Source organism: Kribbella sp. NPDC026596 (assembly GCF_040638415.1).
Lineage (GTDB): Bacteria > Actinomycetota > Actinomycetes > Propionibacteriales > Kribbellaceae > Kribbella.
In genome coordinates this window covers 1-110,943 of record NZ_JBEZYF010000012.1, presented here as the reverse complement: position 1 = coordinate 110,943, position 110,943 = coordinate 1, and the positions used below count along the sequence as shown (strand labels likewise).

The following is a 110,943-nucleotide window of genomic DNA, read 5'->3' as shown; positions in this document are numbered from 1 at the left end:
CCGGCTGGAAGGCCCTCCGCTGGGGCCTGATCGCGGCCACCGTCGGCCCGTTCTTCCTTGCCCTCGGCATCTTCGCCTGGGACGAGAACGCGACCGCGTTCTTCGGACTGCTCGGGATCGCGGTGCTGTTCGTCGCGGCGTACCTCGGCGTACGAGCGTTGCGCGGCCACGACCCGCGGATCGTCCTGGACACCCCGCGCGGCGCCCAAGGCGCGGCCGCCATCCGTGGCTGGGTCGACCAGATCCCGCCGCACGTCCGCGGCGAGCTGGTCAGCATCGGTCAGCCGGTCTGGTGGGTCGCGCGCGGCGTGATCGGCGCCGGTGGGTTCTTCGCGCTGTTCGGCGCCGCCTCGGTCACCGTGGTCGGCTCGGTCGCCGGTGCGGCGGTCTCGATCTGGATCGGCCGCAAGACCCAGAAGGACCGCCGCTGGCTCTGGTACGTCGTACCGCTCAACGTCGTCGCGGCCATCGCGGTCCCGGCTTTCCTCGCGGCGGCGTACGTCGGGACGTCGTTCAACGTGTTCGGCCACTACAACGACTACCGCGGCGGCAACTCGTCGTACAACCCGCCGTCGAACGGGCTGACGCTGAACGGCAACCAGGTCACGAACATCTACCCGTTCGATGCCCAGGGCAAGCAGGTTGACGTCCGCCTGTACGACCAGGATGGCAACCCGATCGGCCTGGAGCTCCAGGACTGCGCGGCGAACTACGGGACCACCACCCGCGACACGACCAGCAACCTGTTCCCGCAGGCCGTGGTCAGCCCGGACGAGAACGGTTACGCGGACCAGGAGAACTGCAAAGACAGCACGAAGGCCCCGTTCGTCCCGCCGCCGGCGCCGGCCACTCGGACGACCCCGACCCCGACACCGACCCCGAGCCAAGGCCCGACCGACAAGCCAACGGCCCCGACCGCGAAGCCGACCCCCGCCGCACCCACGGCACAGCCGTCGACCCCGCGCGCCGGCGTGACCCTCACGGTCGCGCCCACGCGGTAACCGCGGTCTAGTTGGAAGTAAGAGATGGGCCGCGGCGACGACCGCAACCCACGCGGTGAGCGCGGGTCAGAGGTGGGCCGCGGCGACCGCCCGATAGGTGTAGCCGAGGTTCCGGTAGACCGCCATGGCAGCGGGATTGTCTGCGTCAACCATCAGCGCAGCGCTGCCGTGCCGCGAGATCAGCTCGGCCGTGACGAAACCGCAGACCTGCCGGGACAGTCCCTTGCCCCGCGCAACGGGATGAGTGGCAACGCCGGCCAGAAACCCCACCTCCGGCGCACTCCACGCATCCGCCGCGACGCTCAGCAGTTCCCCGCCGTCGCCGGTCACCGCAGCCCACCGTCGTACGCCGCTCCGCCCGGGCCACGCGTACGACGCAGGCGATGCCTCGGTCAAGAGATCCACCACCCCGGCATCGCCCTCAAGCCAGACCGGACCTCCCGCACTCACCAAGTCACCGCCGGAGGCGATCCGAGCAGGCGGCTGAGCCTGCGCCGGCGGTGCCGACCGAGGTTGGTGAGCGGGGGACGTCCGCGTCTCCATCCAGCCGAATGCGGCCGAGAACTCCATCCCCGGCACCCGATCGGCGAGCTCACGCACCAGCTGCTCGTCACCGAACGGACGGAAGCTCGGCCCCACCTCGGCGAACACGCCGATGGCGAGGCGAGCAACGGATTCCGCCGGCCCGGCGACCGCGAGCCGGTCGCGCTTCGAGAGATCCGGTGACGCGACGACCACCGCGTCCCCGTCGTACCAAGCCCGAACGCCTCGGCCGAACCCTTGCCCGGCCCAGACGATCAGCGGGTCGCCTCCACTGGCTCGGTTCAGGTCAGCAATGGTCAGGATCTCGCGCACCCGGCCAGCGTATGTCGCCCACTTCCTGCCGAGGCAGGTAGGTGTGCCCGCCGGTCGACTACACCTCAGACCGTTGGAGGGAGTACGGGACGAGGTGGTGGTAGCCGCGGACCGAGACGCGGCGGAGGCGGCGGAGGCGGTAGTCGGAGTGGCCGTCGAGGGCGGCGGCTAGTTCGCGGTCGACGAGTACGCGGCCGGGTTTGCATTCCGAGGTGAGACGGGCGGCTAGGTTGACGACTTCGCCGTACACGTCGCCGAGCCGGATCAGGATGGTGCCGTAGGAAAGACCGATCCGCAGGTCGGGCAGGTCCTCGGCCGCGGTGACCGCGTCCTGCAGCGCCAGTGCGACCGCGGCGCCCTGGGCCGCGGTGTCGGTGACGAACAGCACCTCGTCGCCGATCGACTTGATCACCCGGCCGCCGTTCAACGCAACGACGTCCGCGGCCATCCCCTCGAACCGCTCGATCAGCTGGCCGAGTTCAGCCTCCGTCAGCCGTCGGGTCAGCCGGGTGAAACTGACGATGTCGGCGAACCCAACCGCCCGTACGCCGCGTGCCAGCTCGTCGGATCCGGCCACCGCCCGCCCGGCGGCCGCGGCCAGGTGCCGCCGCCAGACGTAGGTCTGCAACCGCTCCATCGCCGGCAACAGCTGGCCCGCAACCTCGATCGCCTCGTCCGCCGACAGCTTCGAGCTCGCCAGGAACTCCAGGAACATCGACGACTGCCAGGACGCCAACCGGGATTGGGTCTGCCCGAGCTTACGCGCCAGCGAGGACTCCATCTCCGGATCGATGAAGTCGTCGTCCTCCAGCGCCGCCACCAACCGCAGCGCCTCGACGTCGTCGTCGGTGAACGCAACCTCGTCATCCGGCACCGTCGCGAACCCGAGCGCATGCCACATCCGCTCGGCCCGCGCGATCGAGATCCCCGCCCGCTCCGACACCTGGATCCGGGTGAACTTCCGCTCGCCACCGAGCAACGCGCGCTCGAACTCCCGCTGCAGCGACCCCAGATCCACCTGCCCACCTTCCCGTACGCCGGTCCCGGCAAGAGACTCGAGCGGTGCTCCAGGCGGGTCGTCCTCGCCGTCCGCCGTCTCGCGGGCAGGTGACTGGTGGGTGTGGGGTTCGGGGGGCGCCGGGACCGGGGCGGGTGAGCGTGGGGAGGGCTCGGTCGGGCCGGGCGGCGTGGGGTCAGGAACCACCGCGGCGCTCGGCGATGGTGGCGTCGATGACGTCGCGGAAGGCCGGCAGGCGGCGGGTCAGGTCGTCGAACTTCTCCCGGGTGAAGTGCAGCAACTGCAGCCGGGACTTGGCCGTGACGGTTGCCGTCCGCAACTGGTTCCGGCGGACCCCGACCTCGCCGGCGATGTCACCCGGGCCGAGCTCGGCGATCTCCGTGCCCTTCACCCGGACCGCCGCCGTACCACTGAGGATCAGGTACGCCGCGTCCGGTGCGGTCTGCTCCAGGATCAGCGACCAGCCGGCCGGCACGGAGACCTCCTCGCCGGCCTTGAAGATGTCCCGGATGTCGCGTCCGGACAGATCCGCGAACAGCGGCAGGTCCCGCGGGGATGTCCTACCCAGTGCCACGTCGATCCTCCGAGCCCGCCGGGCCACCCCGGCGATCAGCCGATGTTTCCAGTCAGTAACTCTAACGGCTCGCCGCCGCCAAGGTCACCCGGACCCACGAAACCACCCGCCGCGCAGTCGGGGTGGGCCAAGCTGTTGACCGCGTCACCCTCGGCGGTTAGGGTGCACGGAAATCGATTTCTCGCAGCACCAGCAGCACGAACCACATGATCGGTACGCCGAAAGGACGGTTCGGCAACACCTATGTCGCCGGGGTCCCGGAGCAGCAGGTGCTGCAGAAGAAGGCCTGGCGGTACTGGGACGGCCGGACCTGGTCGCCGCAGGAGTCGGCCGCCGTACCGATCGCGGTCGGCCCGATCAGTGAGGTCTCGGTCCAGTGGAACGCGTACCTGGGCAAGTGGCTGATGATGTACCTCGACGAGCAACGCGCCTCCGTCGTCCTGCGCTCGGCGACGTCGATCACCGGGGGCCGTGGAGCGGCGAACAGGTGGTTGTCCGAGGCACCGACTACCCCGGCCTGTACGGCACCTTCATGCATCCGTGGCCGTCAGCACCCTGGCAACTGAGCGGACGCGGCGGCATCGACCGTACGAACCTCGGTCACTCCGGAGCCAACAACGCGTACGTCCGTGACTCCATCGGCACGCACCAGCTCCAGCAGAACGTTGCCGTGCGCCCCAATCACCGCTACCGCCTGACCGCCTGGATGTTGTACGGCGGCTTCTTCGGCCACGGCCAGGATGTCTGGCTCCTGTTGGATGACATCGCCCTCGAAGAGATCTAGACCTCCGCCGACCGACGCCTGCGGGTACGACGTGGCCCGGTACGAAGTGGCCCGGTGCGGCGGCGTACCGGGCGGCGTGGGCCGACGAGGCGAGGACCGGCGAGGCGGTCTTCGAGGCGGCGGGCCTCGCGGCGGATGGGCTGGGCGACGTACTCGCCGAGGATGATGCCCGAGGCGAGGGCGACGCCGATGGCGACCGCGGTCGTCAGGCTGACGATGCCGACCAGGTTGCCGAGTCCCATCAGCTCGTACAAGCCCTTGTAGATGGTCAGTCCCGGCAGCAGCGGGATCGTCCCCGCCACGACCACCACCAGCGGCGGCACCCCGGACCGCCGGCCCAGCGAGTAGCCGCCGAGACCGACGACGAAGGCCGCCGCCGCGGTCGACCAGGACGGACCGAACGATGCCCGCGTCATCAGCGTGAACACCAGCGAGCCCAGAGCACCCATCACGGCGATCGGCAGCAACGCCCGCAGCGGCGCGTACGACGCGTAGGCGAACGCGACTGCCATCAGCGCACCGGAGCCGACCATGATCGGCAGGTTGGCCAGCTGGATCGTCTGTGCCTCGATCCCGAGGTTGAATCCGAGCTTGAGCCCGATCGCGAGACCGAGGGACACCCCGGCGATGATCCCGCCGGTCAGCAGCATCGCCTCGAGACTGCGGGCCGCCGCGGTCACGTAGTACCCGGTGATCGCGTCCTGGACCGCGCCGGTCAGAGCGATCCCGGCGAGCAGCATGATGATGCCTGCGGCAACGACCAACGACGGTTTCACCGGCGCATGTACGGCGTACAGGACGACAGCAACCGCGGTGGCGACGAACGCGCCGGCCACCTGCTGGTAGAACGTGGGCAGCCGTTGCCGGCTGAACCACCGGCTGTTCAGATCGATCACGATCGCGGTGACGACCGCGACCAACGTGATCAGCCAGCCACCACCGAGCAGCAGCGTGGCGCCACCGGCCATCACACCCCACGCCAGTACGGCGCTCCAGCGCGGGTACGGCGGACCCGCGGAGGTCAGCCGGGCCAGCTCACGGCTCGCCTCGTCCCGGGTCACGTCACCTCGGGCGAACCGCTGTACCAGCTGATCCACGTCGGTCAGCCGGGAGAAGTCCTGCGACCGGTACCGGACCAGGCGGATGTGCGTCTCGGGCGCGACGTCCGGCGCGGCCTGGTACGAGATCGCCATCGAGGTGAAGGTGATGTCGACCTCGCACCCGCGCAACCCACCGGCCGCGGTGACACCGAGGATGGTCGCGGTCGCGTCGGCCGTACCGGCGCCGCTGGACAGCAGCACCTCCCCGACCCGCAGGGCCAGGTCGATGGTCCGGTAGACCTCCCGCTGCTCGTCGGGCTCCATCTACTCGCCGAGTGGTGTCTGATGGTGCCACGCCGTAGCGAGCAGGTGCCGAGTGCCGCGCAGTAGGCGGGGCACCATCAGACATCACCGAGAAGCTTGTTGGCCATGGCGAGGTCGGTGATCAGGATGTTGACCCAGTCGCCGAGCAGCGCGGCCCGGATCGCGGAGAACTTCCGCTCACCGCCCGCCACGCCGATCCGGCGGGGCACCGCCAGCAGCTCCTTCGCGGTCACGCCGATGACTCGCTGGTCGAACGTCGAGCGCACGTGCTTTCCCTCTTCGTCGAAGAACCGGAAACAGACATCCCCGACCGCGCCGAGCCGGCGGAGCTCGTCCTGGTCGGCCTCGGCGACCGCGTTCCCACTGCGCTGCAGCAGCGGAGAGGGCTCGAGGCTACCGATTCCGACCAGTGCGTCGGTGAGCTGTCCCCACGTGCCCAGAACGTCTCGAACGGACACGTCGTTCATCATCGCGCGCCGTACTGCGGGCGTCCCGACCAGCCCCGGCGCGGGCAGGTAGACCGGCATCGCACCGGTCAGCTCGGCGAACCGCGCGGTCAGGCGGGTGGCCTGCATCTGCACCGCCGCGTCCCCCAGCCCGCCGACGATCTGGACCACCTTGTCCACCACCGGCACGCTCTTGCGCGGCATCCGGTCCACCGCGCTGATCAGCGTCTCGCTCCAGGACGAGATCCCGATCACGTGCCCGCCGGTCAGCGTCATGTCGATGTACGCCGCCGCGCCCGAGCCCAGCGCGGGCAGCACCTCGTCGCCGACCCCGAGCGTGTCGACCACGACCGCGTCCCGGAGCCCGTAGCGGCCCTGCAGTTCGTCCTCGAGGTCGCTGTGCACGCCGCTCGGCATGGTCACCACGGTGTGCACGATGCCGACCTCGACCGCCTGCTTGAGCATCCGGGACACGCGCGCCTGGGAGAGGTTCAGCTCGGTCGCGATCCGCGGTTGCCGGATGCCCTTCTCGTGGTACATCCGGGCGACCTTCGCCAGCAGCCGCAGCTCGTCCAGCCCCGGCTGACGCACCGAGCGGTTGCCGTTCGCCACGAGAACCCCCTTCGACAGAACCAAACTGGACTATAGGTCAGGCAAACACAGGTAGACCCGCGGAGCCCCGCCCGGATCGGGGATCACCGCCGACGGCGAGTCGCGCTCGCCGGCGGCGACTACGGAGCCGTCCCGTGGGTCGATGATCGTGTAGTTCAGCGGCACCGTGTCGTCGAAGATCGGCACCACGCCGCCGTGCTCGCGGTAGATGATCAGCAGGCCGTCGGCCCCGGTGAGCGCCCGTCCCGAGATCACCCTGGTCCAGTCCGGTCGCATGTCCGTCGTCGGCAGCCCGGCCAGGATCTTCCCGAGCAGACCGACGTACGTCGAACCCTCGAAGCCGACCGCCTCACGCCAGCCCGCGCCCGGGGCGAGGAAGTAGTCCGAGTGACCGGGCTCGTCGGGATGCAGCCGCCACTGCCACAGGCTGCCGGCACCGTAGACGACGCCCATCGTCCCGCCCGCGCACAGGTTGCTCCACGCCTCGTGCCCCTGCCACCAACCGGCTCCCACGCCGGTCCGGCCGGTGTTCTCGTACGTCGGTTCGCCGTTCGCGATCGCCTTGACCGGCGAGTTCCGCCACATGTCCGCCACTCGCTCCGGCACGTGTTCACCGGAGTGACCGGTCTGGCACCACTGGAAGTCCAGCCAGTCGGCGTCCTGGTGAGCCTGGGCGTGGATGTGTGGCCGGTAGTGGATGCCGGTCGGCTGGCCGTAGCAGTCCACCGCGTGCACCTCGGCGCCACCGGCGGCAACCTGCGGCTCGAGACCCGTCCCGTCCCCGCCGACCAGGTAGATCGCGGGCTGAGCGCCGTACCGGGCGACGAGGTAGCGGCAGTACGCCGCGTACTCCGCAGGCGGTACGACGGTGCCGGCGACGTCGAGGCCCTTCCACCCGAAGCCCTGGAACACGGGCTGGAGGACCGGGACCAGCCCATGCTCGACCAGGATCGCCAGCAGCTCGTCGAGGTACTGGAAGTACTCGACGTTCAGCTCTCGAAGGTGTCCGTCGGCGAGATCCTCGAAGGCCACGTCGAAGCCCTCGTCCTGGGTACGATCGCGCGGACCGACCGCCCGCATATCCGGCTGGACCGTCATCAGCAGGACCGCGTTGAACCCCTTGGCCTGCCGATCGGCGGCGTACTCGCGGACTTGGTCAGGGGTCGCCCGCCAGGGCAGGGCCCACGCGGTGTCGGCGACCAGGATCGCCGGCGTGCCGTCGGCGTGCACCAAGCTGCGGCCGCCGGGCGACATCCGCCAGAAGCCGTGCCGGTAGAACGGGTTGGGTTCGTCCTCAGCGGCCTCGACCCGGAACTCACCACCTGACCACTTCCAGAGACCAGGTTCGGGCGCGGCGAAGCGGACTTTCCAGGTCTCGCCGCCATCGGTGAACGTGGGCCGCCGGAGCCGGAGGCCGCTCTCGTGCTCGAACTCCACCCACTCCTCGGCGGAGGTCAGCGAGAGTTCGATCGGACGCCAGACGACTGAGATGGACATGACACTCCCGGGGGGGGTTCGGACCGATAAACTGACCGCTGAATCTGCAAGACCACACGTGCTCTGGGGTCGGTGAAATTCCGAGCCGGCGGTGACAGTCCGCGACCCGTGCACCCGCGAGGGTGTCCGGTTGACCTGGTGGAACTCCGGGACCGACGGTGAAAGTCCGGATGGGAAGCGCACGTGGCAGTCTTCGCGGTGCCCGAGCGACGCCTGCCGTCGTACGGTCTCGTGGAGCTTGTCGTTGCCCCCGGAGTGCCATTCCATGTCACGCCGAGAGGACAACGACAGTGAGCACCGCGACCACATTGGACACCATCGAGCGTGCTGTCGCCGAGATCGGGCGCGGGCGACCCGTCGTGGTCGTCGACGACGAGGACCGCGAGAACGAGGGCGACCTGACCTTCGCCGCGAGCCTGGCCACCCCCGAACTGATGGCGCTCCTGGTCCGCTACACCAGCGGCTACGTCTGCGCGCCGGCCGCGGCCGACGTCCTCGACCGGCTCGAGCTCCCACTGATGGTCCCGCACAACCAGGACAGCCTGCGGACGGCGTACACCGTCTCGATCGACGCGAGCACCGGTGTCGGCACCGGCATCTCGGCCGCCGACCGGGCCCGGACCGTCCGCGTGCTGGCCGACCCGGCGGCTCAGCCCGCGGACCTGATCCGGCCCGGCCACATCCTCCCGCTGCGCGCGGTCGACGGCGGCGTCCGGCAGCGGCCCGGTCACACCGAGGCCACCGTCGAGCTCGTCCGGCTGGCCGGACTGCCGCCGGTCGGCGTGATCGGCGAGCTGATGAACGACGACGGCACGCTGATGACCGGCTCCGACCTGCGCGTGTTCGCCGATACCCATGACTTCGCGATGGTCTCGATCGCCGACCTGGTCACGTACCTGTCGTGACCAGTCGCCGGGCGGCGTCCGCGATGCCCTCGGGGGAGAGTCCGTACCGGTCCAGCAGGTAGCCGGCCGACCCCGTGGGGGCGAACTCGGGGAACCCGAGGATCGACACCCGGGCCGGATGATGCTGTACGACGGTCTCCGCGACGGCACCGCCGAGCCCGCCACCGGACACCGCCTCCTCGGCGGTCACGATTCCGGCCGTCTCCCGCGCGGCCGCGACCACGGCGTCGGTGTCCAGCGGCTTGACCGTCGGCATCGACAGCACCCGGGCCGAGATCCCCTCGGTGGCGAGCTGCTCGGCCGCGGCGATCGCCCGCCACAGCACGGTCCCGTTGCTGATCAGCGTCACGTCGTCGCCCGCCCGGACCGTGATCGCCTTACCCAGCTGGAACTCGTAGTCGTCGGCGTACACCTTCGGCACGCTCATCCGGCTGACCCGGATGAACACCGGTCCGTCCGAGGCGGCCGCCCACCGCAACGCCGCCGCGGTCTCGATCGGGTCGGCCGGCACGATCACGGTCAGGTTGGCGATGGCGCGGAGCCAGGCGATGTCCTCGACCGAGTGGTGCGTGGGGCCGAGTTCGCCGTACGCGACGCCCGGACTCATGCCGCACAGCTTCACGTTGGTGTTCGAGTAGGCGACATCGGCCTTGATCTGCTCCAGCGCGCGGCCGGTCAGAAAGCAGGACGCGGCCGAGACGAACGGGATCCGGCCGCCGTTGGCCAGCCCGGAGGCGACCCCGACCATGTCCTGCTCGGCGATGCCGACGTTGATCAGCCGGTCCGGGAACGCCTTGCGGAAGCTGTTCAGCTTGCTCGAGCCGACGGAGTCGTTCACGACGCCGACGATCCGGTGGTCCGCGTGCGCGAGCTCGGCCAGGGTCTCGACGTACGCGTCGCGGCAGTCGTACCGCGGCTGGTCGGCGATCGAGGTGTGGACGACGGTCATACCGGTTCCCTCTCATAGCGTGGGCGTCCCCCGGTCTCGAGTTCGGTGAGCGCCTGCTGGAACTCGGCCGCGTCGGGCACCCGGTGGTGCCAGGCGACGTTGTTGCTCATGTACGAGATCGGGTGGCCCTTGTGCGTGTGGGCGATCACGAACGTCGGCTTGCCCGGCCGGAACGGTACGGCGGACAGCACGTCGAGCAGCTCACCGTGGTCGTGTCCGTTCACCTCGACCACCGCGAACCCGAAGGCAGTCGCCTTCTCCGGCAGCGGATCGAGATCGTTGGTCTCCTTGGTGGTCGCGCCCTGCTGCAGCCGGTTCCGATCGACGATCACGGTCAGCCGGTCCAGCTGGTACTGCGAGGCCGCCATCATCGCCTCCCAGTTGCTGCCCTCCTGCAACTCGCCGTCGCCGACCAGTACGTACGTACGGCGCAACGACACGTCGAGCTTGGCCGACAAGGCATGCCCGACCGCGACCGGCAGGCCGTGACCGAGCGGACCCGTGTTGGCCTCGACGCCGGCCACCTTGGTCCGGTTCGGATGCCCGTTCAGCGCGGACAGCGGCTTGAGGAAGGTGGCGAGCTCCTCGACCGGGAGGAAACCGAACGCGGCCAGCGTGGTATAGAGCGCTCCGGCGACATGCCCCTTGCTCAGGATGAACCGATCCCGCTCGGGGTCGTTGACCGTCCCGGGCGAGATGTCGAGCACCGCGCCGTACAAGGTCGCCAGGATGTCGATCGAGGAGAAGTCGCCGCCGATGTGGCCGGCACCGGCGTGGTGGACCAGCTTGAGGTCCTGGATCCGGATCTGCTTGGCCGCCTCGGCGATGTGCGCGACCTGCTCGGAGCGGCCGCTGTGGACCGGCAGCCGCCCGAGCACGGGCATTGTCGTGTGTTCGACGGTCAGACTCATGCCAGCTCCGCCATCGAACTCAGCAGCACCTTCTGTACCAGCCTTTGCGCCGCGAGTGCGTCGTGCGAAGCCTGCGCCGCGGCGAGCGCCTCGTCATCCAGTACGTCGAGCGCGTGGTGGATCGCCTTGAGGAAGCGGATCGCCTGCTTCGCGGCCTCGACACTGTCCTCGCGGAACGGGAACTGGTCCAGCTGCCAGACACCTTCCCAGTTGTTCTTGCGCAGAGTGTGGAAGAACTCGAAGGTCTCGACCAGGTGCACCGAGCCGACGACCATGTCGTCGTCCCAGCCGCGCAGGTTGTCATTCACGTCGATCGCGAACAGCCGGCCGTAGTCGATCGCGAGCTGGGCCGCGTCGGCGGGCGTCTCCTGGCCGTAGAGCGAGTGGCCGAAATCGAGCAGGATGCCCAGGTTGGGCAGGCCGATCTTCTCGATCCCGAGCAGCGTCCGGGCGACGTTCGGGAAGATGATCTTCACCCTCGGCTCGCGCGGCTTGTACTCGATCACGAAGTTGATGTCGGGGTGCGCCGAGACGAGCTCCTTCAGGCCGTCCAGGGCGAGGTTCCAGATGTCGTGGTAGTTCACCTGGAACGGGTAGTCCCAGCCGTCCTGGCCAGGCCACAGCTTCACGTACGAGCAACCCAGGTCCTTTGCCAGTTCGGTTGCCTGGTGCAACAACTCCAGCGCCTGCTTGCGGACGCCCGGATCCGGGTTCGTGAGCGAGCCCTTGACGAAGTCGCGGGTGTAGATCTCCGGGGTGATCGCGATCGCCTTGAGGTTGTTGCGTTTCAGCGCATCCTTGACCTCGTCCAGCGTTCCGTCGTATCCGGCGAACGGCCAGTTCAGGTCGACCACGGAGAGGTCGCCGACGGCACCCGCCCGGTCGATCTGCTCGAGCAACCCGACCGGCGGCCCGTAGCCGTCGGTGGCATAGCGGTCCTTGTAGGTCGCGAAGTGCCAGATACCCGCGCCGAAGACCGGCATGTCAGTCATCGTCATCTCCTTCATATGTGGGTCAGCCCTTGGTGGCGCCGGCGGTGAGTCCGCCGACGATCCAGCGCTGGAGCAAGGTGTACGCGATCAGGATCGGCACCACGGCGATCAGGATGCCCGCCGCGAGACCGGTGTTGTTGTTGGCGAACTGGCCCTGGAAGTTGAGCAGCCCGACCGGGATCGTCTTGTGCGCGTCGGAGTTCAGCAGGATCAGCGCGAACAGGAACTCGTTCCAGGTCGCGACCGCGTCCAGGATCGCCACCGTCACCAGGGCCGGCGTGGACAACGGCAGCACGATGGTGAAGAAGATCCGCCAGTCGCCGGCGCCGTCGACCCGGGCCGCCTCGAAGATCTCGTCCGGGATCTGCCGGAAGAACGACTGCAGCACCAGCACCTCGAACGGGATGCCGAAGGCCAGGTACGGCCCGAGCAGCCCGAACAGGCTGTCGGTCGCGCCGGCCGAGCGCATCATGATGAAGACCGGCACGATCGTGATGTAGATCGGGATGGTCAGCCCGAGGAACACCGAGAACATCACCGTCCGGCGGAACTTCATCCGCAGCTTGGCCAGCGCGAACCCGAGCATCGCCGCGAGCAGTACCCCGAGCGGCACCTTCATCACCGCGAGCAACAGGCTGTTGCGGTACGTCGTCGCGAAGTTCCCGATGTCCCAGGCGTCACTGAAGTTCGACCAGGTGAAGGCGTCCGGCCAGGACAGCGGCCCATTGCTGATGAAGTCGGACAGCGGCCGGACCGCGGTGATCACCAGCAACGCCAGCGGCGAGACCCAGAAGATCGCCACCGCCGCCAGCACGAGCGTCATCACCAGCCCACGCCGCCCCTTGGGCTTCCCTCCGGCGGGGTGCGCTTCAACCGTGTCGACCGGGACTTCCACGCGAGCAGGAGCTATCGAGGTCATGGGGCCTCCCGGCCTGGACTGAGGAGCGGAGGGAGCGAAGCGACTGGAGCGACGAGGGAAGGCCGGGAGACCAAGCCCCATGACCACGCCGGCGCCGAAGGCCCGGCCAAAAGCACAGTCATGAGGCCTCCCTCGTCTGCGAGCGTACGTACGGGATGCCGACGGCGACCGCGACCAGCGTGATCACGACCGCGATCGCGGTTCCGTAGCCGGCTTGGTAGTACTGGAAGACGTTGAAGTACATCCACGTCCCCATCACCTGCGTCGACGTGCCGGGTCCGCCGTACGTCATCGCGTAGATCATGTCGAAGACCTTGAACGAGTCGATCAGCGACAGCGCCAGCACGATGTAGTGCGCGGGCCGCAGGCTCGGCATCGTGACGTGCCAGAACTGCTGCCACTTGGTCGTGCCATCGACGGTCGCGGCCTCATACAGCTCCTGCGGGATGCCTTGCAGTGCGGCCAGGTAAAGCAGCATCGGGAAACCGGTCCGCAACCAGATGGCCGGCACCATGACCGCCCACAACGCGGTCGAGTCCTGCCCGAGCCACGGCTGCGCCAGTCCGTCGAGGCCGATCAGGCGCAGGAACGAGTTGATCGCGCCGTACTGCGGGTTGTAGAGCCAGCCCCAGATCGAGGCGATCGACACCAACGGCAGCACCGCCGGGGTGTAGAACACCAGCCGCAGGATCGGCTTGCCGTGCACCTTGCCGTTCAGTGCGATCGCGAGCGCCAGGCCGATGATGGTCGGCACCGCGATCGTCACCACGGTCCAGATCAGGTTGTTCCGGACCGCGGTGACGACGACCGGGTCACTCGGCATCTTGAAGTAGTTCTCCAGCCCGACGAACTTGTACGTCGCGCTCAGGCCGTCCCAGTTGGTCAGACTGAACCACAGTGATGACAACGCCGGGTACACCAGGAACGCGACGTACACCACCAGGGCGGGCAGTGCGAACAACCACGGCGACCATCTGCCACCACGTTTGCCCTTGGTTACTTGGGGTTTGGAGAGCGCGACGGTCGCCATGAGTCAGCTCTTCGCCCAGGCGGAGACGATCTCCTGCATCTTCTTCGCCGCGGCCTCCGGCGTCACCGAGCCCTGCAGCAGGTCGCTCTGCACGCTGAAGTACTGGTCGGCCTGCTTCTTCGGGAACGCCTGGTCCTGGATCGTGTAGAACGGGTTGCCGCCGTACTTCTGCGACCACTCCGCCGACAGCGGCAGTGCCTTCGGGTCCGGCTCGGCGCCCTTGACCGTCGACGCGCTGACCTGCAACGCCTTCTGTGTCGCGGGCTGCACGATGAAGTCGATCAGCGCCGCGGACTTGTCGGGGTTCCCGCTCTTGGCATTGATCATGTAGCCCTCGACGAATCCCGAGTGGCGTGCCGGGCTCTGGTCGGTCGGCAGCTCGAAGTTGCCGAACGCGGCCGGGCTCTTCTTCGCCGACAGGATCGCGGCCGCCTCGGTCCACGGTCCGGTGATCGTGTACGCCGTCTTGCCCTGGACGTAGGCGGGTTCGATGTCGGCCGGGTCGAGGCCCAGCGCGCCCTGCGGCAGCCACTTCTTGTCCTGCCACTTCTTGAACAGCGCGAACGCCTCGACCACCTCGGGCCGGTCCCAGCTCTCGGCGCCGGTCAGCAGCTTGTCGTGCAGGTCCGGTCCCGCGGTGTGCTCGAGCAGGTACTCGAACAGCCGCATGATGTCCCAGCCGTACTTCCCACCGAGACCGGCCGGTGTCACACCGACCGCGACGAGCTTGTCGTTGATCGCCTCCAGCTCGGCGTACGTCGTGGGCGGACCGCTCACGCCGGCCTTGGCGAACAGGGACTTGTTGTACCAGGCACCGATCCCGAGGGAGACGAACGGCACCCCGGACTTCACGCCGTCGAACGTCATCCCGGAGATCGCCGCGGTGTTGATCTTCGAGTCCCAGCCGTACTTGGAGTAGTACGGCGACAGGTCGAGCGACTGCTTGGCCTTCGCGAACGGGCTGCCGATCTGACCACCCCAGATCCGCCAGACGTCGGGGCCCTTGCCGCCGAGCAGTTCCGTGCGCAGCTTGTCCGGGTACACAGCCGCACCCGAACCGGGCAGGCTGTCGACGGTGGTCGTCGTACCGTTCTGCTCGTCGAACTTCTTGATCTGGGCCTTCAGCAACCCGATGGTCTCGTCACCCTCGTAGGTGAACAGGCGCAGGTTGTTCGAGGCCGCGGCGGTGTCGCCACCGCTGGTGGACGCACCCCCACCGGTGCACGCGGACAGACCGACGCCGACCGCGGCGGCGGACGTGAGACCGAGGAAGCCTCGACGGGTGAAGGTGTTCATCACTGACTCCTTTGACGGGCAAAGCGGCGGATCTTGGCGAACATGTCCTCGAGCAGGAACCGGACGTCGACCTGCTCGACCACACTGATGGGGTTGTTGGTGCCGGGCAGGTACCAGCCGTCGACGCCGAAGCGCGGGGCCGGACGGACGCGCAGGTTCCCGCTGTTCGGGTAGAGCATCAGCGCGATCGCCGGCGAATCGCCGAGGGACCGGGACTCGATCGGCTCCCCGTGCCAGGTCGCGTTCCACTCGTGCAGCTGCTCGATCAGGTACTTGCCGAGGGGACCGGCGTCGCCGATCTTCTCGTCCAGCTCGGCGTAGGAGACCGACACCTTCGTGTAGACGTCGCTCGGCACCTGCCAGACGGTGATTCCGGAGCCGAACACCACGTTCGCGGCGTGGATGTCGTTCGACAGGTTGAACTCGATCCCCGGGTACGACGTGTGCCCGTAGTACCGGCGGCCGCCGATCCAGATCACGATCACGTCCCGGTGCACGATCTCCGGGTCGAGCAGGATCGCACTCGCCATGTCGGTCAAGGGCCCGAGGAACGACACGAACAGCGGGTCGTCCTTCGAGGCCAGCTTGGACTCCTCGATGATCAGCTGCGCACCGGGCGAGTCGAGCGGGGTCTGCTCGTCCGCGATACCGGTCGGCGCGCCGTTCGCGACCGGGACCTGGCCGGTCAGGTCCATCAGGTCCAGCAGCAGGTCGATCTCCTCGCGGGACTCCGCCATGCTCCGGTCCGACCGGCGGGTGCCGAAGTGCGCCGCGATCAGGCCGCGGATGTCGAAGGTGGGCGACAACAGCCCGTGCACGATCGCGAACTGATCGTCCGCCTCGTTCTTGGCATCGGTGTTGATGATGACCCGCCGTCTACTCGGCTTCACCCTGACGACCTCCTTGATCTCCTCCCCACTCCGCCGCCGAAGGCGGGTAGGGTCTGGTCTGGTTTGCTTCGTTGAATAGATATTCGCTAGTGCATAACCTGTCGCCATGAGTGTCACCACGACGCTAGAGTCCCGTCAAGAGCTCGGTTGAAAGTTCATCGGGAAGGGGACGGCGATGGCCGGAGCCGCTGTGCTGGCGATCGACCAGGGCACGACCAACTCGAAGGCCGTCCTGGTCGCGTCCGATGGCAGCGTTCTGGCCACGGGTTCGGCACCGGTCGGACTGTCCACACCGCAGCCAGGCTGGGTCGAGCAGGATGCCGAGGATCTGTGGCAGAGCGTGCTGCAGGCGATCTCGTCCTGCCTCGCCTCCGCGGAACCCGTCGAGCTCGTGGGGATCGGATTGTCGACCCAGCGCGAGTCTGTCGTGGGGTGGAGCCGCCGGGGCGAGGCCGTCGGTCCGGTGATCGGCTGGCAGGACGCGCGTACGACGTCATGGTGTTCGGACCTGCCTCCCGAGGTGGACTCCCTGGTCCGGTCCCGCACCGGCCTGCGCGTGGACGCGATGTTCTCGGCGCCCAAGTTGCATTGGCTCCTCGAGCACGCGAAACCCGACCACGTAGGTACCGTCGACTCCTGGCTGATCCATCGACTGACTGGTTGCCAAGAGCATCTAACTGATGCGGGGAACGCGTCACGCACCTTGCTGTACGACGTTGTCGACCTCGACTGGTCCACCTCGTTGCTGGCGGCATTCGACGTACCGCGATCGGTTCTGCCGGAGGTGCGACCGTCGAACGGTGGGTTCGGGGTGACGTCCGGAGTGCCCGGGCTGGCCGACGGGATCCCGATTGTCGCCGTACTCGCGGATTCGCATGCGGCGATGTACGGGCAGGGGTGCACGCAGGCCGGGATGGTCAAGGCGACGTACGGGACCGGGTCGTCGGTGATGACGCCCGTCGACGAGTTCGTGGCGGACGGATGCACGCTGGCGTGGCTGACGGACAAGCCGCTCTACGCACTCGAAGGAAACATCGTGTCGTCGGGTGCCGCGCTGGCATGGACAGCCGGGATGCTCGGTCTACCGGACGTCGGCGCGCTGATGGAGCTGGCGGCGAGCGTGCCGTCTGCGGAGGGCGTCGTACTCGTGCCGGCGTTCGCGGGTCTCGGAGCACCGCACTGGGACCGCAATGCCCGGGCCGCACTGACCGGGATGAACAGCTCCACCACCCGCGCCCACCTCGCCCGCGCCACCGTCGACGCCGTCGCCCACCAGATCTGCGACATCACCGACACCATCCCCGGCGGCCTGACCAGCCTCCGCGCCGACGGCGGCGCAACCGTCGCCGACCTCCTCATGCAAACCCAGGCCGACCTCCTCGGCCACCCCGTCGAGGCCGCCAACATCCCCGAAATCTCCGCCCTGGGCACCGCCGAACTCACCTGGACCACCCTCGGCCACCCCACCGCCTGGTCAACCACCCGCACCTACCGCACCTTCACCCCCACCCCCGCCCCCGACGCCCGCGCCCACCGCCGAGCCGAGTGGGCCACCGCAGTCAACTCAGTCCGCTCTCACTGATCCCCGGACCACCCCACCCCACCGCACCCCCGCCCCAACCCGGCCGCCCCCGCCCGGCCCACTCCACCCCGCCCGGCCCACTCCACCCCCGCCCGGCCCACTCCACCCCGCCCGGCCCACTCCACCCCCACCCGGCGCACTCCACCCCGCCCGGCCCACTCCACCCCCACCCGGCCCACTCCACCCCGCCGGCCCACTCCCCCACTGCGTCCCTCGGAGGCGCAAACCCTCCAGCTGAAGGGGCAGCCCCTGAGTTGGAGGGTTGCCCACTCAGAATCTCAGGGGGCAACCCTGCAGGTGAGGGGGCAAGCCCTCGGACATCGGTCGTCGCCTGCGGGGCGGGTGGGGTCTGCTTCGATGTAACTCGCTGGAGTTGACCGGTTGTGGTCGGAGATCGCTTTCCGTTACAGGTTGACTCGTCGTTTCGGCCCACCTAAGGTTGCGATCACAGGCTGCGGAAAGCCCTTTCCAAGGCTGAGGACCAGGGAGGCCGCGATGTGCGAGTACGAGCCGGGTGCCGCCGCGGCGCTTCCCGGCGGGATCGGCGTCTCGTTGCTGACGGTGTACGACACCGAAGCCCCAAACGGCCTGGTCGGCGGCACGCCCCACGTGCACCTCGCCTGCTCCGAGGGGTACTACGTGATCGCCGGCTCCGGCGCGGTCCAGGCCCTCACCCCGAAGGGCTTCACCGAGACCCCGCTGCAGCCCGGCACCGTGGTCTGGTTCGACCCCGGCACGATCCACCGGCTGATCAACAGCGGCGGCCTGAAGATCCTCACCCTCATGTCGAACTCCGGCCTCCCGGAGGCGGGCGACGCCGTACTGACGCTGCCGCCCGAGCATCTCATCGACCGCGAGACCTACCTCGAGGCGACCACGCTCACCGGCGAGGTTGAGGCCCGGACCCAGTCCGCGATAGCCCGCCGCGACCTCGCGCTCGAGGGATTCGCCGTACTGCGGAACTCCCTCGAAGCCCACGGCCCGTCCGCGCTGGACGACTTCTACGCGGCCGCGGTCCAGATCGTCCAGCCGCAGCTCGCCAACTGGCGGAAGCGCTGGGAGCAGGGCGCACGCCGCCTGGCCGACGAGACCGGCGCCGCGCTGGACGCCCTCGACGCCGGTACGGCGCCGCACCTGCAGACCGCCGAACTTCATCAACTCCCCGCCCCCACCGAGCTCGGCCGGCACGGCATGTGCGGTCGCCTCGACGTCTACGACATCACTTCGTGAGAGGCAGAACTGTGAACGAGCGACGCATCGGCATCGTGATGAACGGTGTCACCGGCCGGATGGGCCTGCGCCAGCACCTCGAGCGGTCCATCGTGGCGATCCGCGCGCAGGGGGGCCTGCCCGCCGCCGACGGGACGATGATCATCCCCGAGCCCATCCTGGTCGGCCGCAACGAAATGAAACTGCGCCGGATCGCGGAGCAGTACGACCTGACCCGGTGGACCACCGACCTGTCCGAGGCGCTGGCCGAGCCGGACGTCGAGATCTACTTCGACTCCCAGCTGACTCAGCTGCGCGAGAAGGGTGTGCGCGCCGCGGTCGAAGCGGGCAAGGCGATCTACTGCGAGAAGCCGATCGCGGAGAGCCTGGAGGCCGCGGTCGACCTGGCCCGGCTGGTCCGGGACGCCGGACTGAAGAACGGCGTGGTCCAGGACAAGCTGTCGCTGCCCGGTCTGCGGAAGCTGAAGCGGCTTGTCGACGGCGGATTCTTCGGCAAGATCCTCTCGGTCCGCGGCGAGTTCGGCTACTGGGTGTTCGAGGGCGACTGGCAGGAAGCGCAACGGCCGTCCTGGAACTACAAGTCCGAAGAGGGCGGCGGCATCATCGTCGACATGTTCTGTCACTGGCGGTACGTGCTCGACCAGATCTTCGGCCAGGTCAAGACGGTCTACTGCCAGGGCGCGACCCACATCCCGACCCGGGTCGACGAACAGGGCCAGGAGTACGTCGCCACCGCGGACGACGCGGCGTACGGCGTGTTCGAGCTGGAGGGCGGGATCATCGCGCAGCTGAACTCGTCCTGGGCGACTCGGGTGTTCCGCGACGAGCTGGTCGAGTTCCAGGTCGACGGGACCGAGGGCTCCGCGGTCGCCGGACTGCGGAACTGCCGGGCACAGCACCGGTCCGCGACGCCGAAGCCGGTCTGGAACCCGGACCTGCCGGCCACCGAGAAGTTCCGCGACCAGTGGGCGACGGTGCCGGACAACGAGGTGTTCGACAACGGGTTCAAGGTGCAGTGGGAGATGTTCCTGCGGCACGTGGTCGACGATGCGCCGTTCACCTGGGACTTCCTCGAGGCCGCCAAGGGCGTGCAGCTCGCGGAGCTCGGACTGCAGTCGTGGCGCGAGGGCCGCAAGCTCGAGGTCCCGCCACTCGACCTCGAGGCCCGGCTGTGAGTCTCGAACTGAAGCTGCCGGTCGGCGGGGTCGGCGGGGTCGGCGGGTCTCGGGTCGCTGGGAGCCTGGCGACGTACCGGCTGGTGGGCGAACCGGTTGCCCAGGGCCCCTATGCGCCCGCGTCGAGCAGGCTCGCGTTCGCGGCCGCGCATGTTGTCGCCGACCCCTTGGGCGACAACTCGCCGGGGGCGCCCGCGGTGATCGACTGGGAGCACACGCTGGAGTTCCGGCGCCACTTGTGGTCGCTCGGGTTGTCTGTCGCCGAGGCTATGGACACAGCACAGCGCGGCATGGGCCTGGACTGGGCAGCCACGCAGGAGCTGATCCGGCGGTCCGCCGACGAAGCGCCTGACGGACGGATCGCCGTGGGGGTTGGCACAGACCAGCTCACCACCGCAGGCCGACCCGCCGACGGCAACTACGAACTGGACGCGGTGATCGGCGCCTACGAGGAGCAGCTCGCACTGGCCGAGGACGTGGGTGCGCAGCCGATTCTGATGGCGAGTCGGGCGTTGTGTGCGGCGGCTGGATCGCCGGACGACTACCGGAAGGTGTACGACCACCTGCTCGGGCAGTCGTCGCGGCCGGTGATCCTGCACTGGCTCGGCTCGATGTTCGACCCCGCGCTCGACGGTTACTGGGGCAGCGACTCACTCGACACCGCCGCCGACGTTGTCGTCGATCTGATTGTCGACAATGCGACGAAGGTGGACGGGATCAAGGTCTCGCTGCTCGACGACGCCCGAGAGGTCGCCCTGCGCAACCGTCTGCCGGAGGGTGTGCGGCTCTACACCGGCGATGACTTCAACTATCCCGCGCTGATCAAGGGCGACGCCGATCGCTACAGCGACGCGCTGCTCGGGATCTTCGCCGCCATCGCCCCGGCGGCCGCGGCCGCGTTGAAGGCGCTGGACGACGGCGACCTCGACACCTACGACCGGGTGTTCGCGCCAACGGTCCCGCTGGCCCGGCAGATCTTCTCGGCGCCGACGTACTACTACAAGACCGGAATCGCCTTCCTGGCCTGGCTGAACGGGCACCAGCCAGGTTTCACGATGGTCGGTGGTCTGCAGACCGGCCGGTCGCTGCCTCACCTCGCCGACACGTTCCGCCTGGCGGATCAGGCCGGCGTACTCACGAATCCTGAGCTGGCCGTCGAGCGATTCCGGCAACTGCTGCGCGTGGGTGGAGTCGACGCGTGAACCGCTACAGCCTGAACCAGGCGACGACGAAGTACTGGCCGCTGACGGACGTCGTCGCGGCGAGCGCCAAGGCCGACCTGGAATGGATCGGCCTGTGGCGCGAACCGATCCAGGAGTACGGCGTCGACGAGGCAGCGCGACTCGTCTCCGATGCCGGCCTCAAGGTTTCGTCGCTGTGTCGCAGTGGCTTCTTCACCTCGACCGACCCGGCCGAGCGGAAAGCGAAGATCGAGGACAACCGGCGCGCGATCGACGAGGCCGCGACAGTGGGTACGTCGGTACTCGTGCTCGTCAGCGGTGGACTCCCGCCCGGTTCGCGCGATCTCGACGGTGCCCGTTCGATGGTCCGCGACGGGCTGGCCGAACTTGCGCCGTACGCGGAAGAGCGTGGCGTGAAGCTCGCGGTCGAGGCGTTGCATCCGATGTTCTGCTCGGACCGCTGTGTGGTGTCGTCATTGGGCGGCGCGCTCGACCTCGCCGAGCAGTTCCCGGCGTCACAGGTGGGCGTGATCGTCGATGCCTATCACCTGTGGTGGGACGCGGACCTGTACCGGCAGATCGAGCGGGCGGGTGAGCGGATCCTGTCCTACCAGGTGAGCGACTGGGTGGTTCCGCTGCCGGAGGACACGCTGCTCGGGCGCGGCATGATGGGCGACGGTTCGATCGAGCTGCGCCGGCTGCGCGAGGCTTGCGACGCGGCCGGGTACGACGGGCCGATCGAGGTCGAGATCTTCAACCAGAAGCTGTGGGACGCGCCAGGGCAGGAGGTCTTCGACCTCGCGCTGGCGCGATATCAGGAACACGTCATCTAGTAACTGAGGAGCTGTCTGTATGACTATCCCCGCCGGCGGTATCGGGATGCACCTCTACACGATGCGGGACGTCCTGGGCGACGACTACCCGGGGACGTTGAAGCGCCTCGCCGGGATCGGTTACCAGACCGTGGGGGTGAGCGGGCGGTTCGACCACAGTGCCGAGGAGATCCGCTCGTTCGCGGACGACGCCGGACTGTCGATCGTGCTCGAGCACGTCGGCTACAGCCGGCTCACGGACAACTGGGCCGGCGCGCTGGCCGACGTACAGACGCTCGGCGGCCAGTGGGTCGTCGTACCGTCGATTCCGTCCGAGCTGCACTCCGTCGAAGGATTCCGTACGGCGGCGGCGGCGTTCACCGAGGCGGGTAAGGCCGCCCGTGATGCCGGGCTGAAGCTGCTGTTCCACAACCACGGACGCGACTTCGCCGAGGTGGACGGGCAGATCCTCTTCGATCTCCTGCTGGAGGTGGATCCGGAGCTGCTCGGCTTCGAGTTCGACCTCTACTGGGCTGTCGAGGGCGGCCAGGACCCGGCGAAGTACTTCCGTGAGCACCCCGGTCGGTTCCCGGCGCTGCACGTGAAGGACATGGCCGAGGACGGGTCGTGGGAGGACGTCGGCGCCGGCAAGCTCGACTTCGCCGCGATGTTCGCGCACGCCTCGGAGGGCGGTGTCGAGCAGTGGCTGGTCGAGCACGACAAGCCGGTCGACGCGTGGGCCTCGGCCGAGCGAAGCTACCGCGGGCTGACCGAACTGCGGTTCTGACTCAAGCCTTGACCAGGGCTTGACTCGCCGGGGTGTGACGCCTGTGACAAACGATTAACCGCGTCAGATCTGATGACAGGTGCTCACCCCCGGTGAGATCGGCATATTCTCGACGCGTGCCCAACGAGCCAACGGTCCGGCTGACGGCCGTCCGCCGCCTCTACGAGGTGAGCGCGCGGATGGGTGCGGGGCGCAGCCTGGCCGAGACGCTGCAGGCCGTCGTGGACGGCGTCGTCGACGGTCTCGGCTTCGGTATCGCCCTGCTCAACCTGCGGCACGCGGACGGGAAGTTCGAGGTGATCGCGGTCGCTGGATCCCCGGAGGCACGCGAGGCGCTGATCGGAACGGTCAGCGCCGCGGACATCTTCGACGCCGAGTTCGCCATCGCGGACAAGTGGGGGAAGTTGCGCTTCGTACCGCACGAGCGACTCCCGGAGGGCGAGGTCATCGGCTGGGTGCCCGACGTACCGGTGTCTGACGATCCGGACGCCTGGCATCCGCTGGACGCGCTGTTCGCGCCCCTGTACTCACCCGACGGTGAGCTGGTCGGCATGCTCGCGGTCGACCTGCCTGAGGACCAGCGCCGGCCAGGCCCGATCCACCGGGAGCTGCTGGAGATCTTCGCCACCCAGGCCGGGCTGGCGATCGACAAGGCCCGGCTGACCGATCAACTACGGGCCGAGAAGGCGCGGCTGGAGGTCAGCGAGACCACGTTCCGGAAGGTCTTCGAGGGCGCCGGCAACGGGATGGCGACGATCGCGTTCGACGGGCCGGACCTGGGCCGGATCCTGCGCGTCAACGACGCGTTCTGCCGGATCACCGGGTACGCCGCGGACCAACTGGTCGGCACGCGGATGGTGGACTTCCTCCGCGACGAGGAGCCCGACCAGACCCGCCACGAGCTCGAACAGGTTGCCGAAGGCAACGGGACGTACCGGTTCGAGCGGATCTTCTCGCAGCCCAGCGGGAACGAGATCTGGCTCGGTGGTACGGCGGCGATCGTCGGGCAGGGCGCCGGCCAGCCGCGGATCCTGCTGATCCAGATCGACGACGTGACCGCGCGCAAGGTCGCCGAACGCGAACTCCGCCACCACGCGGCCCACGACCCGCTCACCGGTCTGCCGAACCGCCGGCTGCTCCAGCACCGCTTCGCTTCCGTTCTGGAACGGACCCGCGCTTCCGGCCGGCCAGGCGCCTTGCTGTTCTGCGACCTGAACCACTTCAAGCTCGTCAACGACGGGTACGGCCACGAGGCCGGCGACCGTGCTCTCCGTGAGATCGCCGGCCGGCTGACCGCCGGGGTCCGCCACGGCGACACCGTGGCCCGGCTCGGCGGCGACGAGTTCGCCGTACTCGCCGAGGACATCGCCGGGGACGACCTGGACGCCCTGATCGCACGGGTCGAGGCCGCGGTCAGCCGCCCGCTGCCGAACATCGACGTCCAGGTCACCACGAGCATCGGCACCGTCCCGATCACGCCGGCCGCAACCGACCTCGACGCCCTCCTCCACGCGGCCGACCAGGCCATGTACGCCGTCAAACACCGCCGCTCGTAGACTTCCCGCGGTGGACGATCAGGAGTTGCGCGGCGGGTTCGTGAACGTGGTGGTCCGCCGAGGGGACGCCGTACTGCGGAAGCCCGGTGAGCGGGCGGAATTCGTGCACGCACTGCTGAGGCTGCTGGATGCGTGGAGTGGGGCGCCGCGGTTTCTCGGCGTGGACGAGGACGGGCGTGAGCGGCTGAGTTTCGTCGACGGCTATGTCGCGTGGGAACGTCCGTGGCAAGACGCGGTGACGTCGGTCGAGACGCTCGAGTCAGTGGGGGCGTTGGTTCGTGAGTTCCACGACCTCACCGCTGGTACGGCGCTCGCCGGTGATCAGGAGGTGGTTTGCCATAACGACCTGTCGCCGAAGAACACCGTCTACACCTCTGACGGCACACGCGCCATCACCTTCATCGACTGGGACATAGCCGCTCCCGGTCCGCGTATCCACGACATCGCCTTCATTTGCTGGCAATACGCCGACCTCGGCGACGTTGCGCGCGTCGTACCCCAATGGAAGGCGCTGTTGAGCGGTTACGGCTCGACCGATCTCACCGACCTCGTCGCCACTATCCTCTGGTGGCAGTCGCGGGCCGCGGACGGCATCGACGCCGCGGCCGCCGCCGGTGACTCCGCAATGCAGCACCTCGTGAACCTCGGCGTACCGGCAGATATCCGCAGGCAACGCGACTGGGTCCAGGCCAACGCAGCCGAATTGCAGGAAGCTGCTGCCCAGGGCTTATGAGCCCAGTTGGGCGAGGGCGTCGTCTGTCAGGCGGTAGACGGTCCATTCGTCTTGGGGGCCGGCGCCCAGGGACTTGTAGAAGTCGATGGCGGGGGTGTTCCAGTTGAGGACGGACCACTCGAGGCGTTCGTAGTTGTTGCGGACGCATTCTTGGGCCAGTGCGGTGAGGAGGGCTTTGCCGAGGCCGGTGCCGCGGGTTTCGGGGCGGACGAAGAGGTCTTCCAGGTAAATGCCGTGGACGCCGCGCCAGGTGGAGAAGCTGAGGAACCAGAGTGCGCAGCCGGCCACCTCGCCCTCGTGTTCGGCGACATGGCAGAAGACCGCGGGCGTCGGTCCGAACAGGGCGGTCTGCAGTTGCTCCGCGGTGAGGCGGCACTCCTGGGGCGCGCGCTCGTACTCGGCCAGGCCGTACACCAGGTCCACGATCGCGGGGATGTCTTCGGGACGCGCACGTCGTACTCGGTCGTCGATTTGCATGCCCCTATCGTGCCGGTTGCTCGATCTACCGAGCATTCCCGTTAGCTTACCGACCAACTGTGAGCCACCCGCGGGCGGAAGGCTGACCGCAATCCCGCCGCCCACCAGGAGGAACTCTCACATGTCCGTTTCACGTCGCCGCCTTCTCGGCCTGGGCGGTGCGGGCACCGCCGCCGTGCTGCTCGGCACCGGGGCCCGGGACGCCTCGACCACGTACGCCGCTCCGTCCGCCACAGGCAATCCGTTTACGCAACGAGGTCGCCCGGGACGAGCACTTCCGCCACGTCGTACGGCGGTCCAGCGTCGTCGCGACCCCTGAGCTCGGCCACTCGGTCCACACCGAGACCTTCGACCTGGCCCGGTACCGGCTGCAGCACGCGCTCTACAAGACCGAGGCGCCGCTGCAGGCCGCGCACGCGGCGCATCCGTGGATCCACACGTTCGACGACCATGAGGTGGAGAACAACTGGGCCGGCGACCTCTCCCAGGCCGACACCGAGCCGGACCAGGACCCGGCCGTGTTCCGGGCTCGCCGGGCGCAGGCCTTCCAGGCGCTCTACGAGCACATGCCGCTGCGGCACGCGCAGATGCCGGCCGGCCCGGACATCCGCTACCACCGCCGGCTCCCGTACGGCCGGCTCGCGGACTTCACCCTCCTGGACACCCGCCAGTACCGCACCGACCAGCCCTGCGGCGACGGCGACTCGTCCACCTGTGACGACCGGTTCAACCCGGACAACACCATGGTCGGCGGCAAGCAGCGCGCATGGCTGCTGGACGGCTTCCGCCAGTCACACGCCCGCTGGCAGGTGATCGGCAACCAGACCCCGATGGGCCAGACGGACTGGACTCCCGGTCCGGAGACGCACGTCTGGCTGGACCCGTGGGACGGTTACGTTGCCGAGCGCAACAAGGTACTCGCGGCCGCCCAGGACAGCGGCGTCCGCACCCTGGTCGTGATCACCGGCGACCGGCACCAGAACCACGCCCTCGAGCTCAAGCGCGACTTCGCCGACCCGGACTCGGCCACGGTGGGCACCGAGTTCGTCGGTACGTCGATCACCAGCGGCGGCGACGGTTCCGACACGACCGACCAGGGTCAGCAGTTCCTGGCCGCCAGCCCGTACCTGAAGTTCTTCAACTCCCAGCGCGGCTATGTCCGCGTCACCGTGGACCGGAAGCAGTGGCGCTCCGACTTCCGCGTCGTCCCCTTCGTCCAGACCCAGGGCGCTCCGATCAGCACGCGCGCGACGTACGTCGTGGAGGACCGCAACCCGCACGTGCACGCATCCTGATCACTTCCGGGAGAAGATGCCGAGGGCGTCGTACGCGATCCAGGAGCCTTGGTCCTTGAAGAGTTCGAGGACGTTCGCTCCGGCGCGGAACAGCGCCCTCGGCAGCGGTCGTTCGAGGTACGACGGTCTCAGCGGCGAACCGGGATAGGTGCTGTCGGCAATCGTCGATCCCTTGGTCGCCCCGTTGGCGAAGGTGAGGCGGTCGACCTCGGTGCCGTTGACGGTGAGCACCGCGGAGGCGGCCAGGCTGGCGTGGCTGTCGATCAACCACAGGGCCAGATCGAGATCCTGCTCCGGTACGGCGGTCAGCTCGAAGCGGAACGTGGCCCGGTGGTTCTTGGAGCCGGCCCACTTGTCGGCCGGGCCGGGTAGCAGGTACGACCAGTCCGCCGACGGGGTCGACGTACCAAAGGTGTAGTCGACGTCCGACGGGAAGCGGGCCGGATAGCCGGCGTACCCCTTCGGCGACAGCGCGAGCTCGGAGCCCTTGCCGTCGAAGGTCCCGACCGTCGCGACCGGTACGCCGGACACCGTGACCGAGGTCAGGTTGGCGACGGCTGCGGCCCCGGACGACCGCGATCTGTTGCCAGCGGCATCGACCGTGACCACGTGGTAGGACCTGGTGACGCCGGTGAAGCCGAGGCCGCGGTGGACGAAGTGTGGGTAGACCGTCTTGCCGACCAAGGTGTCGTCGACGTACACGGCGTAGTGGTCGACAACGGTTATCCACGAGACCGGCTTCCAGTCGAGCGTGACGGTGCCGATCGCGCCGGCGCCGTGCAGGCCGGTGATGGCGGGTGGGCGGTTCGTCACAATGCCTCCAGGCGGGGAGCGTCGACGGGGGTGCGGAAGGCGGCGACCACGTGCGGCTCGGCGTTCGCGTCCGCCTGGATATAGGGGAAGTTGACGAACTCGGTGGTCAGCTCAGAGCGGGTGAGGGTCGTGTATACGTATCCGCGGCGGGCGTTGTAGAGCTTGACGTACGGGTGCTGCAGCCAGTCCTTCGCATACGTGTCGGTGTCGGTTCCGTCGCCGTTGGATCCGATCGACGAACAGACCAGTTCGACGCCGACTGTCCGCGAGTCCGGATTCGCGAAGTCCAGCTTGAGCTCGGATGCCACGTGGCGGTGGATGTCACCGGTGAGCATGACCGCGGTCCCGGCCTGGCTCATCGCCTCGATCACGCGCCGCCGGTTCGCGGGATAGCCGTCCCACTGCTCGGTCCGGTCGTCGGTGATCGCGGTGAGGACGACGCCGCCCGCGAGGATGTTCCAGGTCGCGGGCGAGTGCTGGAGGCCGTCGTACAGCCAGGCCTCTTGCTCGGCGCCCATGATGGTGCGCTGCTCGGACACTCGATCGGCCTCGCTGACCGGCAATGGGTCGCGGTACTGGCGGGTGTCGAGCAGGTGGACCCGGGCCAGCGAGCCGACGTCGTACCGCCGGTAGAGCTGGCCGTCCGGACCGTGCGGGAGGCTGTTCAGAGCGACCGGCAGGTTCTCGTAGAACGCGCGGTAGGCCACGGCCCGGCGATGCACGAAGAGCTCCGGCGGGATCCCGTACAGCGAGTTGTCGGCGCCGTAGTTGTTCTGCACCTCATGGTCGTCCCAGACCACGAACCAGGGCGCGGCCGCGTGCGCGGCCTGCAGGTCCGGGTCGGTCTTGAACAGGCTGTACCGCAGCCGGTACTGCTCGAGGGTCTCGATCTCGACGCCGTGTTCGGGACCGACCGTGACACCCTCGCGCCAGAGGTTGTCTCCGGCAACGATTCCGTACTCGTAGATGTAGTCGCCGAGGAAGAACACCGCGTCCGGCGAGCGGCGGGCGATGTCCTTGTACGCGGGGAAGTAGCCGTGGTACCAGGCCTGGCAGGACGCGGTGGCGAAGGTGAACTGGTCGCCGCTCACCGGCAACGTCTTCGCCCGGCCGACCGGACTGACCTCGGTGCCGGCCCGGAAACGGTAGAAGTACTCGCGACCCGGCCGGAGCCCGCGCACCTCGGGATGTACGGCGTGCGCCAGCTCAGGCGTGGCGATCGCGAGCCCTCGCCGTACGACGTGCTTGAACAGGCTGTCCTCGGCCACTTCGTACTGCACGGGTACGCGGTCGGCGCGCATCCCGCCGTGGCCGTCGGTGGCCAACGGGGTCGGGGCCAGCCGGGTCCACAGCACGAAGCCGTCCGGCCGGGGATCGCCGGACGCGACACCGAGCGCGAACGCACCGGACGGGATCGGACGACCGGGCGTGGCGTCGGCACTGGCCGGCGCGGCGACACCGATCGCGACCGACGCGGCACCGAGTCCGGTCAGTTGGAGGAAGGTACGTCGGGAGGGAGGAGGCACGGGCGGGCTCCGTTCCAAAGAGGGTGTCACATTCTTACGTAAGCAGCGTTCGAAAGGTAACCCCTTGACAATGCATTCAGCACTGACGGTGCTGAGTCTGTGCGGATATTCCTGTTGGAATCCGCGGTCCGGGCGAGCGAGGTTGGATGCATGGCAGCTGACACGAACAAGACCCGCCGGATCGGTGACGTCGAGGTGTCCGCGATCGGGCTCGGCGGGATGCCGATGTCGATCGAGGGCCGGCCCGACGAAGCCCGGTCGATCGCGACCATCCACGCCGCCCTCGACGCGGGGATCACGCTGATCGACACCGCCGACGCGTACCACCTGACCGCGACCGATGTCGGTCACAACGAGAGCCTGATCGCCAAGGCACTGGCGTCGTACGGCGGTGACACGTCGAACGTGCTCGTCGCCACCAAGGGCGGCCACGAGCGTCCGGGCGACGGTCGCTGGACCGTGGACGGCTCACCGAAGCACCTGTTCGAGGCGGCCGACGCGTCGCTGAAGCGGCTCGGTGTGGAGGCGATCGGGCTGTACCAGTTCCACCGGCCCGACCCGAAGACGCCGTACGAGGACTCGATCGGTGCGATCCGGGACCTGCTCGACGCGGGCAAGATCCGGCTGGCCGGCATCTCGAACGCGAACCCGGACCAGATCAAGCAGGCCAACGAGATCCTCGGCGGCCGCCTGGTCTCGGTGCAGAACCAGTTCTCCCCCGCCTTCCGCTCCAGCGAGCCGGAGCTCGAGCTGTGCGACGAGCTCGGCATCGCGTTCCTGCCCTGGTCCCCGCTCGGCGGCATCTCCAACGCCGGCGATCTCGGCTCCAAGCACCCCGCCTTCCACCAACTCGCCGCCGACCTGGGCGTAAGCCCCCAGCGCCTGACTCTCGCGTGGATGCTGGCGAAGTCGCCGTACGTCATCCCCATCCCCGGCTCCAGCCGCCCCGAGACCATCCGCGACTCCTACTCCGCCACCGACCTGACCCTCACCCCAGACCAGGTAGCCGCGCTCGACGCAGCCTGATTCTGCTGGCCTCCCCAGGGCTCGATTGCAACAAGTGGCAGTTGTCCACAGATCGTCCGAGCCCGCCCTACGTCGACCGCTCGGACCGCTAGAGTCGAGTTTCGGTGCCACTCCGTGATCACGGAGTGGCACTGAGCACGTATGAGGCAGCCGACTCTGGGGAGGCATACGTGGGCATCTGCGTCCGCTGCGGGAATCAGCGAGATCCGGTCGGACAGAGTTGCCCGCACTGCGGTGCGACCGGTGCTCGACCGGTCGACCCGACCGTGGCGTCGTTCCAGGAGCAGCCCGGCCCGCCGACCGCTCCTCAGAGTTCCTGGCAACCGACTTCCTCACCGGTCGCCCTCCCGGCGCCGCGGGTCTCGATCGGAACGAAGCTGCGCCGGGTGTTCAGCCGGCCGCCGGGCTACCAGAACACTTTCGTCTGGTTGATCACCGGCATGCTGCGCAATCCGCGCGGTCTGATCGGCGCGCTCATCGCCAGCTGGTTCAACCTGCCGGTGGCCATCCTGCTCGGCGGGGTCGGCATGATCGCCGGCGGCGCCCTCGGGTACTTCGGTGGCGCGTTCGGCGGCAACAACGCCGCGATCCTTTGCGACCGGCCTGGCCGCCGAAGTCGAGCAGGGCGGTCGCTGGGTCTGGCAGAGCCGGCCCGCGGCCATCACACTGGCAGTCTGCGCCGTCCTCGTCGGGCTCGGGCTCGTCGTGACCGGCGGCCTCACCGGCGACGTCACGCTGATCGTCGGCGCCGCGCTGGTCAGCAGCGCAGCACTCGCCTGCATCGTGCTGGCCTTCCGGCGGCAGAGCTGGCAACTCGCCGCCCGGTCGGCCGAGACCGTGATCGAGTATCCCGGACTCTGACCGCCGTACACGTCGGCCACGCGGGGCGGTGCGGGGAATGACTCGCCAGGGAGTGGCGTTCTGGTAGTTTAATAGTGAACTACCTGGTGGCAGGTGCGAGCGAGGAGGACAGATGCAGTTCGGTGTGTTCAGCGTCGGGGATGTGACCGAGGACCCGACGACCGGGACGACCGTGAGCGAGGGCGAGCGGATCAAGGCGATGGTGGCCATCGCGTTGAAGGCCGAAGAGGTCGGGCTGGACGTGTTCGCGCAGGGTGAGCACCACAACCCGCCGTTCGTGCCGTCGTCGCCGACCACGCAGCTCGGGTTCATCGCCGCGAAGACGTCGAAGATCATCCTCTCCACCTCGACGACCCTGATCACCACCAACGACCCGGTGAAGATCGCCGAGGACTACGCGATGCTGCAGCACCTGGCCGAGGGCCGGGTCGACCTGATGATGGGGCGCGGCAACACCGGTCCGGTGTACCCGTGGTTCGGTCAGGACATCCGCAACGGCATCGCGCTCGCGGTCGAGAACTACGCCCTGCTGCGCCGGCTCTGGCGCGAGGAGGTCGTCGACTGGGAAGGCAAGTTCCGTACGCCGCTGCAGGGGTTCACGTCGACCCCGCGGCCGCTCGACGGCGTACCGCCGTTCGTCTGGCACGGCTCGATCCGGTCACCCGAGATCGCCGAGCAGGCGGCGTACTACGGTGACGGGTTCTTCCACAACAACATCTTCTGGCCGATCACCCACACCGCGCGGATGATCGAGCTCTACCGCAGCCGCTTCGAGCACTACGGGCACGGCGCCGCGGACCAGGCGATCGTCGGTCTCGGTGGTCAGGTGTTCATGCGCAAGAACTCGCAGGACGCCGTCCGGGAGTTCCGGCCGTACTTCGACAACGCGCCGGTGTACGGACACGGCCCGTCGCTGGAGGACTTCACCCGGGAGACCCCGCTGACGGTCGGCAGCCCGCAGGAAGTGATCGAGCGGACGCTGTCGTTCCGGGAGGCCTTCGGTGACTACCAGCGGCAGCTGTTCCTGATGGACCACGCCGGGTTGCCGTTGAAGACCGTGCTGGAGCAGCTGGACATCCTCGGCGAAGAGGTGGTTCCGGTGCTGCGCAAGGAGTTCGCGGCGAAGAAGCCGGCACATGTGCCGGACGCGCCGACGCATGCTTCACTGAAGGCCGCCGCCGAGCGGGCGCGCGACCTGGAGACGATCGAGGAGCCGACGGTATGACCGAGCGAGTGATCGCTGTGGTGACGGCCGGGCTGACGACGCCGTCGTCGTCCCGGCTGCTCGCCGACCAGCTTGCGGCCGCGATCCAGGACGAGCTGTCCGGCCGCGGGATCGAGTCTCGGATCGAGCTGATCGAGGTGCGCGACCACGCGCACGACCTGACCAACAACCTGCTCACCGGCTTCCCGACGGCATCCTTGCGGACTGTCCTGGACACGGTGACCGCGGCCGACGCGCTGATCGTGGTCAGCCCGACCTTCAGCGCGTCGTACTCCGGGCTCTTCAAGATATTCTTCGACGTACTGGACGACCAGGCCCTGGCCGGCAAGCCCGTCCTGCTCGCCGCAACCGGCGGCACCGAGCGGCACTCCCTGGTCCTCGAGTTCGCCCTGCGCCCGTTGTTCGCCTACCTGAAGGCAGCCCCGGTTTCCACCGCCGTGTACGCCGCCTCGACCGACTGGGGCCCGAACGCGGCGAAGCTCCGCACCCGCATCGCGCAGGCAGCCACCGACCTGGTCGCGGCCCTTCACCATGAGAAGCCGATCCCGACTGACCCGTACGACAACCCCACCCCGTTCGAGGACCTGCTCAACAGCTAGGCGGACCGCTCCTCGATCAGCAGACCGATCCCGTCGAGGATCCTGGTCAGGCCGAACGCCAGAGCGTGGGCTGGGTCGAGGACGGATTGGAAGTGTTCGCCGACCGCGGTGCCGACGCGGCCGGCGACGGGGAAGTGCTGAGCCGTCCCGGACATCACGTGCGTGAGGGTCGGCGAGATCTGACGCCACCACTCCTCGTCGGTGAGGCCGGAGTCGCGTTGGGTGCGGAGTTGTTCGGCGCCGGCGCGGGCGGTGCCCTGGACGTGGGTGAGGACCAGGGTGAGGGCGGAGTCCATCTCGACATCCGTGAGGCCGAGGCCGTCCAGGGGACGTAGCTCGGCCTCGTACTTCTTGGTGATGTTCGGGCCCAGCGCCGTACGCATCGTCGGGACCTCGTGGATCCACGGGTGCTCGGTCAGGACGTCCCAGTTGCGGTGGGCGATGAACTCCAGAGCTCCCCGCCATCCCCCGGGCTGACCGGCCGGCTCGTCGACGTCGGCGTACAGGTCGCCGTACACGCGGTCGAACATCAGGTCGGTCAGCTCACCCTTGCCGGGCACGTGGGTGTAGAGCGACATCGTGCCGGCCTTCAGCCGCTCGGCGACCATCCGCATCGAGACCGCCTCGAGCCCCTGCGCGTCGGCCAGCTCGATCGCGGCGTCCACGATCGCGCGGACGGTCAGGCCGGAGCGGCCGGCCTTCGTATGACTGCCCCAGAGCAGCGCCAGGCTGCGCGCCGGATCGGGCGCGGCCACCTTCTTTCCAGTCAACGGGAACATTCTCCAGCCGGTCGTCGTTGTCCCGATCGTACCTGAGTCGTACAGTGTACGGTACAGTCTACGACTCAACCGGGCGAGAGGTGGGAAGTGACTACGGAACGTGTGATCGAGGCCGTCGGCGTACGGAAGCACTACAAAGGCGGCACCGAGGGGGCTGGTCTGAACGGATTCGACCTGGAGGTCATGGCCGGCACGGTGACGGGGCTGCTCGGCCCCAACGGCGCCGGCAAGACGACAGCGGTGCGGATCCTCTCCACGCTGCTGGAACTGGACTCCGGTACGGCGACCATCGCGGGGTACGACGTCTGCCGGCAAGGCGCCGAGGTCCGGCGCCGGATCGGGCTGGTCGGGCAGTACGCCGCGATCGACGAAGTCCTGACCGGGCGGCAGAACCTGGTCATGTTCGGCCGGCTGAACCACCTGGCGCACGCCGTCGCCGTACGCCGGGCGGACGAACTGCTCGAGCGGTTCAGCCTGACGGACGCGGCCGGCCAGGCGGTCAGCAAGTACTCCGGCGGTATGCGGCGGCGGCTCGACCTCGCTGCGAGTCTGATCGTGGCCCCACGAGTTCTTTTTGTGGACGAGCCGACGACCGGCCTGGACCCGGCCGGGCGGCTCGAGGTGTGGTCCGCGGTACGGCAACTGGTCGACGGCGGGACGACGGTGCTCCTGACCACGCAGTACCTGGAGGAGGCGGATCAGCTGGCGAACCGGATCTCGATGCTCAAGGAGGGCAAGGTCGTTGCCGAGGGCACCCCGGACGAGCTGAAGACCCGACTCGGGTCGGACTGGCTGGATCTCGTACTCACGGATCCCTTGGACGTCAGCACAGTGGTCGAGTTGGCGAAACCTCTGGCGGACGGGGAGATCCGGGTGAGCGACGTACGGATCAGCGTGCCGGTCAAGGACCGCACCAAAGCCCTGGTGGTGATCGCCAACTCGTTGCATGAGGCAAAGATCGAACCGGAGGACATCACCTTGCGCAGACCGACCCTGGACGAGGTCTTCCTACACCTGACCGGACCGGAGGTAGCCGCATGACGGCGTTTGGCTGGGCACTGGCGGACAGTTGGACGATCGCGCGGCGGACGCTGGTGCACTGGCGGATGCAGCCGGGGATCGTGATCTTCAACTGGTTCTTCCCGGTGCTGATGTTGCTGATGTTCGGCGCGTTGCTGGGCGGCGCGATGGACTTCCCCGACGGTGAGTCGTACTACGAGCTCCTCGTGCCGGGGATCTTCGCGCTGTCGATGCTCTTCGGGCTGGAGGGCACGATGACCGCGGTCACTCAGGACAAGGACAAGGGAGTGACGGACCGCTTCCGGTCGCTGCCAATGAGCTCGGCGGCGGTCGTCCTCGGGCGGTGCATCGCGGACATGCTCGACTCGGCGGTGACGCTGCTCGTGCTGGTCGCGACCGGGCTCGCGCTCGGCTGGCGGTGGCACGAGGGGCTTCTGTCTGCGCTGGGCGCGTTCGGGTTGCTCCTGCTGCTGCGGTTCGCGTTGCTGTGGATGGGGATTTTCATTGGACTGACGGTGAAGAACGCGCAGAGCGTGACGATGGTCCAGGTCTTGGTCTGGCCTATCGGCTTCCTGTCCAGCGCCTTCGTCGCCACCTCGACGATGCCGTCCTGGCTCGGCACCATCGCGCAGTGGAACCCGCTGTCCGCGACGGCCACCGCCTCCCGTGCCCTCTTCGGCAACCCCGACCCGTCGGCCACCGCGACCTGGATCGGCACCCACGCCGAACTGGCCGCCCTCATCGCGCCTGCCCTACTGATCGCAGTCTTCCTCCCCCTCTCCGCCCACCGCTTCCGCACCTTGTCCCGCTGAGCCGGACCTCCGCCACTCACCAAACCCCGATCCAAGCTCGGCTGCACCAACCGGTGAGCGTGCAGCGGGGCGACGGATCGAGGTTGGTGAGTGGCGGGAGTCCGCCTACGGCATCAGTTGGCCGCCGTTGACCTCGATGATCTGGCCGGTGACGTAGGAGGCCATCCGGTCGGAGGCGAGGAAGAGGATGGTGCCGACGCACTCGTGCGGGGTGCCGGTGCGGCCCATCGGGATGGTGCCGACCAGCGCGGTCAGCTGCTCGTCGCCGGTGTGCCGGTCGTGGAACGGGGTCTTGATGACACCGGGCGCGATCGCGTTGACCCGGATGCCCTCGGGCGCGAGCTCCTTGGCCAGGCCGCGGGTGAAGGTGCTGACCGCGCCCTTGCTGGTCGCGTAGACGACCGACCCGCCGCCACCGCCGTTGCGGCCGGCGATCGAGGTCACGTTGACGATCGCGCCACCGCCCTGGGCGCGGAACACCGGCACGATCCGGCGGCTGAGCGCGAACACCGACGTCAGGTTCACGTCCAGGATCCGGTGGAACTCCTCGTCCGGTACGTCGGCCACCGCGGTCCGCTTGACCAGGTCACCGGCGTTGTTCACCAGTACGTCGATCCGGCCGTGCTCCGCGAGTACGTCGTCGATGAACGCGTCGGCCGACTTCGGGTCGGCCAGGTCCGCCTGGTGCAGGGACGCCGTACCGCCGGCCGTCTGCACCGCACCCACCGTGTGCTTCGCGCCGTCGGAGTTGCGGTGGTAGTGCAGGGCGAGCGTCGCCCCGGTCTCCGCGAACCCGGCCGCCGCCGCGGCCCCGATCCCGCTGCTGGCGCCGGTCACCACGACAACCTGATCCCTGAAATCCAGATATCCCATGCGCCCTATCCTCTCCTGCCCGCGCCGGACATAACGCGCCGTACGCGGGTCCGTAGGACGGAACCGAGCGGTAGATTCGACGAATGGGATACGCGCTCGGGCAGCTGGGGCTGCGACGGTGGCGGACGGCGGATGCGTTGCGGCTGGCGGCGGCGCACCGGGATCCCGAGATGCGGACGCAGGGCGGGATCGTGGACCGGGCCTCGGCGGTGGACTGGATCGGGCGGGTCGCCGACCTGGACAACGGGCATGTTTACGCCGTCGCGGACGCCGACGACCACCCGATCGGGTGCGTGGCGGTGACGAACATCGACCGGCACCAGGTGGGCTGGACGTGGTACTGGACCCTCGCCGACGTCCGCGGGCAAGGCGTCGCCCGGGACGCGCTCCGCGCCCTCGCCGGCTGGGCCCACCACGACGCCGGCCTCTACCGGCTCGAGCTCGGGCATCGCCTCAACAACCCCGCGTCCTGCGCGGTCGCCGCCGGCGCGGGCTTCCTCTCCGAGGGCCTCGAACGCCAGCGCCTCGCGTACGACGGCGCCCGCTACGACGTCGAGCGCCACGCCCGCCTGATCACGGACCCCCTGATCGCACCCGAACGCCCGGTGACGATCTCCAGCTGAGTCAGATCGTCAGCTTCGGGTGGCGGTTGACGTCCTTGTACAAGAGGTAGCGGAAACGGCCCGGGCCGCCGGCGTAGCAGGCTTGCGGGCAGAAGGCCCGGAGCCACATGAAGTCGCCCGCCTGGACCTCGACCCAGTCCTTGTTGAGGAGGTAGACGGCCTTGCCCTCGAGGACGTAGAGGCCGTGCTCCATCACGTGGGTCTCGGGGAACGGGATCACGCCGCCGGGCTCGAAGCTGACGATGTTGACGTGCATGTCGTGCCGTACGTCGTCCGGATCGGCGAACCGCTGGGTCTTCCAGCGGCCCTCGGTGCCCGGCATCGCGATGCCCTCGACGTCGGCCTCGTTGGTGACGAAGGCCGGCGGTACGTCGATGCCCTCGATCCGCTCGTACGCCTTGCGGACGAGGTGGAAGGTGGCGACCGCGTCACTCGTGTTCCGCAGGGTCCAGTCGCCGCCCGGTGGCAGGAACGCGTACCCGCCCGGCGCGAGTGCGTGCTTCTCGCCGGCGACCGTGAGTACCAAGTTGCCTTGGACAACGAACAGGACGGCCTCGGCGGCCGGGTCGGTCTCCGGCTTGTCGCTGCCGCCGCCCGGCGCGACCTCGACGATGTACTGCGAGAACGTCTCGGCGAACCCGGACAGCGGCCGGGCGATCACCCACAGCCGGGTGTCCTCCCAGAACGGGAGCCGGCTGGTGACGATGTCGCGCATCGTGCCGCGCGGGAGGACGGCGTACGCCTCGGTGAAGACCGCGCGGTCGGTGGTGAGGTCGGTCTGCGCGGGCAGTCCACCCTTCGGGGCGTAGTAGCTCATCCTTGTCCTCCTCGGGTCAGCAGGCGGCCACGGGGGCCGGCTTCACTGTCGACGGGTTGGCCCCTTAGCCAGGTGCTGCGAACGACGCTGTCGAGCGTGCGTCCGTCGTACGGCGTGATGGCGTTCTTGTGGCGCAGGGTCTTCGCGTCCACGACGAAGGACTCGTCGGGGGCGAGGACGCAGAAGTCGGCGTCGTAGCCGACCTCGAGCCGGCCCTTGGTGCGCAATCCGGTCTGCGCGGCCGGGGCGGCGGACATCCAGCGGGCGACGTCGGTCAGTGTGAAGCCGCGGCGGCGGGCCTCGGTCCAGACCGCCGGCAGGCCGAGCTGCAGCGAGGCGATGCCACCCCAGGCGGTGCCGAAGTCGCCGGTGTCCAGGTTCTTGAGGTCGATCGTCGACGGCGAATGGTCGGAGACAACCAGGTCGATCGTGCCGTCTCTGAGCCCGTCCCAGAGGAGGTCGCGGTTGGCGGCCTCGCGGATCGGCGGGCAGCACTTGTACTGCGTCGCGCCGTCGGGGATCTCCTCCGCGGTGAAGGTCAGGTAGTGCGGGCAGGTCTCGGCGGTGATCCGGACGCCGTTGTCGCGCGCCTTGGCGATGATCGGCAGGACCTCGGCGCTGGAGACGTGCAGGATGTGCACGCGACAGCCGGTCGCGCGGGCCAGCTCGATGACGTGCGCGACGGCCTCGTTCTCCGCTTCGCGTGGGCGGGAGTGCAGGAAGTCGAGGTAGCTTCTGCCGTTCGCCGGCGGCGCGTCGTCGATCCGGTGGGCGTCCTCGGCGTGCACGATCAGCAAGCCGTCGAACGCGCTGATCTCGCGCATCGCAGCCTCGACCTGCGCGGGGTCCAGCGGCGGGAACTCCTCGACGCCCGAGTGCAGCAGGAAGCACTTGAAGCCGAAGACGCCGGCCTCGTGGAGTGGGCGGAGCTCGGGGACGTTCCCCGGGATCGCGCCGCCCCAGAAGCCGACGTCGACGTACGCCTGGGTCTGGGCTGTCTTGCGTTTGAGGTCGAGCGCCGGCGGGTCGCAGGTCGGCGGGATGCTGTTGAGCGGCATGTCGATGATCGTGGTGACACCACCGGCCGCGGCGGCGCGCGTTGCGGAGGTGAAGCCTTCCCACTCGGTACGGCCGGGGTCGTTGACGTGCACGTGGGAGTCGATCAGACCCGGGAGCAGTACTTCGTCCTCGGCCAGCCGCACGTCCGTGGCGGCGTCGAGATCGGCGTCGTACGGCGCGATCGCGACGATCCGCCCGTCCCGGACCCCGACGGCACAGGCCGTCTCGCCCGCCGTACGCACCGCCCGGCGAGCCCGGATCACGAGGTCCAGCAAGCTCATCCACGTCCTCGCTTCGCTCCGGGCGCGGATGAGCGACGAGGCGCACTGTGCTTGACGATGAACTCGCTTCGCTCGTTCATGCGATGCCCCTCTCGGTTGCTGTCATCGTAAGGTGCTCCACCGCGATCCGTTCCCCGATCCGCTCCAGCAGAGGCCGCGGTTCGGCGATGCACCGGTTGACGTCCGGCTCCAACTCAGTCAGCGCGTACGCCGCCCGTACCCCAGCGTTGCGCAGTTGCTGAGGCTCCAGGTGATTGACGCCGCAGACAGCTACCACCGGAATGTCCTTCGCTCCCGCCGCGACACCCGCGACCGCCTTGCCATGCAGCGTCTGGTCGTCCAGGGCACCTTCTCCGGTGATCACCAGATCCGCGCCGGCGAGCTGCTCGTGGAAGCCGACCAACTCGAGCACGAGGTCGATCCCCGGCCTGAGCTCGGCACCCAGCAGAGCCAGCGCGGCGAACCCCACCCCACCCGCCGCGCCGGCCCCGGGCTCGTCACGGAGATCCTTCCCGGTCTCCCGCGCCACAAGGTCGGCCCAGCGACTCAGTCGGGCATCAAGCTCGGCCACCTGCGCCTGGTCGGCGCCCTTCTGCGGACCGTAAACGGCAGCGGCACCATCAGGACCGGTCAGCGGGTTATCCACGTCGCAGGCAACGACAACCTCCACCCCCTCCAGCCGCCGGCGCAGCGCGGTCAGGTCGAGCGAGGTCGCGCTGGCCAGATCCCCACCCACGAGCCGCGCACCCAGCGCCTGGACGAGGCCGACCCCACCGTCGGTGGACGCGCTACCGCCGATCCCAAGGGTGATCTTCCGGCACCCCGCGTCAAGAGCCGCCGCAATCACCTCGCCGGCCCCACGAGAGCTGGCACCCATCGGCGCCCGCCGCCCACCCGGCAGCCGAACCAGCCCACAAACATCAGCCAACTCCACAACCGCGACATCACCACAAGCACCGGACTCGCCGCGAGTACCGGAGCCTCCACGCGCGGACGCCGCCCCGGCGCCGCGCCCGTTGGTTGGCGCGGCGGGGACGGGGTCGTGGGCGTAGCCCGTGGGGACTGGTTCGCCGGTGGGGCCTGTGGCGGTTACCGGGACCAGCGTGAAGCCCGCGGTGACGGCGGCGGTTAACGTGCCGTCGCCGCCGTCGGCTACTGGGATGGGGACCACGGTGGTGTCGGGGTGGACTCGGCGGAGTCCGACGCCGACCGCGGTCGCCACCTCGGCGCTGGTCAGGCTGCCCTTGAACTTGTCAGAGGCAACAATCACCCGGAACATCAGTCGAGCAGCGCGAGCGCGGTGGGTGCGTCCTCGGGGACCTCGGCCACGTCCTCGAACTCGACGATGTTGTCGATCTCCAGGCCCATCGACACGTTCGTGATGCGCTCCAGGATGACCTCGACCACGATCGGGACCCGGTGCTCGACCATCAGCTTCTTGGCCTGCTCCAGCGCCGGCAGGATGCCGTCCGGCTCGAACACCCGCAACGCCTTGCAGCCAAGGCCTTCCGCGACCTTCACGTGGTCGACGCCGTACCCGTTGACCTCGGGGCTGTTGATGTTCTCGAACGACAGCTGCACGCAGAAGTCCATGTCGAACCCGCGCTGCGCCTGCCGGATCAGCCCGAGGTAGGAGTTGTTTACGACGACGTGGATGTACGGGATGTTGAACTGCGCCCCGACCGCCAGTTCCTCGATCAGGAACTGGAAGTCGTAGTCACCCGACAACGCCACCACCGTGCTGTCGGGATCCGCGACCGCGACCCCCAGCGTGGCCGGCACGGTCCACCCGAGCGGCCCGGCCTGACCGGCGTTGATCCAGTGCCGCGGCCGGTACACGTGCAGCATCTGCGCGGCCTGGATCTGCGACAACCCGATCGTGCTGACGTAGCGGACGTCCGGCCCGAATGCCCGGTTCATCTCCTCGTACACGCGCTGTGGCTTGATCGGCACCACATCGAAGTGCGTCTTCCGCTGCAGTTCCGTACGCCGCTTGCGGCACTCCGCAGCCCACGTGGACCGGTCGGCCAACTTGCCCTCGGCAGCCCACTCACGCGCCACCTCGACAAACATCTCCAAAGCGGCGCGAGCGTCCGACACGACCCCGTAGTCCGGCGCGAACACCCGACCGATCTGCGTCGGCTCGATGTCGACGTGGATGAACTTCCGCTCGCCCCGGTACACGTCCAGACCGCCAGTGTGCCGGTTGGCCCAGCGGTTGCCGATACCGAGGACCAGATCCGAGGACAGCATGGTCGCGTTGCCGTAGCGGTGCGACGTCTGCAGCCCCACCATGCCCGCCATCAGCGGGTGGTCGTCCGGCAGCGTGCCCCAGCCCATCAACGTCGGTACGACGGGAATCCCGGTCAGCTCCGCGAATTCGACCAGCAGGTCAGCCGCGTCCGCGTTGACGACCCCGCCACCGGCGACGATCAGCGGTCGCTCGGCGGCCGCCAGCATCGTGAGCACCTTCTCGGCCTGCGCCCGGGTCGCCGCCGGGCGGGACACCGGCAACGGCTCGTAGGTCTCGATGTCGAACTCGATCTGGGCCAGTTGCACGTCCAGCGGCAGGTCGATCAGCACCGGACCCGGACGACCGTCGCGCATCAGCTGGAACGCCTTCTGGAACGTCCCCGGCACCTGCGCGGCCTCCATCACGGTGACCGCCCACTTCGCGACCGGCTTGGCGATCGAGGCGATGTCAACCGCCTGGAAGTCCTCCTTGTGGAGCTTGGCGACCGGCGCCTGGCCGGTGATGCACAGGATCGGGATCGAGTCGGCCGACGCCGAGTACAGGCCGGTGATCATGTCGGTTCCGGCCGGTCCCGACGTACCGATGCAGACCCCGATGTTGCCGGCCTTGGCCCGGGTGTAGCCCTCGGCCATGTGCGAGGCGCCCTCGACGTGCCGGGCAAGCACGTGCTTGATGCCGCCGTGCTGCCGCATCGCGCTGTAGAACGGGTTGATCGCGGCGCCGGGCAGCCCGAACGCCTGCGTGGACCCTTCCTTCTCCAGGATCAGAACCGCGGCGTCGACCGCGCGCATGCGGGCCATCAGCCAATCGCCTTTCCGGACAGGCGCTCCACGCCACGCAGCAGCGCGGAGTGGTCGAGACCGCCGTCGCCGTTGGCCCGGGCGGACGCGACCAGCTGGGCCACCAGGGCGCCGAGCGGTACGACGACACCCGCCTCCCGCGCGGCCGCGGTGACGATGCCCATGTCCTTGTAGTGCAGGTCGATCCGGAAGCCGGGCTGGAAGGAGCGGGACAGCATGTTCTCCTTCTTCTGGTTCAGTACGGCGGAACCGGCCAGGCCACCACCGAGGACTTCCAGGGCCGCCTTGGTGTCGACGCCGTACGCCTCCAGGAAGACCACGGCCTCGGCCACGGCCTGGATGTTGGCGGCGACGATCAGCTGGTTCGCGGCCTTGACGGTCTGACCCGACCCGCTCGGACCCACGTGGACGACGGTCTTGCCGACGGCGTCGAACAGCGGCTTGGCGGTGGCGAAGTCGTCCGCCTCACCGCCGACCATGATCGACAGCGCGGCGTTCTTGGCGCCCGCCTCGCCACCGGAGACCGGCGCGTCGAGCATCCGGAAGCCGAGCGCCCGCGCCTGCTCGGCGAGCTGCTGCGTGACGTCGGGGCGGATGCTGGAGAAGTCGATGATCAGCGTGCCGGTCTCGGCCTGCTGGAAGACACCGTCCTCGCCCTCGAGGACGTCCTGGACGTCGGGCGAGTCCGGCACCATCACGCAGACCACGTCGGCGCCCTTGACCGCGTCGGCGATCGAGGCGGCCGCGCGGCCGCCGGCGTCGACGAGGGTCTGGGTCCGCTCCGGGCTCCGGTCGAGACCGGCCACGGAGTGACCGGCGTTGACCAGGTGAACAGCCATCGGGTTGCCCATGATCCCGAGGCCGATGAAAGCAAGGTTCGTCATGTGAGGTCTCCTAGGGGTGTCAGCGGCGGTCGAACGGCAGCCAGCCGAAGCTTTCGTCGGTGCTGGTGGACGGCTTGTACTCGAGTCCGACCCAGCCGGTGTAGCCGTTCGCCGCGAGGGCGCTGAGCTGCCGGTCGAGCGGGAGGGTGCCGGTGCCGGGTTCGTTGCGGCCTGGTGCGTCGGCGATCTGGACGTGCGCGACCCGGTCGGTGTGGTCCGCGATCACCTGGTCGACGTCGTCGCCGTTGACCGCGAGGTGGTAGAGGTCCGCGAGCAGGCCGAGGTTCGGTACGTCGTACGCCGCCTGGACGCGATCGATCACGCCCAGCGCGTCGGCCGCGGTCCGCAGCGGGTACCGGTCCGCGCCGCTGACCGGCTCGACCAGCACGGTGGCACCGATCCGGCCCGCCACACCGGCGGCCAGCGCGAGGTTCTCGACCGCGAGGTCATCCTGCTCACGCTCGGAGCTCGCGTCGTCCCGGTTGCCGTAGAGGGCGTTGAATCCCTGGCAGCCGAGCCGCTCGCCGATCCCGACGGTGACGTCGACGTTGTCGCGGAACTCGCTCGACCGCTTCGGCCAGGACACCAGCCCCCGGTCGCCGCCGGGCATGTCGCCGGCGACGAAGTTGAGACCGGTCAGCTGAACGCCGGCGTCGGCGATCGCGGTCACGAACGCGTCGACCTGCCGGTCCGGCGGCACGGCCTCGACGAACGGCCACCAGAACTCGACGGCGCTGAAACCGGCGCGCCGGGCGGCCTCCGGCCGCTCCAGCAAGGGCAGCTCGGTGAACAGCAGCGAGCAGTTCACCGTGTGGCGCAGCGGGTGGCTCATCACAACTCCAAGTTTCCGTATTGCGGAAGTTGATTTCTGTTCTGCGAAATGACCATAAGACGCCCAGGTCGGGAGCGTCAACCCTCCGGCCAAGCTCAGGGGCAGCCGGCCGGAACGCTGTCTCACGTGCGGGCGCGCGTTGTACGTTCCTCTAAACACCCCGGGTCCGAGGGAGGTACGTCGTGTTGCTGGCCGAACTGCTCGACGCGCCCGAGCTCGGGCTTCGCCTGCTGCACTCGGCCGGCAGGGTGCTGGACCGCCCGATCGGCCGGCTCGTCACCACCGACCTGCTCGAACCCGGCCGCTACCTGAACGGCGGCGAGGTGGTCCTGACCGGCCTGGTCTGGCGCCGGCGAGCCGCGGACAGCGAGGTGTTCGTCGCCTCGATGGCCGGCCGCGGCGCCACCACGATCCTGGCCGGCAAGGCGTTGCTCGGCGAGGTGCCGGCCGACCTGCTGGAGGCCTGCCACCGGCACGAGGTGACGCTCGTCGAGGTGCCGATCGAGATCGCGTTCGCCGACGTCACCGAGTACGTCGCTGCCGCCGGATCGGCCGAGACCGGGGCCCGACTGTCCGCGAGTCTGGTCCGTCAGCGCCAGCTGCTGTCGTCGATCGCGGCCGGCCGCAGTCTCGACGAGCTCGCAGCCCGGATCTCCACCGAGATCGGCCACGACTGCCGAGTGCTCACTCCGACCGGGCGCCACGTCGTACCAGGGCCTGGTGAGCTCGACGACGCGACGCTCGACGCGGTCACCCGGCGGTTCCTGACGGCCGATCGGACCCCCGCGGTGGCCACGGTGGGCGACGGGTCGTACAGCCTGTTCCCGGTCGGTTCGGGGCTGGGCAACCGGTTGACGGCGTGGGTGCTGGTGATCGAAGGCGACCACACGGAGTGGTCCGGCGATCATGTCGAGGCCGTGCACGAACTGTGCGCGATCGCCTCGCTGGACCGCGCCCGGCGGGACGAAGGGCGCCGGGCCCTGCGACCGCTGGTGGCGGATGCGCTGGCGCTGGTCGAGTCCGGAGCACCGCACGCGGAGGTTTCCGCGCGGCTCCGGCAGGCCGGATCCCATGCGGAGCGGCCGATGGTGGTCGCGGTGACCGAACTCCGGGACGACGGGCCGAGCGAGGTCGCGCTCAGCCTGCTGGAGGACGTCGCGCTGACGGTGGGACCGGCCGTGGTCGCGCCGGGCCGCGACGGTCTGCTGGTCGGCTTCCTCCCCTCCACACCCGGGCTCCCTGAGCAGCTCCGCCTGGCCTTCGGCCGGCTCGCGCCCGGGCTCCATCGCGGCCGGCTCGCGGTCGGGATCAGTGGCGAGACCATGGTCGACGCGCTGGCCGGTGCCCTCGAGGAAGCACGCTTCGCTCAACGGGCCGCCGGCGCTGGGCGGGCACCGGTGTCGGTGGTCACCTCGGACGAGGTCGCGTCCCACGTGCTCCTGCTCGCGACGCTGCCCGACGACGTACGGCGTACGTACTCGCACCGGGTGCTCGGGCCGGTGCTCGAGCACGACCGCCGAACCCATGCCGACCTGCTCACAACCCTGCAGGAATTCCTCGCCTGCTCGGGTTCGTGGGCCCGTACGGCGGAGTCGCTGCATCTGCACGTCAACACCGTTCGCTACCGGATCGAACGCGTGGAGCAACTGACCGGACGCGATCTGTCGACCCTCGAGGACCGGGTCGACGTCTTCCTGGCCCTCAAATCGCTCTGATTGTGTGATCCTCCAAAGCCTAGGGTTCATCCACGGTTCAACTTCGGAGGTTCATCGGGTGCAATCGCGGTCGCGATGAGCCGATGCTGGCGTGCAGGTCAAACCTCACGACGCCAAGGAGCGTGACCCGATGAAGGCCACCCTGCGACCGAGCCGCCGCGCCAGCCGCCATCCCGTCGACGAGGTTCTGCCGGTCGGCAAGCTCGCCGTCTACGGCACCCAGCACGTACTCGCGTTCTACGCCGGAGCGGTGATCGTACCGATCCTGCTGGCGAACTCGATCGGGCTTACCACCCAGCAACTCATCCACCTGATCAACGCGGACCTGTTCACCTGCGGTATCGCGTCGATCATCCAGTCGGTCGGGTTCTGGAAGGTCGGTGTCCGGCTGCCGCTGCTGCAGGGCGTCACGTTCACGGCGGTGTCGCCGATGATCGCGATCGGCCTGGCCGCGGGCGGCGGGACCAGCGGGCTGCTGGTGATCTACGGCGCCGTACTGGTCGCCGGTCTGGCCACCTTCTTCATCGCGCCGTACTTCAGCAAGCTGATCCGGTTTTTCCCGCCAGTGGTGACCGGCTCGGTGATCACGATCATCGGCCTGGCGCTGCTGCCGGTGGCGGCCGGGGACGCGGTCGGCGGCGCCGGCCCGACGGCCGACCCGACCAGCGGCAAGAACCTGGCCTACGCGCTGGGCACGCTGGGCCTGATCGTGCTGATCCAGCGGGTCTTCAAGGGCTTCATGGCCACGATCGCCGTCCTGGCCGGCCTGGTCGTCGGAACGGCAGTCGCCTGGGCCTTCGGGGACGCGCACTTCGGCGCGGTCGGGGAGTCGGCCTGGGTCGGCGTGACCACACCGTTCTACTTCGGCTGGCCGAAGTTCTCGATCGCGGCGATCATCTCGATGGTCGTGGTCATGCTGATCACCGCGGTGGAGACGACCGGTGACGTGTTCGCCACCGGCGAGATCGTCGAGAAGCGGATCGGCAAGGACGACATCGCCCGTGCGCTGCGCGCCGACGGCCTGGCCACCACGATCGGCGGCGTCTTCAACTCCTTCCCCTACACGTGTTTCGCCGAGAACGTCGGCCTGGTCCGGCTGACCCGGATCCGCAGCCGCTGGGTGGTCGCGGCGGCCGGCGGGATCATGATCCTGCTCGGCCTGGTGCCGAAGGCCGGCGCGGTCGTTGCGGGCATCCCGCACCCGGTACTGGGTGGCGCGGCGCTGGCGATGTTCGCCACCGTGGCCGTCGTCGGCTTCCAGACCCTGGCCAAGGTCGACTTCCACGACCACCGCAACGTCGTCATCGTGGCGACCAGCGTCGGCCTGGCCATGTACGTCACCGCGCAGCCGCAGGTCGCCCAGGCCGTGCCGGGCTGGGCCGAGATCATCTTCGGCAGCGGCATCACCCTGGGCAGCCTGACCGCGATCGGCCTGAACATCCTGTTCCACCACGTCGGCAAGGACTACGGACCAGCCGTCGCCGGGCAGCCGGGTGACTCGGTCCGGCTGGACCAGGTGAACAAGATGAGCCGCGAGGAGTTCGTCGAGACGTTCGCCGGCCTCTTCCAGGGTCCGCGCTGGGCGGTCGAGCGGGCCTGGGACATGCGCCCCTTCGCTGACACCCACGCACTGCGCCGGTCCTTCCAAGAGGCTCTGTTCTCCGGTTCGCACGACGAGCAGCGGCAGCTGATCGAGGCGTACCCGCAGCTCGGCTCCCAGTTCGTCGCCGAGGGCCTCAGCGGCGAGGCGTCGCTGCGCGACCAGTCGGACAAGGGCCTCACTTTCCTCGCCGATCCGGAGCGTGACGAGCTGGCCACGATCACCGAGGCGTACCGGGAGCGGTTCGGCTTCCCGCTGGTGATCTCGGTCCGGGACGCGGACTCGTTCGCCCGGATCGTCGAGCAGGGCCGGGAGCGCCTGGACAACTGCGAGAACCAGGAACACGCCGCCGCGCTGCTCGAGATCGCGAAGATCGCCGGATACCGGTTCGACGACTTCCTCTCCGACGCCAACCCGATCCATAGTGCAAGAACACGCTGGAGCAGTAACCGATGACCACTCAAGCACTCCGTGCACCGGCTCTGAAGGTGAACGGCGAGGACACCGCGATCGGCGACGTCGCCGTACACACCACCGTGCTGGACTGGCTCCGCGACCGAGGCCTGACCGGCGCCAAGGAGGGCTGCGCCGAGGGTGAGTGCGGCGCCTGCTCGGTGCTCGTCGCACGGCCCGGCATCGACAGCCCGACCGAGTGGACCGCGGTGAACGCGTGTCTGTTGCCGATCGCCGCGCTGGACGGCCAGGAGATCGTCACCTCCGAGGGCCTGGGATCGCCGGCGGAGCTGCACCCGGTGCAGGAGGAGATGGCCGTCCGGGGTGGTTCGCAGTGTGGCTTCTGTACTCCGGGCTTCGTCTGCAGCATGGCCGCCGAGTACTACCGGCCCGGCCGTACGACGTCCACCACGGAAGATCACGAGCACGGCCCCAATGGATTCGACCTGCACTCACTGAGCGGGAACCTGTGCCGCTGCACCGGGTACCGGCCGATCCGGGACGCGGCGTACGCACTCGGCGACCCGGCCGAGAACGACGCGCTCGCCGTCCGCCAGGACTCGCCGCCGCCCCCGCCCGCGACTACCGGAATGGCGTCCGGTGAGGCTGAGTTCGTCCGGCCGGCATCGCTCGACGCTGTCCTCGGTCTGCTGGCGGATCGGCCGGATGCGGAGCTCGTGGCCGGGTCGACCGATCTCGGCGTACAGGTGAACATCTTCGGTTCGCGGCCGCCGCTGACCGTTGCCGTCGACCGGCTGGCCGAGCTGCGGGAGTTCGCGTTCGGGCCGGACGAGGTCCGGATCGGCGCGGCGCTGACGCTGACCGAGATCGAGCGGCGGCTGGCCGGGCGCGTACCGCTGCTGGCCGAGATGTTTCCGCAGTTCGCGTCCCGGTTGATCCGCAACGGCGCCACCATCGGCGGCAACCTGGGGACCGGGTCGCCGATCGGCGACACTCCGCCCGCGCTGCTCGCGCTCGACGCATCCCTCGTACTCGCGTCTCGCAGAGGTGAGCGCGTGGTTCCGCTCGCGGACTACTTCACCGGCTACCGGCAGACCGTGAAGGCCGCCGATGAGCTGATCAGGACGATCGTGTTTCCGCTGCCGCTCGCCCCACTGATCGCCTTCCACAAGATCGCCAAGCGGCGCTTCGACGACATCTCGAGCGTCGCTATCGGGTACGCCGTGGACGTGGTGGACGGCGTCGTCCGTGAGGCCAAGATCGGGCTCGGCGGGGTAGCGGCCACGCCGCTGCGGGCGCGCGCCACCGAGGCCGCGCTGATCGGTCGGCCGTGGACCGAACTCACGGTCCGCGAGGCGGCCGGGGTGATGGCTGGGGAGGGTACGCCGATGGACGATCACAGGGCGAGTGCGTCGTACCGCTCGGCGATGCTCGGCCAGTCGTTGCTCCGCTTCTACTTTGCTGGAGAGGAGGCGAGCGCATGAGCTCGTTGTCCGAACGGCCGGCTCAGGCTGTTGTCGGCGTACCGATGCCGCATGAGAGCGCGGCGCTGCACGTCACGGGTGCTGCGCTCTACACCGACGATCTCGTGCAACGGACGCGCGATGTCCTGCACGCCTGGCCGGTGCAGTCGTCGCACGCGCATGCGCGGATCACGGCACTTCGGGTGAAACCGGCGTACGACGTCCCTGGTGTGGTGCGGGTGCTGACGGCGGACGACGTACCGGGGGTGAACGACGCTGGGGTGAAGCACGACGAGCCGTTGTTCCCGGGTGAGGTGATGTTCAACGGGCACGCGGTGTGCTGGGTGCTCGCGGAGACGTTGGAGGCCGCGCGACTCGGGGCGCTGGCGGTGGAGGTCGAGTACGAGCCGCTGCCGTCCCTCGTGACGGTGCGCGAGGCGATCGCGGCCAAGAGCTTCCAGGGCATCGGGCGGCACCTGGAGCGTGGCGATGTCGATGCTGCACTCAGTTCCGCGGCGCATGTCTTCAGTGGCGAGCTCGAGTTCGCCGGGCAGGAGCACTTCTACCTGGAGACGCATGCGGCGCTGGCTCTGGTCGACGAGGGCGGCCAGATCTTCGTGCAGAGCAGTACGCAGCACCCGTCGGAGACGCAGGAGATTGTTGCGCATGTGCTCGGTCTGGCCAGCCATGCGGTGACTGTGCAGTGCCTTCGGATGGGCGGCGGCTTCGGCGGCAAGGAGATGCAGCCGCACGGCTTCGCCGCGATCGCGGCGCTCGGTGCGACGCTGACCGGTCGGCCGGTCCGGTTGCGGCTCAACCGCACGCAGGACATGACGATGTCCGGCAAGCGGCACGGGTTCCACAGCTCGTGGCGGGTGGGCTTTGACTCAGAGGGCCGTTTGGTGGCGCTCGACGCCACGCTGACCGCGGACGGCGGCTGGAGCCTCGACTTGTCCGAGCCGGTGCTGGCGCGAGCCATGTGCCACATCGACAACGCTTACGAGATCCCCAACGTCCGCGTCGAGGGACAGATCGCGCAGACGAACAAGACGTCGCAGACCGCGTTCCGTGGGTTCGGCGGGCCGCAGGGAATGCTCGTGATCGAGGACATCCTCGGCCGGTGCGCGCCGCTGCTCGGGTACGACGCTCTCGAGCTGCGTCGGCGGAACTTCTACCAAGTTGGCGACTCGACGCCGTACGGGCAACCCGTGCGCCACGCGGACCGGTTGGACTCCTGCTGGAGCCAGGTGCTCGCCGGTGGGGACGTCGTACGCCGGGCTTCCGAGATCGCGTCCTTCAACGCCTCGCACGCTCATGTGAAGCGCGCGTTGGCGATGACGCCGGTGAAGTTCGGCATCTCGTTCAACCTGACCACCTTCAACCAGGCCGGCGCTCTTGTTCACGTCTACAAGGACGGGTCGGTGCTGATCAACCATGGCGGAACGGAGATGGGGCAGGGCCTGCACACCAAGATGCTGCAGGTCGCGGCCACCACGCTCGGGGTTCCGCTCGGTCGGGTCCGGCTCGCTCCGACGCGGACCGACAAGGTGCCGAACACCTCGGCGACGGCAGCGTCGTCGGGTGCGGATCTGAATGGTGCGGCGATCAAGAACGCCTGTGAGCAGATCCAGGAACGGCTCGCGCAGGTCGCGGGCGGTCGCCTCGGGATCAGCCCACACGACGTGCGCTTCGTCGACGGCGTCGTACGCGGCCTGTCCGGTGACGGGCTGGACTGGAACGAGCTCGTCCGCGCCGCCTACCTGCAGCGGGTGCAGCTGTGGGCGGCCGGGTTCTACCGGACCGAGGGACTCCACTGGGACGCGAACGCGATGCACGGCGAGCCGTTCAAGTACTTCGCGTACGGCGTTGCAGCCTCCGAGGTCGAGGTGGACGGGTTCACCGGCGCCTACACACTCCGGCGGGTCGACATCGTGCATGACGTCGGCGACAGTCTGAGCCCGCTGATCGACATCGGTCAGATCGAGGGCGGATTCGTCCAGGGGGCGGGCTGGCTGACGCTCGAGGATCTGCGCTGGGATGAGAGCTCGACTGAGCGGCGCGGACGGCTGGCTACGCAGGCGGCGAGTACCTACAAGCTGCCTTCGTTCTCCGAGATGCCCGAGGTGTTCAACGTCCGGCTGTTGGAGAAGGCACACGAGGACGGCGCGGTCTACGGATCGAAGGCCGTAGGCGAGCCGCCGCTGATGCTGGCCTTCTCGGTCCGCGAGGCATTGCGCCAGGCCGCGGCTGCCTTCGGGCCCGCGGGTACGAGCGTCGACCTGCCGTCGCCGGCCACACCTGAGGCCGTCTACTGGGCGCTCGATCGAGCACGGGGTGGCGACTCATGGAATGGATGAAAGCCGTTCAGCTGCTGCGCTCCGGGCGCCGGCCCGGCGTGCTGGTCACGGTGATGTCGGTCCGCGGGCACGCACCGCGGGAGGCCGGCGCCAAGATGGTCGTTGCCTCGGACAACGTTTGGTCGACGGTCGGGGGCGGGAACCTGGAGGCCTTGGCCGTCGAACGTTCTCGTGAGCTGATCGCGTCCGGGTCTTCGTCGCCTGAGGTGCTCGAGGTCGCGCTGTCGGACAAAGCGCCGTACCAGCATGGGGTTCAGTGTTGTGGTGGTGAGGTGAAGCTGTTGCTGGAACCGTTGCCGGTGGTGCCGTCGGTCGCGATCTTCGGGATCGGGCATGTTGGACTGGAGCTCGCGCGGATCTTGGCTCGGCACGACATCGAGCTTCATCTGGTCGATTCGCGGGCCGATCAGCTGACTGATGAGCGCCTTGTGGTGCTGGATGACGCGGTCGCTCAGGTGCATGTGCACAACGTGCCGGTCCTGCCGGAGCTGGTGGTCGGTGAGCTGCCGCCGGGGACCCATGCGCTGGTGATGACGCATGATCATGCGGAGGACGCGGCGCTCTGCGATGCCGCGATTCGCAACGAGCAGCTGGCAACGATCGGGCTGATCGGATCCAGTGCCAAGTGGACGCGATTCCGGCGCAAGCTCGCCGAGGACGGTAACTCCGAGGCTGCGATCGACCGCATCATCACGCCGATCGGACTCCCCGACCTGCCCGGCAAGGAACCGGCCGTGATCGCGGTCAGCGTCGCGGCCTGGCTCCTGCAGCAATTCACCACCGAGCGCCACACTGCCGCGCCGGTTCAACCCGCCGAGCGGAACACCGCGTCGGCCCGTTCCGCCGAGCGTCGCCCCGCGCCGGCCCAGCGTGAGGCGAAGGCATGACCATTTTCCGAGGCACGTTCCTCGATACTCCGGACAACCCGTTCACCGGCGGGAGCCTGCGGGTCGACTCCGACGCCGGTCTGCTGGTCACGGAGGGAGTGATCATTGCCCGTGGCCCCTTCCTGGAGATCCGGCAGGCGCATCCGGCCGAGCAGGTCATCGACCTGAGCGGCGGCGTCGTACTGCCCGGCTTCGTGGACACGCATGTGCACTTCCCGCAGATCCGGGCCGTCGGCGGGCTCGGGCTGCCGCTGCTCGAGTGGCTCGATCGGTACGCGCTGCCCGAGGAGGCGCGGATGGCGGACGTCGCATACGCCACCGGCGTCGCGGCTGAGTTCGTCCGCGGGCTCGCGGCGGCCGGGACTACGTCGGCGCTGGTATTCGGGGCGCACTACGCCGACGCGATGGACGCCCTCTTCAACGCTGCCTCCGGCTTTGGACTGCGGATCACCAGCGGGCTCGTGCTGAGTGACCGGCTGTTGCGACCTGAGTTGCTGACCACACCGGTCCGCGCATATGCCGAGTCGCTCGCCTTGGCCAACCGTTGGCACGGCGTCGGGCGGAACCGGTACGCCGTGACGCCGCGGTTCTCGCTCTCGTGCACGGATGAGCTCCTCGCCACCTGCCGTGACCTGATGGACGCGATCCCGGGTGCGCTGTTCACCTCGCATGTCAACGAGAACGAGGCCGAGATCGCCACGGTCGCCGATCTCTTCGGAGGTTGTGACTACGTGACGACGTACGACCGGCACGGGCTGGTCGACCGGCGGTGCGTGCTCGCGCACAACGTCCACCCGACCGACGTCGAGCTCAAGATGCTCGGGGTTGGTGGCGCGGCGGTCGCCCATTGCCCGACCAGCAACGCCGCGCTCGGGAGCGGTCTGTTCCCACTGAGTCGGCATCTGCAGCACGGCGTACGCGTGGCTCTTGGGTCGGACGTCGGCGCCGGCACCGGGTTCTCGCTGCTGAAGGAGGGGCTGCAGGCGTACTTCGCCCAGCAGTTGCTCGCGGACCACGGGCTCGCGCTCAGCTCGGCCCACCTGCTCTACCTGGCCACTCTTGCGGGCGCAGAGGCGCTAGGCCTCAACACCGAGGTCGGCGACCTGAGCGTCGGCAAACGCTTCGACGCCCAACTCCTCCGCCCCGCCGACGGCTCCCCCTTAGCCGTAGGCGTAGCCCACGCCAACGACGCCGACGAAACCCTCTCCAGAATCTTCACCCTAGGCACCCCCGCCGACGTCCAAGCAGTCTGGATAGAAGGCCACCTCCTCCACCACTAGCCACCCGCACAAGAGCCCCGACCCCACCAGGCGTCGGGGCTCTCGTGCGGCAAGCGGACCTGCGCCACTCATCAACCCGGTCGGCTGGGCGCCGCGGGCACGGCGCTGAGCGGTGCTGGGGCGGGCGATGGCGGCTTGGTGAGTGGTGGAGGTCCGGACCGCCAGGCCATCACGATCGACGCCGTCGCGGCACCTCGCGCCTGGAGCCGGGCGCACTCGCGGGTTTGTGATGGCCTGGCGGTCCGGCGAAACGTAGTGAGGAGGTTGGCTGACTGCGGGTCCGCCGCCGGTCCGCGGGATCTGGTGATGTCCCCTGGCCGGGCGGGCCGCCGGGAGCTATCGGGGCTTGGCGGTCAGGTGCTGCTGGGCTTGGTGGTCAGGTGGTGTTGGGTCTTGGCTACCTGGGTGGCTAGGGCTTCCTCGTCGATGGTGAGGACTGTGTTGTGTTCTACGACGGGGTGTCCGTTCACCAGGAGGAGGGCCAGGGGTGGGGGTGTGCCTAGGGCCAGGGCGGCTACTGGGTCGGGAATGCCGGCGTGTTCGAGGGTGTCCAGGCGCCAGACGGCTAAGTCGGCTAGCTTGCCGGGTTCCAGGGAGCCGATCTCGGCTTCGCGGCCCAGGATTCGGGCGCCGTCCAGGGTTGCCATTTCCAGGGCGGCACGGACGTCCAGGGCTTGGGGACCGCCGCGGGCTCGGGCGAAGAGTAAGGCGTGGCGGAGTTCCTCGACCAGGCTGCCGGCTTCGTTGCTGGCGGCACCGTCCACGCCTAGACCGACGGGACTGCCGGCGGCGCGGAGGTCGGCGGCGCGGGCGATGCCGGCACCGAGGCGCGCGTTGGAGCTGGGGCAGTGCGCGATACCCGTGCCGGTCTGACCGAGCTGCTTGATTTCGGAGTCGTCGAAGTGGATACCGTGCGCGAACCACACGTCGGAGCCGGTCCACCCGAGTTGAGCGGCGTACTCCAGAGGCGTGCAGCCGAACGTCTCGCGACACCAATCGCCCTCGTCCGTGGTCTCGGCGAGGTGCGTGTGCATATGGACGCCCCGGCGCCGCGCCAGCTCGGCCGCCTCGCGCATGAGGTCCCCACTCACGCTGAACGGCGAGCACGGTCCGACCACGATCCGCAGCATCGAACCCGGTGCGGGATCGTGCCACCGGTCGATCGCGGCCTCGGTAGCGGCGAGGATCTCGTCGCGGTCCTCGACCACCGAGTCCGGCGGCAGCCCGCCATCCTTCTGACCGCGATCCATCGACCCCCGAGCCGGATGGAATCGCAACCCGACCTGGGCCGCGGCGCGAATCTCCGCGCCGAGAAGATCACCACCCCCGCGCGGGAACACGTAGTGATGATCGGCCGCCGTAGTGCACCCGGTCAGCGCGAGCCGTGCCAGCGCGGCCTGCGCCGCCACGTGCACAGACTCCTCATCGATCCGCTCCCACACCGGATACAGCGTGGTCAGCCACCCGAACAGCGTTGCGTCCACGGCGAGACCGCGCGTCACCCACTGATACAGATGCTGATGGGTGTTGACGAAGCCGGGTGTGACGAGACATCCGCGTCCGTCGATCACCCGCGCCCCGTCGTACGCCGGTGCGGGTCCGGGGCCCACCGCAACAATCCGATTGCCTTGAGCAACCACATGCCCGATGAACTCCCGCCGCTCCGGATCGACAGTGACGACGGCCGCTCCGTCGATCACGATCGTCGTCATCGCGAAGCCTCAGCAGAAGCCGGGTACGGCGTGCCACGCACTACCGGCGTCACTCGCGTCATCCCGGACCACGGTCGCCTCGATCAGCCCGTACGGGCGATCGGCGGCGATGAACACCTCACCCGGGTTCTCCACCGAGAACGGGCTCAGGTCGACCAGGAAGTGGTGCTTGTTCGGCGCCGAGAACTTGATCTCCGCGACCTCCGGGTGCTGCTGCAGCACGGCCACACCCATGCCGTACAGCGTCTGCTGCAAGGCGAGACTGTGGATCTTCGCGAACTGCTCGAGCAGCAGTCCCTTGATCTCGTCGTACGACTTGTCCCAGTCGACCTCGGTGTGGTCGTAACGCCAGCGGGCGACCAGCGACGTGGCCAGGATGCGGTCGCTCGTCTCCGGCAGCGTCGTGTACTTGTCCTTGAGGAACCCGTGGAACTCGGACCCGGTCGACTTCAGCACGACCAGGTCGCGGAGCCCGGAGACGACGTACCGCTTCTGCTCGTCACCACGGCCCTCGACGTTGACGACTGTCGTCCGTACGCCGCTGCCGGACCGGACGAACGAATGATCGTGGGGCGAACCGTCGACGGAGATCCGCTCCCAGGCGTACTCCTCGACCTCGATCCGCGCGCCCTCCGCCGCCGGCGAGGCGTCCAGGAAATGCGCCCCCAGGGTCAGCGCGTAGTCCTCGATCGCGCCGACACCCTTCTCCTTGGCGAACGCGAACGCGGTGTTCTTCTGCGTGTCGGTCGGCAGGACGTCGCTCTGGTCACCGGTCGTGTGCGCGGCCTCGAACTGCCCGCGCAGCGCGGACGAGACATTCAGGTCGCGGATCTGGTGACGGGGCGTGTCGCGGTAGATCCGGACGACGCGGCTCTCGGCTTTGCCGTACTGGTTGGCTCCCAGGTGGATGGCCATTCCGATCAGCTCCCTCGGTAGGTGGAAAAGGCGAACGGGCTGAGCAGCAACGGGACGTGGTAGTGCCGCTCGTCGGCGACCGTGAAGGTCACGGAGACCTCCGGAAAGAAGACGTGTTGGCCGGAGGCGGCCGCATACGCGGCGACGTCGAACCACAGTCGGTACGTACCGGGCGCGAGCGCCGGTTCCAACTCGGCGATCCGTCCATCGTCATCCGTCGTACCGGTCGCGAGTACGACGTCGGCGGCGTAGAGCCTGACCGGAACACCCTGCGCCGGTCGACCCAGCGCAGTGTCGAGAACGTGAGTACTGAGGCTGCTCATCCACGTCCTCGCTTCGCTCCGGGCGCGGATGAGACACGAGATGCGCTGTGCTTGATGATGAACTCGCTTCGCTCGTTCATGCGTCCACCACCTTGGCGAGGCGGAGCAGCGCGATCTTGCGGAGCTCCTCGTGTACGACGGGGGCCTCAGTGGACTCGTCGTGCGTCAGCCGCTGCCGCAGGCTCGTCAGCATCTCCTGCGCCGACAGACCCGTGGCACAGATCAGGAAGACCCGGCCGAAGCGCTGCTCGTACTCACGGTTGCCCTCGGCAAGGGCTTCTCGAACGTCAGGGTCGTCGCCGACGCCGGACTGTTCGTTCCGCGACCAGGCGGCCTCGGTGCCGGCGCCCTGCGCGCGGTCACCGATCCGCGGGTGCGCCTGGAGGGCACGATCGACCTCGTCGTCGTCGAGCTCTCGCAGCGTCTGGTCGGCGACCGCGGTCAGTGCGGCGAGGTCGCCGTACGGACGCTTGGCCAGGATCCCGTCGACCCAGCGGGGGACGTCACAGCAGGCCGCCAGCATCGGACGCAGCCGGTCGGCCGGAGCGGAGTTGAACTCCTGCAGGTCCACGGATCACACCTTCTCGAATCCCGAAATCGACTTTCCGTATGACGAGAGAGTGACACCCCACCCGCTCGTCGTCAACAGTTTGTTGAAGAACCGTACGTCAGCGGGCGCGGTTGAGGTAGTTGTAGACGGTGAAACGGGTGACGCCGAGGGCCTCGGCGACGATCTCGGCCGATTTCCGGTACTCGAAGGCACCGCGAGCCTCGAGCAGCAGGACCGCCTGCTGCTTCTGACCCCGGCTGAGAGTGGCCAGCGGCCCGCCGAGCTCGTCGGCAACTTCGGCCAGCAGGCTGTGGACGCCACCCTCGGCGGGTTTGCCCGGGAGACGGACGGCAACCAGCAGCTCGCCTTCCCAGACGAGCGGTACGTCGTCGTCGCGCGCGTCGGCGGGCTCCACGAGCTCGGCGTTCAACCGCTCGACGAGTGGCGTGATCGCGACGATCAGCGGATGCGGCTCAGGCATCTCGCCGTACCTGCAGTGTCACCTGGTTCGCACCGCCGGCGAACGCGGCTTGCAGTACGCCGGGGAGTGCGGGCAGGAGCTGATCCTCCTCACCGCGCACCAGCGTGCCGAGCGGCCCGAAGTCGCACTCGAGGCCGGCTTCCTGCGCCGCCCGGAGCGCTTCGGTGGCGTGGGCGGGCGGGGTTCCTTCGACGTCGAACGGTTCCGTGGTGAACTCCGCAACCAGTCGCATAGCGCGAGGCTAGCGCCCGCGCCCCGGGCGGCGCGCCAACTGTGCAAGTGCCGCGAGGTCGACGCCGATGAGCTTGTCGACCTCCACCGGGTCGACGGCACCGCAGTCGAGACCGCGCAGTACGAAACCGGCCAGTGCCACGGCCGTCGCGGGCTCGTCCAAGTAGCCGGACTCGCCCTGACCGAGGTACGCGCGCAACCGGAGTGCCGCCTCGTTGAGACCCTCGCGATAGAAGAGGTACGTCGCCACGAAACGCGTCGGCAGCTGGGCCGGGTGCATGTCCCAGCCCTGGTAGATGCCGCGCGCGAGCGAACGCCGTACCAACCGCAGATGCAGCCGCCAGGCCGCGTGAACGGCGTCGCGGTCGCCGACCGGGAGGACATTCGTGGAGCCGTCCGACACAAACACGCCGGTCCCAGCCGCGGCCAGCTGCATCACGTCCTTGGCGTGATCGGCGACGGGATGCTCCATGCTCTGGTACGCCGCGGCCACACCGAGCGAGGCCGAATAGTCGTACGTGCCGTAGTGCAGGCCCGTCACCCGTGGCGCGCCGGCCTTGATCATCCGCGAGATCAACGCGGTCCCGTCGGATCCGAGGATCGCCTGCGGGGTCTCGACCTGGATCTCGAACTTCAACTCGGGTACGCCGTACTCACGCTCGAGCGCCGCCAGCACGGTCACCATCGCCTCGACCTGCTCGACCGACGTCACCTTCGGCAGCGTGATCACGAAGCCATCGGTCAGCCCGCCGGCGGCCGACAACTCACGGACGAACAGCTCCAAGGTCCGCAGCCCCCGCCGCCGCGTCGGCGCCTCCAGGGATTTGATCCGCAACCCGTGGTACGGCGCGGCCGCGCCGGCACCCTCCGCCGTCGCACCGGCTCGCATGCTCTGCGTCAGTGCGCGGGCTGCAGCTACGGCGGCGGCGTCCTCTTCCTCGTCGGACCTTGTCCCGTAGCCGTCCTCGAAGTCGATGCGGAGGTCTTCGATCGGCTCTCGAGCGAGCTTGGCGCGGACACGCTCGTACACCTCGTCGGCCAGGCCGGGCGGCAACTCCAGTGCCTCGGCCAGCTCGGCCGCGCACCCGCCGTACTGCTCCAGGGCCGCGCGCGCTTCCGCACCCCAGTCGCTGACCGTGTTGCCGTCGTACTTGTCGGCCGGCACGTAGACCGTGTGCACCGGCTGCCGGGCGCCTCGATCTCCCGGGTAGTCCGCGGCCAGGGCCGCGTCGGCGTCGGCCAACCGCCGATCGAGCTCGTCGATCAGATCTTCCAGGCTCATACGGCCGCCTCCCAGGACTCGAAGTTCCGTATTGTGGAGACTAATATCTACTTTGCGGAAGATGCAACGGTGCCCACCTTCCGGGATCTGGCGCTAAACTTCCGTCATCCGGAAACCCTCGAGAGGTTGGATCCATGGCGGAAGCGAACGGCGGCAAGGGCCGCACCGGCAGCGTGCAGTCCATCGAGCGCGCGTTCGGGCTGCTCGAAACCATGGCCGACGCGGGCGGGATGATGGGCCTGTCCCAGCTCGCCACGGCGTCCGGCCTCCCGCTGCCGACGATCCACCGGCTGGTTCGCACCTTGGTCGACCTCGGGTACCTGCGTCAAGAACCGTCGCGGCAGTACGTCCTCGGCCCGAAGCTGATCCGGCTCGGTGAGAGCTCCTCGCACATGCTCAGTGTGTGGGCCCGCCCGCACCTCGCGCGGCTGGTCGACGAGCTCGGCGAGTCCGCCAACATGGCGATGCTCGACGGCGACCAGGTCGTGTACCTGGCCCAGGTCCCGTCCCGCCACTCGATGCGCATGTTCACCGAGGTCGGCCGCCGCGTCCTCCCGCACTGCACCGCGGTCGGCAAGGCGATCCTGGCCCAGCTTCCGGAGTCCGACGTACGCGATCTCCTCCACCGCACCGGCATGCCCAGGCACACCGACAACACCCTCACCACCCCGGACGCCTTCACCGCCCAACTCCGCCAAGCCGAGGAACACGGCTACGCCACCGACGAAGGCGAACAAGAGGTAGGAGTCCGCTGCGTCGCGGTAGCAGTCCCCGACGCCCCCTCCCGCCTAGCCATCTCCATCTCCGGCCCCGCCGGCCGCATGACCGAATCCCTCGTCGAACGAGCCGTCCCCCTCCTAACCCAAGCCGCCAAGTCCTTGTCGGAAGACCTCCGCTAGGACGGCGGTTGCGGGGAACTGTTGTGAGCTTGGGAATGGAGTCAGCCCCGCGCGGTGCTACGCACGGCTCCTCCGTCGCCGCACTACGCGCCGCTCCCGCCCACCCTCCGGCTAGCGCCGGCATATCCGTTTCCGGCTGACGCCGGGACTTCCGGCTAACGCCGGACCGTGCGCGCTACCGCGCGAGCGACCGCCCGGTGGTATCGCCGAATCGCACCTGTCGAGGGGACTGTGTACTGCCCCGCGGGTGCGACCCCGGCGGCAGCCGGGAACGAATGCACGGGCGCTAAGCCCGGGGCGGGTGGGTAGCGCGCAGAGCGGAGGCGCCGAGGAGCGCAGGGACGAGGTAGCGGCCGCGCAGCACGCGAGGGCTCACCACACGTCCCACTCACCACGGAACCAACCACAGTCCCCACCCACCACAGTCCACCGGCGAGCAAGGCCGGCCAAGCAGCCACCGCGAGCGCAGCGAGCGCACCGCGGCCGTAGCCGCAGGTCCGGCGTCAGCCGGCAACGGATGCACGGCGCCAAGCCGGGGGGTGGGTGGGAGCGCGCGGAGCAGCCGCGTACGAGGAGCGCAGCGACGAGGCTAGCGGCTGCGGAGCACGCGTGGGTCGACCTACTAGGGCGCGTAGGTGCGCCAGCGTTCGGTGAGGGTGTAGCCGAGGGACTGGTTGGCTTGGAGGCTTGCTTGGTTGGTGGCGGCGCCGCCGGTGCTGAAGCGGGTGATGCCGATGTCGAGGAAGGCGAGGATCGAGGCGGCCTTGACGGCTTGGGCTACGCCTCGGCGGCGGTGGGTCGAGAGGACCGAGGTGAAGGCGGTGTCGCCGTGGCCGTCGTGTTCGCGGATGACGGTGGCGCCGACCAGGCGGGAGCCGTCGAAGGCACCGAAGACGCGGTAGTCGGGCCAGAGGGCGCGGACGTTGGCGAGGTCACCGATTTCGTGGTGGGTGGCCGGGGTGTCGGGGTAGTCCGGCTCGTTGGTCTTCTCGAGAGCGTGGAGTGCCTTGGCCGACTCGGGACCGAGTTCGCGGATGACGAGTCCGCCGGCGACGGCACGGCGTACGGCGGAGTCCAGCAGCTCGCGGTCCGGGTTGTGCAGGCGGACCGCCCAGGACTCCGCGACCACGCGGTAGCCGGCTGCTTCCAGCTCGGCGCACCGCGGGTCGCTGTCCTGCAAGATCTCGTATTCGCCCACCAGGCGATTGTCAGCCCAGTTTGCGCAGCAATGGAAGGACGTCCGTCGTGAACTGGGTCAGGAATCGTTCCTGATCCTGGCCCGGGCCGTGCACGACGAAGTGGTTGAAACCGGCGTCGACGTACGGCTGGAACTGCTTGACGACCTCTTCGGGATCGGACGAGACGATCCAGCGCTTCGCGACCTGCTCGATCGGCAGCTCGTCGGCCAGCCGCTCCATCTCGGTCGCGCTCGTCACGCTGTGCTTCTGCTCCGGCGTCAGCGACAACGGCGCCCAGAACCTGGTGTTCTCCAGCGCCGAAGCGGGGTCCCGGTCGTACGACACCTTGACCTCGAGCATCCGGTCGATGTCCTCGAACGTCTTCCCGGCCTTCTCCGCACCTTCCTTGACCGCCGGGATCAGCTTCTCGGTGTAGAGCTCCATGCCCTTGCCGGACGTCGCGATGAACCCGTCGCCCGCGCGACCGGCGTACTTCGCGACCAGCGGTCCGCCGGCGGCGACGTACACCTTGAGCGGGGTCTGCGGACGGTCGTAGATGAAAGCGTCGACGGTCTTGTAGTACGGGCCCTCGGAGCTGACGCCGTCCTTCGTCCAGAGGTCGCGGATCAGCTGCACCGCCTCCCGCAGCCGGGCGAACCGCTCCTTGAACTCGGGCCACTCCATCCCCGAGACGGCGATCTCGTTGAGCGCCTCACCGGTCCCGACGCCGAGCATCACCCGGCCCGGGTACAGCTCGCCGAGCGTGGCGAACGCCTGCGCGATCACCGCCGGGTTGTACCGGAAGGTCGGCGTGAGCACCGACGTACCGAGCAGCACCCGGTTGGTCCGCTCACCGACCGCCGCCAGCCACGCCAGCGCGAACGGCGCGTGCCCGCCCTCGTGCCGCCACGGCAGGAAGTGGTCGGACACGGTCACACTGTCGAGCCCGAGTTCCTCGGCCCGGACGGAGTACTCCACCAGGTCCCGCGGCCCGAACTGCTCCGCCGAAGCCTTGTACCCGACACGAATGCTCACCCTCTGCTCCCCTACGTCGTCTGTACGTGCGTTGAAGACAACCGCACCCGGGTCCGACTTTATGCCTCGCCCGGGCGAGTCGTTTGACGAGTACGGCGGAGCCGGGACAGGATGTGGATCCGGCGCGGCCCGCGCCCCACCTTCGTCGACCGGCCCCAGCCTGGTCACCTTCGAGAAGGCAAAGGGACTCCTTGTCTCGGGCCGCTCGTCCTGGTCAGCTGCCTCGGACGGGATCGCTGGGGGATCGCGTGCGAGTGCTGGAAGGCCAGATGACAGCGCACAGGAACTTCAAGCAGCGGGTCCGATCCCGCGCCGCCAAGACGGGCGAGTCCTACACGGCTGCCCTCCGGCACTTCCGTCCGACTCCCTCAGGAGAAGACATGCCGGAAACCACCCTGCGGATCGCCGTCGCCCAGTCGACGGTCCACCAAGATCCGACGGACCCCGCCCTGCTGCGCTCCAGCGGCGCGGAGGTTCGTCAACTGATGAGGCAGGCCGCCGAGGCCGGTGCACGACTGGTGCACTTCACCGAAGGTGCGATCTGCTTTCCGAGCAAGCACGTGATGTCCGAGCTCGGCCCGGACGAGGTCGGTGCGTCCGACTGGAGCAAGGCCGACTGGACAGTGCTGCAATCCGAGCTCGACAAGATCACCGCGCTCTCGGGTGAGCTCGGGATCTGGACCGTGATCCCGAGCGTGCACCAACTGCCCGCGCCGACGCGACCGCGCAACAGCATGTACGTCGTCTCCGACGCCGGCGAGGTCGTCACGCGGTACGACGAACGCATGCTGTCGACCACGAAGATCACCTGGATGTACACCCCGGGCACGAAGCCGGTGACCTTCGAGGTCGACGGCTACCGGTTCGGGCTCGCGCTCGGGCTGGACCTGCTGTTCCCGGAGTTGTCCACGGAGTACGACCGCTTCGCCGTGGACGCCGTACTCGTGTCGTACGCGACCACCGGCATCGGGCAGAACGAGCACATCGGGGTCCAGGCCCGCGGGACCGCGGCGAACAACACCTGCTGGATCAGCCTGGCCGTGCCCGCCAACCCCGGGGCCGGTCTGGATGCGGGCGTGATCGATCCGCGCGGGAACTGGGCGGTCCAGGGACCGGCAGACAGTACGCCGGGGATCGCGGTGACCGACCTGCACCATGCGGAGGTGACCACGATCGGCCGGGAGTTCCGGAGCCGGACGCGGGAGCGCGTCAGCTCCTGAGGGCTCACAGGTCCGGGTGCGGATCCGTTCTATTGCTATGAACAGGCACGCGATCGTCAGCACCCGGACCGGGGACCTCACCCTGGTCGTTTCGGACAACGCTCTGGCCGGCGTCTACTTCCCGCACCACTGGGTGAAGCCGACCGCGGAGACGCTCGGTGAGCGGGTCGAATCGACCGACCCGCTCATCGCGGAGGCGACCCACCAGTTGGACGAGTACCTCGCCGGCGAGCGGACCACCTTCGACCTCCCGACCGTCCTGCGCGGCGACGAGTTCCAGCGTCGCGTCTGGTCGATCCTCGAGGAGATCCCGTACGGCGAGACGACGACGTACGGCGAGATCGCTTCACGACTGGGTGAAAGCGCTCAAGCCGTGGGGAAGGCCGTCGGCCAGAACCCGCTGTCGATCGTCGTCCCGTGCCACCGCGTGATCGGCAAGAACGGCTCCCTGACCGGGTACGCCGGCGGTGTGAAGCGCAAGCAGTTCCTCCTCGAACTGGAGGAGCCGGTCGGCAGCCGGTTGTTCTAGGACAGGTCGCCTACCTGTTGGGCGTACCACTCGACTTCGATCAGGTGGTCCGCGATCTGGCGAAGGGTCCAGTTGGGGGTGCGGTCCTTGTCCCACTCGGCCGGGTCGAGTGCGGCGTAGCGGAGGGCGAGCGTTCGGCCGAGGCGGCGCAGTCGCTGTTCGGCCTCGCGCACGTCGTCGACCGTGAACGGCGCGAGGTCGGCGGCGGAGGTGAGCGCACTCGCATGCCACTCGTCCAGCTGCGTCGGCACCCCGGCGAGCAGGGCCTCGACCTCGGCGAGGTGGTCGATGATGTGATCGGCGATCCGGCGGACGGCCTTGTGCGGTGTGAACGTGCGGCCGTCATCGGAGGTGAGCGGCTGTCCGTCCCAGACCGGCCAGGTGGCGACCAACCGGAGCGAACGCTCGACCGCCTGCTCCACCAGCACTCCAGGGTTCTCTGTCATGCGGCTCACCGTAAGCGCGTGATAGTTCGGCCTAGCCCGAACTGATCTCCAGCCGCCGCGCGAGGCCCTCCGCATCGAACGGAGCCCTGACCTTCACGTCGTTGTCGAAGTAGATGTAAGCGTTCTGCCTCCAGGCTCGGATCTTCTTCGCCCACCGGTCCAGCGCGGCATCGTCGTACCCGCTGACGTAGAGCTCCTCGGCACCGTGCAACCGTACGTAGGCGAAGTCGGACGTGATGTCGTCGAACATCGGCCACTTGCCGGCGGTGTCCGCGCAGACCAGCGCGATGTCGTGCTCGCGGAGCAGTGCGACGAAGCCGGGCGTCTGGAAACTCGCGTGCCGTACTTCGATCGCATGCCGGAGCGGGATGTCGACGGCGCACTCCAGCAGTGCACGACCCTCCATCCGCTCATCGTGGCCCTTGGCAACTTCCGCTGCCTCGGCGGTCGTTCGCGGCAACGAGGCGAAGAAGGCCGCGCACCGCTCCCTGTCGTACCCGAGGGTCGGCGGGAGCTGCCACAGCACCGGTCCGAGTTTGTTGCCGAGCGCAAGTACTCCGGAGGCGAAGAAGTTGGCCAGCGGCGCCTCCACGTCGGCCAGCTTCTTCAAGTGTGTGACGAACCGCGGCCCCTTGACCGCGAACACGAATCCGTCCGGCGTCTCGTCGTACCAGCGCTGGTACGACGTCGGCCGCTGGAGCGAGTAGAACGAGCCGTTCAGCTCGATCGAGTTCAGCCGGCGGGACGCGTACTCCAGCTCCGCCCGCTGCGGCAGACCGTCCGGGTAATACACCTTCCGCCAGGGCGGATACCGCCACCCCGAGATCCCCACCCGGTACGGACTGCCCGCCCAGCGGTCCACACCGTCGAAGTCGCTCACCTCCCCGATTATGCGGTGTGATCAGCTGACCTGATGCAGATCGATCGCGGTCACTACGCCGACGCCCGTACGCCCTGGGAAGATCCCGGCTGGCGGGCCACGGCTCTCGACTGGCTCGAGGAGCAGCTTGCCGCCAACGGGCTGCGGGAGACCGGCCCGCGTCGGGTGCGGCTCCGGCCCTGGTCGGTGATCATCCGGATCACCGCGGACCAGCCGGTCTGGTTCAAGGTCAACCCGCCTGCCAGCCGCTTCGAGGCGGGGCTGACCCAGGCGTTGTCCCGGTTGGCGCCCACACACGTCCTCACGCCGTACGCGGTCGACGCCGAGCGCGGGTGGTCGCTGCTTCCCGACGGTGGCGCGCTCTTACGCAATCTGCCGGCCGAGCCACGCCACTGGGAAGAACTTCTGCGCCAGTACGCTGATCTGCAGCGGACGCTGGTCCCGTACGTCGATGAGCTCGAGCTGCTCGGCGTACCGAATGCCCGGGTGAGCGCCCTGCCTGGGATATTCGACGAAAGTATTGTCAACAATCAGACGTTCAGCGCGTCAGATCGTGAACAACTGGAGAAGGTGCGGCCGCGGCTGGTCGAGTGGTGTGCGGAGCTCGCGGCGATCGGCATCGCCGACTCTCTCGACCACTCCGACCTGCACGACGGACAGATTCTCGTGCCCGCCCCGGGGCGGTTCACGTTCTTCGACTGGGGTGATGCCGCGGTGTCGCATCCGTTCTGCAGCCTGCTCGTCGCCGCTGAGCGTGCGGCCGACCTGCATGGGCCAGAGGTGATCCCGCGGCTGAAGGACGCCTACCTCGAGCCGTGGACCGCCGACGGTCACACGGTTGCCGAGCTTCGCCGGGCGGTCGAGCTGGCGTGGCGGTTGGGCGCGTTCGGGCGGGCCGCGTCGTGGGGCCGGCTGTTCCCGGACGCCTATCCGAGTTCTCCCCCGCTGGGCGACACCGAGACGGCCGCCGCGCTACTCAGACTCGCGGACTACTAGAGATCCCGGCCGGCCACGAACGCCGGAGGGTCGGCTTGTGCTGTGGTACGAAGGTCGGCATGTCCGAGAATCCGGTCGACGCGCTGCTCGAGAGCGGGCTGCGGATGCTGATCACGTCGATTGTCGACAATGCCGGCATCACCCGCGCCAAGTCGGTACCGGCGGCCCGGTTGGGTACGGCGGTCCGCGACGGGATCGGACTGTCGCCGGTGTTCGCGCTGATGTGCACCGACGATGCGATCACTTCATCGCCGCTGGTCAACGGGCCGGTCGGCGACAACCGGCTGATGCCGGATCTCGGTGCGGTCGCGCCGCTCGGGCCGGATCACACCGTGTTCTGGGCGCCGGCCGACCAGCTTTCACAGGATCACGAGCCGGTGGACATCTGCCAGCGGGCGGCGCTGCGGCGGCAGGAAGCGCGGGCGATCGCGGCCGGGCTGGACGTCAGGCTCGGGTTCGAGCTGGAGTTCACGGTCTTCACCGGTGACCCTGGCGACCCCGCGGTCGGCACCATCGGACCGGCGTACGGCGTGCTGGCTACCCTGAAGCTGGAAGACTTCGCGGTCGACCTGCTCGAGGCGCTCGACGCGGCCGGGGTGCCGGCGGAGCAACTGCATCCCGAGTACGCGCAGGGTCAACTGGAGGTCGCGCTGCCACCCACGTCGCCGCTGGCGGCGGCCGATCAGTCGCAGCTCGCGCGGCTCGTCGTTCACCGGGTCGCTCGTACGCATGGGTTGCTGGTGTCGTTCGCGCCGATCACGGTGGCGGGGTTCGTCGGCAACGGCGCGCATATCCACTTCTCGGCCACGCTCGACGGGGTGCCGTTTGGCGGCGACGACGGCCCGTCCCCGCATGCACAGCATTTGATGGCCGGAGTGCTCGATGAGCTCGACGGGCTGACCGGCGTACTCGCGCCGAGCGTGGTCAGCGCCGATCGCCGCGTGCCGGGGAACTGGGCCGGCGCATTCGCGTGCTGGGGTCCGGAGAATCGCGAGGCCGCGCTGCGGTACGTGCCGGGCAGCGTCACCGGCCGCCCGCACTCCGCCAACTGCGAGATCAAGATCGGCGATCCGGCGGGGAACATGTACCTCTCCACCGCGTCCGTCCTCGCGGCCGCCTTGACCGGGCTGGAGCGGAAGTCGGTCCTGCCCGCCGGACTCGACCACGACCCGGCGTCGTACCCGCCGGACGAGCAACCACGCCGCCTGCCGCTCACCCTCGAGGACGCGCTCACCGCGCTCGAGCACTCCGACGTCCTGCGTGCTGCCTTGGGTGACGCGATCGTCGACCCCTTCCTCGCCGTACGCCGCCACGACGCGGAGTCCCTCGGCAAGCTGCCCCTCGAGGACCGGGTCCGCGCGTTGCGGTGGCGCTACTGAGTCGAAGTGGACGCCTGGATCACTTACGGTGATCCTCATGGCGTTCGCGGCGAAGGGAAGCAAGGGCGAGTCGTTCCTTGCGGTGGTGGTCGGCGGCGGGGCGGCGTTCGGGCTGGTCGTGATCACTTCGCGGGCGTGGAAGCAGTGTCAGGTCGACGTCGCCGGGAGCGTGCCGAACGGTCTGACTCTGTTGTTCCTCGGGTTGCCGCTCGCCCTGATCGTGAACCTGGTCCTGTTCAGCATCGTCTTCCGCTATGCCGGGAAGACGTTCCTGTTCTCGCTGGTCGCGGCCGCCATCGCGATTGCGATCGCCGACCTGGCGCTGTTCTCCTGGCAGGGGACCCCGGCCGGCTCACCCGGCACCTGTCCGGGCAACGTGCCACCGTGGTGGCCGACCTGGATCCCCACCTGAGACCAGCTCAGCGACGCCTCACCAGGACGAGCGCGACGACGGCGATCACACCGAACGGGATGGCCTGCAGTTCCTGGAACGCGATCAGCTTGAAGAGCGTGAAGTAGATCATCCAGATCGCGTAGACGGTCACGCCCGGGCGGCCCAGGCGGTGGCCGCGGAGGTAGGCGACGACGGCGATCAGGCCGCCGAGGCTGAGGAACTCGTACGCGACGACGAAGCTCGCGCCGATGCCGCTCCAGCCCTCCAGGCCGGTGAAGTAGATCGCGCCGTAGCCGCCAACCGCGGCGATCAGGCCGAGCAGCGCGGACGCGATGAGCACGGTCGCCGGGGGTCGGCCCGCCGCGGCAGCGCGGGCGGTGGTCTCGGTGGAGTGTGCGGTGGTCTGGGTGGTCATGGTGGTTCTCCTGTTGATCGGATTGCGGTGTCCCAACGGTCTCGGCCGGGCTGTCCCGTTCACCACGGCCGGCCGTCGTGACCTGATCCGGGACTTCTTGTCCCGTGACGCCGGGACATGGTGGCGGCGATGATGCGGTCATGGGGGTTGTCATCGGCGTACTCGCGGTCCTCAGCGGACTCGTGGCCGCCGGCCTGCACGCCGTGAACGCGTCCGCCGGCCGGACGATCGAGCCGTCGTTCTGGTTGATGGAACTGGCCGCCGCGCTCGCGTACGGTCTCGCCTGCCTGCTGCTCCGGACGACCGGTGCCCGCCGGATCCAGGTGTTGCTCGGGGCAATCGCGCTCACCCAGGGCCTGGCCCTGCTCGGCACCGAGATCGGTCTGCTGACGGACGGAATCTGGTCGACGTGGCTCGGCGCCTGGCTCTGGGCGCCCGGCTACACGGCGATCGCCGTACTGCTGCCGGTGTTGCTGCCCGATGGCCGGCAACCGTCTCGGCCGGCGTTGTGGTTCAACGGGGTCGTGGTGGCCGTCATCGCGGTCACCTGGGCACTGACGCCGTACGAAGGGCCGGAGTATCCCGAAGGTCTGCACGGCGCCACGAATCCGGTCGGCGTCCCCGCGACCGGTGAACCAGTCGTCGCGGCTGTGCTCGGTGTACTGCTCCTCGCGGCCGTGATCGTGGGATTCGCGTCGCTCGTGATGAGGTGGCGGCGGGTCGCCGACCTCGAGCGGCAGCAGCTGAAGTGGGTCCTCGTCGGCTACGCGTGCACGATCGTGCTGTTCGCGATCGCGAGGCTGCTTCCGGCCGGCACGGGCGCCGTCGCTGGGCTCGCGATGCTGCCGATCCCGATCGCGATCGGGATCGCGGTGATGCGCTACGGCCTGTGGGACGTCGACATCGTCATCTCTCGCGCCCTCGTGTACGGCGCTCTGTCGACGCTCGTGATCGCTCTGTACGCCGCCACCGTCTGGCTGGCCGGCGACCGTCTAGGTGCCACGACCGGTACGCCGATCCTCGCGACGACCGTGGTCGCCCTGGCCGCGCTGCCACTGCGGTCCTGGTTGCAGCGGCACGTCAACCGCCTGGTCCACGGCGATGTGCAGGAGCCGTACGCCGTCCTCGCCCGACTCGGCGCGAGACTCGCCGCCGCGACCACGCCGGACGACCTGTCCGAGCGCGTCCTGCCTTCGGTGGTCGAGCAAGTGGCGAGGTCCTTGCGTGCGCAGCAGGCCACCATCGTCCTGCGGGACGGGCTCGTCACGTCGTACGGCGAGGGGCCGGGGATCGGGACGACCGTCGAACTGGAGTACGCCGGTGAGCGGTTCGGCCGGCTCACCGTCACCCGGTCGGCGGCGTTCGACGTACGGGAGGTTCGAGCCCTGGATCGGCTCGCCGCGCAGGCGGCGGTCGCGGCGCACACGGTCCTGCTGGCGCGCGAGGCCCAGCGGTCCCGGGAGGCGGTCGTGGTCGCGCGGGAGGAGGAGCGTCGCCGTCTCCGGCGCGACCTGCACGACGGCGTCGGTCCGTCGCTTGCCGCGCTGGCCTTGCACGTCGAGACCGCGCGCGACATCGCGGCGGACGATCCGGAGGCGGCCCGGCAACTGCTCGACCGGTTGGTACCGCGGCTCAATGCGGCGGTGGCCGACGTACGGGCGCTGGTGCACGAGCTCAGACCGCCGATGCTGGACGAGCTCGGGCTGGCCGCGGCCGTCCGTGAGCTGGGCGACCGGCTGTCCACCGGTACGACGAAGGTCCGGGTGTCGGCCGACGAGATCGCCGGATTGCCTGCTGCTGTGGAGGTTGCGGCGTACCACATCGCCGGGGAGGCGACCGGAAACGCCGTTCGGCACGCGGGTGCGGGCACGGTGGCGGTCGAGGTGCGAGACGACGGCGATTGCGTGCGGATCGAGGTAGCCGACGACGGCCGCGGCCTGCCCGAGCCGGTAAGCCCAGGAGTCGGTACGTCGTCGATGCGGGAACGGGCCGAGGAGCTCGGTGGTCAGTTGCACATCGACTCCGGTCCGGCGGGTACGACGGTGACGGCGCTACTGCCGAAGGGGGCGTGATGGTTGTCCGGGTACTGGTGGTCGACGATCACCCGCTCTATCGCGAAGGTCTTGTGACTGCGATCTCGACCATGCCGGACAAGGAGGTGGTCGGCGAGGCGGGCGACGGCGCGGAGGCGGTCCGGCTGGCGGCCGAGCTGGTCCCGGAGGTGATCGTGATGGACCTGCACATGCCGGTGCTGAACGGCGTCGACGCGACCCGGCAGGTGACGGCGGAGCACCCGGAGATCGCCGTACTGGTGCTGACCATGCTGGAGAACGACGAGTCGGTGTTCGCCGCGGTCCGAGCCGGCGCCAGGGGCTACCTGCTGAAGGGCGCCGACCGCGCCGAGATCGGCCGCGCCCTCGATGCGGTCGCGCACGGCGAGGTCGTCTTCTCGGCGGCCATCGCGAGCCGCGTCCTCTCGTACTTCGCAGCCGGCCGAGCCGGACCCGAGGTCTCCCCCTTCCCCGAACTGACCGACCGCGAACGCGAGGTTCTCGACCTGGTCGCCCGCGGCCTGACCAACGCCGCGATCGCCCGCCAACTCGTCGTCAGCGACAAGACCGTCCGCAACCACGTCTCCAACGTCTTCGCCAAGCTCCACGTCGCCAACCGCCCCGAAGCCATCACCCGAGCCCGCGACGCCGGCCTCGGCCAGTAGCCCCGTCAGAAAGAGAGCTTGGCGCCGACCTCGGCAGCGGTGGTGATACCACCGAAAGCCTTGCCGGCTTGGGATGTGGCCTTCTCCACCGTCAGGAGTGGACCTACGTGAGTGACGACCAACTGCTTGGCGCCAGTACGACGGGCCAGTTCGCCGGCCTGGGTTGGGGTGTGGTGGACGGCATTGGGGTGGGGGTCGTTGGCCTCGCAGAGGAGGAGGTCGGCGTTGACCGCCAGCTCGTCCAGCGCGGAGCACGGGGCGCAGTCACCGGAGTAGACGAGGGTGTGGCTGGAGGACTCGGCTCGGAGTGCGTACGCCTCGGTGCCGTGCTCGACCGCGCGACTGGTCAACCGGAGGTCCTCGACAACAACCTCGTGGCCGTCGTGCAGGCGCCGGAGGTCCAGTACGTCGGACAAGAACACAGCATCTGGTTGGGCGAAGAAGCCTGCCAGCCGGACCGCGAGCGCTGCGGGGGCGTAGACCGGGAGAGGGGTCCGGGCCGGGAGTTCGCCGTATGCCAAGGCGTAGTAGGCGTTGAGGAGGTCGCCGATGTGGTCCAGGTGGAGGTGCGAGAGCCAGACCGCGTCGAGTCGCGCCAGGGTCGTGTGCCGGAGGAGTTCGGCGAGTGAGCCGGGGCCGGCGTCGACCCACACCTCGGCGCCGCCGGCGCGGAGCAGATATCCGGAGCAGGGCCGGTCCGGCAGCGGGTACGGCGCGGCGGTGCCGAGGACTGTGAGTGTGGTCAGAGCTTGGCGCCGATCAGTTGGTAGATGTCGTCGTGGGCACCGGGGAGGTCGTCGTGCCCGAAGTCCGGGTAGAGCCGGGCTTCCTTGGGCGCGGTGATCTTGTTGTACGCCGCGAACTGGGTGGACGGCGGGCAGACCTGGTCCTCGAGGCCGACGAACAGGGTGACCTCGGCGCGGATCCGGGGTGCGAGATTCTGGACGTCGATGTACCCGAGAGTGGTGAAGACCTCGTCCTGGCGCAGGTGCCGGGGATCGCGCTTCTTGAACCAGGTGACGATCTCGTCGTACGGGCCGGTCTCCAGGTTCAGGTCCCAGGTCCGCTGGTAGTCGCACAGGAACGGGAAGACGCTCGCGGTGTACTTGATCGACGGCGTCAGCGCCGCGGCCACCAGCGACAGTCCGCCGCCCTGGCTCCAGCCCGTCGTCGCGATCCGGGCGGCGTCCACCTCGGGCAGGCCGCCGATGATGTCCGCGAGCCGCCGGGTGTCCAGGAACACATGCCGGTACAGCAGCCCGTCCGGCCCGTCGTCGAGACCGTGCACCAGGTGGTTGTGCAGGGAGAAGCTGTTCGCCGCCTGTGACTCGGTCCGGAACCCGACCTGCTCCCGCACGTCCAGCGCGGCCACGGTGTATCCGCGAGCGGCGTATGGCAGGAGATCGACCCACTTCGGCTGCTCACCGCCGTACCCGTGGAAGATCAGCACGGCCGGGCCCGTCGGTTCGGCCGGACGGATCACCTTGGCGTGCACGCGGTAGCCGCCGGTGCCGTTGAAGTACAGGTGCTGGGCGGTCGCCGTGGTCAGCGGGAAGTCGGTCGCGTCGGCGAACTCGGTCTCCTGGTCGACGGCGTCGAGCTCGAGCAACGCCTTGTCCCAGTACTCGTCGAAGTCCGCGGGCCGCGGGTTCGTGCCCTGGTACGCGATCAGTTCGTCGTAGGACAGCTCGAAGGACAGCACTGGGGACTCCTCAGCTCGTAGCGGCTGACCTATTCTGCGCGATCGTTGTCATCCGGGGCAGTCCCGTCCCAGATCGTGTACCCGTGGGCCGCGTTCAGCCGGTCCCGCAGCGTGGTCTCCATTGTCGCGGCGTGCCCGGGCGCCAGCCACGAGACCGGCAGCAGGATCGGGTGGTCCGGCTGCTTGGTCCGCAGCACGATCGCCTCGCCGTGCGTGGTCTCCACCCGCCCGACCTCGGTGACGTCGGTCCAGGGCGTCCGTACGCCGCGGACCTCGATCCCGCTGTCCCGCAGCTTCGCGACGATCGGCGGCCGGGCCAGGATCCACAGGCCGGCCACCGTGACCAGCCCGCCCAGGGTGACGAACACCGAGACCGCCACCCCCGGCAGCCCGAGCGCCCAGAGGATCGCGGCCACGCCGAGAATGATCAGCCCAGCGGCCAGGATCCCGAGGAATCGCCCTGCCCGCATCCGGTACGTCGTACGCATCGCCCCAGGATCTCATCCTGGGGACGCGGCTCGAACCGCCGGTGTCCGCGGTGGGCGGTCAGTTGCCGGTTTGGCTGGGGTTGTAGGCGCAGGCGTCGTTCAGGTTCTCGGCGGTGCCGGGGGTCACGGCCGGCTTCGGCGTTGACTTGTTGGTCGACCCGCTCGACGGCTTCTTCGTCGTGGTGGTCGACGGCGTGGACGCGACCGGCTGGGTCTTCGGGGAGATCGCCTTCTGGATGATCTCCTGCATCGCCTCGTAGTCCGGGTTCTTGCCGGTCGGGAAGTTCTTGTTCTTGTCGAGGTCGACGTTGGTGACCTTCGCGCTCTTCACCTTGAGGCCGAGCTCGATGAACGCCGGCAGGATCTCCTGCGGGATGTCGGTGCGCAGCACCTGCTTGCCGGCCGAGGCGATCTGCTGGTACTTCGTCACCAGGGTGGCCGGGTTCACGCTGTTCACCAGCGCGTGGATCGTGCAGCGCTGCCGCTCCTGCCGGGACGGGTCGCTCAGGCCGTAGCGGCCGCGGGCGAACCAGAGCGCGTGGTAACCGTCGAGCTTCTGGTTCGGGCCCGGCTCGATGTAGCCGGACGGCTTCTTCGCGGTGTTCGAGCCCGGGCCGTCGCCGTAGTCGCCACCGATCGGCACCCGGTAGTTGACGTTGACGGTGATCCCGCCGACGGCGTCGATGATCTGCCGGAAGCCGGCCAGGTTGACCTGCATGTAGTAGTCGATGTCCAGGCCGAGCGTCGCGCTCGCGGCCAGCTTGACCACGTCCGCGCCCTCGTTGTCGGTCTGGCCGAGGATCCCCGGGTGCGCCTTCGGCACGTTGTCGTACATCGAGTCGAGGTAGTACTCCGGCTGCTCGACGTTGCCTTTGCTCGGGTCCCAGTACCCGTCGGGGTAGACCTTGTGCAGCGGGGAGTCGGTGGGGAACCGCATCCGCATCCAGTTCCGGCTGAGCGAGATCAGCGCGGTGTCACCGGTTTTGGTGTCGATACTGGCCACGATCACCGTGTCGGTCCGGGTGCCCTCGCGGCCGACGCCGTCGTCGGCGCCGAGCAGCAGCAGGTTCAGCCGCGGGGTGTTCGCCCAGGGATCCTTCTTGTCCACCTTCGGGCGGGTCGCGCTCTTGGAGTCGCCCTCGGACTGGAACACGCTGCCGACCAGGTCGCGCTGCGCCATCACTGTCTGCGCGGCCACGGTCGTCGGTACGGCGATACCGAAGCACAGCAACCCGACGAACATCGACCCGGCGAGCCGGCCGGTGTAGGTCATGCTGACCGGGCGGAGCAGTTTGTGGGACGACACCACGATCCAGATCCAGCAGACGCCGAGGACGACGACCGCCGCCGTCGCGATCAGTAGCTGGCGGGGTGACACCGCGAGGGCCAGGATCGAGTCACGCTGGGTCAGGCCGACGTACGCGGCGATCACGAGCAGCCCGATGCTGATCGTCAGGACGAACGCGCCGAGCTTCTTCCGGCCACCCATCAGCAGGCCGGAGCCGGGGATCAGCGCGCTGAGCAGGGTGAGACCGATCGCCTTCGACGTCGTCCGGGCGCGCGGTGAACGGTGCCGGGACCGGTTGGCTCGAGGCGCGGACCTGCGTCCGGCTGCGCGAGTGCTCCGCGACATAGCTCCGTTCCCTGATCGACGACGTGGCGACCCTCCGTCGGCCGCGCACAGCAGCCCACGGTACTAATGACGCCCACCACACCAAATTGGTTGACGTGACGCTGGCGACCCCCGTCGTGCTCGCCACAGTACAGGTGCACCGGGCTACTCCCCCAAGGTGTCGGCCCCGCCACGCAGAGTGGCGACCAGCCCACTTTGCTGCCGGACCCGTCCACCGGATAGTCTTGGCCGTCGTCGTGTCCCCCGCGTGGGGATCGTCGGAGGAGGCGTCGCCTAGTCCGGTCGATGGCGCCCGCCTGCTAAGCGGGTTGAGGGTAATCCCCTCTCGCGGGTTCAAATCCCGCCGCCTCCGCAGTACAGAGAAAGAGGGCCGCCAGGTGGCGGCCCTCTTCTCATTCACTCATCAGCTGCTTGGCTTCGGCGATGCGTTCGACCGAGCGCGGGGTCATCGGCTCCGGCGAGACGATCAGATGGTCGACGCCGAGTTTCTGGTACGCCGTGAATGCCTCGGCCAACTCCGGTCCCGTGCCGGCGATCGCGCGCGGATCGGGGTCGGGGACGGACGGCTGATCGGAGTCGCGGACCACGATCCCGACCGTGGCGGCGACTGAGCCGTCCGGCTTGCCCGCGGTCTCGAGCGCCTGCCGCAGCGAGCCGAGCTTCTCGTCGACCTTGTCATCGGCAGCGCCGTACCAGGCTGTGTTCCAGGCGTCTGCCCACTCGGCGACGAGGCGCATCATGCGGGGCCGGTGGCCTGCGACCAGGATCGGGATCCGGTGCGGTGGGGCCGGGTCGAGGTTCGCCTCGCTGACGCGGTAGTACATGCCGTCGAAGGTGACCGTCTCACCGCGGACGAGCCGGGCCACGATCTCCAGCCACTCCTCGAACCGCCCGACGCGGTGGTCGGTCGGCAGTCCGAACGCCTCGTACTCCGGATCGTGCCAGCCGGCGCCGACCCCGAGGATCAGCCGCCCGCCGGACACCTCGTCCAGCGTCGCGGCCATCTTCGCCGTCAGCCCGGGGTCGCGGAACGACGCGCACAGCACCATGTTCCCGAGCTCGACGTTCGTGGTGATCGCGGCTACCGCGCTCAGCAGCGTCCACGACTCGTGCATCCCGTACACGCGGCCCTCGGGGTCGCGGTAGAGGAAGTGGTCCGCGAGCCACACCGAGTCCAGGCCGTTCTGGTCGGCCGCCTCGGCCACCGCGCGGACGTCCTTCCACCCCGGCATCCCACCGCCAGGCCCGTCCTCGCCGCCGAGAGGAAGCATCACACCGATCTTCATGCGCTCAACTCCAAGGTCCGACGCCGCTGATGCGGTCGACAGTGATGTGGGTGATGTACCCCGGCGGCACGTTGTCACCGGGCAGGAACTCCGCGTCCGGACCGATATAGGTCTTCGCGAGCTCACGCAGTACGCCGACCGCCCCGCCCTCGGTGATCCGGGCGGTGCCCTTGATCACCAGGTACTCGGTCAGTCCCATCTCGTTGATCTTGTCGGTCTCGACCGACAGCACCACCCGGCCGTCACGCTGGATGTTCTTCACCTTCTGGTTGTTCGGGACGTGGGCGGCGATGATCTCGTCACCGTCCAGCCCGACCCAGATCACCGACACCTGCGGACTGCCGTCCGGGTTGATCGTGACCGGGCGGGTCTGATGCGCCGAGGTGCCGTGCCGAGTGCCGCGCAGTAGGCGTGGGACCATCAGACCCGCCCCTCATGCCCGAGGGCATTGGATTCGAGCACGGCTCGCGCACTCTCCGGGATTCGCATGCGGCCAACGTACGTGGATGATGGCGTCATGAGGAGGCCGTACCTCGATCGGACGGCCGCCGGCCGGGCTCTGGCGGACGAGCTCGGCGAGGTCGGTGGATCCGTTCTGGTGCTGGGGCTGGCGCGCGGCGGGGTGCCCGTGGCGGCTCCGGTCGCGGACGCCCTCGGCGCGGATCTCGACGTACTGATCGTGCGCAAGCTCGGCCTGCCGGGGCAGCCGGAGCTGGCGATGGGCGCGATCGCCGGCGTCGGCTCCTCGACCCACATCGTGCGCAACGAGCCGGTGCTGAAGGGCGTCGCCGAGGAGACGCTGGAGAAGGTCCGCGAACGGGAGGTCCTCGAGCTGCGCCGGCGCGAGCAGGCGTACCGCGGTGACCGGCCCGCGATCGACGTACGCGACCGGGTGGTGGTGCTGGTCGACGACGGGCTGGCGACCGGTTCGACGATGCGCGCGGCGGTCGAGTCGGTACGACGGCAGCGGCCGGCTCGCGTGATCGTCGCCGTACCGGTCGGTGGCGTGGAGAGCTGCCGGTGGTTGTCGCAGGTCGCGGACCAGGTGGTGTGCGCGTGGATCCCGCGGTACTTCAGTGCGGTCGGGCAGGCGTACCGGGACTTCTCCCCGGTCAGCGACGACGAGGTCTGCAGGGTCCTGGCGGCCCGTTGGTAGTGCACCGCGCGGCGCCCCGGCCGGTGAGCCGGGGCGCCGCGCTTGCTGCCCGGTCGCTGGCTTCCGACTCAGCGACCGGTGTCCTGGGGCGTCAGCCGAGCCGCGCCTTCAGATGGTCGAGCTCGACCCGCAGCGAGGCCGGCACGGTGTCGCCGAGCTTGGCGAACCACTCCTCGATCAGCGGGATCTCCGCCTTCCACTCCTCGGCGTCGACGTTCAGCGCGATCTCGAGCTCGTGGTCGGTCAGGTCCAGCCCGGAGACATCCAGCGAGCCCGGCGCGGGCACCCGGCCGACCGGAGTCTCGATCGCGTCCGCCTGGCCCTCGAGCCGCTCGATGACCCACTTCAGGACCCGGCTGTTCTCGCCGAAGCCCGGCCAGACGAACTTGCCCGCCTCGTCCTTGCGGAACCAGTTCACGTAGAAGATCTTCGGCAGCTGGGCCGCGTCGTGGTCCTTGCCGACCGTGAGCCAGTGGTCGAAGTACTTGCCCGCGTCGTATCCGAGGAACGGCAGCATCGCCATCGGGTCACGCCGTACGACGCCGACCTGGCCGACCGCGGCCGCGGTGGTCTCCGACGACAGCGTCGCGCCCATGAACACGCCGTGCGCCCAGTCCCGCGACTCGGTCACCAGCGGCACCGTGGTGGCGCGGCGGCCACCGAAGATGATCGCCGAGATCGGTACGCCGTTCGGGTCGTCGTACTCGTCGGCGATGATCGGGCACTGCTTGATCGGCGTGCAGAACCGGCTGTTCGGGTGGCTCGACAGCTCGCCGGAGTCCGGCGTCCACTCGCGACCCTTCCAGTCGGTCAGGTGGTTCGGCGGGGTCGGCGAGTAGCCCTCCCACCAGACGTCACCGTCGTCGGTGAGCGCGACGTTGGTGAAGACCGAGTTGCCCTTCTCGATCGTGCGCATCGCGTTCGGGTTGGTCTTCCAGCCGGTGCCGGGGGCAACGCCGAACAGGCCGAACTCGGGGTTGACGGCGTACAGGCGGCCGTCCTTGCCGAACCGCATCCAGGCGATGTCGTCGCCGAGCGTCTCGACCTCCCAGCCCTCCAGCGTCGGGTCGAGCATCGCCAGGTTGGTCTTGCCGCAGGCGCTCGGGAACGCGGCCGCGACGTAGTGGACCTTCTTCTCCGGCGAGATCAGCTTGAGGATCAGCATGTGCTCGGCCAGCCAGCCCTCGTCACGGGCCATCGCGCTCGCGATGCGCAGTGAGTAGCACTTCTTGCCGAGCAGCGAGTTGCCGCCGTACCCGGAGCCGTACGACCAGATCGTGCGCTCCTCGGGGAACTGCACGATGTACTTCTCGTCGTTGCACGGCCACGGAACGTCTTTCGCACCGGAAGTCAGCGGAGCGCCGACGGAGTGCAGGCAGGGCACGTACTTCGCGTCGGTGCCCATCTTCGCGAGCACTTCAGCGCCCGTGCGGGCCATGATCCGCATCGACGCGACGACGTACGCCGAGTCGGTGATCTCGACGCCGAACATCGGCTTCTCCGCGGTCAACGGGCCCATGCAGAACGGGACGACGTACATCGTCCGGCCGCGCATCGAGCCGCGGTACAGCCCGGTCATCAGGGCCTTCATCTCGGCCGGCGCCATCCAGTTGTTGGTCGGGCCGGCGTCGGCCTCGTCGACCGAACAGATGAACGTGCGCTGCTCTACCCGGGCGACGTCCGAGGGGTCGGTGCGGACCCAGAACGAGTTCGGCTTCTTCTCCTCGTTCAGCCGGACCATGGTGCCGGCGTCGATCAGATCGGCGGTCAGCTTGGCGTACTCCGCGTCCGAGCCGTCCATCCAGTGGATCCGGTCGGGCTGGGTCAGTTCGGCGACCTCGGCGACCCAGGCCAGCAGGCCGGCGTGGTGGGTCGGGGCGTCAGTCAGGTCGTACGTCTTCTTCTGGTCCTCGGCTTTGAGGGGGTCCGGGGAGTCGGCGGGGAGGTCGGCTTCGGTATGGGTCGGGCTGGCGGTAGTCGTCATTCGCGGCTCATTCCCTCTCGGCTGTCGGGCCCGGTGGCCGCCCGGCCCCTCGACGCTGAGGGGGGTACGGCTCCGGCCGCCGGGGTCTCCGGCGGTTCGATTCAGCTGGCTGGCGGTGTGATCTCTCGCATACCAGTGCGTCCAGTGGACGTATACCAGTGAGCAAGTGGTACTACGGTACGGGATCGAACCGAGTGCTGAGAACCCCTAGAAAGTGAACCCGGTCACAAAGTTTTCGCGACAATCGCTTTCCGGTGAACCTTGTGAAAATGAGAACGGCCCGCGCTGTTCGCGCGGGCCGTTCACCGACGATTCTTCGGTGATCAGGTGGTCTGACGCCAGATGTCGTTGACGACCCGCTGGACGTCCGGCTCCTCGCCGGAGGTGTTTGTGGTGACCGCGGTGCCGACCAGCCACCACTGGCCGCCGCTCAGGAACGCCCTCGTCATCGTCACGGCGTACGGCGAGGTCTTGCGCTCGGTCAGCCAGGTCCGCGCATCCTTCGCGGTCGCGGGCGCCGGCATCTTGAAGACATTCGTCCACTGCTGGTCGAACGCCGCCCGGTCCGCCAGGCAGCCGGCGAGGCTCGCGCACGGGTGCAGCGCGAGCCGTGCGTCGATCGAGTTCTTCAGGACCTCGGAGTACTCGGACTTGGTCTGGATCCGCCGGTAGACGACCGACGAGGACTCGCCGAGGAACGTCACCTGCGGCGGCCGCGGCCAACCGAGCGCGATCGGCAACTCGGCGTTCGTGATCACCTGGAGGTCGGTGCCGGCCGGATACGTGGCGCCGAACACGCCGGGAGCTCCGTCCGGCCGTTTGTACGGGGCGGTGGTGATCTTCTCGATCGCGGGCAGGAGCACGGGCGACGGGTAGGCGCTCGGGCTGACCGCGGCGACGGGGGCGGCTTCGGTCGGCTCGTCCTTAACGGAACTGCCGATCGCGGTGCCGACGGAGTAGGTCACGGTGAACACGATCAGGACGATGAGGGCGGCGACCACGTAGATCCCGGCGCCGATCTTCTTCCGGTACTCCCGCGCAACCTCGATCTTCGACTGCGGCCGCCCGGGTGCCGGCTCAGCCATTGCGGGCGGTTCGGTTCGGCCGGACTGCGGTCCTGGTTGCGGGTGGTCGGCGTACGACGGGATCGCCTGGTTGCCGTCGTACGGCGGGATGCTCGGCGGCATTGCGCCGTACTGGCTGAGCTGGGCCCGCACCGCCTGCAGCGACTCGTCGTCGTTGCCGAGAACGCCATCGAGCGGATCGATCAGACGCTCGGCGCCGGTCTGGCCCGGGATCAGCTGCGTGATCGCGTACGGGCGATCGGAGTTGAAGTTCGCCGCCCACAACGGGGCCTCGAGCCGCTCGGGTTCGAGCGCGGCGTCGCGCCCCGCCCGCACCAGCCGGTCCCGCACCGTCACATCCCGCGCGCCGGCATCACTCAACACCAGAGCGACGACCTCCATCCCGGTGAAGCTGCGCCCATGCCACAACTCCGCCAACGGATGCAGCAGCAGCCGTTGGTCGAACTGGTACCCGGGAATCACCGGCGCACTGTCGCTCACTTCGTCTCCCAGATCGCCCGGTCCGCCAGCACCAGCGCCGCCTTCTGAGCCGTGTCCGCATCAATCGGATTGGCCGTGTAATCCACCTGTACGACGATGTCCGCGCGCTGAACGAGTGTCCGCACGGTCCACGCCTCCCCGCTGATACCGCTCGCGCTCCGACTGGCCTTGGTCGGATACGGACGATCCGGCACCGCGTCCATCGGCGATCGGCTGAGGACCGTCTTCGCCATCTGCTCAGGCGTGAACGGCGCATTGCCCGCGCCGGCGTCGCGTCCGCCGTACGGCGTGATCGTCACCTTCACGGCCGCCGCCGTATACGCGCTCACCTTGCTCCGGCTGCTCCCCGCCTCGCAGGTGATCGACGTACTGCCGCCCTGCACCATGGTGACCTTCGCAGCACCACTCGATGCCTTAGGCAACAGGCTGGACACGTCACCGACCCGAGCACACAGATCAGCCGGCATCGACCGAGCCGGCACGATGTCCTCCGGCTGCACCGGCTCGCCAACCGCAAACCCGAACCCGGCCCCCGCAACCGCGGCCACCCCGCACCCGATCGCCGTACCCCGAACCAGTCGACTAGCCATGCCCGCGACCCTAGCCACGCGAAGGTCCTCCCTCACCGATCAGCAGCCCGCCTTCGACGCACGCCAAGCCCACCCGGTTCCACCCCGACCGTGTTCGCCCACGCGCCCGCTCCGCGCGCTCCTCCGTCGCGTGCTACGCCGGGTCGCTCCCACCCACCCATGGTTGTGCGCGCTGCCGCGCGCGCGACCACCCCGCGGTCCCGCCCACACGTGAACCGCCAACCCAGCCTCGTCACGGGCTCCAACCGACCGTGATCAACCCCACACGCCCGCTCCACGCGCTCCTGTCGTCGCGTGCTACGCCGGGTCGCTCCCACCCACCCTCAGGTGTGCGCGTGGCTCCTTCGTCGCCAACTCCGACCACCCCGTGGCGCCGCGGCCAGCTGGACCAGCAAGCCAGCCTCGCCCGGGGTTTCCGACCGAAGGCGGCCCACCCCACGGGACGCCACCGCGCCTGCGACTCCCAAACCGCAGGCGGGTCGTTGATCCAACCCACTCAGCTCGGGGCAGCCACAGCTCTGTCCACGATCGTCTCCGCCGAACCGACCGCCGTACTGCGCTTAGTCGAGCAGGGTCTTCACCGAGCCGCCGGACTCGGAGAGCTTCGTACCGAGGCCCTGGAGCGCGTCGCCGACCGTCGCGAGGATGCCGGACAGGTCCTGCAGATTGCCAGCCAGGCTCTCGACCTCGTCGGCGACCCCGCCGATCTGCCCGCTGCCGTCGTTCAGCTTCTTCGCCGCCGCGTCCCCGATGCCCGGGATCTTGTCCAGCTCCCCGGCCAGCCCCGAAAGCATGCCCGCGGCATCTTCCAGCTTGTCCTTGGCCGCGCTCATCGTGTTCGCGCTCCCGGTCAGCGCCTTCCGCGCACCGCCCTCGCCGTCATCCCCGACCAGCGCACCCGCCGCCTTCGCCGCCTGCTCCCCGGCCTCAGCCAGCCCCGACCCGATCGTCTACAGCAGCTCAGGCAGCTTCCCAATGAATCCGACCGCACCGTCCGGCAGCTCCCGTACCAAGTCCAGGACCTTCTGGAAGTCGTCCGAGTTCTCCATCACGAACCCGACAGCCTTCTTGACGTCCCCCAGATCGCGCCCGCCCAGCAAGTCCTCGATACCCATCCCCGGATGCTAGGGCCCGACGTACCCTCCACCACCCCCTCCGATTGAGCCCCCACCACCCCCGGCGAGTCGCACCCCCAGAGCCGATTGGCTTCCACCCACCTCCCCCATGTATCGTTACTCGACGTTGTCCAGCGCTCGTAGCTCAACGGATAGAGCATCTGACTACGGATCAGAAGGTTGGGGGTTCGAATCCCTCCGAGCGCGCAAATCGACAAGCCCAGGCAGACCCCATCTGACCTGGGCTTTCGTGTTTTCTGGGACATGCCAGAAGGGCGGCCCGACTGCTCGGCCACCCTTCCGTACCCCCACCCGTACCCCAACGTCACTCTTCGCTCTGCTCCCCAAACAGGAAGTCGAGTCTGTCGACTGCGTCCCGCGTCACGTCCTCGGCCACGTCGACATAGATCACCTTGGTGACGGTCGGCGAGCTGTGCCCAAGCACGTCCTGGATGACCTCCAGGGGTACGCCTTGGCTGTAGAGCAGCGAGGCGCACGAGTGCCGGAGGTCGTGGAACCGGATACGCCGTACGCCGGCCTTCTCGCACAGCCGGTCAAAGTGCCGGTTCATGTTCCGTGGCTCGATCGGAGTTCCGATCATGGTCGAGAACACATAGCCGCCGTCCTGCCATGACTTCCCCGCATTCTTCTTCTCCTGCGCCTGTGCGGCCCGGTGAACTCGGAGAGCAGATACAAGCGGCTTGGGTACTGCGATCAGTCGTGTGCTCCCGTCCGTCTTGACCTCCCCAAGCTTGAGCGCACCGTCGACGCGGTGGAGCGCCTGGTTGACCCGGATCAGGCTGTTGTCCAAGTCCACGTCTGCCCAGCGCAGTCCGAGCGCCTCACCGCGGCGAAGGCCGAGCGACAGAGCCACCGCGTACAGGGCATAGAGCCGGTCTTCCCGGATGGCATCCAGAAAGGTGGTTGCCTCCGCACGACTCCACGCCTTGAACTTCGGCCGGTACTTGTGGTTGAGCCGAAGCTTCTTGGCGATGTTCTCCGTCAGGATCTCGTCCTCGGATACGGCATCTTGGAGAGCAGCTCGGAGCAGTCGGTGCAGGTACCGAACGGTGCCGTCGGCCACGGTCGACCGGCAGCACGCCTGCGGGTCGAGAGCGCAGCACCGAGCACCTACGATCGCCTTGGCGTTCTTACGAGGCGGCCGGCCTTCCCTCTTCTTCCGCTCGGCCACTGCCCGCTCCTCACGCGCCTTGTCCTTGCCCTGGGCGCAGCACTGGCACACCTGCTGGAGCTGGAACAGGCCACGCCGTACGTCGTTCGGACGGAGCGCGGTGAGCTTCTTCTTGCCGAACAGCGGGACGAGGTACTTCGTGATGAGCCACTTGTAGCTAGCAAAGGTCGTGTCGCGGACCCGGTGCCGTGCGTGCTCCTCCAACCAGTAGTCGAGGTACTCGGCCACGGTCTGCGTGCTGGAGGCCACGCGCTTACCCGACATCGTGTCGGCCTGCATCTTGGTCAGCTTCTGGTGGACCTCCTCCCACGTCTTGCCGTAGACGCTCTTGCGCACCTCACGGCCGTCCGTCGTGATCACGTAGGCGCGACCTTCGTACAGGCCGTTGGAGCGCTGTCGGATGTTCCCCTCACCGTTGACGTTCCGCTTGCCCGTCGACGGCTTGGCTGCCTTGGGCTTGCTCGCCGGCTGAGCCTTCCGCGGCTTCTTCGGCTCCTCGGGCTCCATGAATGCAACAGTCGTCATCAGGCGGCGTCCTCGATCAGGCCGGCGATGTACGCGCGGATCGACTCCATCGGGACCCGTCGACCGTTGCGGACCTTGACGCTGGTCAGGTCGCGTTCCTTGATCAACCGGTAGACAGTCCACCGGGAGACGTTCAGGTGCTCGGCCGCTTCCTCGACCTTGAGCAGTCGCGAATCGTCTTGCATGGCTTGCTCCCCAGTTGGCTAGGCCGCGCTCGCGGCGGATGCGTTGTCAGTTGCCGAATTGCTGTCGTCTGGTGGTTTGGCGCGTTGTTTGGCTTGCTCGTATTGCGTGCGCCAGCGGATGCGTGTGGCGATGGCGTCCGCGAGTACTTCCTTGTGGGTCGGGATGCGACGCGGCCCCTCTTCGCCGGGCCGGATCGGCTTCCAGATGAAGCGAGGCGCCTCGGGGTCGTCGGTGTGAGTCGCGAGTTCGTTCTGGTCATCCATCTCGACGCCGGCAGCCGCGAGGGTCTGGCGGACAACCTCGGAGCGGTCCGCGCGATGTTCGGTGAGGGTCTTGCCGGTCCACTGACGAGAGACGAGGACGCGTCGACCACCGAGGCCGAGGTGTGCGCGATCATGCGCCTTCGAGTCGCACTCCCCCGGGATCGTGTCGCCGCCCGCGCCCTTCGGGGTCACGCCGTACCGCAGCCAGTTGGCGCACTCCGGTGAGCACGGCAGGACGCGTACGTGCGCGTGAAGTCGGCCAATGTGGGCGCGCTGGGCCGGGTGGATTTCGCCTAGGTCGTCGCCGTACGTCTCGCCGATCGCCTTACCGAGGTACTTCGTCAGGTAGCCGATCGCCTTGCCCACCTTGGCATCCGTGTCGGCGACGATGCCTTGGTAGTCGATCTGCGTGCCGAACCGAACGACATGGGCAGGTTGGGCAGCCGGGTCGGCGTCGAGGTCGTCCAGGGCCTGTTCCCAGGCCGGAAGCAGAGCGCCGGTCGACGGGTCCACGAAAGCGCCGGCCAGCTCGTCCCACGCCGGCAACTCCGGGTTCGAGGCGCAGCCGTAGACGGGTCGCCGATGGCTGGGCCACCACATTTGGTGGTAAGTCGCCTTGGCAACCTCGCGGACAGTGTCGCGAGCAACGGTGCCTCGCACGGCGGCGTGAAGGTGCGGCGCTAGGCGCTTCTGGGCTTCGACCACGGCGAAGTACTGCGCCTTGTAGCCGGCGCACCGGCGCAGGTTCTGCATGAACCGATCGATGAGCTTCGGGAAGTGCAGCGCGTCGAGTGCTGCCCGGCGGTAGTTGTAGGTGTCGGGGTCGACCGGAGTCGAGAGTAGCGGTGAGTTCTGGCCGTGGACCACGCCGCACTCGCACGGCACGAGCCCCTTGCCCGGTACGCGGTGCGGGAGTCGGTGGGTCGCGCCGTACGAGCCGAGCGTGAGCGTGATGAACATCGACGGTCGGTAGGTCTTGCCGTTCGGAGCGGTGAAGGTCGTGCCAACCGTCCTCTTGTCCATGTCGACCTTCGGGAGGTCGGCCGCGTCTTGGCGTCGTCGGGTCGAGCGGACTCGGCGGGAGGTGTCGGAATCGTCGGCCGAGGGCTCATCGTCCGCGGGTGCGTCGTCGGCCGGCGCTTCGGGTTCGGTGTCGCGGTGCCAGCCCTCGCGGCACTGCTGCATGCGGAGGCGACGGTTCGCCTCGGCGCAGGGCGGGCACTTGCTGACCAGGGTGGAACCGCACGACACCCCGACCACTCGGTCGGTGCCGGTCTGTGTGTCGAACACCCGATTGAGGACCGGACGCACGCAGACGCCGTTGGTCACGGCCAGGTCCCGCACAACGTCAAGCGGGAACCGGTCCAGGGTGGTCTGTGCGGTGTTGGTCATGCCGCTGTCCTCCAGAGTGCAGCGGGACCGTCGAGGACAACGCTCAGTGCTCGGTCCACATCGGTGCCGAAGGCAAGTTCTTCACGGATGGCGTCGCGCTCGTCTTCCGTCGTACGGCCCCAGACACCGTGCTCATCGGCGACGATCGCGGCGGCGAGGCAGGACCGGACGACCGGGCAGAACGAGCAGAGATCCTTCGGGTTCGTCGTACGACGGATGCCACGCGACGACTCGTCTTCGGGATAGAAGTCGTCGGTGTCGAGGTAGCCGGCGCAGTACGCCTTGTCCTGCCAACGAACGTCGATCCGCTGCACGAGCGAGGCCCGAGACTTCTTGGACAGACCCGGCACGAGCGGGAGGACGAGTTGAATAGGTACCTGCCGGCGCGCGGTCATGCTGCTACTCCTTCCGGGGTTGGGATGTGCTCGCGAGCGCCCACGAGATCCGGCGCGTATGTGTCCACGAGGTCAGCAATGTCCTCGTCGGTGATGTGGGAGAACCTGACTCGAATGGGCTCGGTCTCTCCGTCGACGGCGACGTACCCAACGCCTGGCAGGGTCTCGGGGATCTTGTCGCAGCGCGCGCCCCGCTCTCGGGCCCCATCGGCGAGGACGAGTCGGACTTGCTCGGCCTCGGCCAGCCGCAGGGCCAGCCGGGTCGGGAACAGGTCGCGGAACGGGAGTACTTCCTTGCGTGGGTCTTGCAGCGCGCCCACGACCGTGATGCCAACGGCGCGACCTTGCGACAACAGCAGCGAGAACGCCTTTGCGATCCGCTTCTTCATCGCCGGGTCAGTGATGTATGCCGTCAGAGAGGCCAGCTCGTCCGCGATCAGGACGATGAACGGCTCATCGAGGCTCGGCCTGAGCAATCGGGAGAAGCCGCGAAGCTTGCCTTGCCGCCGACGCATGATTGCCACCAGATCTTCAAGCAGGGTGGCGAATGCCTCTTCGTACTCGGCATCGCTAGCGCCGTCCATCGCCGGATCAGATCCGTAGCAGAACCGGTGGAACAACCGCCGACCAAGCGCCAGCTCCATGCCGCCCTTCGGGTCGAGGACCCACAGTTGGACCAGGCCGGACCGGATGCCCGGACCAAGTGCCGCGATGATCGACCAGAGAACCGAGCCCTTACCGGCGCCGGTCGCGCCAGCCACCAGCAGATGCGTGTAGAGCAGCCGGAGCCGGAACATCAGGCCGTCTTCACGGCGCGCCACGTCGAGCGCGTGGAGGTTCGGCGGATCAGCAGCAGGGATCGGGGCGACAACCTCGCGCAGCGGGTCGTTCGTCAGGAACCACAGCACCAGTCGGTCACTGCGCCGGGGCAGCGCCCAGCCGAACAGGCGCGCCATCCATCCCTCGACACCGCCTGGCCACCACGCCGGGATCATCGAGGCTGCCGAGCGCACGCGGCAGTCCTCAGCGCCGAAGGTACGAGCCAACCGCTCGGAGTGCTCGGCGTAGTCGGTGAGGATCTGACCCGGCAGCAGCCGAACCGTCACCTGATCGACCGTGCCCGACGAGCGGACCTTGATAATCCGCGGCACGTAGGTCCGATCGTCCAGCCGAACCGTCAGGTTGAGCGCCCGCATCGTCGTGTCCCAGCGGGTCCGGTACTCCAAGAACCGTCGCCGTGAGCCACGAATCCGCCAGACGACCCGCTGCGCGAACGAGTCGGGCCACCTCCAGCGCCAACCTGCCAGTCCGGTCGCCGGTACAGCCGCAGTCGCAATGACCAACCAGGCTTCGCCGCCGGTCCAGAGTTGGTGCGCCTTGAGCCCAAGCAACGGCACGATGACGAACAGCGGGTGCCGGATCAGCCAGCCCGCCACGCGGATCACCGCCCGCATGCAGTACCAGAGCACGACCCACTTGAGCCGGATGGCGACCGTGGGGGACCGGAAGTTCACCGGTCCCGTCCCGACCTCCTTGCCCTTGATCTTCGCCATGCCGATCAGCCGCCGTTCGATCGTGTGACATCGCACATGTCCGGCTCGGCCGGGAGGCGGAGGATGTACTTCGGGCACGGACCCGGCGTGTGCCGACGCTTGCCGCAGAACGGACAGGGACCGGACTTCGCGCCACCGTCCGGGATGCCGCAATAGCCGATCTCATCGCCGTCCGCGCGGACGAAGACCTCTCGCGCCTGTCGGCCACAGGTGCAGAGTTCGCCGTCCGCGCCCGGACGCCACGGCGTCATCACAACCACCCCTCCGAGTAGAGGACGCGGCTGCCCGGCTGCCCCGAGGGACCGTCCTCGTCCTCGTCGGGATCGTCGTACTCACGGTCCTCCCAGTCGTCGCCCTCCTCGTCGACGTCGGACAACCACGCCTGATGCTGGTTGAGCCAGGTGCGCGCCTCGAAGCGAACGAACTTGCTCGGCTCACCCGTCAGCAACTCGCTCAGCAGGAATGCCGCGCGACCGTTCTGATAGGCCAGGTACTGACCGGGGTCAACGCTCTCCGCGACGCTCATGCTCAGGCCGCCTTCTGCTCAGTCGCGCCCGAACCCGGCATGTTCTTCGGCGCCCGGAGTCCCATGCAACGGAAGCTCCAGCCCTGACGAGCCCGGCAGCGGTGCGAGCGACCCTCGTCCGGAGCCGAGCAACCCCGTGTATCGACCCACGGCGAAGCGGTCATGCCCTGCAACTCGATCGCCGTGAACGGCAGACCCGGAAGCGCCGGCGGAAGCACCGGCTGAACCTTGGTGATGATCCGGACCGTGAAAGTCCGGTCCGCCTTGCGCGCTTCCGGGTCACCATCCATCACGTCGAGCGTCCAGACCGGCAGGCCGGACTCCTCATCGATCGTCTGGACGGCGGTCGTCTTCGTGGACTTCTCGAAGTCCCGAGCCGCGGTCACCTCCGACACCGCGAACAGACCGTGCGGGAACGTGTCGCCGAACTCGACCATGATCCTTCTCGGCATACCCATGATGGCTCAGATCCCTTCATTGGATTCGTACCAACGTTTGGTACGAGACCAATCTTTACCCCGGGGTTGGCGCGAAGTCAAGGAAAATGGGACCATTGGTTGGTACGAACCAGGAGGTTCCCTCGAATGGCACAGTCAGCACCGCTCTACCAGCGCATCGCAGCCGAGCTGCGCGAGCAGATCCGCACCGGCAAGATCAAGGCCGGCGAACGCCTGCCGACCGAGCAAGACCTCATGGCCTCGCACGACGTATCCCGGAACACCGTCCGCCTCGCGCTCGGCATGCTCCAGAACGAAGGCATGATCACCAGCACCCCAGGCCGTGGCACGATCGTGCGCGAGCGGATCATGGCCGACTACCACGCCACATGGGCCGAGACCCGCGACCGCCGCGCCTCCGATCAGGCCGACGCCTTCCAATCCGAGATGGCCGAGCAGGGACGCCACGCCGAGTACCGCGACTTCGCCATGAGCCTCGAAGTAGCCGGCCCCGACTTCTCCCACCGCCTCCAAGTGGATCAAGGCGACGCGCTGGTCTCCCGCGGCTTCGTCCGGTACGCCGACAACCAGCCGCTAAGCATCCAGGTCAGCTACTACCCGATGGACATTGCCCAACTGGCCGGCCTAGTCGTGCCGAACGACATCCCCGGCGGCGCGATCCGAGCCATGGCCAGGGTTGGGCACGAGGAGATCGGCTACCGCGACGAGATCACTGCCCGCATGCCCACCCCGGACGAGGCCCGCAAGCTCCAGCTCGGCTCCGGTACGCCGGTGATCGTCTACGCCCGTACGACGTACAGCGACAAGCGGCCACTTCGCCTAACGCTGACGACGTTCGCGAGCGATCGGAACCGGGTCATCTACGAACTCGGTGACGTGCGCGCCTACCTCGCCCAAGAGGGCGCCGAAGCATGATCATCGAGCGCGCCGACGCCGACGACCTGGGCGTCATCCTCGCCCTTCGCACCGAGGCCAGCGAGTGGCTCGCCGAGCGCGGCATCAACCAATGGGCCGTCGCATGGCCCACCCCCGAGGAGCAGAACCGCCGCATCCTCGCCAGCATCGAGGCCGGCGAAACCTGGATGATCCGCGACGAGAACGAAGCCACCATGGCCACCGTCGCCCTCGACACCTTCTCCGACCCGCGCCTCTGGACTCCGGAGGAGCAGGCCGACCCGGCGATGTACATGCACCGCCTCATCGTCCGTCGCAAGCACGCCGGCCTAGGCACCGAAATCATGGACTGGGCCTGCCACCGAGCCCACCGCCTCGGCCAGCACTGGCTCCGCATCGACGTGTGGACCGACAATACCGGCCTCCACGACTACTACCTACGCAACGACTTCAAACACGTCCGCACCTTAGATCTCGCGGACTACCCGTCAGGTGCGCTCTTTCAGCGGGCTACCGAGGGTCTCAGAGCGCCCTGAGCGACGCGCTTCTTGGAGCGTCGGTCAGCGGGGTGCGCCACAATATTCTCCATGCTCCTCGCCATCATCAGCGTCACCGCAACGCTCACCGTCGCAATCATTGCCGCTGTGGTGGCCTTGAGAACCAAGCGAATGGAGCTCGCAGCCAAGGTCGACGACCGAAGAAATGAATCCTTGCAGCGAGGGTACGATCTCGTCCTTGCCTCAACAGACCTAATTTGGCATTACTACTGCCACATCCAATTGGACGCTGTGGGATGGGGCCATCCGAAGGATTGGGATGACAAATTCCCTCGGATGAAGAACCAGATCGACGCGACCATGACGGCAGGCGTCGACCTATTGAAGCAGCACTCCAGCCATTACGAAAACGTCTCTGCCGTTCTCCGCTGGATCTATCGCGTCACTCGCGAGGGTTACACGCTGAACATGATGTCATCGACGCCCAACGACTACGGCCAGGTTCGGGACGCCCTTATCCTCTGCGCTAGAACCGATGCGAGATTAGGCCCGCCGATCAAGGCAAACCATTGGAAAAGAGTGGCGAAGGAGAATCGACCGCGCGATTTCTCCGATCTCGATGCATCGGAGGCCCTATCGCGGATGTTCGCGATCATGGACGCTCATGGCGGGGCAACCATGATGCTAAGTAGCGCCACCGAGGAGGGGCAGAACATGCTCCTTGCCTATTTGGACAGCTTCAATGAAGCTCCAAAGGTATTCGTGCCAAGCCTCGCTACTACAGAGGGTAGGATCAACGACTGGATCAGCAAGGGCGTACTGGATTATGGACTATTCTGCTCGTCGGGCCAGGAATCTTGTAGTGATACAGCGCAGCGACGCCTCCGAGCGCTGCTGGACGAAGAATCTGATGAATAGGGCAGGCACGTTGGCTCGGTAACCTGCGAGAGACGAGACGATGGGCGGCAGGGTGGAAGTTGGGGCGCGGATCGCGTTGCTGCGTAAGCACCGGCAGTTGACCCAACACGGCCTAGCGACGCTGGCGAATGTCTCGTACAGCCTCTTGACGAAGGTCGAGAGCGGAAGCCGTCCCGCCAGTGAGGGATTCGTGGCGGCGTGCGCACGAGCGCTGGGCGTCGAAATCTCTGTCCTGCTTGGGAATTCAGCACCCGAGACGACGCAGGACCAACGGTTGGGCAAGATGCTCGGCCGGGTACGCACCCAGCTCGACCTGTACGACCTGGACCCAGACGAGACCATCACACCTCGTCCGTTGCCCGTCCTTCGCGAGGCGGTCCGGGTCGCGAACGTCGTTGGTCAGGCGGCCCGGTACGAGTCAATGACTCCGGTCCTGCCGGGTCTATATGCCGAACTGCACGCGGCGGCAAACACCTGGACCGGAACCGACCGAGCCGACGCCTGGGGATTGCTGGCGGAGGCGTACCGCTGCGCGCACACGGTCGGTATCGCGGCCGGCTATCCCGACCTGTCGCTGATCGCGCTGAACCGCATGGACTGGGCAGCTCGACAGGCAGGCGATCGGGCACCGGCACTTCGCGCGGCCCGCGAGTACCTGCGGATCACGGCGTACCTGCGCTGCCACGACTACGAGACATGCTGGCACCTGAACAACGCCGGCCGAGCCCACCTCGAGGGGACAGATCCGAAGACTCCCGGGGCGTTGATCGCATCCGGTCAGTTGAACCTCGGCGCGGCCGTTCTGTCGGCGCGGACCGGCGACGCATCCGCCGTGCGCGACTATCTCAACGAGGCTGAGCGCTACGCCGACCTGACCGGCGAAGACCTCGAAACCTTCTGGTTCGGCTTCGGCCCCACCAACGTCGCAGCTCATCGCGTCATCACGATGATCGAGCTTGGCGACTACTCCCACGCCATCCACCTCGGCGAGTTCATCCAGTTCCCCCGCGGCTGGCTCCCGACCCGGGTTGGGCACCACCACTTCGACCTGGCTCGCGCCTACCAGCGACTTAACGTCCCAGAGCAGGCCCTCCGCCATCTGCACATCGCCCGCCAGGTCGCACCAGGCCAGGCCCGCCGGCACCCACTGGTACGAGGCGTCGTGCAAGACCTCCTCCACACCTCACGGCACCCGTCCGAATCACTTACCCGCTACGCCGCCTGGATCGGCCTCTGACAGGCCGCGCAGACTTTCACAAGCTGTGAAAGTTGCCCCGTTTACGCATCGCCACTCTTGATCACGTAGCGCACTGAAACCGCTACCGAAGCTCTTGCTTCGCCCTCAAAAACAACGGGTGCAGACCATGCTTACGGCGTTCGTGATCCTCCTTACCGGTGCCGTCCTGGACGAAACCCTCCTCGTCCTGCCAGTGCGGAGCCGAGTCCTGTGAGCGCGCCGGTCACCGAGCAGCCGCTACACCGGGTCTGCGTGTGGTTCGGCGCGCACCTGATCATTGACCACGTCTCGGATCCGGCGTACGCGGCCCGCTTCGAGGACGTCATGCGTCGTCGGTTCGCCAGCCTCCAGGTCACGAACGAGGAGGCAGCCGGCCAATGACCGACAAGCCCGCGGCCGTCGCGTACGTCAACGCAAGTCTCTTGATCACCGGCTCGGAACTAGAGCGCGTCCGGATGGACGTTGCCCGGTTCGCCAGCGACTGGGGATACGCCCTCGCCTATATCCACGTCGAAGACCAGGCCAGTACCCCCGATGCCTTCAACGGCATGGTGCAACAAGTCACGGCCCTAGACATCACGACGGTTCTGGTCCCGAGCCTCCTCCACTTCGCCGGCCTCGGCAGCCCCGTCGAGGTCAAGAACCGCCTCGAACACCTCATCGGCGGCCGGGTCATCCCCATCACCTCCCCTTGAACCGGCGGGGCCGGCGTGCTGATCCCTGCATCCGCGCCGGTCACGCCGACCACCCCGCGCCCTTGCCCTGGATCTCTCCACACACCTCTGGGCAAGGGCGCGGCCGTGTCCAGACCTTGATGAACGGACAAGCGATGCCCAAACCCACCCAGCCATCGCGACAACTCTGCCCCACCTGCAACGGCAAGGGGTGGACCGTCGTACAGAAAACCCGCATCAAGAACGGCAAGGTAGTCACCGAGCCTGAACACGAACCCTGCCCCACCTGCGCAGGCACTGGATCGGTCAACTCCTGATCCACCCGCCGAGGAGCTTCCTGCCCCCGCGGCGCCGCCTGACTTCGCGCCTATCCGAGGGGTGGCATCTCACCGTTCGTCCGCTGAACAATCATGTTCGCAAGCGCCTCTGACGCCCGGGTCAGCTCGCGCGCACTGAGAACATACGACACGGCCTCATCCGGCGTCGGCTTGTGCTGACCATGCGCGACCTTGTTGCGCAACTGTCTCAGACCGTCGACCGCCGAGACAAAGTTTTCATTCACGTAGTCTCGGTTGCGCAATGTTCGGATCGCAGAAACTTCGTTGCCTAGCCGGATGGAAAGACCCCGCTGGTTTAGGTTCGCTGTGGCGGCGCCAATCAGGTCTCGCAAAGCGCCTTGCAGTTCGTCCCAAGCGGCGGTGATGGAATACGAGGGATTGTCTGTCGCGTCTCTAGCGAGAATCGAGAACCTGTCGGCTACCTCTAGCGGAACTTCTTGGTCTGCTTCGACCAACTTCTCATCAACGTCAGAGGTTGCGAGTTCTGCCTGCTTCCCCGTCTCAACCAGCTTGCGTCCAAATTGAACCTTCTGACCTAAGCCCTCCCATGAGTCAAGTCTGCCGATCAAGGCCCGAAGTGACCGCCGAAACCCGATGAGGGCGCCAGTGACTACGACTGGCCATGCAAGGTGATCGACAAGCGCAACCGTGAACTCCATCCACCCCATGGGACGTATCCTTGCGCAGAGTCTTCGGCCTGTCCGGCAGACACGCGTCTAGTGTGATTCGCCAACGGACATGCCACACATCTTTGCCGGTTCAGGTACGACACGCGACAAGTCTGGGCGAGCACTTGGGATGGCGGCCAACGGTGCCGAGTAGAGTGCCTTGCGCCGGCGTCGCCTACTCCATTCCGCGAAGCGCGCCCCCCGACGGGTCCTCTTTGACTGCTCGCGACGTCCGAACTAGCCGCTATTCAACCTTCACTGCGGCCACGTCCTCGATTTCGCCGTCGCCAGCCACCCGGACTCAATCCCCAGCGGGTGGAATGATCGCCCAGGTGTAGATATCTCGACGCCGGTCGTAACTGCATTCGTACCAGATGTCGTTTGCCTCATCGTGCTCAAGGTTGCCCAGATCCTCTGGTCCTCGGCAAGCGTCTGGGTCGGGAAGCTGCGGCACGGAACTCACTCCTCGCCGGTGAAGTCAAGTTGCACGGACGCCAGGTCCATCCCGTGGTCCGTTACGGCGGGAGCCGACAAGGTCTCGCCCTTGTCCATCTTGAAGTGCTTGCCAAGTGTCTCGGTCTGCCCCTGGTAGTTCGATCCCAAACCTCGTTCGCCGTACAGCATGGTCGGCTGTTCTACCATGCGCTCGAAGGTCAGCTTGCAGACAGGTTGACCATGTTCAATCATGAAGGCGACGTCGTGGGCGCGAACCTCCAACGCAGCAGTCGAACCTGCGCCTCGCTGTTCGGGGTTGTATCCGAATCCGGGGTCGAAGAACCCTGCGTAGTGAGTCCGGAGCTCGCCGCTCGTGGGATCATAAGCGGCCATCTCTGAGGCCAAGTGAGGTGGAATCGTGACCGCCTCGTGCGACATCAGCAGGTAGAAGCTCTTCGGCTGCAGAACAATGCGGTCGCCTGCCTCTCGAGTCACCTTGTCCCAGAACAGGTGCGGATCGGACCCTCCGGCTCTGTTCAGATCGAGCAACGGAGCACTGCTCCGCGCCTGCCATCCGACACCCTTTCCTTTGGGACCACGCAGATTCAGGCCCAGGAAGAGACCTGAGGACAGATGGAGCTTCTTCGGGGACACAGGTTTGCCCGCGACTGACAACAACGGACTGTCAGCGTGTTCCCGCCGGATGTCCGCGTCGGATAGCGCCGCGTCTCCGACAGACAGGCGCAGTTGGTTCAGGGTGAGTCCGCGGCGAACTCGGACCGAAAATGAGAGAGGAACCACTTCGAGATAGAGACGGCCGGTATAACCCGGCTGGATGTCATCGAAGCGCGGGCCGCGATCTGTGATCACGCGAGTGAACACATCAGCTCGCCCTGTCGAACTCTTCGGATTCGCTCGTGCCCGCATTCCTTGCGGCAGATGGAGTCGCTCCATTAGCGGGATGACGTACGGGAGGCCTACCTCAAGCACCGCCCCGTCTTCACCCGTGAGATCTATCTCGTACTTGCCCAACTCCCGAATGCGCTCCTCCACGGTGTGCGGTCCGGGAAGGAAACTGCACTGCATTCGGTGCGCCACATCTCCCAGGCGCAGGTCGAGGCTCGCTGGCTGGACATTGGCGGCCGGGATATCATCGCCGGAGGCGATGATGACTCCCTCCGAGATCGCCTTCTCTATGTGCTGATTTGGCAGCACACCGTTGCCCGTCCACAGGTCCACCATGACGCCCAGTCTCCTCCTTCGCAGTTCGTCGGAGTCTAGCGACACGACACGAGCATGGCCCCAGCAGAGATGCGAGCTGGCAAGTCAAGCCACGTCCGCTCGTGCCCGATCCGCGCTCTCCATCGTCGCAGATCACCTGGCGGACGAACGTCACGCATCAACCGACGGAGGAGCGACCTCGGCGTCTGCCGGATTGACCTCTTAAGAATCAAGGCGCGCCGCAAGCGGCGCGCAGCGCGGCCCGGGCTTACGACCTCCGGCCGACGCCCTCCACCGCGCGCACCTTCTGCGTCTGGCCACTCCTGAAGCGCTCCCTCCGACCATCCGAGTCCGAGCTTCCTGACGGTGAAGGCCGGCGGTTTGGCCCCGTCCCCCTGGCCGCCCGATTGTCCGGTCACCACGACACGCCTCAAGAGCGCTTCGCGTCCCTGCGGGATCGGCAAGCCGACTCTTGACCCGCGCCGCGCTGCCCTGGTTTGGCAGCTATCAGGGGGACGTGGCAGGACTGGCGACGCGATCTGGTCACGGAGCAGTCCGACGCTGACGAGTTCGGGTCGCGGACTTGGTAACGCTGATCAAGTGCTGAACGTGCTCAAGCATCATGATCGTGTTGAGCGGAGAGTCTTCGAATTGACTGCTGTGCGCCCGAGGATTGCGCCAAGCTGCAACTACTCCTTGGCACATCATCATGTGTCCGCGTTGTTCGCTCTTGTCACTGTCGGATCGCAAGCGGTTCAGTCGTAGGAGTGGATTGCTGACAGAGAATGCTTGGGTCATCAGACCGTCGCCATCGAGAGTGAGACCCGTCCGGCTGCGTACGCACTCGTTCAGTACCTTGACACTAGCCTCCACAGCGTCGGCATAGTGCGTCGAAATGAAGCGCGTCCGAGTCGCCGCCCGGAGATCCGAGTCGATCACTCGCCTGTCGTATTCGGCCAGCAGAGGTTCCGCAGGCTCGAGGGTGGCCTGGTCTGGAGATTCGACCTGCTCGCCGTTACGTGCGTGACGGAACTCTGCAACATCTCCGGCTATCCGACGCGCCAGGCGGATACTCAGGTGAAGGTCGTCACTATGCATCATCGACCGTACAGATGTTTGCCCATGCTGGCGAAGATCTGATCGATCTGCTCTGGGGTTGCGTCGGCAGGTATGTGGATCTGAATATCGAGGTGAACCTTCGGCAGATGATGCCCATCACCGCCGCCAACACCCTCGCCGGGGTTGCTGCCATGCTCGTGAACGGTCGTCTCGGTCGGCTTCGGCGGCTGGACCGTAGCCTTCTTGGCCTTGCGCGGCTCTGACCTCGCACGCTGGCCTGATTGACTATTCGCCTCAGCCGAACCGGCTTCTGGTAGCTGCTTCTTCGCGATCATCGCGTAGGTCGCTGCCATCTGGCGAGCATTGGACGTCCCTAGCCCGCTGTGCTCAAACCATGACTGTATCTTCGTGACATCGATGGCGCCTGCATTGTCCGTCAGGCTCGCTAGGTCATCCGGATAGACCTCATCCAAGATCTCCTGACAGGCAGCGCCGTACGACTCCTTCACTCGCCATTTGCGACCTCGATCTGTCAACCCGCCGTCGTCATCGATAAGCCCGAGACGTCGCATTGGGTTTACGACGTTAGCTCGGGCGCTGTCAGGACTCCCCAGATCGAGGAGCGATGCGACGTACTGAGGTGAGAACTTCACTGACGGCGCTGAGCTTGCTCGTTCCTGAAGAGCACGCCACGCCTTTGCCGGAACCTTTGGATAGGCCGTAGGAGAATCCGCCATCGATGACCCCCGATTGCATACCGAGTGATAAGTCCCCAGACTCACGAACGTACACCCGAGGATCGTCGGGTTGGCAGGCGGACACGCGAAGTCTGGGCCATTCAGGGTAGCCGGGAGGGGCTGAAGCGGCTTGATCTTCCATACCCCAGTCGTACCCCAACGGCCTCGCACGATCTGATCACTTGGGCTCCCTGTGGCACGGCGGCCCAGCGGGCAGCAGGTCTGCCAGCCGATGACGCAGGCTCCTACGGATCAGAAGGTTGGGGGTTCGAATCCCTCCGAGCGCGCAGACGAAGCCCAGGCAGAAACCCCTTCTGACCTGGGCTTTTTCGTGCGCTGACCGTCCTCATCGTCCGACGACACGCACCTCTGCTCTGGGCATGGGCATGGCGGTGGGCATGAACGCTCTCGTACGATCCCAGCGTGGCAGAGAAGAGGGCCCGCAAACATCGAGGCAACATCGAGGAGCGCGGCGGCGCATACAGGGTCCGGGTCTACGCCGGCGTCGACCCGGTCACCAGGAAGCCCGTGTACCTCAGGGAGACCATCGCCGCCGGACCCGACGCCAAGCGCAAGGCTGAGAAGGCCCTCACCAGGCTTCAGAACCAGGTTGACGAGAGACGAGCGCCACGGACCTCCGCCACTCTCAACCAGCTGCTCGACCGCTACTTCGAAGTCGGACTCGATGTCGCCCCCGGAACCCGACGGGACTACGCCAGCAAGGCGAGCAAGCACCTCCGCCCGATTCTCGGATCGACCCCGATCGCGCGGATCCAGGCTGACACGCTTGAGTCGCTTTACGCTGACCTCCGGCGCTGCCGTGACCACTGCAACGGGCGGGACTATATTCAGCACCGCACTACGCACCCGCACGTCTGTGACGAGCACGGTCCGTTCGGACCGTGCGAGCCGTTCGATCCTGCGTGCCGCAGGTGCGAGCGTATGTGCAAGCCACATCAGTGCAAGCCCTACAAGGCGTCAGGGATTCGCTCGGTCCACTGGATTCTGAGCGATGCCTTCGATGCTGCTGTGCGGTGGGGCTGGATCGGCGTCAACCCTGCAGACGTCGCCAGGAAGCAGGCCATGCCGACAGCGAAGCCGGGACCACCAACGGCCCAGGAGGCCGCGCAGCTCGTGAACGAGGCGTGGGAACGAGGGCCGGACTGGGGTGTGTTCGTCTGGACCGCCATGACTACAGGTGCACGTCGTGGGGAGCTCTGCGCGCTCCACTGGTACCACCTCGAGCTCGACAACAGCGTGGTCGTCATCGAGCGGGCGATCGGGAAAGGCGAGAACGGCGAGTGGGTCGAGAAGGACATAAGACCCACCAGCACCGAAGAATCGTGCTCGACGAGGAGACCACGGGAGTTCTCCGCGAACATCGAGCCCTGGCCGAGGCCCAAGCTGAGGAGCTCGGCGTCAGGATGGACGACACGGGCTATGTCTTCTCCCTCGCGCCGGATCACGGCACATTCCTAGACCCGAGCACTACGACCCATCGGTTCGAACGCATGGCTCGCCGGCTCGGCATCGACAGCACGCTTCACAAGCTCAGGCACTATTCCGCTACGGAGCTGCTGAACGCGGGCGTGAACATCAGGGCCGTGGCGGGCCGACTCGGCCATGGCGGTGGCGGAGCTACAACACTCCGCGTCTACGCTGCTTGGCTGGCTGAGGCAGATCAACGTGCGGCCCCGGCCCTCGCCGGTCGTATGCCGGCCCGCCCGGCTGGAGCTCTCGCTAACGGCGCTGTCGGCCGCGCAAGCTCCGACGTCGCCGAAGAAGGATCGACACCGCGCGGACCGTACATTCAGATCGCTCGCGATCTGCGCGGAGCCATCAGATGCGGGGCGCTGGGAGTGGGTGACGTTCTCCCGCCCGTCAAGGATCTTGCCCGCAGGTACGGCGTCGCCGCCGGTACCGCTCATCGTGCTATCGCTCTGCTGGCGGCCGAGGGATTCATTCGGGCATCGCGAGGTCGACGACCCGTTGTCTTGGACCAGGAGGGCACCGCGTTCAAGGTCAAATCAGGAGCAACCGAGTCGCCTAGGGGCAACTCGACCCGTCAGGGATAAACGGTTTAGGAAACCGACGCACCCACCGACGTAGGCCCCTCCAGGCGTAACCAGCCAACGCCAGTTCGGTGGCTATTGACTCCAGTTGCCTCGAATCGACCCCTCTTGGTTCCCAGAGTGTTCCCAGGCTGAACTGCTGAGCGTGAGCCCAGATCACGCCGCTCGTAGCGACTGAGATGAGGCTGAGCCGTTACGTGAGGCGGGCCAGACTCAGCCGTATCTTAAGGTCGCGTGATGCGAACCCTTCTGGCCGCCATGATTGTGCTCGGCTTCGCGGCTGCCGGGTGCGCCTTTCCAGTATCCGGCGCCGACCCGGCCGAGTCGAAACCCACCGCCTCGAACCACACCCACCAGCAATCCCGTCACCGTCCAGCCAGCGACCGGCACGGCCAAGCCTGATCTTTGCCGAACTTCGCCAGATCCGTGTCATTGCCGCCTGGCCCGGGGTGTCTGGATACAAGCGAGACAAGTTCGGGCAGACCTGGACCGACGACCACGCAGGCCTTGGTGGCCACAACGGGTTGCGACACCCGCATTATCTGCACTCGCGGCTTCGCGCCTGGGCACCTCGACCGAGACTCGACAGAACCCAGCCGTGCCGTCAATGAAACAAGTAGCCGAATTGAGTGCGCATGGGTCAGTCGTTGGGCGGCGAGCCTGACTCACCTCGCCTGCAACTGCCCGGGTGGTGGGCTGCGGCCATCTCCCGGGGCGACGTTGCCGCTCGCGGACTGCCAGCCATTCCGACCGGTCGACGCTTGTGCGCCGCGCGGCGGATCAGCTCGTCTGTCGCGGCTTGTTCCGGCATCGGGGATACGCTCGTCCGCAGGGATATCCGGGCAGGAGGTGGTGCAGTGGATCAGGTGGAGCACCCGGCGTTGACCAGCCGACCGGTTTACCTGGACTACAACGCCACCACTCCGGTGGATCCGCGCGTTGTGGATGTGATCCAGGCAGCGCTGACGACGGACTTCGGTAACCCCTCCAGCGCTCATGCCTACGCCGAGGGACCCGGTCGGTTGCTCGCGCGAGCGCGCGATCAGGTCGCCGCCCTGCTCCACGCGGCTCCAGCCACGATCGTGTTCACTGCCAGCGGCACTGAGGCCGACGCGTTGGCCGTCCGCGGTGCGGTGCTGGCCCGCGCCGACACCGTCAAAGGCCGACCGCACGTCATCACGCAGGTCACTGAGCATCCCGCGGTCCTGGCCGCATGTCGACGTTTGCAACGGTGGCACGACGTTGACGTCACCTACCTGCCTGTCGACCGCTTCGGCCGCCTCGACCCCGGTGACGTCCGGGCCGCGATCACCCCCGAGACGGTGTTGGTGACCGTGATGCACGCCAACAACGAGACCGGCACCTTGCAGCCGATCGCCGACATCGCCGAGATCACCCGGCCGCGCGGCGTCCTCCTGCACACCGACGCCGCCCAAAGCGCCGGCAAGGTCGACCTCGACGTCGACGAGCTCGGAGTCGATCTACTCACAGCCGTGGGTCACAAGATGTACGCCCCGAAGGGCATAGCCGCGCTCTATATCCGCGAGGATGTCACGCTCGAACCACTCATCGGCGGCGGAGGGCAGGAGCGCGGCCTGCGCGCCGGCACCGAGAACGTCGCTTTCGCCGCTGCCCTCGGGGCGGCCGCCGACCTCGCTGCACGTGGCCTCGCTGCCGATGAGACCGCCCGCCTCACCAGGCTGCGGGATCAACTCCAGGCCGAACTCACCGAGCGGCTGCCCGCTCGCGTTCACCTCCACGGTCATCCCACCCTTCGCCTACCCAACACCCTGAACATCGGGATAGATGATGTGGTTGGCCGAGAACTGCTAGCGGCCGCACCGGACGTCGCTGGCTCCACCGGCTCGGCCTGCCACTCCGGCGACGACCAGCCATCAGAGAGCCTGCTGGCACTGGGCCTGACTCCTCGGCAAGCGGCATCAGCACTGCGGTTGTCAGTTGGCCGATGGACGACACCGCAGCAGGTCACCGCGGCCGCTGACTCCCTGGCTGCCGCACTGACAACCAGCGGTGGCTGAGCGGCTGCCTCCCCAGAACGAGCACACAGCACTCCCGCGTGCAACCTCGATGTCAACCCGAATGCCGATGCAGGCCACGACCGCCGAGATCGTGCAGTCGTGAGCCAGCGGTGGGGACGGCGTCAAGCGCCGCTTGCGAGGTGGCCGGGCCGACTTCGAAGTCATTCGAGGCGTCGTAGTGCGGGGTTGTCGACCTCTGCGGCCAGGACCCGCGCCGCTGCGCCTGCCGCGCGGTCTCCGAGCTTGCCTCGGTGGGCGTAGGCGCGAGCGACGAGCTCCCTCATTCCGGTGCGGGTCGCCAGTGCTTCCAGGTCGTCGATCCACTGCGCGGCGTCGACGCATCGCTGCTCGATGGCGAGCGTGCACAGGGCGTCGAGGCAGTAGGCCTCCACCCACAGGTAAGCGTCGGGCAGGCGCACACAACGGTGGCGGGCCTCGGTGATCCAGCGCAGGGCGGTCGTGGTGTCGCCGCGGTGCGCGGCGACCAGGCCGAGGCCGCGACCCGCGCAGCCCTCCCAGCACGGATCGCCCAACTGGAGCGCCAGAGCATGTGCGTGCTCGTAAGCGGTCGATGCCGCGTCGACCCGGCCTTCGGCCAGATCGACATCCGCGAGCAATGCCTCGGGCAACGGCACGAACGCCGTCCAGCGTACGGCGCGCGCGCACGCCAGTCCCTCGGTGAGGCACTTGCGTGCCTCCTCGAGATCCTGGCGCAGCAGATGCACCCGTCCGGTGAACGTCCACACCCACGTCTCAACTTGGCCAAGCCGTCTCGCCTGCGCCAGACCCAGGGCTTCGTTGAAGGCGTTCAAGGCATCGTTGTAGCGACCGACATCTGTCGAGACCACGCCCTGGACAGCGAGCGCCCAGGCTCGCTCGGTTGACTCTTCACCGGCCAGCTTCGCAGCGTTCCCAAGCCACCGTTGGGCTCGGTCGTAGCGTCCCCTCAGCAGTTCGACGTAACCCAGCTCGCGATGGGCCTGGGCGGCTGACTCCGGAGCACCGATCCGATCAGCGACGCCGATTGCCTCGTGCAGGACACCGGCACCTTCGCCATCGCGTCCCCTGACGCTGTGGACCAACGCCGATCCGAGCGCGACAAGGGATTGCACCTGAAGCGGACCATCGTTCAAGTCGTGCGCGTCGGCCACCGCCTGTCGTAGGAGGCTGATCGCCGCATCGACAGCTCCTGCATCAAGGGCACCCGTGCCTGCCTCGAGCTGGGCAACTGTCGCGGTCCTGGCGGGTCGCCGATGCGGCAAGGCGCGCTGATGCTCTGGCTCCGCGGCCTGGAGAACGCCGACGCCAGGGTCGGTCCCGAGCTCGTGCCGGAAAAGCGCGATGCAGGCATCTCGTTGGATCTCGGCCGCAGGTCGATCACCGCTCGCGACATACGCCCGGATCAGAAGTTCTTGAGCATCCTCGTCGAGTGGATTGGCGGTGACAAGCCGACTCGCGAGCTCCGCCGCGCGAGCACCGTCACCCGCCGATACCTTTGCTCGCGCTGCCTCCCGGAGCACGCTCTCGGCTGCTCCTGCCAGCCGTCGTCGGCTCGCCAGCAGCCACACATCAAAGCCCGGGCAGGCCGAGAAGGTCTTGCCCTCCAAGAGGTCACGACCGAGGCCAGGCACGTCGATCGCCTGCATCCAGGTGCCTGCTGTCAGAGCGTGAACGTCAACGAATGTCCCATGCGGCAGCCGGAGAACGATCGGGTCGCCGGCAATGTTCGATCCGTGGCCCAGGAGCCGGCGCAGCTGGGTCAGGTTCCAGCTCAGAGCGTTGAGTGGATCGTTCGCGTCGCAGAACAACAGCTGTGCCAGCCACTCGCGGCTCGGCGCCGACTCCGTGATCAACAGATACGCGAGCAGAGCCCACACCTTGCGACCGCGGGGGGCCGGCTGCCGATGCTCGGCCCTGACCACGTGCGGCTGCGGACCCAGCAGATGAATAGCGAGCGGTTCCGCCATGGACGGATTGTCCCACCACGTCGCCTGTCACAGGCCACGTCACAGAGGTTCGGCTCATGGTGCAGCACAACCACATGACGACCATGCATCACATCAAGGAGGCACCAGATGACCACAACGGAGATCCCTGTCGACAACGGCGTCAACGTCGAAGCGCTGCTCGGCGTCCGCGCCGCCCTGGCCGACACTCCGGAGATCGCCCAGTTCCAGTGGCGGTCGACGGTGTCGTGGGTCAACGGCACGCACAGCCGCTCGGACGTCGAGACCTTCTACGGCTTCGGCGACGACCAGCAGCACCACGCGACGTTCAGCTACGACGTCGACCACCCGCTGCAGTTCGCCGCACAGGACAACGGCGTCACGCCGGTGGAGTACGTCCTGGTCGCCCTCGGCGGCTGTCTGACCGCGGGCGTCGCGGCCGTCGCCCAGCAGAGGTTGATCCAGCTACGGTCGGTGCAGGCTACTCTCACCGCCGAGATGGACCTGCACGGAATTCTCGGCGCCGACCCGGACGTCCGTAACGGCTTCAGCGGCGTAACCGTCAGCTACCAGATCGACGCCGACGCCACCGCCGAGGAGATCCGAGCGCTGGTCGCCCAGTCGCAGAAGCGCTCCGCGGTCTACGACATCCTCACCAGCCCGACGCGCGTCACCGTTGACGTCGCCTGATCGGTTCGAGCGAGCAGGAGGCGCAGCCGTGCCGAACACGACCACCGTGATCGTCGGTGCTGGCCACTGCGGGCTGGCCATGAGTCACTGCCTCGCCACTCGTTCGATTGACCACGTGGTTCTCGAACGTGGCGAGATCGCGAACTCGTGGCACACGCAGCGGTGGGACTCGCTGCGGTTGCTCACCCCGAACTGGATGACCCGGCTGCCCGGCTATGCCTACCGGGGTGCCGATCCCGACGGCTACCTCGGCGCGGAGCAGGTCGCCGCGATGCTCGAGGAGTACGCGGATGTATCCGCGGCGCCGATATTGACCGGCACGACGGTCACGTCGGTGCGGGCAGCCGGAAGCGGCTACGTGGTGCGGACCGACCAGGGCACCTGGCGCGCGCCGACGGTGGTGCTGGCCTGCGGGGCGGCGACGATGCCCGCGGTGCCGGCGTTGGCGTGTCGGGTGCCGCCCGGAATCACCTCCGTGACCCCGGCGGGCTACCGCAGTCCCAGCCAACTGCCCCCGGGCGGCGTGCTGGTGGTCGGCGCTTCGGCCAGCGGGGTTCAGCTCGCCGACGAGCTGCACCGCTCCGGCCGCCCGGTCACCCTCGCCGTGGGCGAGCACGTGCGCATGCCACGCACCTACCGCGGCCGGGACATCCTGTGGTGGCTGGACGCCGCGGGAGTGCTGGACGAGCGCTACGACGAGGTCGACGATCTGGTCCGAGCGCGGAAACTCCCGTCCATGCAGCTGGTTGGCTCGCCGGGCCGGACGGTCGACCTGAATGCATTGACCTCGGCCGGGGTGCGGCTGGTCGGCCGGTTGGCCGGGATCGAGAACGGAGTCGCTCAGTTCTCCGGCTCGCTGTCCAACGTGTGCGCGCTGGCCGACTTGAAGCTGGGGCGGCTGCTGGACACGATCGACACCTGGGCCGGGGCGCGCGGTGAGCGGTTCGCACCGACGGTGGTGCCCACCACACCGTTGACCCTGGACCTCCGGTCCCGGGAGATCGCCACGATCGTATGGGCGACCGGATACCGGCCCGATCTGGCCTGGCTCGACGTCCCGGTGCTCGACCACCGACGCCGCGTCGTCCACGACGGCGGCGTGACGGCCTGCCCGGGCCTGTACCTGATCGGTATGCCGTTCCTTCGCCGCCGCAAGTCGAGCCTGATCGACGGGGCGGCGAAGGACGCCACCGAGCTGACTATGCACCTCGCCGGCCATCTCGACGGCCTGGCCGGCCACCACGGATGGAGCGCGTCATGAACGAGCATCCCCAAGCCACGGCGATGGCCGTGGCCGTGGCCGGGCGGGACACCGTCCAGCTGGCCGCTGCAGTCACCGACACTGTCCGGCTGCGGGCGTTACTGCCTGGCGGACCGATCGAAGAGTACGGCCGCGAGGCCGTCGTCGCCCGCGTCGGTGGATGGTTCGCCGACATGGACACCGTCGATCTGGTGGAGTCGGCCGGCGAGGCGGTGGCCGATCTGCTGCTGATCCACTACCGGCTAGACCTGGCCCAGCGTGGCACCCGCTGGGCCTGCACCCAGACCGCGATCTGCAAGATCGACGACGGCCGGCTGGCCACAATCGATCTGCTCTGCTCGGGCTTCCGCGAGATCTAGGGGTGGTCCAGATGCGCAACCCTGCCCTCGAGAAATGGGGCGACTACGACCGGGACGACCCGTACCCACTGTTCGCGCAGGTCCGCGCGGGCGGGCCGGTGCACGAGGTGACGCTGGCTGACGGCCACCGAGCGTGGCTGATCGTTCGCTACGAGGAGGCGAAGGCCGCTCTCAACCACGCCGGCCTGTCCAAGGACATGCACGCCGCGCTCGCACGCGACGGAGCGGTGGTCGCCGAAGGCCTGCCTGGCCCCGCCTTCGCCCGGCACATGCTCGGCGCCGACCCGCCGGACCACACCCGGCTGCGCCGACTCGCCTCGGCTGCGTTCAGCCGGCCGCGGATCGCGGCTCTCCGGCCACGTGTCCAGGCGATCGTCGACGGGCTGCTGGACGACCTCGAGGCGCGCGGCGACGCGGTGGTCGACCTGGTCAAGGGCTTCGCCTTCCCGCTACCGTTCACGGTAATCAGCGAGTTGCTCGGCGTCCCGGAATCAGACCGGGACGACGTCGGGAGCTGGTTCACCACGCTGCTAGCGCCGTCGTCTGCGCCCGAGCCTCCGGCCGAGGCCGTCGCGGCCTCCGGGAGCATCGTGCGATACCTGGTCGAGTTGCTCGCCCGCAAGCGCGCCACCCCGGGCGAGGACCTAGTCACCGACCTCGTGCACGCAGCCGATCAGTACGACGCGCTGTCCGAGCAGGAGATGCTCTCCACGATCTTCCAGCTCATCGTCGCCGGGCACGACACCACGACCAGCCTGATCGGCAACGGGACGGTCGCGCTGCTCCTGCACCCCGAACAGCGCGACGCGCTCGTCGCGGACCCGAGCCTGGTGCCGCACGCGATCGAGGAGATCCTGCGATGGGACGCACCGGTCCAGCACTCGACGTTCAGATACACCCGGGAGGACGTCGCCCTCGGCGGGACCGTCATCCCGGCGTTCGCTCAGGTGATCATCTCGCTGGCCGCCGCCAACCGAGATCCGGACCGTTACGCCAACCCCGAAACCCTCGACATCGCCCGGGCGAACACCAGCCACTTGGCGTTCGGCCACGGCATCCACCACTGTCTGGGTGCCCGACTGGCCCGGCTCGAAGCAGATATCGCCTTCACCACCCTGCACGGCCGCTTCCCCACCATGCGGATGGCCCTCCCGCGGTCGGCGCTGCGCTGGAGCCACGGCGACGGACTGGTCCTACGCGGCTTGTACGAGCTGCCGGTCATCCTCGCCCCACAAGAGGAACATCTTGCAACACGCCGACATCACGGAGAGGACGTCCAGGCTGAGCCCGCGAGTGACCGTCCCCTATGATCGGTTCGGTGAACCTCCCCGGTGAGGGGCGTCAACTGCATCAATGTCCGGCGTAGCAGAACGGTTCATCTGCGCGGCGCCCGCGGCCCGGGATCATCGAGCAGAACGACGACTCGGGTGCCCGCATCGTGGCGTCTCGCAGCGCGCGGACCTCGACACAGCCCACTGGCAATCCTGCATACACATACAAGCATCGTCGGCTCGTTCACTGCGCGGATCTAGCCGCGATTCGTGCGATTGCGAAGAGTCAGCCAGCGGCGAACGAGGTCGCTCGGCGGGCACCTGTCCAGGCTTAGGACCGGCCGGTGAGCGTGCCGTCTACCGATCTTTCAGGCTGGCTATGCCATGGGCAGTACCATCTCCGCGACAGTGACCAGCGAACATCGGACAATCGAGCGGCATGATCAACAGTGCACTGGGCAGCAACGCACTTGGGCTCACCGCCATGGGTGTGATGCTCGCGATGGTTTGCCTCCTAACAGCCGTCGATCCCGTCGCCCGATCACACAAGGGATTGGCTGGGCAAGCGCGGGCGCTTGGTGCGCGTTCGCTCCACTGGGTCTGCTGAGGAGCGCAATCGTCGAAGACCCGCTGGCGGTATCTGCGTGGGCCGGCGCGGGCGTGTATCTGCTTGCGATCGTCGGAGAACTAGGCCGACCACTGCTGCTCGCGACAGACTTGGTCGAGCGTGAGCACGGATACCAGGTACTCAGCAACGGCGAGTACCTGCGAGCGCGAGCTGGTCAGACTCTGTTAGTCGTTGGTATCGCGGGCCTCGCAGCGCTGTCCCTGTGAATCGAGGACCAGCACGAACGGCGTGCTGACCGGGCGAGTCGGCGACGGTCACTCCAGATTGTGGCCCTCTGCGTGTCACCCGATCAGGTATGACCATCGTCCGCACATGCCGCGGAGAGTGAAAGCTCCGAGGCCGCGCGCGCATTAGCGACTCGTTGGAGACGGCGCGGTGCCGGGTAGCCGTGGTCTCCCGTCGAGCGCTGGACCGGTTCAGCCGCGCTTGCTCGGGGCCACCTCGCGCGCCATCACGCAGTTGCCCTGGCCGTTGGGCCTGTTGTAGGTGAAGCCCTCGCGCTCGTGCATCGTGCGGGTGTCGTTGTAGAGGAACGACGAGTTCTTCTTCCGGACCCCTCGCCACCGCCGGACAGGGAATAATGTCAGTGCGGTTCGAAAGAAGGAGGGGCGATGGCTCACTTCAGCAAGAGCATCGACATCGATCGACCCCCCGAGGCGGTCTGGCGGGCGCTCGCGACCCCCGAGCGGTGGTTCGACGGTTACCTCGAGACCCGCTCACGCTCACCCGAGTACCCAGGGCCTGGGACCCGGGACGACCACCTGTTCCGCACCCGGATGCGAGAGGAGGTGGAGGCCCGAGTCACCCGGTCGGAGGCACCCACCGTGCTCGAGGAGGACCAGACGGGAAGAACCTTCTCCCGGCACCTCCGATACAGCCTGGACCGCTCCGACGGCGGAACCAGCCTCCGGGTCGAGGACGAGGTCGAGTTCAAGGGTCTCGGTAAGCTCGCCGCGCCGATCGCCGCGCGCGACATCGGGAAGCGCTGGGACACCTCGCTGCACAACCTGAAGGCTTCGGCGGAGCAGCAGCAGTAGGCCGGCGCAGGTCCCGGCACCCGGCCCGGAGCGACGCGCTTACGCCACCACTGGGTTCCGCGTCGCCATGAACGAACCGCCGGAAGAAGACGTCGTAGGACACGGGCAAACACTCCGAGTTAGCACGCCGGGCGCGCACTCATTTAGCCGCGATCAGCGCGTTCGCGAGGCCCGCTGGCGGGTGCCTTCCGCCGCAGGCGACTGCAGGGCTTGGCGCCTTGAATCAGGGCGATCCACGCCCCGGCGCAACGGGAAGGGCGATGGGCCCGGCCCGGGCACCGTGCACCTTCAGCGTCACCGAGAGGTCCTTGGGAGCCAGCTTCGGGGTTCCCCGATCATCGGGCGGGTGCTTATGTCGTACGAGGGGCACACCTTGACAGCCAGGAATGTCCGAGACGCGAGGAGCCAAAGCCATGATGACCGTGGTCACGACCGTGACCCTGAAGGACGAGGCAAGTAATCAGTGGGACCGGGCGATGCACAAGCGCGTCCGTGCCGCCGCCGAGATGGACGGATGGGTCGCCGTGCAGCTGCTCAGAGAGGCCGACGACCCGCAGCGGCGGGCGATCATCGGCACGTGGCAGTCACGGGAGCACTGGGCCCACTGGCACGACGACGAAGCGTTCAAGGCAACCCGCGCGGAACTGGCCGGGCTGGAGGACGGACCGTCCAATACCGTCTGGTACGACGTGGTGGAGGAGCAGGACTGAGGACTTGAGGCGCCCGCATGGAAAAGGTGGGTTTGTTGGAGTTCGCGTGCCGCTAGCGCGGCCAATGACGCTCCAGGAGGTCTCCGCATGGAAGTGCGACTACTCAGGTTCGGCGCCATCGAGGTCGATGGGCGGGAGTACGAACACGACATCGTCATCGAAGGCGGTCGGGTTCGGAAACGGAAGAAGAAACCCTCGAAGCCATACCGAAACGAGTTCGGGCACACGCCAGTGTCGGCCGCCGAGGAGCTCCCTTGGGGCGGAAGCAGGCTGATCATCGGCACCGGCGTCTACGGCTCGCTGCCGATCATGCCCGACGTCACCGACGAGGCTGGCCGCCGAGGCGTGGACCTCATCGCCATCCCAACAGAGGACGCTTGCCGCCTGATCGCGAGCGTCGACAGGCGTGAGGTCCACGCAGTGCTCCACGTCACCTGCTGACTGTGCATCAGCGCCCGCTCATGCTGCGATGCGCGCGCTCGTGCGACGAGCGGACGTTCGCCAGGGCTAGCCAGTCAGGTCCTCGACATCGATGTCGTTGCTAGCAAGCGTGGCCACAAGCCACTGCCGCTGGAGCGGGCTAGCTGTAGCAAACAGGTACTGGATGGCATCGGTTGCCCGATGCTTCCGACCTGCCGCCACGGACGGCTGTAAGGACTTCGGCAGGTTGTGGCAGGCATCTGCCAGCAATCGCATCCATTCCATGACATCGACATCCACGGGGCCGACATCGACCAAGGATTGGACTTGGCCCGTGTAGGCACTGCCCCGAATGGCCAGGAGCGCTTCGTAACAGAGCACCGTTACGGCCTCGACGGCAAGACGTTCGCGCCGTCGTGAAGCGGAGGGCAGCATGGCTGACATTGTGCATGCCCAGCCATATGGTCAACGTCCGCACATCAGCGTAAGGCGATTTGCGTCAAGTGATTGGTCGGTGCCTCGTCCGTCGTCTGTCCCTGCATAGCGGTGATGGGGCTGGGCCCGTCAGCGT

General features: G+C 68.0%; 110 protein-coding genes, 2 tRNA genes, 2 pseudogenes and 1 riboswitch (1 of these 115 only partly in view). Of the genes and pseudogenes, 53 read left to right on the top strand and 61 right to left on the bottom strand.

The genetic code is table 11. The features are described from left to right. Nucleotides 1-1,001, top strand: partial view of a hypothetical protein gene (locus AB0E63_RS12760; protein ID WP_360364779.1) — the 3' portion only. It extends 265 nt beyond the left edge of the window; 1,001 of the gene's 1,266 nt are visible here — the last part of the coding sequence; the start codon falls outside the window, past its left edge; the stop codon is at nucleotides 999-1,001. 66 nt (nucleotides 1,002-1,067) lie between these two features. Here the strand turns inward: AB0E63_RS12760 and AB0E63_RS12755 are convergent, their stop codons facing one another. The 3 genes from AB0E63_RS12755 to AB0E63_RS12745 form a co-directional block, all read right to left on the bottom strand. Next, entirely contained in the window at nucleotides 1,068-1,856 is a 789-nt protein-coding gene (locus AB0E63_RS12755) for a GNAT family N-acetyltransferase (RefSeq protein ID WP_360364777.1), read from the bottom strand. Nucleotides 1,857-1,914: 58 nt separating this feature from the next. Continuing rightward, entirely contained in the window at nucleotides 1,915-2,874 is a 960-nt protein-coding gene (locus AB0E63_RS12750; protein WP_360364775.1) for an adenylate/guanylate cyclase domain-containing protein, read from the bottom strand. 175 nt (nucleotides 2,875-3,049) lie between these two features. Next, nucleotides 3,050-3,448, bottom strand: coding sequence for a cyclic nucleotide-binding domain-containing protein (locus AB0E63_RS12745; RefSeq protein ID WP_360364773.1), 399 nt, complete (start codon nucleotides 3,446-3,448; stop codon nucleotides 3,050-3,052). A 206-nt stretch (nucleotides 3,449-3,654) separates the two neighbouring features. Here AB0E63_RS12745 and AB0E63_RS12740 point away from each other — a divergent pair, with 206 nt between their 5' ends. Next, nucleotides 3,655-4,014 carry a DUF4185 domain-containing protein gene (locus AB0E63_RS12740; RefSeq protein ID WP_360364771.1) on the top strand — a complete coding sequence of 120 codons (360 nt, stop codon included), beginning with the start codon at nucleotides 3,655-3,657 and terminating at the stop codon, nucleotides 4,012-4,014. Continuing rightward, entirely contained in the window at nucleotides 3,981-4,232 is a 252-nt protein-coding gene (locus AB0E63_RS12735; RefSeq protein WP_360364769.1) for a hypothetical protein, read from the top strand. Before AB0E63_RS12740 ends, AB0E63_RS12735 begins: the two co-directional genes overlap by 34 nt. Here the strand turns inward: AB0E63_RS12735 and AB0E63_RS12730 are convergent. The 3 genes from AB0E63_RS12730 to AB0E63_RS12720 all read right to left on the bottom strand — a co-directional run bounded on the left by AB0E63_RS12730 (nucleotide 4,229) and on the right by AB0E63_RS12720 (nucleotide 8,151). After that, the gene (locus AB0E63_RS12730) at nucleotides 4,229-5,596 is read right to left on the bottom strand and encodes a threonine/serine exporter family protein (RefSeq protein WP_360364767.1); all 1,368 of its coding nucleotides are present in this window, start codon (nucleotides 5,594-5,596) and stop codon (nucleotides 4,229-4,231) included. The two genes, AB0E63_RS12735 and AB0E63_RS12730, sit on opposite strands and share 4 nt — an antisense overlap. Before the next feature lie 77 nt (nucleotides 5,597-5,673). Beyond that, nucleotides 5,674-6,654 (bottom strand): sugar-binding transcriptional regulator, encoded by a 981-nt coding sequence (locus AB0E63_RS12725; RefSeq protein ID WP_360364765.1) that lies wholly within the window; start codon nucleotides 6,652-6,654, stop codon nucleotides 5,674-5,676. 30 nt (nucleotides 6,655-6,684) lie between these two features. Continuing rightward, a complete protein-coding gene (locus AB0E63_RS12720; RefSeq protein ID WP_360364763.1) occupies nucleotides 6,685-8,151 on the bottom strand; it encodes a DUF4038 domain-containing protein in 1,467 nt (488 codons plus the stop codon). A 54-nt stretch (nucleotides 8,152-8,205) separates the two neighbouring features. Next, a riboswitch (FMN riboswitch) is annotated at nucleotides 8,206-8,338 on the top strand. Nucleotides 8,339-8,441: 103 nt separating this feature from the next. Between AB0E63_RS12720 and ribB the strand changes: the two genes are divergently transcribed. Next, nucleotides 8,442-9,056: a 3,4-dihydroxy-2-butanone-4-phosphate synthase gene (gene ribB, locus AB0E63_RS12715; protein WP_360364761.1), complete on the top strand. Its 615-nt coding sequence runs from the start codon at nucleotides 8,442-8,444 to the stop codon at nucleotides 9,054-9,056. Here the strand turns inward: ribB and AB0E63_RS12710 are convergent. The 7 genes from AB0E63_RS12710 to AB0E63_RS12680 all read right to left on the bottom strand — a co-directional run bounded on the left by AB0E63_RS12710 (nucleotide 9,040) and on the right by AB0E63_RS12680 (nucleotide 16,043). Then, nucleotides 9,040-10,005: a transketolase C-terminal domain-containing protein gene (locus tag AB0E63_RS12710; protein ID WP_360364759.1), complete on the bottom strand. Its 966-nt coding sequence runs from the start codon at nucleotides 10,003-10,005 to the stop codon at nucleotides 9,040-9,042. The genes ribB and AB0E63_RS12710 overlap by 17 nt on opposite strands. After that, on the bottom strand, nucleotides 10,002-10,916 hold the full coding sequence (locus AB0E63_RS12705) for a transketolase (RefSeq protein ID WP_360364757.1): 915 nt from the start codon (nucleotides 10,914-10,916) through the stop codon (nucleotides 10,002-10,004). Before AB0E63_RS12705 ends, AB0E63_RS12710 begins: the two co-directional genes overlap by 4 nt. Further along, nucleotides 10,913-11,908: a sugar phosphate isomerase/epimerase family protein gene (locus AB0E63_RS12700; RefSeq protein ID WP_360364755.1), complete on the bottom strand. Its 996-nt coding sequence runs from the start codon at nucleotides 11,906-11,908 to the stop codon at nucleotides 10,913-10,915. The genes AB0E63_RS12705 and AB0E63_RS12700 overlap by 4 nt, the downstream gene beginning before the upstream one ends. A 22-nt stretch (nucleotides 11,909-11,930) precedes the next feature. Continuing rightward, nucleotides 11,931-12,827, bottom strand: coding sequence for a carbohydrate ABC transporter permease (locus AB0E63_RS12695; protein WP_360364753.1), 897 nt, complete (start codon nucleotides 12,825-12,827; stop codon nucleotides 11,931-11,933). A gap of 118 nt (nucleotides 12,828-12,945) precedes the next feature. After that, a complete protein-coding gene (locus AB0E63_RS12690) occupies nucleotides 12,946-13,857 on the bottom strand; it encodes a sugar ABC transporter permease (protein ID WP_360364751.1) in 912 nt (303 codons plus the stop codon). Between the two features lie 3 nt (nucleotides 13,858-13,860). Further along, complete coding sequence (locus tag AB0E63_RS12685) at nucleotides 13,861-15,153, bottom strand: extracellular solute-binding protein (protein WP_360364750.1); 1,293 nt, start codon at nucleotides 15,151-15,153, stop codon at nucleotides 13,861-13,863. Then, complete coding sequence (locus tag AB0E63_RS12680; protein ID WP_360364749.1) at nucleotides 15,153-16,043, bottom strand: nucleoside hydrolase; 891 nt, start codon at nucleotides 16,041-16,043, stop codon at nucleotides 15,153-15,155. The genes AB0E63_RS12685 and AB0E63_RS12680 overlap by 1 nt, the downstream gene beginning before the upstream one ends. 175 nt (nucleotides 16,044-16,218) lie before the next feature. Here AB0E63_RS12680 and AB0E63_RS12675 point away from each other — a divergent pair, with 175 nt between their 5' ends. From AB0E63_RS12675 to AB0E63_RS12640, 8 genes are all read left to right on the top strand, one after another. Next, nucleotides 16,219-17,625 (top strand): FGGY family carbohydrate kinase, encoded by a 1,407-nt coding sequence (locus AB0E63_RS12675; protein ID WP_360364747.1) that lies wholly within the window; start codon nucleotides 16,219-16,221, stop codon nucleotides 17,623-17,625. 495 nt (nucleotides 17,626-18,120) lie between these two features. Next, nucleotides 18,121-18,855: a cupin domain-containing protein gene (locus AB0E63_RS12670; protein ID WP_360364745.1), complete on the top strand. Its 735-nt coding sequence runs from the start codon at nucleotides 18,121-18,123 to the stop codon at nucleotides 18,853-18,855. Nucleotides 18,856-18,866: 11 nt separating this feature from the next. Continuing rightward, the gene (locus AB0E63_RS12665; protein ID WP_360364743.1) at nucleotides 18,867-20,030 is read left to right on the top strand and encodes a Gfo/Idh/MocA family oxidoreductase; all 1,164 of its coding nucleotides are present in this window, start codon (nucleotides 18,867-18,869) and stop codon (nucleotides 20,028-20,030) included. After that, complete coding sequence (locus AB0E63_RS12660) at nucleotides 20,027-21,232, top strand: dihydrodipicolinate synthase family protein (RefSeq protein ID WP_360364742.1); 1,206 nt, start codon at nucleotides 20,027-20,029, stop codon at nucleotides 21,230-21,232. Before AB0E63_RS12665 ends, AB0E63_RS12660 begins: the two co-directional genes overlap by 4 nt. Then, nucleotides 21,229-22,044, top strand: coding sequence for a sugar phosphate isomerase/epimerase (locus tag AB0E63_RS12655; RefSeq protein ID WP_360364740.1), 816 nt, complete (start codon nucleotides 21,229-21,231; stop codon nucleotides 22,042-22,044). Before AB0E63_RS12660 ends, AB0E63_RS12655 begins: the two co-directional genes overlap by 4 nt. A 19-nt stretch (nucleotides 22,045-22,063) precedes the next feature. Further along, entirely contained in the window at nucleotides 22,064-22,810 is a 747-nt protein-coding gene (locus tag AB0E63_RS12650; RefSeq protein ID WP_360364738.1) for a sugar phosphate isomerase/epimerase, read from the top strand. A 116-nt stretch (nucleotides 22,811-22,926) separates the two neighbouring features. Next, nucleotides 22,927-24,366 (top strand): diguanylate cyclase, encoded by a 1,440-nt coding sequence (locus tag AB0E63_RS12645; protein WP_360364736.1) that lies wholly within the window; start codon nucleotides 22,927-22,929, stop codon nucleotides 24,364-24,366. Nucleotides 24,367-24,376: 10 nt separating this feature from the next. Beyond that, a complete protein-coding gene (locus AB0E63_RS12640; protein WP_360364734.1) occupies nucleotides 24,377-25,099 on the top strand; it encodes a phosphotransferase in 723 nt (240 codons plus the stop codon). Here AB0E63_RS12640 and AB0E63_RS12635 read toward each other — a convergent pair. Continuing rightward, nucleotides 25,094-25,576, bottom strand: coding sequence for a GNAT family N-acetyltransferase (locus AB0E63_RS12635; RefSeq protein WP_360364732.1), 483 nt, complete (start codon nucleotides 25,574-25,576; stop codon nucleotides 25,094-25,096). The two genes, AB0E63_RS12640 and AB0E63_RS12635, sit on opposite strands and share 6 nt — an antisense overlap. 158 nt (nucleotides 25,577-25,734) lie before the next feature. On the opposite strand from AB0E63_RS12635, the gene AB0E63_RS12630 reads away from it, so the two are divergent. Beyond that, nucleotides 25,735-26,871 (top strand): alkaline phosphatase D family protein, encoded by a 1,137-nt coding sequence (locus tag AB0E63_RS12630; protein WP_360364730.1) that lies wholly within the window; start codon nucleotides 25,735-25,737, stop codon nucleotides 26,869-26,871. Here AB0E63_RS12630 and AB0E63_RS12625 read toward each other — a convergent pair whose 3' ends face one another. Both AB0E63_RS12625 and AB0E63_RS12620 read right to left on the bottom strand, forming a co-directional pair. Continuing rightward, a complete protein-coding gene (locus tag AB0E63_RS12625) occupies nucleotides 26,872-27,684 on the bottom strand; it encodes a polysaccharide lyase family protein (protein WP_360364728.1) in 813 nt (270 codons plus the stop codon). Then, on the bottom strand, nucleotides 27,681-29,210 hold the full coding sequence (locus AB0E63_RS12620; RefSeq protein ID WP_360364726.1) for an alkaline phosphatase D family protein: 1,530 nt from the start codon (nucleotides 29,208-29,210) through the stop codon (nucleotides 27,681-27,683). Before AB0E63_RS12620 ends, AB0E63_RS12625 begins: the two co-directional genes overlap by 4 nt. Nucleotides 29,211-29,360: 150 nt before the next feature. Here AB0E63_RS12620 and AB0E63_RS12615 point away from each other — a divergent pair, with 150 nt between their 5' ends. From AB0E63_RS12615 to AB0E63_RS12600, 4 genes are all read left to right on the top strand, one after another. Beyond that, the gene (locus AB0E63_RS12615; RefSeq protein ID WP_360364724.1) at nucleotides 29,361-30,236 is read left to right on the top strand and encodes an aldo/keto reductase; all 876 of its coding nucleotides are present in this window, start codon (nucleotides 29,361-29,363) and stop codon (nucleotides 30,234-30,236) included. Nucleotides 30,237-30,794: 558 nt separating this feature from the next. Further along, the gene (locus tag AB0E63_RS12610) at nucleotides 30,795-31,097 is read left to right on the top strand and encodes a hypothetical protein (protein ID WP_360364722.1); all 303 of its coding nucleotides are present in this window, start codon (nucleotides 30,795-30,797) and stop codon (nucleotides 31,095-31,097) included. A 112-nt stretch (nucleotides 31,098-31,209) separates the two neighbouring features. After that, nucleotides 31,210-32,322, top strand: a complete 1,113-nt coding sequence (locus tag AB0E63_RS12605; protein ID WP_360364720.1) for an LLM class flavin-dependent oxidoreductase — start codon at nucleotides 31,210-31,212, stop codon at nucleotides 32,320-32,322. Further along, nucleotides 32,319-32,921, top strand: a complete 603-nt coding sequence (locus AB0E63_RS12600; protein WP_360364718.1) for an FMN reductase — start codon at nucleotides 32,319-32,321, stop codon at nucleotides 32,919-32,921. The genes AB0E63_RS12605 and AB0E63_RS12600 overlap by 4 nt, the downstream gene beginning before the upstream one ends. Here AB0E63_RS12600 and AB0E63_RS12595 read toward each other — a convergent pair. Beyond that, the gene (locus AB0E63_RS12595; RefSeq protein ID WP_360364716.1) at nucleotides 32,918-33,691 is read right to left on the bottom strand and encodes a TetR/AcrR family transcriptional regulator; all 774 of its coding nucleotides are present in this window, start codon (nucleotides 33,689-33,691) and stop codon (nucleotides 32,918-32,920) included. The two genes, AB0E63_RS12600 and AB0E63_RS12595, sit on opposite strands and share 4 nt — an antisense overlap. Nucleotides 33,692-33,787: 96 nt before the next feature. Between AB0E63_RS12595 and AB0E63_RS12590 the strand changes: the two genes are divergently transcribed. Next, complete coding sequence (locus AB0E63_RS12590) at nucleotides 33,788-34,741, top strand: ATP-binding cassette domain-containing protein (protein ID WP_360364715.1); 954 nt, start codon at nucleotides 33,788-33,790, stop codon at nucleotides 34,739-34,741. Then, on the top strand, nucleotides 34,738-35,532 hold the full coding sequence (locus AB0E63_RS12585) for an ABC transporter permease (protein ID WP_360364713.1): 795 nt from the start codon (nucleotides 34,738-34,740) through the stop codon (nucleotides 35,530-35,532). Before AB0E63_RS12590 ends, AB0E63_RS12585 begins: the two co-directional genes overlap by 4 nt. 105 nt (nucleotides 35,533-35,637) lie before the next feature. Here AB0E63_RS12585 and AB0E63_RS12580 read toward each other — a convergent pair whose 3' ends face one another. Continuing rightward, nucleotides 35,638-36,405, bottom strand: coding sequence for an SDR family NAD(P)-dependent oxidoreductase (locus AB0E63_RS12580; protein ID WP_360364711.1), 768 nt, complete (start codon nucleotides 36,403-36,405; stop codon nucleotides 35,638-35,640). 83 nt (nucleotides 36,406-36,488) lie between these two features. On the opposite strand from AB0E63_RS12580, the gene AB0E63_RS12575 reads away from it, so the two are divergent. Beyond that, complete coding sequence (locus AB0E63_RS12575) at nucleotides 36,489-37,028, top strand: GNAT family N-acetyltransferase (RefSeq protein WP_360364709.1); 540 nt, start codon at nucleotides 36,489-36,491, stop codon at nucleotides 37,026-37,028. Nucleotide 37,029: 1 nt separating this feature from the next. Here AB0E63_RS12575 and AB0E63_RS12570 read toward each other — a convergent pair whose 3' ends face one another. The 6 genes and pseudogenes from AB0E63_RS12570 to AB0E63_RS12545 form a co-directional block, all read right to left on the bottom strand. Further along, complete coding sequence (locus tag AB0E63_RS12570) at nucleotides 37,030-37,845, bottom strand: bifunctional allantoicase/(S)-ureidoglycine aminohydrolase (protein WP_360364707.1); 816 nt, start codon at nucleotides 37,843-37,845, stop codon at nucleotides 37,030-37,032. After that, nucleotides 37,842-39,185, bottom strand: a complete 1,344-nt coding sequence (gene allB, locus AB0E63_RS12565; protein ID WP_360364705.1) for an allantoinase AllB — start codon at nucleotides 39,183-39,185, stop codon at nucleotides 37,842-37,844. The genes AB0E63_RS12570 and allB overlap by 4 nt, the downstream gene beginning before the upstream one ends. A gap of 76 nt (nucleotides 39,186-39,261) precedes the next feature. Then, on the bottom strand, nucleotides 39,262-40,464 hold the full coding sequence (locus tag AB0E63_RS12560) for a glycerate kinase (RefSeq protein ID WP_360364703.1): 1,203 nt from the start codon (nucleotides 40,462-40,464) through the stop codon (nucleotides 39,262-39,264). After that, a complete protein-coding gene (gene gcl, locus AB0E63_RS12555; protein ID WP_360364701.1) occupies nucleotides 40,464-42,239 on the bottom strand; it encodes a glyoxylate carboligase in 1,776 nt (591 codons plus the stop codon). Before gcl ends, AB0E63_RS12560 begins: the two co-directional genes overlap by 1 nt. After that, nucleotides 42,239-43,129 (bottom strand): annotated as a pseudogene (locus AB0E63_RS12550) (2-hydroxy-3-oxopropionate reductase); the annotation flags it as partial. The pseudogene AB0E63_RS12550 and the gene gcl, both read right to left, overlap by 1 nt. 13 nt (nucleotides 43,130-43,142) lie before the next feature. Then, nucleotides 43,143-43,955 carry a TIM barrel protein gene (locus AB0E63_RS12545; RefSeq protein ID WP_360364699.1) on the bottom strand — a complete coding sequence of 271 codons (813 nt, stop codon included), beginning with the start codon at nucleotides 43,953-43,955 and terminating at the stop codon, nucleotides 43,143-43,145. A 182-nt stretch (nucleotides 43,956-44,137) separates the two neighbouring features. Here AB0E63_RS12545 and AB0E63_RS12540 point away from each other — a divergent pair, with 182 nt between their 5' ends. From AB0E63_RS12540 to guaD, 6 genes are all read left to right on the top strand, one after another. Then, nucleotides 44,138-45,670, top strand: coding sequence for a helix-turn-helix domain-containing protein (locus tag AB0E63_RS12540; protein ID WP_360364697.1), 1,533 nt, complete (start codon nucleotides 44,138-44,140; stop codon nucleotides 45,668-45,670). A 130-nt stretch (nucleotides 45,671-45,800) separates the two neighbouring features. Further along, nucleotides 45,801-47,726 carry a 2-oxo-4-hydroxy-4-carboxy-5-ureidoimidazoline decarboxylase gene (gene uraD / locus AB0E63_RS12535; RefSeq protein ID WP_360364695.1) on the top strand — a complete coding sequence of 642 codons (1,926 nt, stop codon included), beginning with the start codon at nucleotides 45,801-45,803 and terminating at the stop codon, nucleotides 47,724-47,726. Further along, nucleotides 47,723-49,168, top strand: a complete 1,446-nt coding sequence (locus AB0E63_RS12530) for an FAD binding domain-containing protein (RefSeq protein WP_360364693.1) — start codon at nucleotides 47,723-47,725, stop codon at nucleotides 49,166-49,168. The genes uraD (AB0E63_RS12535) and AB0E63_RS12530 overlap by 4 nt, the downstream gene beginning before the upstream one ends. Further along, on the top strand, nucleotides 49,165-51,504 hold the full coding sequence (xdhB, locus tag AB0E63_RS12525; protein ID WP_360364691.1) for a xanthine dehydrogenase molybdopterin binding subunit: 2,340 nt from the start codon (nucleotides 49,165-49,167) through the stop codon (nucleotides 51,502-51,504). Before AB0E63_RS12530 ends, xdhB begins: the two co-directional genes overlap by 4 nt. Continuing rightward, nucleotides 51,492-52,391 (top strand): xanthine dehydrogenase accessory protein XdhC, encoded by a 900-nt coding sequence (gene xdhC, locus AB0E63_RS12520; RefSeq protein ID WP_360364689.1) that lies wholly within the window; start codon nucleotides 51,492-51,494, stop codon nucleotides 52,389-52,391. The genes xdhB and xdhC overlap by 13 nt, the downstream gene beginning before the upstream one ends. Continuing rightward, nucleotides 52,388-53,671: a guanine deaminase gene (gene guaD, locus AB0E63_RS12515; RefSeq protein ID WP_360364687.1), complete on the top strand. Its 1,284-nt coding sequence runs from the start codon at nucleotides 52,388-52,390 to the stop codon at nucleotides 53,669-53,671. The genes xdhC and guaD overlap by 4 nt, the downstream gene beginning before the upstream one ends. A gap of 353 nt (nucleotides 53,672-54,024) precedes the next feature. Here the strand turns inward: guaD and AB0E63_RS12510 are convergent, their stop codons facing one another. From AB0E63_RS12510 to AB0E63_RS12480, 7 genes are all read right to left on the bottom strand, one after another. Beyond that, complete coding sequence (locus AB0E63_RS12510; protein WP_360364685.1) at nucleotides 54,025-55,383, bottom strand: 8-oxoguanine deaminase; 1,359 nt, start codon at nucleotides 55,381-55,383, stop codon at nucleotides 54,025-54,027. Nucleotides 55,384-55,392: 9 nt separating this feature from the next. Beyond that, nucleotides 55,393-56,298, bottom strand: coding sequence for a factor-independent urate hydroxylase (gene pucL, locus AB0E63_RS12505; protein ID WP_360364684.1), 906 nt, complete (start codon nucleotides 56,296-56,298; stop codon nucleotides 55,393-55,395). A gap of 5 nt (nucleotides 56,299-56,303) precedes the next feature. Then, nucleotides 56,304-56,621, bottom strand: a complete 318-nt coding sequence (uraH, locus tag AB0E63_RS12500) for a hydroxyisourate hydrolase (RefSeq protein WP_360364682.1) — start codon at nucleotides 56,619-56,621, stop codon at nucleotides 56,304-56,306. Between the two features lie 76 nt (nucleotides 56,622-56,697). Beyond that, complete coding sequence (gene uraD / locus AB0E63_RS12495; RefSeq protein WP_360364681.1) at nucleotides 56,698-57,192, bottom strand: 2-oxo-4-hydroxy-4-carboxy-5-ureidoimidazoline decarboxylase; 495 nt, start codon at nucleotides 57,190-57,192, stop codon at nucleotides 56,698-56,700. 97 nt (nucleotides 57,193-57,289) lie between these two features. After that, nucleotides 57,290-57,652, bottom strand: a complete 363-nt coding sequence (locus AB0E63_RS12490; protein ID WP_360364679.1) for a helix-turn-helix domain-containing protein — start codon at nucleotides 57,650-57,652, stop codon at nucleotides 57,290-57,292. Next, complete coding sequence (locus AB0E63_RS12485; RefSeq protein ID WP_360364677.1) at nucleotides 57,645-57,884, bottom strand: thiamine-binding protein; 240 nt, start codon at nucleotides 57,882-57,884, stop codon at nucleotides 57,645-57,647. Before AB0E63_RS12485 ends, AB0E63_RS12490 begins: the two co-directional genes overlap by 8 nt. A gap of 9 nt (nucleotides 57,885-57,893) precedes the next feature. Then, the gene (locus AB0E63_RS12480; protein WP_360364675.1) at nucleotides 57,894-59,165 is read right to left on the bottom strand and encodes an aldolase; all 1,272 of its coding nucleotides are present in this window, start codon (nucleotides 59,163-59,165) and stop codon (nucleotides 57,894-57,896) included. Between the two features lie 134 nt (nucleotides 59,166-59,299). Here AB0E63_RS12480 and AB0E63_RS12475 point away from each other — a divergent pair, with 134 nt between their 5' ends. After that, the gene (locus tag AB0E63_RS12475; RefSeq protein ID WP_360364673.1) at nucleotides 59,300-60,064 is read left to right on the top strand and encodes an IclR family transcriptional regulator; all 765 of its coding nucleotides are present in this window, start codon (nucleotides 59,300-59,302) and stop codon (nucleotides 60,062-60,064) included. Between the two features lie 622 nt (nucleotides 60,065-60,686). On the opposite strand, the gene AB0E63_RS12470 is transcribed toward AB0E63_RS12475, so the two are convergent. After that, a complete protein-coding gene (locus AB0E63_RS12470) occupies nucleotides 60,687-61,262 on the bottom strand; it encodes a GNAT family N-acetyltransferase (RefSeq protein ID WP_360364671.1) in 576 nt (191 codons plus the stop codon). A 10-nt stretch (nucleotides 61,263-61,272) separates the two neighbouring features. Then, nucleotides 61,273-62,277 carry a glucose-6-phosphate dehydrogenase (coenzyme-F420) gene (gene fgd, locus AB0E63_RS12465; protein WP_360364669.1) on the bottom strand — a complete coding sequence of 335 codons (1,005 nt, stop codon included), beginning with the start codon at nucleotides 62,275-62,277 and terminating at the stop codon, nucleotides 61,273-61,275. A 380-nt stretch (nucleotides 62,278-62,657) separates the two neighbouring features. On the opposite strand from fgd, the gene AB0E63_RS12460 reads away from it, so the two are divergent. Next, nucleotides 62,658-63,497, top strand: coding sequence for a carbon-nitrogen hydrolase family protein (locus tag AB0E63_RS12460; RefSeq protein WP_360364668.1), 840 nt, complete (start codon nucleotides 62,658-62,660; stop codon nucleotides 63,495-63,497). 37 nt (nucleotides 63,498-63,534) lie between these two features. Continuing rightward, on the top strand, nucleotides 63,535-64,026 hold the full coding sequence (locus tag AB0E63_RS12455) for a methylated-DNA--[protein]-cysteine S-methyltransferase (RefSeq protein WP_360364666.1): 492 nt from the start codon (nucleotides 63,535-63,537) through the stop codon (nucleotides 64,024-64,026). Here the strand turns inward: AB0E63_RS12455 and AB0E63_RS12450 are convergent. Together AB0E63_RS12450 and AB0E63_RS12445 are read right to left on the bottom strand one after the other, a co-directional pair. Then, complete coding sequence (locus tag AB0E63_RS12450; RefSeq protein WP_360364664.1) at nucleotides 64,023-64,472, bottom strand: hypothetical protein; 450 nt, start codon at nucleotides 64,470-64,472, stop codon at nucleotides 64,023-64,025. The genes AB0E63_RS12455 and AB0E63_RS12450 overlap by 4 nt on opposite strands. Before the next feature lie 31 nt (nucleotides 64,473-64,503). Beyond that, a complete protein-coding gene (locus AB0E63_RS12445) occupies nucleotides 64,504-65,352 on the bottom strand; it encodes a DUF72 domain-containing protein (protein ID WP_360364662.1) in 849 nt (282 codons plus the stop codon). A 33-nt stretch (nucleotides 65,353-65,385) separates the two neighbouring features. Here AB0E63_RS12445 and AB0E63_RS12440 point away from each other — a divergent pair, with 33 nt between their 5' ends. From AB0E63_RS12440 to AB0E63_RS12430, 3 genes are read left to right on the top strand one after another with little or no spacing between them, the layout of a single operon-like run. After that, complete coding sequence (locus AB0E63_RS12440) at nucleotides 65,386-66,348, top strand: phosphotransferase (RefSeq protein ID WP_360364660.1); 963 nt, start codon at nucleotides 65,386-65,388, stop codon at nucleotides 66,346-66,348. 59 nt (nucleotides 66,349-66,407) lie between these two features. After that, nucleotides 66,408-67,727 carry a glutamine synthetase family protein gene (locus AB0E63_RS12435; protein ID WP_360364658.1) on the top strand — a complete coding sequence of 440 codons (1,320 nt, stop codon included), beginning with the start codon at nucleotides 66,408-66,410 and terminating at the stop codon, nucleotides 67,725-67,727. Between the two features lie 37 nt (nucleotides 67,728-67,764). Continuing rightward, entirely contained in the window at nucleotides 67,765-68,139 is a 375-nt protein-coding gene (locus tag AB0E63_RS12430; protein ID WP_360364656.1) for a hypothetical protein, read from the top strand. A gap of 7 nt (nucleotides 68,140-68,146) precedes the next feature. On the opposite strand, the gene AB0E63_RS12425 is transcribed toward AB0E63_RS12430, so the two are convergent. After that, nucleotides 68,147-68,536 carry a hypothetical protein gene (locus AB0E63_RS12425; RefSeq protein WP_360364654.1) on the bottom strand — a complete coding sequence of 130 codons (390 nt, stop codon included), beginning with the start codon at nucleotides 68,534-68,536 and terminating at the stop codon, nucleotides 68,147-68,149. A gap of 140 nt (nucleotides 68,537-68,676) precedes the next feature. Here AB0E63_RS12425 and AB0E63_RS12420 point away from each other — a divergent pair, with 140 nt between their 5' ends. Together AB0E63_RS12420 and AB0E63_RS12415 are read left to right on the top strand one after the other, a co-directional pair. Further along, entirely contained in the window at nucleotides 68,677-70,608 is a 1,932-nt protein-coding gene (locus AB0E63_RS12420; protein WP_360364652.1) for a sensor histidine kinase, read from the top strand. After that, a complete protein-coding gene (locus tag AB0E63_RS12415) occupies nucleotides 70,608-71,252 on the top strand; it encodes a response regulator transcription factor (RefSeq protein WP_360364650.1) in 645 nt (214 codons plus the stop codon). The genes AB0E63_RS12420 and AB0E63_RS12415 overlap by 1 nt, the downstream gene beginning before the upstream one ends. Before the next feature lie 5 nt (nucleotides 71,253-71,257). On the opposite strand, the gene AB0E63_RS12410 is transcribed toward AB0E63_RS12415, so the two are convergent. The 4 genes from AB0E63_RS12410 to AB0E63_RS12395 are packed head-to-tail and all read right to left on the bottom strand — an operon-like array spanning nucleotide 71,258 to nucleotide 75,075. Then, the gene (locus AB0E63_RS12410; RefSeq protein ID WP_360364912.1) at nucleotides 71,258-71,956 is read right to left on the bottom strand and encodes an MBL fold metallo-hydrolase; all 699 of its coding nucleotides are present in this window, start codon (nucleotides 71,954-71,956) and stop codon (nucleotides 71,258-71,260) included. A 38-nt stretch (nucleotides 71,957-71,994) separates the two neighbouring features. Then, a complete protein-coding gene (locus AB0E63_RS12405) occupies nucleotides 71,995-72,954 on the bottom strand; it encodes an alpha/beta fold hydrolase (protein ID WP_360364648.1) in 960 nt (319 codons plus the stop codon). Between the two features lie 29 nt (nucleotides 72,955-72,983). Continuing rightward, nucleotides 72,984-73,442 carry a hypothetical protein gene (locus tag AB0E63_RS12400; protein WP_360364646.1) on the bottom strand — a complete coding sequence of 153 codons (459 nt, stop codon included), beginning with the start codon at nucleotides 73,440-73,442 and terminating at the stop codon, nucleotides 72,984-72,986. A 58-nt stretch (nucleotides 73,443-73,500) separates the two neighbouring features. Continuing rightward, on the bottom strand, nucleotides 73,501-75,075 hold the full coding sequence (locus AB0E63_RS12395) for an LCP family protein (protein ID WP_360364644.1): 1,575 nt from the start codon (nucleotides 75,073-75,075) through the stop codon (nucleotides 73,501-73,503). A gap of 262 nt (nucleotides 75,076-75,337) precedes the next feature. Between AB0E63_RS12395 and AB0E63_RS12390 the strand changes: the two genes are divergently transcribed. Then, nucleotides 75,338-75,427, top strand: a tRNA-Ser gene (locus AB0E63_RS12390). 40 nt (nucleotides 75,428-75,467) lie between these two features. Here AB0E63_RS12390 and AB0E63_RS12385 read toward each other — a convergent pair. Next, on the bottom strand, nucleotides 75,468-76,361 hold the full coding sequence (locus tag AB0E63_RS12385) for an LLM class flavin-dependent oxidoreductase (protein ID WP_360364642.1): 894 nt from the start codon (nucleotides 76,359-76,361) through the stop codon (nucleotides 75,468-75,470). A 4-nt stretch (nucleotides 76,362-76,365) separates the two neighbouring features. Next, on the bottom strand, nucleotides 76,366-76,782 hold the full coding sequence (locus AB0E63_RS12380; RefSeq protein WP_360364640.1) for a TIGR03618 family F420-dependent PPOX class oxidoreductase: 417 nt from the start codon (nucleotides 76,780-76,782) through the stop codon (nucleotides 76,366-76,368). A gap of 96 nt (nucleotides 76,783-76,878) precedes the next feature. Between AB0E63_RS12380 and AB0E63_RS12375 the strand changes: the two genes are divergently transcribed. Next, nucleotides 76,879-77,517 carry a phosphoribosyltransferase family protein gene (locus AB0E63_RS12375; protein WP_360364639.1) on the top strand — a complete coding sequence of 213 codons (639 nt, stop codon included), beginning with the start codon at nucleotides 76,879-76,881 and terminating at the stop codon, nucleotides 77,515-77,517. 91 nt (nucleotides 77,518-77,608) lie between these two features. Here AB0E63_RS12375 and AB0E63_RS12370 read toward each other — a convergent pair whose 3' ends face one another. The 5 genes from AB0E63_RS12370 to AB0E63_RS12350 all read right to left on the bottom strand — a co-directional run bounded on the left by AB0E63_RS12370 (nucleotide 77,609) and on the right by AB0E63_RS12350 (nucleotide 82,771). Further along, a complete protein-coding gene (locus tag AB0E63_RS12370) occupies nucleotides 77,609-79,501 on the bottom strand; it encodes a phosphoenolpyruvate carboxykinase (GTP) (RefSeq protein ID WP_360364638.1) in 1,893 nt (630 codons plus the stop codon). A gap of 323 nt (nucleotides 79,502-79,824) precedes the next feature. Further along, entirely contained in the window at nucleotides 79,825-81,066 is a 1,242-nt protein-coding gene (locus tag AB0E63_RS12365; RefSeq protein WP_360364637.1) for a hypothetical protein, read from the bottom strand. After that, nucleotides 81,063-81,656 carry a hypothetical protein gene (locus tag AB0E63_RS12360; protein WP_360364636.1) on the bottom strand — a complete coding sequence of 198 codons (594 nt, stop codon included), beginning with the start codon at nucleotides 81,654-81,656 and terminating at the stop codon, nucleotides 81,063-81,065. The genes AB0E63_RS12365 and AB0E63_RS12360 overlap by 4 nt, the downstream gene beginning before the upstream one ends. A gap of 560 nt (nucleotides 81,657-82,216) precedes the next feature. Then, entirely contained in the window at nucleotides 82,217-82,489 is a 273-nt protein-coding gene (locus AB0E63_RS12355) for a hypothetical protein (protein ID WP_360364635.1), read from the bottom strand. A gap of 117 nt (nucleotides 82,490-82,606) precedes the next feature. After that, nucleotides 82,607-82,771 carry a hypothetical protein gene (locus tag AB0E63_RS12350; RefSeq protein ID WP_360364633.1) on the bottom strand — a complete coding sequence of 55 codons (165 nt, stop codon included), beginning with the start codon at nucleotides 82,769-82,771 and terminating at the stop codon, nucleotides 82,607-82,609. Between the two features lie 134 nt (nucleotides 82,772-82,905). Between AB0E63_RS12350 and AB0E63_RS12345 the strand changes: the two genes are divergently transcribed. Further along, nucleotides 82,906-82,978: transfer RNA gene (locus AB0E63_RS12345), tRNA-Arg, on the top strand. Between the two features lie 118 nt (nucleotides 82,979-83,096). Here AB0E63_RS12345 and AB0E63_RS12340 read toward each other — a convergent pair. The 8 genes from AB0E63_RS12340 to AB0E63_RS12305 are packed head-to-tail and all read right to left on the bottom strand — an operon-like array spanning nucleotide 83,097 to nucleotide 89,261. Further along, the gene (locus AB0E63_RS12340; RefSeq protein WP_360364631.1) at nucleotides 83,097-84,488 is read right to left on the bottom strand and encodes a site-specific integrase; all 1,392 of its coding nucleotides are present in this window, start codon (nucleotides 84,486-84,488) and stop codon (nucleotides 83,097-83,099) included. Then, nucleotides 84,488-84,673 (bottom strand): helix-turn-helix domain-containing protein, encoded by a 186-nt coding sequence (locus tag AB0E63_RS12335; RefSeq protein ID WP_360364629.1) that lies wholly within the window; start codon nucleotides 84,671-84,673, stop codon nucleotides 84,488-84,490. Before AB0E63_RS12335 ends, AB0E63_RS12340 begins: the two co-directional genes overlap by 1 nt. 18 nt (nucleotides 84,674-84,691) lie before the next feature. Next, nucleotides 84,692-86,329 (bottom strand): replication initiator, encoded by a 1,638-nt coding sequence (locus AB0E63_RS12330; protein ID WP_360364627.1) that lies wholly within the window; start codon nucleotides 86,327-86,329, stop codon nucleotides 84,692-84,694. After that, entirely contained in the window at nucleotides 86,326-86,724 is a 399-nt protein-coding gene (locus AB0E63_RS12325) for a WhiB family transcriptional regulator (protein WP_360364625.1), read from the bottom strand. The genes AB0E63_RS12330 and AB0E63_RS12325 overlap by 4 nt, the downstream gene beginning before the upstream one ends. Continuing rightward, nucleotides 86,721-88,277 (bottom strand): FtsK/SpoIIIE domain-containing protein, encoded by a 1,557-nt coding sequence (locus AB0E63_RS12320; protein WP_360364623.1) that lies wholly within the window; start codon nucleotides 88,275-88,277, stop codon nucleotides 86,721-86,723. Before AB0E63_RS12320 ends, AB0E63_RS12325 begins: the two co-directional genes overlap by 4 nt. A 5-nt stretch (nucleotides 88,278-88,282) precedes the next feature. After that, entirely contained in the window at nucleotides 88,283-88,528 is a 246-nt protein-coding gene (locus AB0E63_RS12315) for a hypothetical protein (protein ID WP_360364621.1), read from the bottom strand. Beyond that, a complete protein-coding gene (locus tag AB0E63_RS12310; protein WP_360364619.1) occupies nucleotides 88,528-88,803 on the bottom strand; it encodes a hypothetical protein in 276 nt (91 codons plus the stop codon). The genes AB0E63_RS12315 and AB0E63_RS12310 overlap by 1 nt, the downstream gene beginning before the upstream one ends. A 2-nt stretch (nucleotides 88,804-88,805) precedes the next feature. Next, entirely contained in the window at nucleotides 88,806-89,261 is a 456-nt protein-coding gene (locus AB0E63_RS12305) for a plasmid replication, integration and excision activator (RefSeq protein ID WP_360364617.1), read from the bottom strand. 126 nt (nucleotides 89,262-89,387) lie between these two features. On the opposite strand from AB0E63_RS12305, the gene AB0E63_RS12300 reads away from it, so the two are divergent. The 7 genes and pseudogenes from AB0E63_RS12300 to AB0E63_RS12270 all read left to right on the top strand — a co-directional run bounded on the left by AB0E63_RS12300 (nucleotide 89,388) and on the right by AB0E63_RS12270 (nucleotide 93,502). Further along, nucleotides 89,388-90,176, top strand: a complete 789-nt coding sequence (locus tag AB0E63_RS12300) for a GntR family transcriptional regulator (RefSeq protein WP_360364615.1) — start codon at nucleotides 89,388-89,390, stop codon at nucleotides 90,174-90,176. Next, nucleotides 90,173-90,691: a GNAT family N-acetyltransferase gene (locus AB0E63_RS12295; protein ID WP_360364613.1), complete on the top strand. Its 519-nt coding sequence runs from the start codon at nucleotides 90,173-90,175 to the stop codon at nucleotides 90,689-90,691. The genes AB0E63_RS12300 and AB0E63_RS12295 overlap by 4 nt, the downstream gene beginning before the upstream one ends. Before the next feature lie 51 nt (nucleotides 90,692-90,742). Continuing rightward, nucleotides 90,743-91,570 carry a hypothetical protein gene (locus AB0E63_RS12290; protein WP_360364611.1) on the top strand — a complete coding sequence of 276 codons (828 nt, stop codon included), beginning with the start codon at nucleotides 90,743-90,745 and terminating at the stop codon, nucleotides 91,568-91,570. Between the two features lie 40 nt (nucleotides 91,571-91,610). Then, a pseudogene (locus tag AB0E63_RS12285) lies at nucleotides 91,611-91,790 on the top strand (helix-turn-helix transcriptional regulator); the annotation flags it as partial. Nucleotides 91,791-91,844: 54 nt separating this feature from the next. Next, nucleotides 91,845-92,807, top strand: a complete 963-nt coding sequence (locus AB0E63_RS12280) for a hypothetical protein (protein WP_360364916.1) — start codon at nucleotides 91,845-91,847, stop codon at nucleotides 92,805-92,807. A gap of 210 nt (nucleotides 92,808-93,017) precedes the next feature. Continuing rightward, nucleotides 93,018-93,188, top strand: coding sequence for a hypothetical protein (locus AB0E63_RS12275; RefSeq protein WP_360364609.1), 171 nt, complete (start codon nucleotides 93,018-93,020; stop codon nucleotides 93,186-93,188). Then, nucleotides 93,185-93,502, top strand: a complete 318-nt coding sequence (locus AB0E63_RS12270; RefSeq protein WP_360364608.1) for a hypothetical protein — start codon at nucleotides 93,185-93,187, stop codon at nucleotides 93,500-93,502. Before AB0E63_RS12275 ends, AB0E63_RS12270 begins: the two co-directional genes overlap by 4 nt. Nucleotides 93,503-93,848: 346 nt before the next feature. Here the strand turns inward: AB0E63_RS12270 and AB0E63_RS12265 are convergent, their stop codons facing one another. The 4 genes from AB0E63_RS12265 to AB0E63_RS12250 form a co-directional block, all read right to left on the bottom strand. After that, nucleotides 93,849-94,478 (bottom strand): hypothetical protein, encoded by a 630-nt coding sequence (locus AB0E63_RS12265; RefSeq protein WP_360364606.1) that lies wholly within the window; start codon nucleotides 94,476-94,478, stop codon nucleotides 93,849-93,851. A 468-nt stretch (nucleotides 94,479-94,946) separates the two neighbouring features. Continuing rightward, entirely contained in the window at nucleotides 94,947-96,164 is a 1,218-nt protein-coding gene (locus AB0E63_RS12260) for a 2'-deoxycytidine 5'-triphosphate deaminase (protein ID WP_360364604.1), read from the bottom strand. Nucleotides 96,165-96,686: 522 nt separating this feature from the next. Continuing rightward, nucleotides 96,687-97,241, bottom strand: coding sequence for a TIGR02391 family protein (locus AB0E63_RS12255; RefSeq protein WP_360364910.1), 555 nt, complete (start codon nucleotides 97,239-97,241; stop codon nucleotides 96,687-96,689). Further along, nucleotides 97,241-97,939 (bottom strand): DUF5343 domain-containing protein, encoded by a 699-nt coding sequence (locus AB0E63_RS12250; RefSeq protein WP_360364602.1) that lies wholly within the window; start codon nucleotides 97,937-97,939, stop codon nucleotides 97,241-97,243. Before AB0E63_RS12250 ends, AB0E63_RS12255 begins: the two co-directional genes overlap by 1 nt. Nucleotides 97,940-98,841: 902 nt before the next feature. Between AB0E63_RS12250 and AB0E63_RS12245 the strand changes: the two genes are divergently transcribed. Further along, complete coding sequence (locus tag AB0E63_RS12245) at nucleotides 98,842-100,014, top strand: tyrosine-type recombinase/integrase (protein WP_360364600.1); 1,173 nt, start codon at nucleotides 98,842-98,844, stop codon at nucleotides 100,012-100,014. An 854-nt stretch (nucleotides 100,015-100,868) separates the two neighbouring features. After that, on the top strand, nucleotides 100,869-102,050 hold the full coding sequence (locus tag AB0E63_RS12240) for a cysteine desulfurase family protein (RefSeq protein WP_360364598.1): 1,182 nt from the start codon (nucleotides 100,869-100,871) through the stop codon (nucleotides 102,048-102,050). A 161-nt stretch (nucleotides 102,051-102,211) separates the two neighbouring features. On the opposite strand, the gene AB0E63_RS12235 is transcribed toward AB0E63_RS12240, so the two are convergent. Continuing rightward, a complete protein-coding gene (locus AB0E63_RS12235) occupies nucleotides 102,212-104,017 on the bottom strand; it encodes a BTAD domain-containing putative transcriptional regulator (RefSeq protein ID WP_360364596.1) in 1,806 nt (601 codons plus the stop codon). Nucleotides 104,018-104,125: 108 nt separating this feature from the next. Here AB0E63_RS12235 and AB0E63_RS12230 point away from each other — a divergent pair, with 108 nt between their 5' ends. The 7 genes from AB0E63_RS12230 (at nucleotide 104,126) to AB0E63_RS12200 (ending at nucleotide 110,393) form a co-directional block, all read left to right on the top strand. After that, nucleotides 104,126-104,686: an OsmC family protein gene (locus tag AB0E63_RS12230; protein WP_360364595.1), complete on the top strand. Its 561-nt coding sequence runs from the start codon at nucleotides 104,126-104,128 to the stop codon at nucleotides 104,684-104,686. Nucleotides 104,687-104,714: 28 nt separating this feature from the next. Next, on the top strand, nucleotides 104,715-105,947 hold the full coding sequence (locus AB0E63_RS12225) for an NAD(P)-binding domain-containing protein (protein WP_360364593.1): 1,233 nt from the start codon (nucleotides 104,715-104,717) through the stop codon (nucleotides 105,945-105,947). Further along, entirely contained in the window at nucleotides 105,944-106,306 is a 363-nt protein-coding gene (locus AB0E63_RS12220) for a hypothetical protein (RefSeq protein ID WP_132196197.1), read from the top strand. The genes AB0E63_RS12225 and AB0E63_RS12220 overlap by 4 nt, the downstream gene beginning before the upstream one ends. Nucleotides 106,307-106,317: 11 nt before the next feature. Further along, nucleotides 106,318-107,616, top strand: coding sequence for a cytochrome P450 (locus AB0E63_RS12215; protein WP_360364591.1), 1,299 nt, complete (start codon nucleotides 106,318-106,320; stop codon nucleotides 107,614-107,616). A 1,200-nt stretch (nucleotides 107,617-108,816) separates the two neighbouring features. Beyond that, nucleotides 108,817-109,242 carry an SRPBCC family protein gene (locus tag AB0E63_RS12210; protein WP_360364589.1) on the top strand — a complete coding sequence of 142 codons (426 nt, stop codon included), beginning with the start codon at nucleotides 108,817-108,819 and terminating at the stop codon, nucleotides 109,240-109,242. 413 nt (nucleotides 109,243-109,655) lie between these two features. Continuing rightward, the gene (locus AB0E63_RS12205; RefSeq protein WP_360364587.1) at nucleotides 109,656-109,952 is read left to right on the top strand and encodes an antibiotic biosynthesis monooxygenase family protein; all 297 of its coding nucleotides are present in this window, start codon (nucleotides 109,656-109,658) and stop codon (nucleotides 109,950-109,952) included. Nucleotides 109,953-110,039: 87 nt separating this feature from the next. Next, entirely contained in the window at nucleotides 110,040-110,393 is a 354-nt protein-coding gene (locus tag AB0E63_RS12200; RefSeq protein WP_360364585.1) for a hypothetical protein, read from the top strand. A 66-nt stretch (nucleotides 110,394-110,459) separates the two neighbouring features. On the opposite strand, the gene AB0E63_RS12195 is transcribed toward AB0E63_RS12200, so the two are convergent. Continuing rightward, on the bottom strand, nucleotides 110,460-110,807 hold the full coding sequence (locus AB0E63_RS12195) for a hypothetical protein (RefSeq protein WP_360364583.1): 348 nt from the start codon (nucleotides 110,805-110,807) through the stop codon (nucleotides 110,460-110,462). Between the last annotated feature and the right edge of the window lie 136 nt (nucleotides 110,808-110,943).

Bases quoted from the DNA above. Each gene is read 5' to 3' on its own strand.
- AB0E63_RS12740 (WP_360364771.1), top strand. From the start codon at position 3,655: ATGATCGGTACGCCGAAAGGACGGTTCGGCAACACCTATGTCGCCGGG.
- AB0E63_RS12735 (WP_360364769.1), top strand. From the start codon at position 3,981: ATGCATCCGTGGCCGTCAGCACCCTGGCAACTGAGCGGACGCGGCGGC.
- AB0E63_RS12730 (WP_360364767.1), bottom strand. From the start codon at position 5,596: ATGGAGCCCGACGAGCAGCGGGAGGTCTACCGGACCATCGACCTGGCC.
- AB0E63_RS12720 (WP_360364763.1), bottom strand. From the start codon at position 8,151: ATGTCCATCTCAGTCGTCTGGCGTCCGATCGAACTCTCGCTGACCTCC.
- AB0E63_RS12710 (WP_360364759.1), bottom strand. From the start codon at position 10,005: ATGACCGTCGTCCACACCTCGATCGCCGACCAGCCGCGGTACGACTGC.
- AB0E63_RS12705 (WP_360364757.1), bottom strand. From the start codon at position 10,916: ATGAGTCTGACCGTCGAACACACGACAATGCCCGTGCTCGGGCGGCTG.
- AB0E63_RS12700 (WP_360364755.1), bottom strand. From the start codon at position 11,908: ATGACTGACATGCCGGTCTTCGGCGCGGGTATCTGGCACTTCGCGACC.
- AB0E63_RS12695 (WP_360364753.1), bottom strand. From the start codon at position 12,827: ATGACCTCGATAGCTCCTGCTCGCGTGGAAGTCCCGGTCGACACGGTT.
- AB0E63_RS12690 (WP_360364751.1), bottom strand. From the start codon at position 13,857: ATGGCGACCGTCGCGCTCTCCAAACCCCAAGTAACCAAGGGCAAACGT.
- AB0E63_RS12685 (WP_360364750.1), bottom strand. From the start codon at position 15,153: ATGAACACCTTCACCCGTCGAGGCTTCCTCGGTCTCACGTCCGCCGCC.
- AB0E63_RS12675 (WP_360364747.1), top strand. From the start codon at position 16,219: ATGGCCGGAGCCGCTGTGCTGGCGATCGACCAGGGCACGACCAACTCG.
- AB0E63_RS12670 (WP_360364745.1), top strand. From the start codon at position 18,121: ATGTGCGAGTACGAGCCGGGTGCCGCCGCGGCGCTTCCCGGCGGGATC.
- AB0E63_RS12650 (WP_360364738.1), top strand. From the start codon at position 22,064: ATGACTATCCCCGCCGGCGGTATCGGGATGCACCTCTACACGATGCGG.
- AB0E63_RS12635 (WP_360364732.1), bottom strand. From the start codon at position 25,576: ATGCAAATCGACGACCGAGTACGACGTGCGCGTCCCGAAGACATCCCC.
- AB0E63_RS12615 (WP_360364724.1), top strand. From the start codon at position 29,361: ATGGCAGCTGACACGAACAAGACCCGCCGGATCGGTGACGTCGAGGTG.
- AB0E63_RS12605 (WP_360364720.1), top strand. From the start codon at position 31,210: ATGCAGTTCGGTGTGTTCAGCGTCGGGGATGTGACCGAGGACCCGACG.
- AB0E63_RS12600 (WP_360364718.1), top strand. From the start codon at position 32,319: ATGACCGAGCGAGTGATCGCTGTGGTGACGGCCGGGCTGACGACGCCG.
- AB0E63_RS12585 (WP_360364713.1), top strand. From the start codon at position 34,738: ATGACGGCGTTTGGCTGGGCACTGGCGGACAGTTGGACGATCGCGCGG.
- AB0E63_RS12580 (WP_360364711.1), bottom strand. From the start codon at position 36,405: ATGGGATATCTGGATTTCAGGGATCAGGTTGTCGTGGTGACCGGCGCC.
- AB0E63_RS12575 (WP_360364709.1), top strand. From the start codon at position 36,489: ATGGGATACGCGCTCGGGCAGCTGGGGCTGCGACGGTGGCGGACGGCG.
- AB0E63_RS12570 (WP_360364707.1), bottom strand. From the start codon at position 37,845: ATGAGCTACTACGCCCCGAAGGGTGGACTGCCCGCGCAGACCGACCTC.
- allB (WP_360364705.1), bottom strand. From the start codon at position 39,185: ATGAGCTTGCTGGACCTCGTGATCCGGGCTCGCCGGGCGGTGCGTACG.
- AB0E63_RS12560 (WP_360364703.1), bottom strand. From the start codon at position 40,464: ATGTTCCGGGTGATTGTTGCCTCTGACAAGTTCAAGGGCAGCCTGACC.
- gcl (WP_360364701.1), bottom strand. From the start codon at position 42,239: ATGGCCCGCATGCGCGCGGTCGACGCCGCGGTTCTGATCCTGGAGAAG.
- AB0E63_RS12545 (WP_360364699.1), bottom strand. From the start codon at position 43,955: ATGAGCCACCCGCTGCGCCACACGGTGAACTGCTCGCTGCTGTTCACC.
- uraD (WP_360364695.1), top strand. From the start codon at position 45,801: ATGAAGGCCACCCTGCGACCGAGCCGCCGCGCCAGCCGCCATCCCGTC.
- AB0E63_RS12530 (WP_360364693.1), top strand. From the start codon at position 47,723: ATGACCACTCAAGCACTCCGTGCACCGGCTCTGAAGGTGAACGGCGAG.
- xdhB (WP_360364691.1), top strand. From the start codon at position 49,165: ATGAGCTCGTTGTCCGAACGGCCGGCTCAGGCTGTTGTCGGCGTACCG.
- xdhC (WP_360364689.1), top strand. From the start codon at position 51,492: ATGGAATGGATGAAAGCCGTTCAGCTGCTGCGCTCCGGGCGCCGGCCC.
- guaD (WP_360364687.1), top strand. From the start codon at position 52,388: ATGACCATTTTCCGAGGCACGTTCCTCGATACTCCGGACAACCCGTTC.
- AB0E63_RS12510 (WP_360364685.1), bottom strand. From the start codon at position 55,383: ATGACGACGATCGTGATCGACGGAGCGGCCGTCGTCACTGTCGATCCG.
- pucL (WP_360364684.1), bottom strand. From the start codon at position 56,298: ATGGCCATCCACCTGGGAGCCAACCAGTACGGCAAAGCCGAGAGCCGC.
- uraH (WP_360364682.1), bottom strand. From the start codon at position 56,621: ATGAGCAGCCTCAGTACTCACGTTCTCGACACTGCGCTGGGTCGACCG.
- AB0E63_RS12490 (WP_360364679.1), bottom strand. From the start codon at position 57,652: ATGCCTGAGCCGCATCCGCTGATCGTCGCGATCACGCCACTCGTCGAG.
- AB0E63_RS12485 (WP_360364677.1), bottom strand. From the start codon at position 57,884: ATGCGACTGGTTGCGGAGTTCACCACGGAACCGTTCGACGTCGAAGGA.
- AB0E63_RS12480 (WP_360364675.1), bottom strand. From the start codon at position 59,165: ATGAGCCTGGAAGATCTGATCGACGAGCTCGATCGGCGGTTGGCCGAC.
- AB0E63_RS12475 (WP_360364673.1), top strand. From the start codon at position 59,300: ATGGCGGAAGCGAACGGCGGCAAGGGCCGCACCGGCAGCGTGCAGTCC.
- AB0E63_RS12460 (WP_360364668.1), top strand. From the start codon at position 62,658: ATGCCGGAAACCACCCTGCGGATCGCCGTCGCCCAGTCGACGGTCCAC.
- AB0E63_RS12455 (WP_360364666.1), top strand. From the start codon at position 63,535: ATGAACAGGCACGCGATCGTCAGCACCCGGACCGGGGACCTCACCCTG.
- AB0E63_RS12450 (WP_360364664.1), bottom strand. From the start codon at position 64,472: ATGACAGAGAACCCTGGAGTGCTGGTGGAGCAGGCGGTCGAGCGTTCG.
- AB0E63_RS12440 (WP_360364660.1), top strand. From the start codon at position 65,386: ATGCAGATCGATCGCGGTCACTACGCCGACGCCCGTACGCCCTGGGAA.
- AB0E63_RS12435 (WP_360364658.1), top strand. From the start codon at position 66,408: ATGTCCGAGAATCCGGTCGACGCGCTGCTCGAGAGCGGGCTGCGGATG.
- AB0E63_RS12430 (WP_360364656.1), top strand. From the start codon at position 67,765: ATGGCGTTCGCGGCGAAGGGAAGCAAGGGCGAGTCGTTCCTTGCGGTG.
- AB0E63_RS12425 (WP_360364654.1), bottom strand. From the start codon at position 68,536: ATGACCACCCAGACCACCGCACACTCCACCGAGACCACCGCCCGCGCT.
- AB0E63_RS12420 (WP_360364652.1), top strand. From the start codon at position 68,677: ATGGGGGTTGTCATCGGCGTACTCGCGGTCCTCAGCGGACTCGTGGCC.
- AB0E63_RS12415 (WP_360364650.1), top strand. From the start codon at position 70,608: ATGGTTGTCCGGGTACTGGTGGTCGACGATCACCCGCTCTATCGCGAA.
- AB0E63_RS12400 (WP_360364646.1), bottom strand. From the start codon at position 73,442: ATGCGTACGACGTACCGGATGCGGGCAGGGCGATTCCTCGGGATCCTG.
- AB0E63_RS12395 (WP_360364644.1), bottom strand. From the start codon at position 75,075: ATGTCGCGGAGCACTCGCGCAGCCGGACGCAGGTCCGCGCCTCGAGCC.
- AB0E63_RS12385 (WP_360364642.1), bottom strand. From the start codon at position 76,361: ATGAAGATCGGTGTGATGCTTCCTCTCGGCGGCGAGGACGGGCCTGGC.
- AB0E63_RS12380 (WP_360364640.1), bottom strand. From the start codon at position 76,782: ATGGTCCCACGCCTACTGCGCGGCACTCGGCACGGCACCTCGGCGCAT.
- AB0E63_RS12375 (WP_360364639.1), top strand. From the start codon at position 76,879: ATGAGGAGGCCGTACCTCGATCGGACGGCCGCCGGCCGGGCTCTGGCG.
- AB0E63_RS12370 (WP_360364638.1), bottom strand. From the start codon at position 79,501: ATGACGACTACCGCCAGCCCGACCCATACCGAAGCCGACCTCCCCGCC.
- AB0E63_RS12360 (WP_360364636.1), bottom strand. From the start codon at position 81,656: ATGGCTAGTCGACTGGTTCGGGGTACGGCGATCGGGTGCGGGGTGGCC.
- AB0E63_RS12355 (WP_360364635.1), bottom strand. From the start codon at position 82,489: ATGAGCGCGGCCAAGGACAAGCTGGAAGATGCCGCGGGCATGCTTTCG.
- AB0E63_RS12350 (WP_360364633.1), bottom strand. From the start codon at position 82,771: ATGGGTATCGAGGACTTGCTGGGCGGGCGCGATCTGGGGGACGTCAAG.
- AB0E63_RS12340 (WP_360364631.1), bottom strand. From the start codon at position 84,488: ATGACGACTGTTGCATTCATGGAGCCCGAGGAGCCGAAGAAGCCGCGG.
- AB0E63_RS12335 (WP_360364629.1), bottom strand. From the start codon at position 84,673: ATGCAAGACGATTCGCGACTGCTCAAGGTCGAGGAAGCGGCCGAGCAC.
- AB0E63_RS12330 (WP_360364627.1), bottom strand. From the start codon at position 86,329: ATGACCAACACCGCACAGACCACCCTGGACCGGTTCCCGCTTGACGTT.
- AB0E63_RS12325 (WP_360364625.1), bottom strand. From the start codon at position 86,724: ATGACCGCGCGCCGGCAGGTACCTATTCAACTCGTCCTCCCGCTCGTG.
- AB0E63_RS12320 (WP_360364623.1), bottom strand. From the start codon at position 88,277: ATGGCGAAGATCAAGGGCAAGGAGGTCGGGACGGGACCGGTGAACTTC.
- AB0E63_RS12315 (WP_360364621.1), bottom strand. From the start codon at position 88,528: ATGACGCCGTGGCGTCCGGGCGCGGACGGCGAACTCTGCACCTGTGGC.
- AB0E63_RS12310 (WP_360364619.1), bottom strand. From the start codon at position 88,803: ATGAGCGTCGCGGAGAGCGTTGACCCCGGTCAGTACCTGGCCTATCAG.
- AB0E63_RS12305 (WP_360364617.1), bottom strand. From the start codon at position 89,261: ATGGGTATGCCGAGAAGGATCATGGTCGAGTTCGGCGACACGTTCCCG.
- AB0E63_RS12300 (WP_360364615.1), top strand. From the start codon at position 89,388: ATGGCACAGTCAGCACCGCTCTACCAGCGCATCGCAGCCGAGCTGCGC.
- AB0E63_RS12295 (WP_360364613.1), top strand. From the start codon at position 90,173: ATGATCATCGAGCGCGCCGACGCCGACGACCTGGGCGTCATCCTCGCC.
- AB0E63_RS12290 (WP_360364611.1), top strand. From the start codon at position 90,743: ATGCTCCTCGCCATCATCAGCGTCACCGCAACGCTCACCGTCGCAATC.
- AB0E63_RS12270 (WP_360364608.1), top strand. From the start codon at position 93,185: ATGACCGACAAGCCCGCGGCCGTCGCGTACGTCAACGCAAGTCTCTTG.
- AB0E63_RS12265 (WP_360364606.1), bottom strand. From the start codon at position 94,478: ATGGAGTTCACGGTTGCGCTTGTCGATCACCTTGCATGGCCAGTCGTA.
- AB0E63_RS12260 (WP_360364604.1), bottom strand. From the start codon at position 96,164: ATGGTGGACCTGTGGACGGGCAACGGTGTGCTGCCAAATCAGCACATA.
- AB0E63_RS12255 (WP_360364910.1), bottom strand. From the start codon at position 97,241: ATGCATAGTGACGACCTTCACCTGAGTATCCGCCTGGCGCGTCGGATA.
- AB0E63_RS12250 (WP_360364602.1), bottom strand. From the start codon at position 97,939: ATGGCGGATTCTCCTACGGCCTATCCAAAGGTTCCGGCAAAGGCGTGG.
- AB0E63_RS12235 (WP_360364596.1), bottom strand. From the start codon at position 104,017: ATGGCGGAACCGCTCGCTATTCATCTGCTGGGTCCGCAGCCGCACGTG.
- AB0E63_RS12230 (WP_360364595.1), top strand. From the start codon at position 104,126: ATGACCACAACGGAGATCCCTGTCGACAACGGCGTCAACGTCGAAGCG.
- AB0E63_RS12220 (WP_132196197.1), top strand. From the start codon at position 105,944: ATGAACGAGCATCCCCAAGCCACGGCGATGGCCGTGGCCGTGGCCGGG.
- AB0E63_RS12215 (WP_360364591.1), top strand. From the start codon at position 106,318: ATGCGCAACCCTGCCCTCGAGAAATGGGGCGACTACGACCGGGACGAC.
- AB0E63_RS12210 (WP_360364589.1), top strand. From the start codon at position 108,817: ATGGCTCACTTCAGCAAGAGCATCGACATCGATCGACCCCCCGAGGCG.
- AB0E63_RS12205 (WP_360364587.1), top strand. From the start codon at position 109,656: ATGATGACCGTGGTCACGACCGTGACCCTGAAGGACGAGGCAAGTAAT.
- AB0E63_RS12200 (WP_360364585.1), top strand. From the start codon at position 110,040: ATGGAAGTGCGACTACTCAGGTTCGGCGCCATCGAGGTCGATGGGCGG.
- AB0E63_RS12195 (WP_360364583.1), bottom strand. From the start codon at position 110,807: ATGCTGCCCTCCGCTTCACGACGGCGCGAACGTCTTGCCGTCGAGGCC.